The organism is Acinetobacter sp. HY1485 (assembly GCF_027568475.1).
In the GTDB taxonomy this organism is placed as follows: Bacteria; Pseudomonadota; Gammaproteobacteria; order Pseudomonadales; family Moraxellaceae; genus Acinetobacter.
Window position 1 is genome coordinate 112351 of sequence record NZ_JANKZG010000003.1, and the last position, 115343, is coordinate 227693.

Sequence of the window (115343 nt, forward strand, 5' to 3'; positions counted from 1 at the left end):
ACGTATTCTTTGTTTCATTTTTGAAAAGTGTTTTAGCACGCTTTATATCCGTTTCATTAAAATGATTAGATTGTTCTATCGTTTGTGTAAGGTCTTTATTGATCTGCTGACCATTTTTTCCTTTTTCATACACTGCACCTACAAACAATGAATTAATATGTGGATTAACCCATACTGATGATTGCGCACCAATAGCTTTGCCTGTTTGTACTAAATTTTTATAGACCAATCCTGTTGGTTCAAGATCATAAAGATATGGCGTAAGTGCTAAAGCAGGTTGTAATGCAACATTATAGTTTTGAATATACATATTTAGCGTAATAAAGTAGCTTCCCTTTTGCACACTAAACTGCTTTTTATTTGCTTTAAAACTTCCTACTGTACTTTGTGCAGGTAACGTTTTTGCAGAAATCGTTTTGAAATTCTGCTCTATCGTATTTAATGTTTTTACCTTATCAAATTTACCTGTAACTACAACAGTGGCATTGTTTGGGGCATACCATCTTTGATAAAAGTCTTTAAGTTCATTTAAACGAATCGATCTTAATTCTGCTAAATCCCCAATTGGTAAACGCCCTAAATCTTGATTGCCATATGCAGACTTAAATGCATTATTCATCAATACAGAAAATGGCTGATCTAAGCTTACCTCACGTTCACGGCGTACAATTTCAATTTCAGAAGGAACAAACTTATCTTGTATCACGAGCTTATTCATACGTTGTGCTTCAAGATAAATTATTTCATCAATAGCATGCTGATCAGGACGCATGACATTCATATATTGTGTTGCATCGTAATTTGTCATGGCATTGTGCATGAGTGTGTATTGATCTAAACGGCGTTGAAACTCACTTTCTGTAACATCTTGCGTTCCTTTAAATGCCAAATGCTCTAATAAATGTGCCAATCCCCCTTTACCTTTAGGGTCATTCAATGCCCCTGTGAAGTAAATTGTGTTTATCATTACTTTATGCGCATTTTCGTTAGGTGCAAGCACCACATGCAATCCATTATCTAAGATGTATTCTTCAATTTTATTTTGTTGCTTAACAAGTGTTGCAGCACTGACATGCACAGCAAATATACATAAAGGTAAAATAAGTAAACGACGCATTAGACTTCCTGTTCTGTTGTATTTGTTTCTTGAGGATACATTCTTATTCTAAGCTCCTTCCCATTTTTTAAAATGAGAAAAAGCTCATAATGGTAATACTCAGCTAAAAAGATTTCATCTAACTTGATATGACGTTGGTTGAGTTCTGTATCTAAACGTTCTTTTGAGATATTGGCTTCTTTAAGATGATTGTCAAACACATTGCCATTGTGAACAAAGATTTCTGAAGGTGGGATTGGTGTATCTTTAATAGCAGTTAATTGTCCATCAGGCTCAACCTCTGCATAAAACACTTCATTGAACGAGTGATAACCCAAAGCATGCAGTTGAGACAAAATACGTAACATATCTATTTTACGTTTATTTTGCTCAATTTCATCAAGTAAGAATTTTCCACGCCGAATAATAGGAATAGGTTTACCAATCGCAATTGCGCGGAATTTCATTATTTTTTGAGATAAAAAATTCAGCACCAGCATAAATGCTACACTGGTGAGTAACAATAAAATAAACTGGATCATCGGCAGTGCATCGTTATAAATCGAACCGCCGACCACTGCACCAAAAATAAAGTTACCAATAAAATCAATGGCTGTAAATTGAGTGAGCTGTGTTTTACCAATAAAGCTCATATACGAAATTAAAACTGTAAATGAAATCGTCAGTTTTAACATTAAGATAAGATAAAATTCGGGAGTCATAATACTAATATTGTCGTTTTTAGAACAATATCTTAACGTTAAGGGCTATGTTTATACAAACCACTTTTTTGCACTTTATCCCACATATACCACCCATAACCTGCCATCACTACAAACGCAGCATACAATACAGCTGTAAGGTAAAGGGATTTATAGCTAAACATGCCTACATAAACAATATCTACTACCACCCACAAAATCCATGTTGCAATATGTTTTTGGCTCGTCCAATACGTTGCAAGTAAACTTAACGCTGCTAATTGTGCATCTAACAACGGCAGTGCTGCTGGAGTAAAGGTTTTTAACCCCCACCCAAAAACCACACCTGCAACAATTGCCATCACTATTTGTATAATGGCTTTTTTAGCACCTAAAGGCTGAATAATAATATCGTGGTTAATTTGCTTAGTTTTAAGCCACACATAAAAACCATAAATACCTAAAACAACAAAACAACCCTGCAAGATAGTTTCGCCATAAAGTTGATAAGTAAAAAATAAATAGCCATATAGAATATAGGCAAAAAAATTAAACAACCAACTCCACATATTTCGAAACACGGTCAGTGCTACACCAATAACACTGACCAAACATGCAATAATTTCTAACGGCGACATACCCACCCTGCCAAACGATTACTCATGTAAATTGCCAACGTATCTACATATCGGCTGTACACATCAGCAACCAAAAAAATAGAAGCTAAGAATAGTATGACTGCTCCACCCACAGCAAGATCATAGTTTAATCCCCAACGGCTTAATAAATTAAATGCTGGAATGCAAACCAAATAAATCATCATCATATGAAGTAGGTAAATTGAAAATGAAAGCTTACCCAAATAAACAAGTGGCTTACGGTCAAGTTTTTGGCTTAAAATTGGGTTAAGTAAAACACTATACACAATCAAGATACCTGCCAAAAAATTACAGTATTCGTAAGTACGCCAATTAAGTAAATGATATGCCCACCGATAAGCATGGCTACCATTATGAACACCTGCCAAATAGACGCCAATCACAAGTATAATAGAGGCAAACCATAAGGGTAATTTGCGTCCATAAATATATAGATAGCAACCCACAACAAAACTGAACATCCCTAAAATAAAGCTTTCGCCTAATTTCCATGCCAAAAATGGTAAGCAAAGTGAACCAATAAAAAATAATACATGGTTAAAATGCCGTAATAAAAGAAGTACAAACAATAAAATTGAGCCAAAAAGCTCTAATTGCATTGTCCATAACACCCAATTACTGCCACTTTCTGCAAATAAAAATGCACCAACACTCCCTTCGTAAATGGCTTGCTTAAACGTGATGGTTTGTGTGGCATAACCTTGAAGCCACCCATTTACCGCATCACTATTAACCGATATTTGGCTCAGTGCCAACCACGCAAGAACGCAAGATAAAAATGCAGGAATAGCTAAACGTGGATAACGTTTTAATGTCATTTCAGCAATTTTTTTAGGTACATTGTCATGTTTCAAAATGGCATAACTTAGAACATATCCACTTAAAACAAAAAAAACAAATACGGCAGCTGTACCTGAATACCAAAAAGCAAACGGCGAATGGTGAATAAAATAATCCCAAGAACCGTGGGGACGGTCTTGGGGTGTAAAATGATGAAGATACGGATAAAAACTTAAACTTAAGTGCGAAAAAACCACTGCTAAACAAGCTAAGCCACGTATACTTTCAGCGGCATTAAACTTATTCGACACGAATAATTTTTCCTTGATCGTTATGGTAAACCGTTGTCACCTTTTGCGCTCTACCTTGTACAATTTCTTGCTCAGGTAACACAAAATGCCGTGCGTAATCTAAAGTCTCTTTTTGTCGTGTTGCTTTTACAGTATGGGCAGGGATAAGTTTGCACCATAAGCACAACACACCTGCACATAATAACAATGACATCATATCTAGTTGTAAACCTGCCCAAAATGCATTGAGTAATTTATGCGATTCATAAGGTTTACTATCAAAAATAAAAGTTAGGAGCACCACCATTGGGCGCCACAACAAAAACCAACATCCCCAAAGAACAGCCGTAGATGTGGTTGACATATAGCGTCTGTGCCAAGGTAACTGTTCACGTAAATCGATAATTAATGATTGTGTACTCATACGTCACCTACTATTTAGAACGAACGCCACGATCGGGACTCACCCAACGTGCGCGTTTTCCATCGCGTCTTGCTAGCACTTTTGGAAAAGCAATTATGCTGGCGGTTACGGTAATTAACCAAAAAACAAATGGATACCAGATCATCCAATAATAGTTTTTAAATAATTTGGGTTCGTAACGGCTATCCATCCACTTACTAATCACAAATTGGAATAAGCAGGTTGCACCCAATAAAATACCAATCCCTTCTGGTAGAAATGGCGAGTTCATTACAGGGAGTATTTGGTTAGGTAACAGCGTATCAATTAACCAAATACACGCCAAAATTAGCATTAAATAAGACCAAACTAATGTTAAACAGAGTTCAATCATGAGCGGCCATAAAAAATTCAAGCTTGGTCTAAAAAATACATCAAAGTTTTTAACTAAAACTTGTGCACCACCCATCGCCCAACGTAAACGCTGTTTATATAAACCTGTAAACGTTTCGGGCATTAAAATCCAAACCAACGCATTAGGTTCAAACTCAACATCCCAACCTGCGCGCTGTAGTTTCCATGTAATATCAATATCTTCCGTTAGCATATCAGGCGACCAATACCCCACCTCATGCACTGCTGTTTTACGAAATGCGGTCACAACGCCTGATACGGTAAATAAACGCCCAAATACGCGTTGTGCACGTTTAATCATCCCCACAATGGATGAAAACTCGCCCACTTGAATACGTCCAAGTAAAGTAGAACGAGTCCGAATGCGTGGGTTACCTGTCACTGCTGCTATACTTGGATTGGCTAAAAAATGACGCATCATCCACATCGCCGCATGTGGATCTAACAACGCATCACCATCAATACCAATTAAATATTCTGCGTCTGTGAGTAAGCTACCTGCTTGTAGTGCCATCGCTTTACCTTGGTTTTGTGCCAAATGCACTACACGCAGTTTTTCATATTTAATCGCAAGCTCATCTAACACTTGTGCGGTGTTATCAGAGCTTCCGTCATTAATGGCAATTACTTCAAAATCAGGATAATCCAATTTAAGCGCATGACTTAAAGTTTCTTCTGCATTGTCGCCTTCATTAAAACAAGGCACCAAGACTGCTACTTTAGGATATTCACTCAACGCTTTTGGCTGTGTATATGGCGGGTCTTTACGCTCTTTAAGATGAAAAATCATCGCGCCAATCATCCATAAATACGACATAAACAATGGATAATAAAAGACAAACTCTAATGCAGATTGCCAAAAACGCTGTAATGCTGACATGCTGTCAAACTCCTAAGGCACAATGCGATCAGATTGTGTTGCAAATGCATCATGCATTGTTTTGGTATCTGGTAACCCTTTAATCGGATCATCAGGATAATAACCAACATGAATAACGCCTTGTTTATACAACGAATGGATTGTGTCAGATAATTCTTGAGAAGATAGAGGTTGACTATCACGTCTCCAATCGACTGCTTGCAGTTCCATCACTGTTTTATGTAAACCATTTGGCTGTGCTTTTACACGGTTTACAATATCTTGATAAAACTTCGCTTTGTCTTTTACTTGTTCCATATACGGCATTGCCATAATGGCAGTAAAATCATAGCGTTTGATCGACTGTTCTAACGACTGAGAATACCAATTTTCTGCATACGGCTGTAATGCCACTTGTGCATACAAGTTGCGTGCAGTTAATAAGTACGGTTGATATTGACGAACCTCACCTGCCAATTGTAACGCAAAGTTATCAATATATTGCGTTTTAAATGACGTCCATTTCGCTAAACTATTGTCATCTTGGCGGACTTTTTCTAAATCTGTCGATAATCCTGCCGCTTTATATGCTTTCATGGCTTCAGGGCTAGCATCTTCGTAATCAGATAAGGTAGTGTCATCATGGAATAAAATGCCATCAAATGTTGCTGATTTACCTAAATCTTGGTAAATCCCTTCAATCACTTTACGTGCATCTGCCGAAAATGGTGACAAACGGATATAGCCCATATTTAAATGGTCTTGCCCTTTCGGTTGCTGCGTTACCACTAACTGCTTAGATACAGGGTTAGATTTTGGTAGCTCCCATGCAAGTAATGGCATCCACGCATAAATACGGTTAACTTGTGTGCGAGATGCAATTTGCCATGCCACACGGTTAAACAAGTCTTGGCGCATTGGAATAAAGCGGTTTGGGAAATACACCATATCCGCAGAACCATTAGCATCAGGGTCTGAAAATGCTTGTAAATAAACCGCATTCACACCCATTTTTTGGATACGATCTAACAACTCACCTAAGTTTTTCTCTTCTTGCTCAGGGTCTTTATCGTAAATATAGTCTAAGTCCACATGCATAATTTTTTGTGGACGATAATTATCACCTAAATCTTTTTCGCGATTTTCAATCTCTGTACTTAGATCATTTAGCGTCATATCGTGTTCAACTAAAATACGATTAACTGCCGATAGTGACTTTTTAAGGTAAACAGGACCATCATCAAGACTCACTGTGATTGGCATACCTAACGATTTTGCAATACGGATGGTTTCCATATTATAACGTCCGTACGGCCATACCATTACACGTGGTGCAGGAATACCATGTGCCTTAATAACATCACTATTCTTTTTTAGATCATCATAAATACGTTTGTTGTACGCACCATCACCCTCATAATGCTTGGTTTTTGGGTCGTACATACGTGTTGTTGCCGCAGGTTCAGAGTTATCTTGTGGGTTACCTGTGATACCTTTATGTAAATCATAACTGTGGCTTGCTACTTCAACGAAACCACTATCACTCATTTCTTTGAGTTGTTGCCATGTCAAAATTTTAGTGCGATCAATTTTTTCATCACCAAAATGTACAGGCTGATTTGCTTTGGTCTCTACCCAAGACCCTACAACAGCAAGAACTACAGGAATTTTATTCTGTTTTACAAATGGATAAATATTTGAATAAAACGATTCGTATCCATCATCTACCGTCAATAGAACAGGTTTTGGTGGTAGTACCGCTTTACCTTCATGCGCTTTTAATAATTGACTTACCGATACAAAGTTAAAGCCATTTTTTTGTAAAAAGCGAACTTGCGATTCAAAATTTTCTGTTTTGACCGCATATTGGGGAATTAACGCATTTTGATCAGTGACTTCATGATAACCAATCACAGTAAGCGTAGTAGGATTAATTTTGGGTTTTTTAGCTGCATATGCAGGCGAACCCATTACAGCAACACTGACACAAGTTGCAAGGAATGAACCTAAAAAGCGATTAAAAAGCATATTGTTTCCAATGTATATCTTTCAACAAACTAACGCCGTTATGCAGCCTAAGACTTCGTTAGTGATTTATCGTGTATTGTTGAAAAGTAAACTGAAAAACAGCTTAAAAATAAAGGCTCTCCATAGATAATTCATTAAAATATGTTATTAGATTTTTCTTCAATTTTTATTACATCATTGTTTTTAAAATATTTTTTATTTTTAATGTAATTTCTATCAACATATATTTACATAACCTAATATAAATAAATGGTGTAACTCAACACCATTTATTCATCACGAGTTTTTACATCAAATAACTCAATTTCAAAAATAAGATTTGAATTTGCAGGAATAATCTTACCTATCTTACGCTCACCATATGCCAAATGTGCAGGTACTTTAAGTTTACGCTTTCCACCCACTTTCATTCCCATAATTCCTTGATCCCAACCTTTGATCACACGCCCTGTTCCTAAAACGCATTCAAAATATTGCCCCCGATCAATTGAAGCATCAAACTTTGTACCATCTTCTAGCCAACCTATGTAATGTGTGGTAATGAGTGCACCTTTTACTGCCTCTTTACCCGTACCTTCTTTTAAATCAATGATTTCTAACGTATCCATCTTATTCCCTCACTATAAAAAAGGATGATTTTCATCACCCTATTTGTTCTTGTGCATCATACTACATGAACTTTTTTTTGTATGTGCCAGACGATGTTTTTTGCGCTCTTCGGCAGCTTCATAACGGCAACGTTTGACATCTGTTGTAATTTTTAATTCGGGAACAGCTTGCGGTTTTCCTTTTTCATCTACGGCAACCATTGTAAAATAACAACTATTGGTATGGCGTACCGTACGTTTACGAATATCTTGAGATTCTACACGTACCCCAATTTCCATTGAGGTCCGCCCGACCATATTCACACTCGCTAAAAACGTGACTAACTCACCTACATAAATTGGCTCTTTAAACGTCACCTGATCCACTGAAATAGTCACAACATAGCTTCCCGAATAACGACTAGCACACGCATAGGCAACTTGATCTAATAATTTTAAAATTGCACCGCCATGGACATTGCCAGAAAAGTTTGCCATGTCAGGTGTCATTAAAACAGTCATTGTAAGTTCAGATTGGTCATCTGAAGATTGAACAACCTGTTCATCTAAAAGAGACATCTATACGTTCTCATGAATTAAAGTGATTGAACGTATCATATACCCATTTTAAAAACTCCCCTTGATTTTTTAACTTTCTTTTACACGATCACTCAGTTGTTGCTGTTTGCTTTCAATAAGTTGCTTAATTTTTGTAATTTGTGTTTGTGTGGCTAACAGTCCTGCCATCATAGTGATATTACGCTCCTTAACCTCAAAGATATGCGCTTTTTCTCTAATATCAGGGCGAATAATGACATCTGCTTGTTGTAATTCCACTTGCGACATCTGATGTTGCATAATATTAATATTTTGATTGAACATACCCCACATATTGGTCGTTTCTGTATATTGTGGCTGTGCCAAAATATCAACAGCAATTACAATATCAGCACCTAATGATTTTGCCACATCAGCAGGGACAGGGCTCACTAATCCACCATCAACATATTCTTTTTGGTTAATTAAAGTAGGAACGAACATACTTGGAATAGCAACAGACGCTCTAACTGCTTGCCCTGTATTGCCATAATTAAAAATGGTTTTTTTACCTGTTTTTAATTCTGTTGCTACAATATAAAGTGGGATTTTCATATTTTGCAATGGTGTATGATGAATTTGCTTATTCACAAAATCTTCAATTTTTTCACCATCTAAAAAACCTTGTTTGTTCAGTTTAAAACCACGTACATCTTGTACTTTCATATCTAACGCAATCTGACGAATTGCATTTGGTGTTTTTCCACTGGCATAAAGTGCACCCACAATACTGCCTGCGCTGGTACCTACAATAAAGTCTGGATGTATACCATTTTGTTCTAAGGCTTGAATAGCTCCAATATGAGCATAACCCCGTGCCCCTCCACTCCCTAAAACCAATGCGACAACTGGATGTTTTCGTTGGCTAAACTTACCAAGTTCTAGATGACTTTGAGCATCTTTTAAGGTTTGATGGCGTTCTTCTACAATGGTGCTAGAGGCAGGAATTGTTGGATTAGATTGACAACCGACTAAACAAATAAAAACACTTAAAAACCACTTTTTCATGCAACATCATTTAATGCGTTAAAATGCTAGTTTACTGTTATATGACAACAATATGACAAGAGTTTTTTTACAGAATTGTTGCAAATTGAGAGCTCATTTTGATTATTTTTCTTCGTATTATCTTATTTGTTGTAGGTAGTGTTCTACTTGCCAATGGTGGTTACCTACTTGCCTTAAAAAAAATTCATTTAGGAATTATCTTACCTTTTTTAATTGGACTTATTTTTATTGTACTCAGTATTGCTTGGCAGCCTATCCAAAATTATTTAAAGACGCATCCAACAGCAAAAAAACTATGGAATTTAGCATGGTGTGGTTTTATTGTTTGGGCACTTACTTTGGCAGGTTTTTTTTGGAAAATTAGCCAAAATTTAAAACACACACCTAATCCTCAAGACTATAAAGCAATTATAGTTTTAGGCAGTGGTACTGTTAATGGACAACCGACTCCTATTTTAGCATCACGTTTGGACACAGCAGCACAACTTGCCAAGCAATATCCACAGGCTAAATTGGTGCTTACAGGTGGTATGGACTTTAATGAACATGAATCCGAAGCAGAAGTCATGGCAAATTATTTACAAAAAACGTATCAACTTAATAAAGCCAATTTTATTTTAGAAAGTAAAAGTACCAGTACTGCACTTAATTTAAAAAATAGTGCGCCACTAATGCAACAGCAACATATTATTAAACAAGATACAATTGCCATTGTAACAAGTGATTTTCATACACTACGAGCACAAGCAATTGCTAAAAAACAAAATTTTAGCGATGTGACGATGGTAAGTGCACCTACACCTAAACTGACACGTTATAACGCATGGGTACGTGAGTACTTTGCTTTTATTAGTGGCAAAGTCCTCCAAGAGTATTAATTATAAAATAAACTTACCGTTGCTTTTGCACTAACAGTTCCAGCCGATAATGTTGTAGATCCATTTCTGTAGTAAGTCGCTGCAAATTTTTTACTTACTGTAGGTGTACTACCTGAACTTGTTGTTCCGAATGTAAAACTATTTCCACTTCCACCCAGTGTGATAGGTGTATTTGAACTGTCGTAAACTTTTACAGAAACATCTGTTGCTGTTCCTGTGTTCGTTAAAAGTGTGGTGGAATTGCTCACATTGTTTGTATCAAGCATTACTGCACTCATTGATGTGCTAGCTAAACCAGAACTACATGTTGCACTTACAGTAAACCCTGTTCGTCCTGCTTCACTTCCACTAGTAGAAAGTGCACTTATGTTCACTGTAGGCAACGTCACACTGGTATCTTGTACAGAACATGTATTGGTAGAAACTGGTGTAAATGTAACGGTACTATAAATTAAAGGCGAATTCGAATATGTTGTGCCACTATAAGTTACATTTGCAGTCAACGTACCAAAAATAATACTTTGTGTAATGGTAGATGTAGGAACTTTAGAAAAGTAAAACGATGGCGTAAATTTTAAACCCTGTGTTGGATGGTTTGCTACTGAAGAATAAATTGTCCATAAACCACTGTTACTCACCATTGTTGGCAATGTTGTTGATGGTGAACTACTCGAATTATTATCGGTCACTTTAAAATAAATGTATCCAAAATTATCTAAAAATTCATTCCCTGTATTTACAATTTTATAATACGTTGTACTGTTATAAGTTGTGCTTGAACTTGTATCAATATTTGAACCTGTTAATGACAAAGAAGATGCCATCGTTCCATTTGCACTACTGCCTGTTTTAGCAATACAACTTACAATAGAGCCATGCGTAACTTGAGAACTACTATAAACATGTGTCGTAGATGCTGAGTTAGCAGGAGAGATCGCCCCACCACGTAAAGTACCTGAAGAAATCGTACAGTCATCTGCATACGCATAACCGCATGTGACACAACCCATCAAAAAAATTAAAGATAGTTTTTTCATTCACACACCACACGAATTGATTGGAATTGATCTAAATTGGTTTTTTTATTTAATTTTTGCTCAGTCGTCGGAATTGTACATGTTGATGTATTATTCACACCCCAATGTAGAACAATAGGTTGTTTCAACACCTCATTATTATTAATAAAGAGTTGATTTGCCTGCCCCATTAACGCACTTGTATTGCCTTGAGCATCCTTAACCTCAATTCCCATTGGAATTTGATATTTAGTTTGTAAATCTAAAAGTACATTAGAGGTTTGCGTTGTTTCAAAATTAAGCAAAGTAGCACTATAACGGCGAGGAATGACCTGTGCCTGATTATTTTTTAATGCCACATTTAATGGTAGATTTTTGCTATTAATGCTCAGTGTATTAATATGATACGGATCAACCAATGGATAAATCGCATTACCAAAATGATCTAACTTAATCCCCCAAGCATTTGTCAGCTCTGCACCTGCTGCATTTTCTGCATGAATAACGGTAAATGTATCCGACAAATTATTAGTTAAAGTTAATCCATATGGATGTGCAACTATACCGCCTTGTAAACTAAGACCGTATTGCGATTGATGATTTCCTGTGGCTAATGTTACGCCCACATTTGTTTGTGGCAATAAGTAATTGATACTGGTAGTAAGTGCAGTGGTTTGGCTATCCGTCTTATTTACATTAAATGCATAATTTAACTGGTTATGTTCGCCTGCTGTACCACTTAAACCTGTGCTGATCGTATCGTTATCATGCGTATGTTGCATGATTGTATTAGAATTAATAGTTTTGTCTTTCCAAGATAACGGAATAGAAACACTTAAATAGACACTTTTATCTTTTTGACTGGTTGTTGTCTGTGTTTGTGCCACATTCAAATTATAATTTATCTTCTTCCACGCATTAGAATACCCTAGCGTATATTGATTATACGTTTTGGTATCATTCCAATATTTTGAGGTTGTGCCTGTTGCATAAAAAGAACCCCATCGCTGTCCAAGTTGCTGACGCAGGGTTAAGCTAGTTTGCTGTTTCAAATTATAAGTTAAGTAAAAATTATCAACTTCACTTTCTGTTAAATTATCTTTATTTAACAAAGACACGGTATTTGCTAAAGAAATATAGTTTTGACTTAAATGCTGAGTATTTAAACTAAAATTTAGATTTAAAGGTAAAACCGTGTAATGATAACTAAAGCGATATTTTTGACCATTTTTATTGATATGATTTAAATCAGCAAGACTTTGTTCGGCATCTAATGTTACGCCACCCAATAAAGTATTTAAGCCAAACCCAAATAAATAACCTTGATAATCTTGGCTTAGATTTGTCCCTAAATGAGTTGTAAAATCATTAAATAAACCATACTCAGCCGTGGCTTGTAAGACGGTTTGATCAGATACTTTACGATCAAGTTTATAACGTCCTAATGCCACATTATAATTAAACTGCCCTTTTCTTACTAAGTTCAAATTACCTTGTAACGGCACAGTAAAACTTCTTTTACCGCCTCCTTGTTCTGTAATTTGAACGGTTAAATCGCCATTTGTTGCAAGCGGTGTTACATCATTAAGCGTAAATGACCCAATGGGTACAGTACGCTCGTAAATTTTTTGCCCATTTTGAAATACAGACACCAAAGCATTTGAATTAGCAACCCCTTGAATAACAGGCGCATAGCTTTGCACCGACCAAGGTCGCATACTAGTATCGTTGCTTAATTCAATACCACGAATTAAGTTTGAGCTTAAATAGTAAGAATTAGTAGAAAAATCACCAAGCGATAACCGAGAATTCAAACGAGCAATATCAGTAGACAATACATTTAGACTAGAGTGATAGCGCGATAACTTTTCATTATTCGACTCAAAACTACCGCTGTGTCGATAATTAAAACCACCAAAATTGATACCACCCGATAAATTTAAATAATTTGTTGTCACGTTTTTAGTATCATTACTATGATCACTATAACGGTTAAAATCGTAAGAGAGATAAGCAGACGTAATGCCATTATCAAAAAGCGATGGTGCAATAAAACCTTCAGGTCTTTGATTGGTTAAGACTAAAGGAATGGACAAACTTAACATCAATGAATTGCCATCATAATGATAAGATGCATCTGGGCTAATTTGCTCAATCGACGTACACTCATTATTTTTTAATGTTGTCACAACACTTGGTTTTAAATCTAAACGCTTAAGTAAGCTTGGATCTATACACAAAATAGCGGCTTTTTTAGAATCAGGTTGCCAAAACTTAACCTCTAACTGTCCAATATACTGATCATTTAAGGTTGTACTCAGTAAATAATGACCTGCTCCAACGGAGTTTTCTTCATTAAATACACTAAGATCAATATCTTTATTTTGCTCCCCAAACAATGAACCAGAATCAAATGCTAATAATTTATCTGCCAACACAGACGAACTAAACGTAAGGTGTGCAAGTGTAATAATAATAATTTTTTTCATATTAATTAATAGTTGTATTTAAAGAATTTATTCCACCAAAGTCATTTATTAATAAATAATTAATCGTTTTTGGAGACGTTATTTTTGTTTTGAATGTTGAATGACCAAAAGGTGCAACCATTAATGGATCTGTATAAACTTCCTGTTGTTGATTATTATTTGAAACAACTACTTTTTGAAAATTCATATAATATGGACTATTGTTTGAAACCTCTATGACATTTAAATCTTTTATATATTTAAATGATAATTTAGAAAAAAAGTTTTCCGGTTTACCTTTTAAATGAATAGGACGATAAAATAATTTAATTCTAGAACGAACTGAAATATTTAACTTATTTGGTACTGCATGATCTGTGGGTGCCACATCTAAAATATTGAACCAATATAAAGACTCACGGTCTTGTGCTAACTGATTGGTATTTTTTGCAATTAAGCGCAACATTTGCCCTTTATTTTCTTCTATACGAGACAAAGGGGGCGTTAAAACAAATGGAATACGATCAGCTGCAGGAATTTCTTTTGGATTTCCATCATCTAACCATGCTTGTACTAACGCGGCATGTGAATCAGGATTATTGAGCTGAACAACAACTTGTTTTTGGTCGGATGGGAAAATAATTCGTGTTCCTGTAATTGTTACGCCCGCAAAACAACTTTCAATTCCCAAGAGCCCCATTACAGAAGCAAATAAATATTTTTTCACGTATTACTCTCCCATTTTTATTAATTATTTATAAACAATTGAATAATCAACTTTTCCTACAACCGTTCCTGCCGTTGTTGTACCTGTTGCATAATAACGTGCATAGTAAGGATACGTATAAGTTGCAACGCTTGAACTATTTGTTCCTGTTGTTGCTGTTGAATACGTTTGAGAAGCTGAGTCTGCTGTTAAATCAATTACACTTTGTGAATTATTTAATAGCTGTACATCAACATTTGTAGCCGTACCTGTATTAGTTAAACGCCCATTGGTATTTACATTTGCAAGACTTGGTTCGTAATAAGGTGCTGCAACACCTGCAGATGTACTACACCCTGCACCTGTTAAAGTAATTTTATAGCTTGTTAAACCCGCTACATTTGCAGATGTCGTCAAAGCAGAAACATTAGTTGTTGGTAATGTCACTGTTGCATCCGCTGTACTGCCACTGTCAACAGTTGCAGAACACGTACTATCAACTAATGTACCGTTAAACGTGACTGTACCATCAACTGCATATACAGAAGACGATGCTAGACCTGCAAGCAATAAAGCGCTTAATATGCTTTTATTTTGCATATTTAATACCTCTTTCATTTAGAATAATTTGATATCTAAAATACATATCAGATGAAATATAATGACAAATTATATTTTTTAATATTTAGCGATGTATTAATTTCTCAATCTAAAAATTATTTTTAAATATTCATAATTAATACATTTCTAAACAAAATAGAGAATACTTTTTCAATATGTATCCATTGTGTTCATAAAAGTTTGTATTGTATAACTTTAGTTAAAATAAGAAGATAAAGTGAATCTTTTGTAGACTATTATTCTTAATATGATAGTTTGAGCTTTTTAAAAAAAAGAGATAACGATGCGTAAAATTATTATTCTATCTGCTTTAACAATGTTAACTACTACTGCTTTTGCTGCACCAACAGCACCTTCACGTACAGGCATTGGCTCTATTCAAATTGATGAAGGTAAACCTTTTCGTTTAGAAGGTGATATTGGTTATTTGCTTAATAACAGTAAATCTACAGATGGTAGCTCATCAAGCAAAGAAAACTTAACAGCACGTATTTTATTTCAACGCCAAGTCGGTGTATGGGGACAAGAAGTTATTGCTAATGCAACCAGTACACATGATGACAGCTCAGATAATATTGAACGTTACTTACTAGCAGGTAAGCTTTTACACCGCAGTACAGATACAGTTTATCAATTTGGTAAAATCAATGCAGAAAAAGACCTAAGTAGCGCATTTAACTATCAAATTAGTACAACAGGTGGTGTAGGTCTTGATATTTTAAAAGACGAAAAACAATCGCTTTCAACTGAAGTGGGTGCAGGTTATCGTTTTAGTGAGAAAAAAGCAGGTGGCAATAACAACGAAATTATTGGCACTGTCGCTGCTTTTTACCAATATCAAATTACACCAAGTGTTCGTTTTAACCAAGATTTAGGTTACGACTATGGACAAGACTCTCAAACTTTCCGTTCTCGTACAGCGCTTACTACAGACTTAACGCAACATTTTTCTGCTTTTGCAAGTTATAACTTAAACGATATTAAAGCAGATGCAGGTGACAGCCGAGATTCTTTACTTTCTTTAGGCTTACACTATAAATACTAAGCATAACAGCCACCCACTGCGGTGGCTTTTTTAGGCATAAAAAAAGACCATACAAAGGTTGTATGGTCTGTAAAAATGGTGGCTATGACTGGACTCGAACCTGTGACCCCAGCATTATGAGTGCTGTGCTCTAACCAACTGAGCTACATAGCCAAAAACTGTTGGCGTATTATCTATACTTTAATTTAATACGTCAAGTTATTTTTAAAAAATTTAGTGAGTGAGCCTGTAAGCCGGGTTCTGTCAAGAACGATCATTCCTCTAGGCGTACAATCACTCATACGCTCAAGCGACCTACCCGAATCCAATATGGGCCATATCTTAAGGATTCCTATTTGGTCTTGCTTCCGGTGGGGTTTACCATGCCATGAACTGTTACCAGTCATGCGGTGCGCTCTTACCACACCCTTTCACCCTTACCATTTAAAAAATGGCGGTCTACTCTCTGCTGCACTTTCCGTCGGCTTACACCGCCCAGGCGTTACCTGGCACCTTGCCCTATGAAGCCCGGACTTTCCTCCCCTGCTTTAGTCACGAAGACCTCCACAGCAGCGACCGTCCAGCTCACTCGGGGGCTATACTACCAAAAATCAATTTGAATTGCTTGCATTTTTTTGATCAGTTAGACGTTTGTATTTTTGCATCAGTTCATCTTGTGTTTCTGCATGATCAGGATCAAGCGGAATACAGTCGACAGGACAAAATAATTGACACTGTGGCAGATCATGATGCCCTACACATTCGGTACATAAATTTGGATCAATCTCATAAATAGATTCTCCAAAATAAATGGCTTCATTTGGGCATACAGGTTCACACACATCACAGTTAATACATTCATCTGTAATATAAAGCGACATATTTAAGATCCACTTATCAGCTTAGTTCTAAATGCATCTGCAATATGTTGAGGTACAAATTTAGATACATCACCATCTAAACGTGCAATTTCTCTTACCATGGTTGACGAAATAAAAGAATATTGTTCCGACGGCGTTAAAAATACCGTTTCAAAACAACTGTCTAATGTCCGATTCATGTTAGCAAGTTGAAATTCATATTCAAAATCAGAAATTGCGCGTAGACCACGTAACACCGCAGTTGCTTTTTGTTCTTTGAAAAAATTAACCAATAATCCATCAAAACTCACAAACTCAACATTATCTAAATGAGCAAGTGCTTTTTTGGCAAGGCTAACACGCTCATCTACGGAAAATAATGGTCGTTTGTGATGCCCAACCGCAACAGCAACCACAACCTCATCAAACATTTTAGAGGCACGCACAACAAGGTCGATGTGACCATTTGTCATAGGGTCAAATGTACCCGGATACAAAATACGTGTTTTAGACATCTTGGCGTGTTTTCCTTGTAATGAGAAGTTTAGTTTAGCAAAAACTTGATTTTTATAGTATCAACTCCATTGTAATTTATACAAACACTTCACCTCGCCTTAACTTTACGGCACAATAGTGACAGATTTGGAATGAATTGATTATGGCGACAGCAAAAGTAGTTAAAAAAAATAATGGCGGTACGATTGCTCAAAACAAACGTGCACGTCATGATTATTTTATTGAAGAAAAATTTGAAGCAGGCTTATCTTTACAAGGTTGGGAAGTAAAATCTTTACGTGCTGGCAGAATGAGTCTTGTTGAAAGTTATATTATTTTTAAACAAAACGAAGCTTATTTATTTGGTGCACAAATTCAGCCTTTATTGTCTGCATCTACGCATGTTGTTCCTGAGGCAACACGGACACGCAAACTTTTACTTTCACGCCGTCAAATTGAAACATTGATGGGTGCAGTTAACCAAAAGGGTTATTCTTGTGTACCATTAGCGTGTTATTGGAAAGGGCATTTAGTTAAGCTTGAAATTGCACTTGTAAAAGGTAAGCAATTACACGACAAACGTGCCACTTTAAAAGAACGTGATTGGCAGCGTGATAAAGCCCGTATGTTTCATAAATAAAAAAGCGAGATTATCTCGCTTTTTTTTATAGCATAAAATTAAGTGCAGCTTGTATATGAATAGCTGTTGTATCAAATGTAGGAACTGTAAATTTTTCCTGACCAATCAAAAGTACAATTTCGGTACAACCGAGTACAATACCTTGTGCTTCTTGTGCTATTAGCTTATTTACAATTTCAACATACTGCTGTTTAGATAGTTCTGTAATAACGCCTTTACATAATTCATTATAAATAATATGGTGGATCACTTTTTGGTCATTTTCTGATGGTACAACCATTTCGATACCATGTGTTGCAAGACGTTCTTGGTAAAACGCTTCTTGCATCGTAAATGTTGTACCTAAAACGCCTACTTTTGTAATCCCTTGAGCTTTAAGCTGATGTGCCAACACATCAATAATATGTAAACAAGGTACTGTGATTTTTTGCTCAATCATCGGGGCAAGTTTATGCATGGTATTTGTACATAATACAATGCCTTCTGCACCACTACTTTGAAGTTGTGTTGCATGGTTTGCTAAAATTTCGCCAATTCCTTGCCAATCGTTTTTTTCTTGCAAATCTAAAATATCTTGAAAATTTACGCTATGCAGTAATACTTTTGCAGAACTCCATCCCCCAAGTTTTTGCTGTATACCGCGATTAAGCTGTTGGTAGTATAAATTTGTCGACTCCCAACTCATCCCACCAATTAAACCGATTGTTTTCATTTTTCACTCCTATAGCTTTTAAAGAGTGTCTCTAAAATGAAAATAAAAAAATAGAATAAAATTGCTTTTAGATTTTAAAATCATAGAATAACAGTCATGCACGGTGTAACAAAAGATCAGCCTCTTAAATATGATTGGAATTACTTCATAAAATTTAAAAAACAATAGTAAAGTTATTTTTTAATGTACAAATAAAAACTGAATATTAGGCTTACTTTTATAACTAGCCTACTATTTATCAATACCTCAATCTTTTTAATTACGTTAATACTGCTTTGTTTCAGAAAAAAATTAACGCATAAACACAAAAGTTGCCATTCTTCCTGTGTTGGCTGTACGGCGATAAGAAAAATAGTTCTGTTGATAAGTACAAGCTTCTCCACCATAAACCTGAGTGATGCCATGTTGAGCTAAAATAAAACGTGCAATATGGTAAAGATCAGCATGATATTTACCATTAGGTCGTTGTACAAAAGCATCTGCAACATCATATTTTTCACAAAATGCTTGTTTTACTTCTGCACCCACCTCAAAACAAGCTTGACTAATACAAGCCCCCAACCATGCCCAACTCGCTTTGGTCTTCATAGAATTCAAGGTGGCTTCTATCATACCACCTGCAAGCCCACGCCAACCTGCATGTAAGTTTGCCACTTCTGTGCCTTCAGCATTCCCTATAACAACAGGTAAACAATCTGCTGTCATAATCATCAAGGCATGGCTTTTTTGCTGTGTAACTAAACCATCCCCTGTTAACGCATCAAATGTAACTTGATCATTGACTATATGACACGTTGTACTATGGGTTTGGTTTAGCCAAGTTAGTTTTGTAACACCTAACTGTTTTAACAAAGCGATGCGGTGACGTTGTACACGCACAGGATTATCACCCACATGCAATGCCAAATTAAAGCCTGCAAACGCTTCATCAGATGCATCTAACAGACCTTGTTCATTTACAGTCGTTTGTCCAACCACCACACCGTTTGGTAAATTCATTGCTTATCCTTAAAACAATTTAGTATGCAGCATCTTCTTCACGTAACACCGTCAGTAGTTCTGTAAAGTCTTCAGGCAATGGTGCTTCAAATAACATTTCTTCTTGCGTACGCGGATGTACAAGCCCTAATTGAGCTGCATGTAACGCTTGGCGTCTAAAGCCTTTTAGCATTACGGTTAAACGCTCAGAAGCACCTGCAGGTACACGAACACGGCTCATATAAACAGGATCACCAATTAATCCATGCCCAATATAGGTAAAATGCACACGAATTTGATGAGTACGCCCTGTTTCTAAACGTGCCTGTACACGCGTAAAATGTTGAAAACGCTCTTTAACGTTGTAGTGCGTTACTGCATCTTTACCACCAGGCAATACTGTCATTTTAATACGATCAATCGGATGACGTTTTATTGGTTCATCAATTGTGCCACCTGCAATAATATTGCCGTATGTAATTAAATCGTATACACGATATACAGATTTATCACCTAACTGTTTAGACAATGAAAATTGCGCCTCAAGGGTTTTTGCCACCACCAACAAACCTGATGTATCTTTATCAATACGATGTACAAGCCCAGCACGAGACAACTCATTAGATTTTGGACAATGATATAAAATTGCATTCACCAAAGTCCCTGTTGGGTTTCCTGCACCAGGATGCACGACCATACCGACAGGTTTATTCACAACTAAGATATCATCATCTTCGTAAATAATATCAAGTGGAATATTTTCAGGCTGACTAGAGGTCTGTTGTTCAAGCTCAACATCTAACGTTAAAAGCTCAGTCCCTTCACAGCGGAATTTAGGTTTGACTGTTTGACCATCTACTAAAAGATGACCTTCTTTCATCCATTGTTTGAGTTTTTCGCGCGAAAACTCGCTCCATACCGTTGCAGCTACTTGGTCAATACGTAGTCCAAGATACTGTTCATCTAATTGAACTTGCAACGATAAATGGGTTGAAGTTGCCGCAGAATTATGATTATCTGCATCGTCAGCATCTTCGAGTAAATTAAAATCTGTTTCGGAAGATTGTGTAGAAGTCATTTGGCTCATTAGAACAATAATGGTTTAATAGTGCCATTGTAGCTCATTGCCCGTATTAACTGAGGAATTTTTATGTCGCTACCACGTTATAAAGTTACGATGCTTGCACTTTCTTTAGGCATTGCTAGTACAATTGTGGGCTGTAGCAGTAATCCATCAAAAAAAGATATTGATCTTGGTCCAAAAGCCAGCGAACAAACATATTACGATTCTGCACAACAAGCACTCACCAAAGGACAATATGTCGAGGCAACAAAAAATCTTCAAGCCATCGACACTTACTACCCAACAGGTCCGCATGCAGAACAAGCACAACTTGATCTTATTTATGTCAAATTCCAACAAAAAGACTATCCTGCTGTTCTTGCAGCCACAGATCGTTTTATTCGTTTAAACCCAGAAAGCCCAGACCTTGAATATGCATACTATGCAAAAGGCGTGGCAAATATGGAACAAAATTACGATGGGATTATTCGCTATACATCACTTAAACAATCTCACCGTGATGTAAACTACCTCAAAATTGCTTACCAAGATTTTGTAGATTTTATTAAACGTTATCCATCTAGCCAATATGCAGTAGATGCTGCTCAACGTATGAAATTTATTGGTCAAGAACTTGCCGAACACGAAATGGAAGCGGCACGCTTTAACGTAGAACGCAAAGCATGGGTAGCAGCTATTGAACGTAGCCAATGGGTGGTAGAACACTATCCAGCAACACCACAAATTCCAGAAGCATTAGCCACTATTGTATATGGCTATGAGCAGTTAGGCGATGCAGATACGGCGAAGCAATATATTGATGTGCTTAAACTCAACTATCCAAACTTGGTTAAAGCCAATGGTACAGTTGATTTAGATGCAGCACGCCATAAAGGAACATGGGTTAACCGTGCAACTCTTGGTATTTTTGGACGTAGTAATGTTGTACATGACAGCCAAGAACGTAGTTTAACCAATCGTGTAAGCTTTGGTTTACTTGATAAACAAAACCAAGCACAACCTGTCGTACAAGAAGAAAAACCAAAACGTAGTTTAACCAACCGTGTAAGTTTCGGTTTGCTTGATAAACAAGACCAAGCACAACCTGTGGTACAAGAGGAAAAACCAAAACGCAGTTGGACAAACCGACTTTCGTTTGGACTGATGGACAAACCTAAAAATCAGTAAACTTTAGCGAGTCAAATGACTCGCTTTTTATTTTTTGATAAACTCACTGCCCGTCGTTGCATGTTAGCTTCCGTTTATGGCAATACCTCAGCATACCATTGACCAAATATTAGACCGTACAGACCTTGTCGATTTAATTGGACAACGTGTAAAACTCAAAAAAACAGGGCGTACATATTCGGGTTGCTGTCCATTTCATCAAGAAAAAACTCCATCTTTTCATGTTTACCGTGATAAACAGTACTATCACTGCTTCGGTTGCCAAGCCAACGGTAATGCCATCAAATTTTTAATGGAGTTAGATGGTCGTAACTTCATTGATGTGATGAAAGACCTATCAAGCCAAACAGGAATTGAACTTCCTAAAGACAATACAGATAACAAAAAACTAACTTATAAAAAAACACAAATATCACCAACTGAACAGCCAGTAACACCAAGTTTTCAACCTGATCATGATCCGTTTCAATTTTTTGAAAGCTCAGAACAAGATTTTATTGAACCTGACCTTGCACCAGAAGGTAATTTATACGACTTGCTTGAAAACGTGGCACAATTTTACGAACAACAATTACCACAAAGTCAACCTGCTCAACGCTACTTTAAAAAACGTGGACTTAACCAAACCACTATTCAAACATGGCGCTTAGGCTATGCACCTGAAGATTGGCAACATTTAGAACGTGCTTTTCCATCCGATATTGAAGGCTTAAAACAAGTTGGACTCATCCGTACAAGCGATAGCGGGCGCGATTTTAACTTATTACGTGACCGTGTTATTTTTCCTATTCGCGATGTAAAAGGACGCGTTGTCGGATTTGGCGGACGAGCACTTAACGATGAGATCAAACCTAAATATATTAACTCACCCGACTCCGATATTTTTCATAAAAATCAGCTGTTATATGGTCTTTATGAAGGTACAAAAAATAAAGCACAAGATTGGCTTATGGTCGAAGGTTATATGGATGTCATTGCTTTACAACAAGCAGGTATATCGGGAGGTGTTGCAACACTTGGAACAGCCAGTAATACAGACCATCTGAATTTATTATTCAAACGTAATCATCGTATTACCATTGCTTTTGATGGTGATAGCGCAGGACAAAAAGCTGCACGGCGTACTTTAGAAATTGGCTTACCTTTACTCACCGATGGACGAGAACTCAAGTTTTTTATCTTACCTCAAGACCACGACCCCGACTCCCTTATTCGTCAAGAAGGCTTGGAGCGTTTTGGGCAGCTTTGGCAACAAGCACCATTGCTATCAGATTTTTTATTTGCACATCTAACACAGCATCAAAATATATCCACACCCGAAGGCAAAAGCCAAGTCATGGGAGAGTTAAAAAATCTCACCAATTTACTTCCACAACACGGCTCGTATCGCTACTTACTCACACAATCTTTTCGAGAAAAATTAGGCTTAGGACGGCGCTTTACCCCTAAAGTAAGTAACGATGCTTCTTTATCTTTTAATATTCGTACCCGCGATGAGGATTTTGCAATTGCACTATTGGTTAGCCATCCCTTTTTATTTCGTGAGTTTGAAAAGCTAAGAGCATATATCTCAGAAGAAGAAATGTTAGGACATCTGCTCAGTATATTCGATCAAATTTTTGACCAACTGCCCGATGATCCAGAACAAGCCATTTATTATAGCTTAGGTGCAACGGCAGGCTATTGCCAAGAAATTGCAGAAGTCCTTTCTCGTACTAATATCTTCAATTTAACTCAAAGCCCAGAACATGCCTTTGAACTTGCCAAAGACTATGCCCTGTCTTTGCAAAAACAATACCTACAAAAGAAAATGAAACGCCCGACATCACTTAAGGAATCAATGAACTTACGCCAACAGTTTAATGAACTCACTAAACAAATTAGCTTACGCTTGGTAATGTAAAAAAGAGCGCAGTTTCAAATTAACTTAGCTCTTAAATTAAGGATTTTGTTTTATCCACTTCTAACATTATTTATGATGTGGTTTCTTGACTTCTTCAAATTCACCATCAAACACACCCACAGAAACAGAAAAAGTGTTTAACACTTGCTCTGTTTTAGTATGTAGCTTAAGTGCCATTTGTTTTTGGTACAAACGCCCTTGCTTCACAAAAGGTAAGGTAGACGCTTGCGATAAAAAGTGTTGTAAATGATAAGTTCTCATCACCATCTCCTATAAGTTTGGTTATATTTTTATTATAATTATTTGATAATTTTTGCCAATACTCATAAATTATTCTTTATTTTTTAATATAAAAATCAAAAACTTAAAAAATGACTTATGCGTCACAAAAATTGATTGTGCTTTATTTTGCCACTATTTTGGGTTTTCGTGGATGCTCAATAACGTGCTCTAATGTATTTTTCATACGCTCAAAATAGTCAGGGTCTTCTGCCTGTACTGCATCACGTAGCAAAATAGAAGTTGGATGAAGTAATTTTTGCGTTAAACGATGTGAAAAATCAGTCAATATTTGCTGAATATCTTTGCCTTCAGAGATTTGTTTTAAAGCCAATTCTAATTCTTGTTGTTGGGTTGCATATCCTGCATCACGATACTGCTGAATAATTCCACTTGCTTGTTTTACTTTTTGCTGTGCAACCAATTGGGTTGCCAATTGATTCACCATCACTTCAGCTTCAACAGCCGCTTGGCGACGTTGTGCTAAATTGTCATCAATAACACTTTGCAAATCATCAACGCCATACAAATACACCCCATCTAGCTCATCAACTTTATGGTCAATATCACGCGGTACAGCTAAATCTACCAATAGCATTTGTTGGTAACGGCGTTGTTTTAATGCTTTCTTAACATCTTGATAAGCAATAACTTGATGCAAACTTCCCGTACAGCTTGAAATAATATCTGCACGGTATAAATTTTCTGCCAACTTATCAAAGGGAATAATTTCAACATTAACGACAGGTATAAGCTCTGAAGCAAGTTTTTCTGCACGCTCATGCCCACGATTACAAATAATAATTTTGGCAATACCCATATCTGCCATGTGCTTAGCAACAAGCGTATTCATTTCTCCTGCTGCAACAACCAATACCACAAGTTTTTCAGGATGGCTAAATACTTGATGTGCAAGCTGTGCAACCGAATAGCCCATAGACACGGCATGGCTACCTACAGATGTTTCTGAACGCACACGTTTTGCCGCATAAAAAGCATAATCAAAAATATGATTTAAGCCTTTAGAGACTGTACCTGCTTGTTTAGCGAGTGCAAGTGCAGATTTAACCTGCCCTAAAATTTGAGGCTCGCCTAACATTAAAGAATCTAAACCACTTGCCACACGCATTAAATGCGTCACGGCCTGAATATCTTCGTAACGATATACATGATTAAACAGTTCGGTTACATCAATACGGTTGGTATGTGCTAGCCAATTTAATAAAATCTCGGCACTATCGGCAATTGCATAAATTTCTGTACGGTTACATGTCGATACCACAACAAGATCAGATAGGTTTGTTGTGTCCTTTTGTTCAGACAAAAGAAGGCTCAAACGTTCTGCATTAAAAGCAATACGCTCACGCAATTCAACTGAGGCTGTATGATGGTTGACACCAAGTGCAAAAAATTTCATGGGTCAGATCATCATTTCACTAAAAGTGAGCATATGTTATTGTGCGTCATGGATATCATAATAAGCTAAATATTTGGATAAAGAAACTTTGCAATATACCAAACGCCACAGAGGTGGCATGTTGACTCGTTCGTATTCTAGCACAATCTTATTGTTAGGAAGCATCGCATTATTTTCTCACAGCCGTGTGTATGGGCAAAACAATGCGGTTTACCAAACCGAGCCACTTAAACAAAGTATGATTGCTGAGTTTGCTTTAGAGTACGAACAAGCCGATATTGCACTTAAAAATTACACCTATTTAGCCACACATACAGACTCCACGATTGCTAAACAACGCGCTCTAGATGTGGCACTTGCACAGAACGATTTAGACGATGCACTTAAGATTGTGCAACATTGGGTAAAACAAGATCCAAAAGATGTACCTGCCTTATTTTACCTGACCCATATTGCTCTAAAAAGTCACAGATATGCCCTTACAGCGTCCACACTTGAAAATATTTTAAGCATTGATTCAGATGCAGACTTAGGTGAAATTTTAGCAGGAATTTCACCCGAAAATGAGAAAGATCGACAAACCCTTTTAAATGCACTTAGGCAAAGTAAAGCACAAAACAACCCTGCTATTTTAGTACTTATCGCAAGTTTAGAGTCACAAAATAATGAAATAGAACAAGCACTTAAAGATGTCCAAAAGGCACTAATTAAGCGTCCATATGTAACTAGCTTTATTTTACTTAAAGCCAATTTACTAGAAACACTTGGTAATCAAAAAGCCACAGAAGAATGGTACGCATCTGCAAGTTATAACCATAAATCAAACCTTGAAATACGTCTTGCAGAAGTTAAATATCTTATCAAAATTTCTAAACCCGAATTGGCACTTACACGCCTTGAAAAAATTCTCAATAACTTCCCAAAAGCAGAAGAAGCCCTCTTTATTGCAGGCTTAACGAGTATCGATTTACAGCGCTATGACGATGCCGAAAACTACCTTGTACAACTCAAAAATTCTAGCCAATACCAAAATGATGCTTCTTATTATTTAGCGATTAATGCCGAGCGTAAACAACACTATGAAACGGCGATTACTTACTATCGTTTAGTCGATGGAAGCCTCTATACAGTATCTCGAAGAAATTTGATTAATATTTTCTATAAACAAAATCGGTTATTTGATGCTTTACGCTTTTTAACTCAAGAACGTGTTAATTATCCACAACATGCAAGCTTTTTATACCAACTTCAAGCAGACATTCTTAAAAAGATGAATAACAAGCCTGCTGCTATAGAATTGCTCAATGAAGCCATCCATAACCTACCCGATGACCCTGATTTAATTTATGCACAGGTTTTATTATTAGACCCTTATCAGCAGCGCGACTTACTCGAACAAGACCTCGATAAACTCCTTAAAATAGACGAAAATAATCCTGCTTATCTCAATGCATATGCCTATACATTGGCACTGCAAAATCGGCGTTTAGACGATGCACGACACTATGCACAACAAGCACTTGAAAATGCACCCGATCAAGCATCCATTTTAGATACTTACGGATTTGTTACGTTTTTACAAAATGATTATAAAGTTGCTATTCCTGCTTTAGAAAAAGCATTTACAAATAATCATAGCCTTAGTACGGGGTTACGCTTAGCACAAGCACTCTATCTTAATGGCAATAACCAAAAATTTAATCAAATAGCCGAACAGCTCAAAATCGAATTTAAACACGATCCACAACTTGATCAGCTTAATCAACTCATTCCTCCCACACTCAAAAAGGCGAATAATGATGCGTCTATCCACTAAAATTGGCTTAAGTTTATTAACGACCTCACTTGCACTCACAGGCTGTCAAACCTATCAACCTAAACCTGTTACACCCCCTACTGCACAGGTGCCTAATCAATTTAACTTACAAGGCAAAATAGGGGTACGCACTCCACAACAATCAGGCAGTGCATTTTTTACATGGCAACAGCAACAAGAACATTTTGACATTGAACTCACAGGTGCACTTGGTATTGGACGTACCCATATTCAAGGACAAACAGGTGCTGTAACCCTCAATAATGCAAAAACAGGTGAAATTACAGCCCAAACACCTGAAGAACTACTAGAAAAAGCCACAGGTTGGCAAGCGCCTATTACTCATTTAGTTGATTGGGTACAAGCTAGACCTGCAACCACAAATGCTCAAATTCAATATGATGAAGCACACCGCCCAATACTCATGCAAGAAGACAGCTGGACGGTACAATTTTCTTATAGCGATGATGCAAAACTTCCAAATAAACTTATTTTGAAACAATTACTTGCCGATCAACAAGAAAATCGTATTACAATGGTAATACAAAACAGATAATCGTCTATGACTGCTATGATTCGCGTGCCTGCCCCTGCAAAACTCAACTTATTCTTACATATTGTTGGACGTCGTAATGATGGTTACCACGAACTACAAACTATTTTTCAGCTCATTGACTTATGTGATTGGCTGACATTCACACCACAACTGCACCAAAATATTCAAATTTGTGGCTTAAATGATGTTCAACAAACAGAAAATTTAATTTATAAAGCAGCAAAAGTCTTGCAACCTTATGCAACACAATATTGTGGCCTAGATATTCAAATTGAAAAAAACATTCCAATGGGTGCAGGCTTAGGCGGTGGGTCATCCAATGCAGCCACCACTTTAATTGTGTTAAACCAATTATGGAAATGTCAGCTTAACTCACAACAACTTGCCAATTTAGGCGTTACACTTGGTGCAGATGTTCCTATTTTCATTCATGGAAAAAATGCGTGGGCAGAAGGGATCGGTGAACAAATTACATTCATTGATTTGCCCCAAAAACAGTTCATTGTGCTTAAACCTGACTGTTTTATCAGCACCCAATTACTTTTTTCGCAAAAAACATTGACAAGAGACGCGAAGCCCTCTAAATTTTGCGCCTATCAGCAGAAATCATCTGATTTTGGGAATAATTTCGAGCCTCTTGCTCGTCAACTTTACCCAAAAGTCGATGAAGCAATGCTTTACCTTAGTCAATTTGGTCAAGCAAAGCTTACAGGAACAGGTGCTTGTGTTTTTGTTGAGGTAGATAAAACAATGAATGTAGACACCATTGTAAAACATTCACCATGTAAAACTTATGTGGTTAATAGCTTACAAACATCTCCATTAATTGATTTTTCGCTTTAGGGGTATCGCCAAGTGGTAAGGCAGCGGGTTTTGATCTCGCCATCCGTTGGTTCGAATCCAGCTACCCCTGCCATCATCTGAAAAAATTTGCATATTAGGGGTATCGCCAAGTGGTAAGGCAGCGGGTTTTGATCTCGCCATCCGTTGGTTCGAATCCAGCTACCCCTGCCAATGCAAAACCATGTTAGGGGTATCGCCAAGTGGTAAGGCAGCGGGTTTTGATCTCGCCATCCGTTGGTTCGAATCCAGCTACCCCTGCCATCTTTCATTAGATGTAAAACTATTGTAGGGGTATCGCCAAGTGGTAAGGCAGCGGGTTTTGATCTCGCCATCCGTTGGTTCGAATCCAGCTACCCCTGCCATTCTTATAAAGGAAGAACACTGCTGATTTGCTTGACAAAACAATCAAATCACATTAAAGTTCTGCCACATCTCAGGGGTATCGCCAAGTGGTAAGGCAGCGGGTTTTGATCTCGCCATCCGTTGGTTCGAATCCAGCTACCCCTGCCATATTCTTCTAAACATGCCATTGCCAAGAGTGCTTCATGCCCAATCTTGTCGTTTTTAGTGGAAATGCTCATCCACAATTCGCTCAAAAAGTCGTAAGTCACTTACACATTCCTTTAGGCTCTGCTACGATCAGCCGTTTTTCTGACGGTGAAATTGCAGTAGAAATCACAGAAAATGTTCGTGGTAAAGACGTCTTTATCGTTCAACCTACTTGTGCACCAACAAACGACAACCTCATGGAAGTCCTCGTAATGGCTGATGCCTTACGTCGTGCAAGTGCTGGTCGTGTTACTGCTGTTATTCCTTACTTTGGTTATGCACGCCAAGATCGTCGTCCACGCTCTAGCCGTGTACCAATCACTGCAAAAGTGATTGCAGATATGCTAACCACTGTAGGAATTGACCGTGTAGTCATGATTGATCTACATGCAGATCAAATCCAAGGTTTCTTCGATATTCCTGTAGACAACATTTATGGTACACCTGCCTTACTTGCAGATTTACGCCAACAACAACATGATAACCTTATGGTTGTATCACCAGACGTTGGTGGTGTTGTACGTGCGCGTGCCGTTGCTAAACTTATGGGTGATATCGACCTTGCAATCATCGACAAACGTCGTCAAAAAGCAAACGAATCACAAGTTATGCACCTCATTGGTGATGTGAAAAACCGTGATTGCGTAATTGTTGATGACATGGTTGATACAGCAGGTACGTTGTGTAAAGCTGCCGATGCACTTAAACAATTTGGTGCTCGTCGTGTGGTCGCTTATGCAACACATCCAGTGTTATCAGGTAAAGCCATCGAAAACTTACGTAACTCTGTGATTGATGAACTTGTTGTTACTGACACAATTCCATTATCAAAAGAAGCACAAGAACTTGGTAAAATTCGTCAAGTTTCTGTAGCAAGCATGGTTGCTGAAACAATTCGTCGTATTAATAACGAAGAATCTATTAGCGCAATGTTCGATAGTTATCTATAATAACGCCAATTTTTAAAACCCTAACCCATTTGGTTGGGGTTTTTCTATCGCTAGATTGGTCGCAAATCTAGTTTATTTTAACTTAATGAGGATATCTCATGTCTAATTTTGTATTAACTGCTCAAGCACGTGCTGAAGAGAAGCAAGGGAAAGGTGCGAGCCGCCGCCTTCGTCACGCAGCACAAGTTCCTGCTATCATCTATGGTGGTGATGTAGCACCTGTTTCTATTACTTTAGAACTTCGTGAGCTTGTAAAAGCTTTAGAAAGCCAAGCATTTTTCTCTTCTATCGTTGAAATTAACGTAGACGGTCAAGTACAAGAAGTTGTAATTAAAGCATTACAACGTCACCCATCTAAAAACCTTCCTATGCACGCAGATTTCCAACGTGTTGTACGTGGTGAAGAGTTAACTAAAGAAGTTCCTGTTAACTTCATTAACTTAGCAACTGCAAAAGGTGTTAAAGCGGGTGGTGTTGCTGATATTCATATGAATGCAGTAGAAATCGAAGTATTGCCACGTAACTTACCAGAAGCTATTGAAGTTGACGTTGCAAACTTAGACGTAAACGAAGCAATCCGTTTAGCTGACTTAGTTCTTCCTACAGGTGTTAAATTAACAGCTGAAGATTTAGAACAGCCAGTAATCACTGTATCTTATGTTAAAGAAGATGCAGCTGACGAAGAAGCTTCTGAAGAAGCTGGTGAGTAATCACTAAATGAGTGATCAAGCTATATCGCTCATTGTTGGTTTGGGCAATCCGGGTTCCGAGTATGCCCAAACTCGACATAATGCTGGTTTTTGGTACGTTGAACGTCTTGCCGAACAGTATGGTATTACTTTAAAAAAAGATAATAAATTTAATGGCTTAACGGGTCGTGGAAATATAGAAGGTCAAGACGTACGTTTACTCCTACCCTCTACATTTATGAACCTTTCTGGTCAAAGTGTTGTCCCTTTTTGTAAATTTTATCAGATTCAACCGCAAGCAATACTCATTGCACATGACGAGCTTGATATGAATCCGGGTATTATTCGCCTAAAATCAGGTGGTGGACATGGTGGACATAATGGTCTGCGTGATATTGTTCCTCACATTGGTGCAAATTTCCATCGTTTAAGAATTGGGATTGGACATCCAGGTAGCAAAGAACGAGTATCTGGCCATGTTTTAAGTAAAGCGTCTAAAACAGAACAAACTCTTATTGATGATGCTATTCATCATGCTTTAGGCAATACAAAACTATTAATAAACAATAATATTGCACAAGCAATGAACCAAATTAACGCGTATAAGCCTTAATCCAACTTGTCTTCGTAATACTTTAAGCGCAAAATGCAGCACAAGGTATTAAGGAAACTCATTCATGTTATCTCGTTTATTAAAATGTAAAATCCACCGTGCAGTTGTTAGCCATGCAGAACTTCATTACGAAGGCTCTTGCGCAATTGATGGACATTTAATGGATTTAGCAGGAATTCGAGAATACGAAGAAATTCATGTTTGGAATGTAACTAACGGAAAACGTTTTACAACGTATGCTATCCGTGGCGAAGATCATTCTGGCATTATTTCTGTGAATGGTGGTGCAGCACATCAAGCAGAAGTAGGTGATCTTGTTATCATTGCAACATTTGGTGATTTTGATGAAAAAGAAGCAAATGAACACCAACCACGCTTAGTCTATGCTAATCCCGATAATACTGTAAACCATACAGCAAACTGTATTCCTGTACAGCTTGCTTAAACTATAGCCTGTGTTTTTACACGGGCTTTTTTGTAACATCGCTTCAGGGCGGGGTGTAATTCCCCACCGGTGGTTATAGCCCACGAGCACTTTGCAGATTTGGTGTAATTCCAAAGACGACGTTCAATTTTATCGCCTTGAAATGTTTTCTTTTTAGGAGCATTTCATATGTCTTTTCAACAAGCTATTTTAGATATCCAACAAGGTAAACCTGTTTTAGTTGCTGATGATTATGATCGTGAAAATGAAGCAGATCTAATCATTGCTGCAGAAACACTTACAATACCTGTAATGGCACAAATGATTCGAGATGGTTCTGGTATTGTTTGCCTCTGTTTAACAGAAGCAGATGCAGATGCAGATGCAGATGCAGATAATTTAGAACTTTTTCCAATGGAAAAATACAATACAAGTCAGTTTAAAACTGCTTTTACAATAACCATTGAAGCAAAGATGGTGTAACAACAGGTGTTTCAGCACAAGATCGTGTCACTACAATTAAAACAGCAATTCATCCACAGGTACAGCCTGACCATTTAAACCGACCAGGGCATGTATTTCCATTACGTGCTAAAACAGGGGGTGTACTTACACGGCGTGGGCACACTGAAACAGCTGTGGATTTAGCAACTCTTGCAGGGCTTAAACCCGCAGGTGTGTTATGTGAGTTGATGAACCCAGACGGTACTATGGCGATCGGTCAACAAGTTCAAGATTATGCTCAGAAGCATGGTCTTACACTGATCTCCGTTGAACAACTCGTACAATATCGATTAGCACATCAATTATAAGTTTTTTGTATGGTAGTGGCACGAACCCATGCCACCTCATAACTTGCCTGTGCTAAGAGTAATACCTGTTTTTCAAATTTCTGCCATATTGGTTTGATATGACTTGCTTCTATATTTAAACCACTTTCATCAATTAAGTGCTTATTTTTTTCACATAAACGTAATGCATTATAAAGTTTTCGCCCATAACTGGCTTGTGGAAGTAATTTTGAACGCTTATGTACCAAAAAATGCTCAACTTTCACTTTGTTTGCATGGGGTAACAGCCGTACCAAAATACGGTCTAATTGGTCATCTAAACGTTGCCACACTGCATATTGCTGTGCCTGAGAATAACTGTTCCACTGTATAATTTCATGGCTAAACCGTCTACAACCTCGACAAACATGATCACCAAATGTAGTAGAACAACGCCCTGCACATGGTGTAAAGGTAGGAATACGACGGGAATGACTCAAAACTTCTTCTCCAATTTCTCGCTTCATTTGCTGTTTCACGCTAGAATATGCGCCACAAAATCTGACACTATTTTAATTGGAGTTATCCATGAACGCTACTGTAGAACAGCTTGCACCTGTAGAACAGGCAAATTGGGTTGTTGCCGCACTTTATCAATTTAAAGAAGTTACAAACGCGGCAGATTTACAACAACGTCTTTTAGACTTAGTTAAAACTATCAACCTATGTGGAACTCTAATTGTTGCAGATGAAGGAATTAACGGTACAGTTGCAGGCGATCGCCATGCGATTGATACGATCCACCAATTTTTATTACAAGAAGGCTTTAACGCAATGGAATATAAAGAGTCTGAAAGCTCTGAAAAGCCATTTCGTAAGATGAAAATTAAACTCAAAAAAGAAATTGTAACGCTTGGCGTTACTGTAAAACCTCGAGATTTAGTTGGTCATTATTTAGACCCTAAAGAATGGAATGAATTAATTGCGCGTGATGATGTAATTTTAGTAGATACGCGTAATGACTACGAATATAAAGCAGGCACATTTAAAGGTGCGATAGACCCAAAAACAGAGACATTCCGTGAATTTCCAGAGTATGTTAAAAAAGAACTTGAACAGCATAAAGATAAAAAAATTGCGATGTTCTGCACAGGTGGTATTCGTTGTGAAAAATCTACGTCTCTACTTTTACAAGAAGGTTTTGATGAGGTTTATCACCTTAAAGGTGGTATTTTAAAATATCTAGAAGAAACCCCTGCAGAAGAAAGCCTATGGGAAGGTGAATGCTTTGTATTTGATGGACGTACCGCTGTCACACACGGTATGGAAGAAGGACAAAATACTAAATGTCACGCTTGTGGCTGGCCGTTACTTCCAAAAGAAGTAGAACTAGACAGCTATGAGCATGGGGTATCTTGCGTGTATTGTATTGATAAAACCTCTGAACAACAAAAAGAAGGTTTCCGTATGCGCCAGTCTCAAATTGCAGCGGCAAAACGTAAGCGTCTTTAATTTATTGTTTTTGATAAAAAAAGGTGGCTAAGGCTACCTTTTTTGTTTGTTTTTTAATCTTATGTGATTTTTTGCTTACGAACTGTGTCTATGTTTTCCACTTATTTTATTTTTAGACATCTTTAATATTGTTTGTGTGAGAACAAATAAACATAACGAACAACAATAAAAATTTTAAATCTCTCTCACTAGAGCGCAAATAAGGGAACTCTTTATTCGTGGTTAAAGGGTTCCCTTATTTTACTTTAAAGATATGGATAATATCCTCTATTCTTATACCCTTGATTACTTGATTCAAAACGGGTTTCTTGAGAATTGAGTAAAATACCAACCAAATCATTAACTTCATCTTGCTTTAAAGACAAAGGTTGAAAATATTCAAAATTCTTGGTTTTAAAAAACAAATCAACATGCTGATCTTTTTCAACGTATTTCATTGACCACTTTTTAAAACTGACACTTTCAATCTCAGTATGTTCAAAACAAAATAAATTATAATGACGTTTATCTTTCCTAATCTTATCAACTAGGGCGTAAACTCTCTCCTCTTCACCTTCTAAACATTGAAAAAAAGAATTATTCGCGTAATACAACACGCCATAAATCTCATGATTTGGATTGAAGTGACGAGACGTGGTTAAAATGTCACTTAAATCCTGCAACAAATTTTCGTGGTTTTGTCGCATACTTGCATAGCACAATCGAATTAGCATCTATACATTCCTTATAGAGCGCACTAATGAAACGTTTGACACAATGCCATACCGTTTTAGTATACGTTTTAACGCTCAATAAGGAAAAAAAAGATTAAAAAAAAGCACCTCATTTTGAGATGCTTTTCACATTATGCAGGCGTATGATACATCAAATAAAGCTCATTTAAGTTATCAGGAATTTCTTCTGCAAGTTCATCCATGAGTTGTCCATTACGGCGGAAAGATTCCATTTGTGGGTCTTCTTCATCCACACCACTAAACACCATAATTGGTAATGTTAAATCAACCAATTGTTCTTCAAATTCAGGGGTAAACCATGCTTCTTCGTTTAAGAACATTGCATCAACAAATCCAACACTCCAATCGCCTAGACTTGAATCTACATCCGCTTCTTCAATTTCAAACGGAAATGCAATACCGTCTTCATTGGCTAGATTTTGGCGCAATTCGTTGAGCCATAATTTAATTTGCTCAATAATTTGGGCAGGTACTTTTTTTTGGTTACCATCAAACAAGGCATTTAACCATGCTTCATAATGTGGACCAACTGCAATGGCACTTAAAAACCCATGAGTTGCAGCAAAATCTAGACCAAATTCATTTTGGTCGCCATCTAAATAATCACTTAATTGATCTAAATCTAAAGCACTCATTTGCATTCCAATTTTAAAATAACGAGCATAACATTGATCATCAAACGCATCTAATCGTCTTCGTCATCAAAGTCGTCATCGTCTAAATCATAGTCAAAATCTTTTAGCTCACGCTCTAAACGACGCTGAGCTAATAGATCATCAATTAAACGGCGTTTTTCCAATGATTCTTTAGCAGTCATTTTGCTAGATGATTCATCAAAACTCACATCGTCATCGTAGCTATCATCGAGTTCAAAATCTGTAGAAGACACTCAACTACCTCAGTAAAAAAATATTAATTGTTTATAAGCGCTATTTATATGGGTTGAATTTTTTTGTCAAGCTTTATCTTATTGGATCGTTTTATACTGCATCCTTTTTATAAAAATTGCAAAGTATTCATGCTTGAAAAAAATAAATATGCCCCTACATACATAATAGTCATAAAATATTAAAGATTTGAGTTACTTCATTTCTAAAAACGTTTACGCAAATTGTGCTATAATGCACGGTTTTTCACAGCCACAGATTCAATAAAGAGTAAGCAAAAGATGAGCGATATGATTTCCCCTACTTCTCAAGTAGCGGCTCTGATTAGCCGAGGCAAAGAACAAGGTTACTTAACCTACGCTGAGGTTAACGATCATCTGCCAGACTCAATTACCGAAAGCGAACAAATTGAAGACATTATTCAAATGCTTCAAGATGTTGGTATTCCTGTGCATGAACGTGCGCCTGAAACAGACGATACCGTTTTTGGGGAATCTACAGACTCTGGCGATGAAGTTGCTGAAGAAGAAGCTGCTGCTGTACTTGCATCTGTAGAAACAGAACCAGGTCGTACAACAGACCCTGTACGTATGTATATGCGTGAGATGGGTACGGTTGAACTTTTAACGCGCGAAGGCGAAATTAGCATTGCAAAACGTATTGAAGAAGGGATTCGAGATGTCCTTCATGCAATTGCTTACTGGCCAAATGCTGTCGAAGTTGTTTTAAACGAATATGAAGAATATAACAATGGTGAACGTCGCCTTGCAGATATTCTTGCAGGTTACTTAGACCCTGAAACAGACGAAGAAATTCCTGAAGTTAACGAAGAAGAAACGACTTTAGATGATGACGATAATTCAAATCGTAAATCAACTAAAGATGTAAAATTAGATGATGATGACGAAGAAGAAGAATCTGATAGCGATGATGATTCTGAAGGCGAGTCAGGTCCAGATCCTGAAATTGCAAAAGTACGTTTTGCCGAGTTAACCCAAGCATGGCAGAAAATGAAAACTGCTGTAGCAGACCATGGTCGTCATTCAGCTGAAGCAGAAGAAGCGTTACAAGCGCTTGCAACTGTATTCATGATGTTTAAATTTACACCACGTTTATTTGACATTATTTCAGAAATGATTCGTGGTACACATGACCAAGTACGTCACGCCGAACGTGAAATTATGCGTTATGCTATTCGTCGTGGTCGTATGGATCGTACGTTGTTCCGTACCACGTTCCCAGGACAAGAATCTAATCCTGGTTGGTTAGATGAACAAATTACAAAAGTACCTGTAGAAGCGCGTCATTATTTAGAAAAAGTACGTCCAGACGTACATGCATTCCAACAGAAAATTGCAGACCTAGAAACTGAACTTACACTTGATGTTAAAGATATCAAAGACATCTCTAAACGCATGGCAGTGGGTGAAGCCAAAGCTCGTCGTGCTAAAAAAGAGATGGTTGAGGCAAACTTACGTCTTGTAATTTCGATTGCTAAAAAATACACCAACCGCGGGTTACAATTCTTGGATTTAATTCAAGAAGGTAACATTGGCTTGATGAAAGCTGTTGATAAATTTGAATACCGTCGTGGTTATAAATTCTCAACATATGCAACATGGTGGATTCGTCAGGCAATTACACGTTCTATTGCAGACCAAGCACGTACTATTCGTATTCCTGTACATATGATTGAAACGATTAACAAAATTAATCGTGTATCACGTCAGCTATTGCAAGAAATGGGACGTGAGCCAACACCTGAAGAATTAGGTGAGCGTCTAGAAATGGACGAGGTGAAAGTTCGTAAGGTTCTTAAAATTGCCAAAGAACCTATTTCAATGGAAACCCCAATTGGTGATGATGAAGATTCACATCTTGGTGATTTTATTGAGGATTCAAACATCACCTCACCTGTTGATGCTGCAACCTCAGAAGGCTTAAAAGAAGCAACACGCGATGTATTAGAAAACCTAACAGAACGTGAAGCAAAAGTTCTTAAAATGCGTTTTGGTATTGATATGCCAACAGACCATACGTTAGAAGAAGTGGGTAAACAATTCGATGTAACACGCGAACGTATTCGTCAGATTGAAGCGAAAGCACTCCGTAAATTACGTCACCCTTCTCGCTCTGAACACTTACGTTCATTTTTAGAAAACGACTAAGCACTGATTGAATATAAACGCCTGCTTAGTTGCAGGCGTTTTAATATAAGAGGTAACTATGACCGATCGTACTCCTTCACGCGAACTTCGCGAAGACCTTTGGGTTTTTCCTATGGATTACCCAATCAAACTTATTGGAAATGCAGGCGAAGAACTACGTACTGCTGTTGTTGAAATTTTAACAAAACATTTTCCAGAATTTGATGAAACAACGCTTGCTGTTCAACCATCACGTACAGGTAAGTATCACTCTATTACCGCACAGCTACGCTTTGATGAACTTGAACAGGTTCACGCTCTTTATGCCGATTTAGCAGCATGCCCTTTAATTAAAACCTCGCTTTAACAATTAACCAGATGACCTCATCTGGTTTTTATTAGGTTTAATATGCAATCACCTCACCTCACTATTCGCTATTTTTCACAACCTCAGCATTACAGTGAAAAATTTGAAGCTATGAAAGCATTTACCGATGCGCGTGATCCACAAACACCTGATGAAATTTGGTTGTTACAACATCATGATGTTCTTACACAAGGGCAAGCAGGTAAAGCCGAGCATATTTTACAACACACGCATTTACCTATCGTGTATACAGACCGTGGTGGACAAGTCACATGGCATGGGCATGGGCAATTGGTGGTGTACTTTTTACTTGATCTTAATCGTTTAAAATGGCATGTACGTTCTTTAGTCAATTTTGCCGAAAAAATGATGATTGATCTACTTAAACATTATAGTATTGAGGCGTATGCAAAACCTGATGCACCTGGGGTTTATGTAGATGAACGCAAAATTGGCTCATTAGGCTTTAAAATTAGACGTGGACGTAGCTATCATGGTTTTGCCCTGAACATAAATTGTACCTTAGATGGCTTTAGCACAATCAATCCATGTGGTTACGCGGGTTTAGAAATGGTACGCATGCAAGATTTACTTGACCATCCCCCTAGTTTTGAACAACTTTCTCAAGATATTTATCATTATTTATTACAAACTGGGTACTTTGCTACTATAGACCAAATTGAGGTTTAAACATGCAACAACTTTATGTTCAACTTATGATGGATATTATTGGTCGCGGAATAGTTGCATCAAGTAAAGTAGATTCTGAAATACAAAAAGAATTTAAACAATTTCCTGTGGGTTTTTGTTTTGCCATGAATGTCTTTTCAAATAAAGCTGCGTTTTATGCCAAAGTTAATTCATCACATCAAATTGAACTATTAAAAAAACCGCCGAAAAAAATTAATCTTACTATTACCTTTAAACATTTAAGACATGCTTTTTTAGTCTTTTCATTTCAAGAAAGTACAGCCCAAGCTTTTGCACAAGACCGTATGGTAGCAAACGGTGATATCAGTCTTGCTATTCGTTTAGTACGCTGTTTAAACCGCTTAGAAGTTTTAATTTTACCTAAGTTTTTAGCCATACGTGCTGTCAAACAATATCCAAATCAGCTTACACTTCAACAAAAATTTAATAGTGCTCGCCCAATCTATTTCAAACTTGCATTGTCCTACTTAAAAGGAAATCGCTAATATGTATTACGAATTTTTTTGTCCAACAAAAATTATGGCAGGGCATGCAGCACTTGAGCACCTCCCTTTTGAGTTAGAAACATTAGGTGTCAAACGCCCAATGTTAGTAACTAGCCCCAATGCACATAAAAATTTTATCAATCATACATTTGATTCAACCCAATCTCAGATTGTATGCACCTTTGACCAAGTACCTGCTGATTCAAGTTTAGAAACAGTGCAACAAGTTGCACAACTCTACCGCCAACATCACTGTGATGCTATTTTAGCTGTTGGTGGTGGTTCTGTGATTGATACTGCCAAAGCTGCAAATATTTTAGTTTCCGAAGGTGGTAATGATTTACTTGTGTATTCAGGCGCACATAATTTACCTAAAGCTTTAAAACCGTTACTGGTAATTCCAACGACTTCGGGTACGGGGTCAGAAGTTACAATGGTAACGGTTGTAGCAAACAACAATACAAAAATTGCATTTGCTTCACGCTATTTAATGCCAAATGCAACCATTTTAGATGCACGAATGACGCAAACATTACCTGCACATTTAACAGCACTTACTGCAATGGATGCATTAACCCATGCCATAGAGGCCTATACTTGCTTGGCAGCAAATCCAATTAGTGACGCATATGCAACTGCTGCTATTCAAAAAATTAGCACACATTTATTTAAGGTGCTTGAAAACCCTAAAGATTTGGATGCACGTTTGGAACTTGCACAAGCAGCCACAATGGCAGGTATTGCATTTTCTAACTCTATGGTTGGTTTAGTCCATGCACTTGGGCATGCATTGGGTGCGGTTGCACACCTTCCACATGGTTTATGTATGAGCTTATTTTTGCCATACGTTTTAGAGTATAACCAATCTAGTCGTATAGCAGACTTACTGTTACCGCTTGCAGGTGCAGAAATTTATGCCCAAACACCTGTAGAGCATCGTGCTGAACAAACTATTAATACCTTATTTGCAATACGTGACCGCTTATTTGAACAAACACAGTTACCTCGTACTTTAAGGGAAACACAAAAAGTATCCAAATCACAGTTTGAAGAAATTGCCGAAAAAGCACTTAATGATGGTTCAATCATTTATAATCCTAAAGAAACCTCATTAGATGATCTTTACCAAATTTTAGAAAAAGTATGGTAAACCCGCTTTTTTAGCAAGAAAATGTGTTTTTTGCTTACATCTTAGTAAAAGTTGCTATAAAATTGCGCGCTTTACTTTAAAAAGTAGGGGGGATCGTTCGTCCTAAACGATCCTTACATTTCCATTGATCGTACAAGATCAACACTATGAGGATACCGCCGTTGACTAATACTTCTGGGACTCAACCGGCAGCTTCACTGCAAAAAACTCTTCTACTTGGGCACATTATTGTTATTGGTTTGGCATATATCCAACCTATGACACTATTCGATACGTTTGGAATGGTATCGGAATCTAGTATTCAACATGTGCCTACATCTTATTTATTTGCCTTACTTGCAGTGCTTTTTACAGCTCTCAGTTATGGCAATATGATTAAAAGATACCCTTCTTCTGGCTCAGCTTATACATACGTACAACGTGCTATTCACCCCAATGCAGGGTTTATGGTGGGCTGGTCATCACTACTTGACTATATTTTAAGTCCAATGGTTAACATTTTGCTTGCTGTAATTTATCTAAGCGATATTTTTCCAAGCGTTAACCACTGGGTTTGGGTGATTGGTTTGGCCGGCTTAACCACTTGGGTTAATTTACGTGGCATTAAATTTGTTGCAAATTTAAGTGGTCTAATTGTATTTTTCCAGCTTCTTGTGATTGCCATTTTTATTATCTTGGTGATTAAACAGCTTGCTGTGGGTGATACAGCAATGAATACTCTTGGTTTAGCCCAAACACACAATGCTACTTTATGGTCAAGCGATCCTTTTTGGAGCGAGCATGTAAAAGTAGGTGCCTTAATTTCGGGTGCTACAATTTTATGCTTCTCATTTACAGGGTTTGATGCATTAAGTTCACTTGCAGAAGAAACAAAAGACACAGAAAAAGTCTTACCGCGTGCTATTTTCTTAACAGCGCTTATCTCAGGGATTGTATTTATTATTGCAACATACTTTATGCAATTATATTTTCCTGGTAATCCAAGCCAATATTTTGAAGATGTCAATGCAACACAGCCCGATATATTACGTATTGTAGGTGGTGAGTTCTTTAAATCTGTGGTACTAAGTTTTGCAATTGTAACCGTAATGGCATCTGGCATTTCTGCACATGCAGGGGTTTCACGCTTAATGTATGTGATGGGTCGCGATGGTGTATTTAATAAAAAGTTCTTTGGAAAACTAGATCCAAAAACAGCAGCACCAACCTTCAATATTTTACTTGTTGGTTTTATTGCGCTTGCAGCAGGCTTTACAGACCTAGACCATGTGGTTTCACTCATTAGCTTTGGTGCACTCACTGCATTTAGCTTTGTTAACCTATGTGTAATTTCACAATATGCATTGCGTGAAGGTCGCACTAAAACACCTAAAGACATTGTTAATTATGTTGTTATTCCAATGCTTGGCTTCATTGCTGTTGGTGCTTTATGGTTGCAAATTGACCACGTGGCGCTCAAATGGGGTATTATTTGGGGTGTTGCAGGTGTGCTGTTCTTAGGCTATAAAACAAAAGGCTTTAAAACACACCCACCACAATATAAACAAGACTAAATCAAAAACCAGCGATTATTCGCTGGTTTTTTTTAATCGGCTTGTTACATTATAAATACGTGTTGCAAACACTTTTGCCGTTTCCAAATCACCCTGTGGAATTTCATCAATACTCGCATCTGATGGTGTTTGTACGAGTAAACCAATTGATCCGCCTAAATTATTTATATCTTGGCGTGTTGCCGTTTTAGAATTAGCAGGTAGTAATCCTAAACTTACCCAAATTCCACCATGTTGCGAAGCAAGTGTTTGTAGTTGGATCAACGTATTTTGTTTATCTCCATTTAAACTTGCACTATTGGTAAAACCTGCAAAGACTTTATCTTGCCACCCTCGTGTATACCAAATTTTAGACGTTGTATCTGCAAATTTTTTAAACTGCCAAGGTGCAGAACCCATATAAGTTGGTGCACCCAATACAATACCATCTGCTTGTTCAAGTTGTGCCCAATCTTGTTCTAAAATATTACCCTCTTGATCAATCTCAATCAGATCAGCATTAATGTGGTGCCCTAACGTTTGAGCAATCACTTTGGTATGACCATAACCAGAAAAATAAACAACTGCTATTTTTGTCATGTCTTATCTCGCTTTATAAAAGGTTATTTCTTATAATATCTTTTAGAAACTAGCTGTCAATTAGTTACCTGTTGGTAACCTGTGAGTTAAAATGAATTACGATATCTATAGCATGAACTGCCCTGCTCGTTTATTTTTTGAAACGTTGGCAGATAAATGGGTTTTGATGATTATTAATTTTCTTGAACAGCAACCGTGTCATTTCAATCAATTGAAAAAAAATTTAGAAGGTATTTCACCGAAGGTTTTATCACAAAAACTTAAACAACTTGAACGAGATGGTTTTATTAATAGAACGGTTTTAGATACCTCACCCATCCGTGTTGAATATACATTAACCCCTTTTGGACAAGACCTATCCATTAGGGCATTAAATATGAAGCAATGGGCAGAACAGAACATTGAACAGGTTCTACATGCTCAATCTAATTTTGATCAAAAAAAATCTCCCGAAAGGAGATTTAAATAAGTGGCTTGAAATCTTGCTGACGCCATGCTTCATATACAATGACAGCCGTGGCATTAGACAAATTTAAACTTCTTGAATTTTCTGCCATAGGTAAACGAATCCACTGCTCTTGTGGAAACATTAAACGGACATTTTCAGGTAAACCACGCGTTTCGGGTCCCATCAATAAAGCAATTGGACGATTTAAATTTACAGTATGTGGCGTCTGTGTGCCTTTTGTGGTTAATGGAAATACATGATCAACCCCTTGCTGTTTCAAGTTTTCAAGGCAGTCACCAAAGTTTTCCCAAATTTTCATACGTGCGTATTCATGATAATCTAAACCTGCACGTTTTAATTTTTTATCATCTAATTCAAACCCTAATGGTTTTACTAGATGAAGCTGTGCACCTGTATTTGCACATAAACGAATGATATTTCCTGTATTGCTTGGAATTTCAGGTTCGTATAAAACAACATGAATCACAATATATCCTCTAGGCTTATTGCCATTTTAATTTTTCACGCAAATTCACAACCTCACCAATAATTGTAAGCGTTGGGGCTTGAATTTCATGCTCAATCACTTTTGATGCAATATCAGCTAATGTACCCACCACCACTTTTTGCTCAGGTGTTGTTCCTTTAGAAATTAAAGCAATAGGCATTGTAGGGCGTTGACCATGTTCAATCAGTTTTTGTGAAATGGTTTCTAATCCCACCAAACCCATATATAAGACAAGCGTCTGATTTTCATAAACTAACTCTTTCCATGGCAACTCAGGAGAACCTTCTTTTAAATGACCCGTTAAAAAACGGACACTTTGTGCATAGTCACGGTGCGTAAGTGGAATGCCTGCATAAGCAGAACAACCTGACGCTGCCGTAATCCCAGGTACAACCTGAAATGTTACATTTGCATCAACTAACTCTTGAATTTCTTCACCACCACGTCCAAAAATAAAAGGATCACCGCCTTTTAAACGACAAACACGTTTACCTTGTTGTGCATACTCAACCAAAAGTGCATTAATACCTTCTTGGGGCACTGCATGATTAGAACGCGCCTTACCCACATACACACGTTCTGCATCACGACGACATAAATTCAAAATAGGTTCAGAAACCAAACGATCATAGATTACAACATCTGCTTGTTGCATGAGTCTGAGTGCTTTGAGTGTCAACAGCTCAGGATCACCCGGCCCTGCCCCTACAAGATAAACCTCACCTTTAGGTGTTTGCCATGTCTGTAATGCTTGCTCTATCAATAAATTGGCAGCATCTAAGTTATCATTAAAGACTTGTTCTTTGAGTGAACTGGCATACAAATCTTCCCAAAAAATACGGCGTTGCTCTGGGTTGGGAATATGTGCTTTAACTTGTTTACGCCACTGCCCTGAAAACTTTGCAAGTTTACCCATTCCATGCGGAATAAGCGTTTCTAACTGCGTACGAATTTGGCGTGACAAAACAGGCGACGTACCATTAGATGCAATTGAGATCAGTAATGGTGCACGATCGACAATAGCAGGTACCATAAAACGGCAATGTGGAATGTCATCTACACTATTCACCAACAGGTTACGTGCTTCACACTCTTCAAACACATGCCTATTCACATTAGGCTGATCTGTGGCTGCAATCACTAAACGATATGGCTGTTCAAGGACTGTTGGCTTAAACACATCAAAAAATAACTCTCCTTGATGTGTTTTTACCAATTGTTGTAATTGCTCATCAATTTGTGGGGCAACAATATGTAAGACTGCCCCTGCCTGACTGAGCAAAACAGCTTTACGATACGCAATGCTTCCTCCACCCACAATTAAGCAAATTTGCTGTTTGAGCTTTAAAGAAATAGGGAAAATATCCACAATTACCTCGATTAAACACTGCGCTTCGTATTAGTTAATTGACTCTACACCGCCCATATATGGACGTAATACTTCAGGTACTTCAATAGAACCGTCTGCACGTTGGTAGTTTTCCATCACCGCAAGTAATGTACGACCCACTGCCAAACCAGAACCATTGAGCGTATGCACAAATTCTGTTTTCTTTTGATCTAAGCGATAGCGTGCTTTCATACGGCGTGCTTGGAAATCGCCCATATTTGAACAGCTTGAAATTTCGCGATATGTATTTTGACTTGGTACCCATACTTCTAAATCATAAGTTTTTACAGCACCAAAGCCCATATCTCCACCACACAATAAAACTTTGCGATAAGGTAACCCGAGTGCTTGTAAAATACCTTCTGCATGTTGCGTTAAGTCTTCTAGAGCTTGCATTGACGTTTCAGGTTTAACAATTTGAACCATCTCAACTTTGTCAAATTGGTGCTGACGGATTAAACCACGCGTATCACGTCCGTAAGAACCTGCTTCACTACGAAAACATGGCGTATGTGCCGTATATTTAAGTGGTAAACGTTGTGCATCAATAATTTCATCACGCACAAAGTTTGTCATTGGCACTTCGGCAGTTGGAATTAAATAAAACTCTTTTTCGCCCTGTAATTTGAATAAGTCTTCTTCAAATTTAGGGAGCTGACCTGTACCACGCAGACTATCAGCATTCACTAAATACGGCACATACGCTTCGGTATAACCATTTTTAAGCGTATGTGTATCAAGCATAAACTGTGCAAGTGCACGTTGCATACGTGCAAGTGGTCCTTTTAAAACACTAAAACGAGAACCTGTGAGTTTCGTGGCTGTTTCAAACTCTAAACCACCCATCCATTCGCCAAGGTCGGTATGGTCTTTAATGTCAAAATCAAATGTACGTGGTGTCCCCCAAGTGGCAACTTCTACGTTGTCACTTTCGTCTTTACCTTCAGGTACAGACGCATCGGGTAAGTTTGGAATAGAAAGTGATTTTTGTTCTAATTCTGCTTGTAACTCAGATAATGCTTGCTCGGCTGCTTTAATTTCATCGCCAATCGCTTGCATACGTGCCATAATTTCAGATGCATCACCACCTGACTTTTTAATTTTTCCAACTTGCTTTGCCCCTGCATTACGCTCGGCTTGTAAGTTTTCTGTTTTTGATTGCAGTTCTTTACGGCGTTGTTCTAGACTTGCCCATTCTTCTATATTTAATTGTACGCCACGCTTTGCAAGCGCAAGGTTTACAGCCTCAATATTATTTCTAAGTAATTTCGGGTCAATCATAGCCAATCTAATTGTATGAAAAAAACAACTTATAGTGTAAGCGTTTCGGCTGTAAAAATATAGATCATACATCTACAACAACTGTAGATGTATTAAACATTTAATGTGGTAAGTAGTCAGATTTAATTAAGCCTTGTGCCATATTGTACGGCAAGGTTAGTTCTGTCATTCCTTCTGCATAAGACCCTAACTCATACAACGGATAAACAAAAACCACACCTTTTGAGCTATAAAAGAAATTATCGGTTGGTTCTAATTTTCCTTGCTCAATGCCATGCTCTTGTAACCAATTTTGATTGGCTAGATACAAGGCTTCTAATACTTTAGGTTGATCCTCAGGTTTATATAGATCTGACACCATGACACGTTTATGTGTGGTTAAATTAAATACTACATATTCACGATGATACATACCATGTGCCGCACCTGCGGAGTATGTTGATGAAGCTAGAATAAAGGTTGCCAAGTTATTATTTTGGCTTAAATAATCAACTACATAAGTATTTGAATTTGTGCTCTCAGGGCTTGAAGCAGGTTGCTCACGTGTACTACGTTTAAATGCAAGTGGAATATCTTTACGAATTCGTTTTTCAAAGTAATCGTTAATCCAAGGTACATTGGTTTCAACTGTCGATACTTCATATTCTGTACATTCGTCCGCTTCACAATAAACTTGTTGCGGTAATTTAACAGGAATGGTTTTAGACTGAATAACAGGCGTTTGCTCAGGTTTTTGTTCAGAAGCCACCGAAGCTGTCTGTTCAGATTCCACAGATTTTTTTTGACATCCTGTAAAGAACATCGCTGTACATAAACTCGAAAGTAAAATTATTTTTTTATTCATATGCTATCCTCCGCTTTTTTTAATATACAAAATTTTCTCACTCAAAAAACATGATAAAAATGTATCTAAAAAAAGCCCCTTAAGGAGCTTTATTATTATTGATCTACAATATCGGTGCCTTTAGGAGGAGTAAAATTGAATGTTGATGCAGGAATACTGGCATTTTTAATCGCATTACTAAAACGTACAGTAGTCGTTTGACCTAAAGAGTCATTTAAAATCATCAAGGTTGGTGTACTGTTTGCACCAAAACTTAATGTTAAATTTTGAAAGGCACTGTCATTCGATTTTGGCGTAAGCGTATAGTAGGTTTTGCTACGGTCTGGCTGAGTTACCTTATAAGATTGCATAATTTGATTGGTATTACCCGACAACAATAACGCAGGTGTATTTGCCACCTGATCACTCATACTCTGACGTACCGCTTGTTGTAAATCTGGATCATAAATCCAAACCGTTTTACCTGTTGTCACAATTGTCTGTTTAGACGGTGATGATGTTTCCCAAAAGAATTTACCTGGACGCTCTACTTTCATCACACCTTTAAATGTTTGATTTAAATGCTGTGTTGTTAACCCTTTTTTCTGTGGTGCAGTTTTATTGCTGTTTACTTTGGTCGTTTGTTCAAAGTCGGCTGTTAAACTTTTTAAATCAGATAATTGTTTAACTAAATTTTGTGTTGCTTCTTGTTGTGATGCAGGAGCTGCCATCACCATTGCAGGTGCTAAGCTGGTTGCCAATGCAACTGTACATAAAGTTTTACGTAACATAAGTCATATACCTTTCATTTTTAACTATATTAACTGACATCCATGTGTCTAAAAATAGTATTTTATATTTTCATTTGTGTGTATCTTCGTAGAAATGAAGAAAATATGTAGAAAATTTTATATAAAAAAAGCCTGCATCAGGCAGGCTTTTTTTTACTACGTTAAAGTCTTATACAGCTTCAACTTTTACATAACGACGACCAAATTGACCTTTAACTTCAAATTTGATTACGCCATCAGCAGTAGCAAATAAAGTATGGTCACGACCCATACCTACGTTTTCACCAGCGTGGAATTCTGTACCACGTTGACGAACAATGATGTTACCAGCAGTCACAGCTTGACCACCGTACATTTTAACACCAAGCATTTTTGGATTTGAATCACGACCGTTACGTGTCGAACCACCAGCTTTTTTATGAGCCATGTCTATTACTCCTCGTAATTAGCCTGAAATTGTCGTAATTTTCAACTCAGTGAACCATTGACGGTGACCTTGTTGTTTACGGTAGTGCTTACGACGACGCATTTTGATGATGCGGATTTTGTCGTGACGACCATGGCTAACTACTTCTGCAGTTACTTTAGCGCCAGCAACAACTGGAGCACCGATTTGAACGTTTTCACCGTTTACAACCATTAATACATCATCAAATGTAATTGTTGTACCAGTTTCAGCTTTCAATAATTCTACTTTAAGGGTTTCACCCTCAACCACACGGTGCTGTTTACCACCGCTTTGGATTACTGCGTACATAATGTACTCCAACAAGCCCGTGTCGTCGTGCCGATAAAGGGATATATCGATCTTAAAACGAACGCCACTGGGGAAATGGGTTGGTATTTTAAGTAAAAACCGATCAAACAACAAGGGGCTAAAGAATTTTATTTCCTTTCATTTATTTTTAACCTTCATTGCTATAATAGCGCCTACACTCAATAAACATTATTCAAGAAAACATAGTTTTTATGGTATAAAACATCATTTTTAAAAACCCAGTATTGGTTTTTTTATACTCATAAAAGTTCATTCTAAAATCACAAAAGGTTTTTCATTTTATGACCATCGACTTTCAACAAGATATCCTCTCCCCTGTTGCCACAGACTTTGCAGCGATGGATCAATTTATCAACGAAGGGATTAGTTCTAAAGTTGCTTTGGTCATGTCGGTGAGCAAGCATGTTGTTGAAGCAGGTGGAAAACGCATGCGCCCCATTATGTGCTTACTTGCAGCACAAGCCTGTGGCGAAACCGACCTAAAACGTACCCAACGCCTTGCCGCAGTCATTGAAATGCTCCATACAGCCACGTTAGTTCATGACGATGTGGTTGATGAATCAAATTTACGCCGTGGTCGCCCTACTGCCAACTCAACATGGAATAATCAAACTGCTGTTTTAGTGGGTGATTTTTTAATTGCGCGTTCATTTGATTTGTTAGTTGACTTAAATAACATGACATTGTTAAAAGAGTTTTCGACAGGGACATGCGAAATTGCAGAAGGCGAAGTACTACAACTTCAAGCACAACATCAACCTGATACAACAGAAGAAACCTATCTCAGTATCATTCATGGTAAAACCTCAAGATTATTTCAGCTTGCAACAGAAGGTGCGGCTCTTTTAGCAGATAAACCAGAATATCGTGATGCCCTAAAACGTTATGCAGGTCACTTTGGGAATGCCTTCCAAATTATTGATGATATTTTAGATTACACTTCTGATGCAGAAACATTAGGCAAAAATATTGGAGATGACTTAATGGAGGGTAAACCCACGTTACCTTTGATTTCGGCATTGGCTAAAACCACAGGTGACGACCATAAAGTAGTTTACAACAGTATCGCAACAGGTGGCTTAGACGATTTAGAACGTGTGATTAAAATTGTTCACGAAAGTGGTGCCTTAGACTATTGTCGCGAACGTGCACATGAAGAAACACAGAATGCACTTGATGCACTCAACATTTTACCTGACAGTGCTGCTCGTAATGCGTTATATCACTTAGCACAGCTTGCATTGGATCGTATTCAGTAAAAGACATTATTATGCCTCAAAAATTTTCGGTTTTATTTTTTCAAATTCAACAACAGCTTGAACATCATCAAGCTGTTTTAGATGAACAACCCTTAATTGATTTGGTCGCACTTCTGCGTCCTAAAGATCCCAAAAATCCACAAAAAATTAAACAAAAACTGAGTGAGTTTATTTTATTTTTAAGTCAAAACCCCGAACATGGTGCACGACTTCAACAGTACATTATTAAAATTATTACACGCTATAAACAAACTACGCTTTACTCAGACAGCGGTATTTTATCGTTAGATGGTTTTTGGAACCAATTAGGGCGTCGTATGATGACGCATTTACTTCCACCTATTGTCGATGAAACACATTTACAAGATCTGATTGCACGCGTTTTTAACCAACCCTCTGATCGTTATTGGATAGAACGCATTGACTTGCAAGAATGGCAACATATCTTTGCTTATTTTACGCAAGAGACAAATACGGTACACATTCAAGAAGATATTCTTAAAGCAATGAATGTGCTGAGTTACCGTATTAGTGGTATTGGCTTATTTCCAGAAATTATTTATGCCGAACCTAAACTCAATGAGCACGAATCGCCTTTTTTAGCACAAAATCGAGAAATTAGTGATTTTATTGAACAATTTAGAGAACTCATTGATCATGCCAATGTGATTGGCGCACATCGCCAACCTGATCCTGCACAAGCATTTGTTATGATTGAACAATGCCAAGATGTGGTTAGTAACATTAGACGTGCGACCAAACGTATTGGCGTTAGTCTTACCCTAACCTATCTACTTACCGTACTTGAACAAAGTTTAGACCGCTTAGAACAACTTATTCATATTTTAAGTAATACCCAACGTCAAATTGCGATTCGTAACTTACTATCCGATTTAGTCAAAGCGAATTATAACGAAAAAAGTGTAGGCGCATTACTCTCTACCAATAATGAACTTTTGGCACTTCAAGTAACCGAAAATGCCAGTAAAACAGGTGAACATTACGTCAGTACAGACAAAAAGGGCTTTTTTGCAATGTACAAAGCCGCTGCGGGTGCAGGCTCTATCATTGCATGTATGTCCATTATCAAAATTTTGCTATCTCGCTTATCTCTTGCGCCAATTATGCAAGCGATTAGTTTTAGTTTAAATTATGGTTTAGGTTTTGTAATTATCCATATTTTAAGTTTTACGGTTGCTACCAAACAGCCTGCCATGACAGCAGCCGCTCTAGCCTCTACCGTACAACAACGCAGAGGTTCACGCACGGCGCAACTTGCAGAACTTACAGAACTTATTGTCAATATTATTCGTACTCAGTTTATTGCCATTTTAGGTAATATCTCTATTGCTATTCCTGTTGCAGGTATTTTAACGCTACTATGGCCCGTACTTTTTGGACAACATCTGCTTAGTAATGCTAAAGCATCTTACCTTTTACATAGTATTGACCCATTTAGTTCATTAGCCATTCCGCATGCCGCCATTGCAGGCGTGTGTTTGTTTTTATCAGGGCTAATTGCAGGCTACTTTGACAACATGGCAATCTACCGCAAGATTGGACCACGCATCAAAAAACATAAAGGCCTGAAAAAATTACTCGGTGAAAAATATCAAACTAAATTTGCAGACTATATGGAACGCAATTTAGGCGCAATCTCAGGTAATTTTTTGTTCGGTTTTATGTTAGGTAGTATGGGAACTATTGGCTTTATTTTAGGGTTACCTTTAGATATTCGCCATATTGCATTCGCTTCTGCAAACCTAATACAAGGCTTACTCAGTATTGATGGTACACCCGACTTAGGGTTAATTTTGATTTCATGTTTAGGCGTACTCTTAATTGGTTTAACTAACCTTTTTGTAAGTTTTAGCTTAACCATTATTGTAGCGTTACGTGCTCGTCGTGTACGTTTTGAACAGTGGAAGCCTTTAGCTAAATTAGTCCTTACACATTTCTTTACGCGTCCAAGTGATTTCTTTTGGCCACCAAAAATTGAAAATAGCGTAAATAAAACACAAAAAAAGGAACATTAAGTTTTTTTTGCGTTATAGTCTTATTTTTGTACAGAAAACGAATGCTTGAAAAAAAGTGTACTGAGCAGTACACTTTGAGCTAGTTACAATCTTGCTTTAGTAAATAGGTGTAATACATGGCGTATTACTTGTTGTTCTTAGGAATTTTCTTGAGTGTTTTAAGCGGTTTAATGCTTAAAATTGATAACTCTTTGTTGATATTTGCAGAACATCTTCGTAATGGGCACTTAAATAGCATTGCCGTTATTCTTTCTAAAAGTGGAGGAATGCCTGCAATGCTTTTGCTTTTTGGACTTTGTGCTTTATTTTTTTTATATAAAAAGAAATTTCATACACTGTCTTTTTTATGCATCGGAACATTTGGCAGTATTGCAATTGGTTGGGTACTTAAGTTTTTAGTTGACCGTCCCCGACCCAGTATTGTTTCTCATTTAGTTCCAAGTTATGGCACATCCTTCCCAAGTGCCCATAGCATTTATGCAGCAAGCTTGGCATGTATTACTCTTTATTTAATTCGCCACCTTTCATCTTCGCGACGTCTCTTCTTGCTATTGTTTGTAGGCTGTTGGGCAATGGTGATGGGACTTTCCCGAATTTATCTAGGCGTTCATTACCCTTCTGATGTAATGGCCGGCTGGGGACTAGGTTGTACTTGGATTTCGTTACTATGGATTTTCCAAAATCTAAAAGTAAACCAATGAACTTAAAAATCAAAAGAGGTGTAACAATGAGGTCGGCTAAACTTTGGGTTCCTACCCTCAGTACATGTGCTTTAGCAGTAAGCTTGGCACTTGTAGGTTGCAGTAAAAATTCCGATAATCAACAAAATGCAGCAGCAAGTCAGCAGCAACAAGCAATGCCTGTAGGTGTCATCACCGCACAACCCCAAAATATTGAACAAGCTGTAGAACTTTCTGGTCGTACAACAGCATATCAAGTTTCAGAAGTACGCCCACAAACCAGTGGTGTAATTTTAAAACGATTATTTACTGAAGGTAGTTATGTGCATGCAGGGCAAGCGCTCTATGAACTTGACTCACGTACCAATAAAGCAACGCTCAACAATGCAAAAGCAGCTTATTTACAACAAGAAGCAAATTTAAAATCTTTACAAACAAAATTGCGTCGATATCAACAATTAGTTGCAAGCAATGCTGTTGCAAAACAAGATTATGATGATTTAGTTGGTGAGGTTGATGTTGCAAAAGCTCAAGTTCAAGCAGCAAAAGCTACTGTCGATAGCGCTCAAGTTGACTTAGGTTATTCTACGATTCGTTCTCCTATATCAGGTCAATCTAATACATCTACTGTGACAGCAGGTGCTTTAGTCACTGCAAGCCAAACAACTGCTCTTGTGACTATTCAACAACTAGACCCAATCTATGTTGATATTAATCAATCAAGTACTGAATTATTACGTTTGCGCCAACAGCTAAGCCAAGGTAATTTGGATCGTAGTAATAATACGAAAGTGAAATTACGCTTAGAAGATGGAAGTGATTATTCTGTTGATGGGACATTGGCTTTTTCTAATGCAAGTGTTGATCAAAGTACAGGTACTGTGACATTAAGAGCAGTTTTCCCAAACCCTAAACATCTTCTATTACCTGGTATGTATACAACTGCACGTGTTGTACAAGGTGTCGTACCGAATGCTTATCTTATTCCTCAAGTTGCTGTCACTCGTCAACCAAATGGACAAACCACCGTTATGCTTGCAAATGCTAAGGGAACTGTGGAATCGCGCCAGGTTACAACGCTTGGTGCCCAAGGTCAAAATTGGATTATTACAAAAGGCCTAAATGCAGGGGATCGCGTCATTGTTGATGGTTTAGCAAAAGTAAAAGAAGGAATGCCTGTACAAGCCACACCCTATCAACCTGCTAAAAAGGGATAATATATGGCTAAGTTTTTTATTCATCGACCCATTTTTGCATGGGTAATTGCATTAGTTATTATGTTAGCGGGTATTTTAACTATTTCAAAAATGCCAATTGCCCAATATCCAACCATTGCACCACCTAAAATTACAATTTCTGCAACTTACCCAGGGGCATCCGCGCAAACTGTAGAAAATACAGTCACTCAGATTATCGAACAGCAAATGAATGGCTTAGATGGTCTGCGCTATATTTCATCAAGCAGTTCTGCAACAGGTTCAGCTTCTATTGAGGTGAATTTTAAACAGGGTGTAGATGCAGATATTGCACAAGTACAAGTGCAAAATAAAATGCAAACAGCATCAGCTTTATTACCTGATGCTGTACAAACCCAAGGTGTCACCATTAAAAAATCAGGAGCTAGTTTCTTACAAGTTATTGGTTTTTATTCACCTGATAACAGCTTAGATGGCGCGTACATCAAAGATTACGTCAATAGCCATATTTCAGATACACTAAGTCGTGTAAGTGGTGTTGGTGAAGTACAAGTTTTTGGTGGTTCTTACGCAATGCGTATTTGGTTAGACCCTGCAAAACTTACCAGTTATCAACTCACTCCTTCTGATGTTTCAAGTGCTATTACAGCACAAAACACCCAAGTCGCGGTGGGTCAACTTGGTGGATCGCCTTCGGTTTCTGGACAGGTACTCAATGCAACTGTAAATGCCCAAAGTTTATTACAAACACCTGAAGAATTTAAAAATATTATTCTTAAAAATACATCAGGTGCAATTGTTCGGTTAAGTGATGTTGCCAAAGTTGAATTAGGTTCATCTGACTATTCTTTTGACTCTAAATACAATAATCAATCCGCTGGTGGTGTTGCAATTCGTTTAGCAACTGGTGCTAATGCACTTGATACAGCCAATAACATTGAAAAGGCTTTAAAAGATTTACGCCCGAGTTATCCTAAAGGTTTAAAAGATACGATTGTTTATGACACAACACCGTTTATTAAACTTTCGATTGAAAACGTTGTTCATACTTTAATTGAAGCAATTGCCCTTGTATTTGTCGTGATGTTTTTATTTCTACAAAACTGGCGTGCAACTATTATTCCAACACTTGCCGTACCTGTCGTGGTATTGGGTACTTTTGTTGTTATTAACCTATTTGGCTTCTCAATCAATACATTAACCATGTTTGCCATGGTACTTGCCATTGGTCTATTAGTAGATGATGCAATTGTAGTGGTTGAAAATGTCGAACGTGTGATGAGTGAAGAACATGTTGATGCAGTAAAAGCAACTGAAGATTCAATGCAACAGATTTCAAGTGCATTAATCGGTATTACTAGTGTATTAACTGCTGTATTTGTCCCTATGGCATTTTTTAGTGGAACCACAGGCGTTATTTATCTTCAGTTCTCTATCACTCTTGTAACTGCAATGATTTTATCACTGTTTGTTGCATTAACTTTTACACCTGCATTATGTGCCACTATTTTAAAAGCACATGATAAAGATGCACCGCAAAGCAATAATATTTTTGCACGCTTCTTTAGATGGTTTAATAGCAGTTTTGATCGCCTATCTCACCGTTACCAAAACGGTGTGAACCGCATGACTCACCATCGTGTATTCTCTGGAATTTTTTATATTCTTGTGATTGCCGGTTTAGGCTTTTTAATTAAAACATTACCAACATCTTTTTTACCAGATGAAGATCAAGGTGTTGTCATGACATTGGTTCAGTTACCTGCTAACTCATCGTTAGAACGTACTGATCAGGTGATGACCCAAGTAACCAATCACTTTTTAAATAATGAGAAAAAAGCAGTTGCTTCTGTATTTAGTATTGCAGGCTTTTCATTTACAGGGACAGGCCAAAACCAAGGAATTGCCTTCGTAAAGCTTAAAGATTGGAGTGAACGTACATCTGATGACACACAAATTGGTGGGATTGTGCAACGTGGTTTAGCTATGAATGCAACCATCAAAGATGCTTCTTTAATTTTTCCATTACAACTTCCTTCAATGCCTGAATTAGGGACAAGCCAAGGCTTTGACTTAATGTTAAAAGATACTAATGGGCAAGGTCATGAAAAGTTACTTGCTGCACGTAATGCTATTTTAGGTATGGCCGCTCAAGACAAACGCCTCACAAGTGTGCGTCCAAATGGTATGGAAGATGCAGCACAATATCAAATTAATATTGATCAAGAAAAAGCAGGTAGCTTGGGTGTAAGCATAACAGATATCAACAATACGATGAGTATTGCTTGGGGTGGCAGTTATGTAAATGACTTCTTGGATCAAGGACGTATCAAAAAAGTTTATCTACAAGGTAGCGCTGAAAATCGGATGATGCCTGAAGATTTAAATAAATGGTATGTACGTAATAGTAGCGGTAGTATGGTTCCATTTTCTGCATTTGCAGTAGGCCAATGGACTTACGGGTCACCTAGCCTTAAACGCTACAATGGTATTTCAGCAATGGAAATTCAAGGTAGCCCTGCTCAAGGTGTAAGTTCAGGTGAAGCTATGCAAGCCATGCAAGAAATCATGCAAAAACTTCCATCAATGGGATTAACTGGTTTCTCACATGAGTGGACAGGTTTATCACTAGAAGAAACTGAATCAGGTTCCCAAGGGACTTACCTATATGCTCTTTCATTGATGATTGTGTTTTTATGTTTAGCTGCATTATATGAAAGTTGGTCAATTCCATTTTCTGTATTGCTTGTTGTTCCACTTGGCATTATTGGAGCATTAAGCTTAACTTTCTTCGGTTTTACCGTTTTGCATAATACTGGGCTTGTAAATAATATTTATTTCCAAGTTGCCATGATTGCGGTGATTGGCTTATCTGCTAAAAATGCAATTTTAATTGTAGAATTTGCCAAAGAGCTACAAGAAAAAGGGGAAGATCTTTTTGAGGCGACTTTACATGCTGCCCGACTACGTCTACGACCAATCATCATGACAACACTTGCCTTTGGATTTGGTGTACTTCCACTTGCTTTATCATCAGGTGCAGGTGCAGGTAGTCAGCATTCTGTTGGCTATGGTGTATTAGGTGGTGTCATCAGTTCAACATTACTTGGAATTTTCTTTATTCCTGTTTTCTTTGTTTGGATTCGTAGTATCTTTAAGTACAAACCCAAAAATACACACTCTCAGGAGCAAAAATCGTAATGCAAACTTTTGGACGCATTGCAGTTTCTGCGCTTACGCTTGCTTTGGCTGCTTGCCAAAGCATGCGGGGGCCCGAACCTGTTACAAAAACAGATGTTCCGATGCAATATGCATCTAATAATCAAGGAACTTCTATTGCAGCGCAAGGCTACAAAAACTTTTTCTCTGATGCGCGTTTAATACAAGTTATTGATTTAGCACTTGCTAATAACCGTGACATGCGTACGGCTATATTAAATATTCAAGAAGCCCAAGCTCAGTATCAAATTACGAAAAAAAATCAATTGCCTACATTTGATGGAAGTGCCGGTTTAACACGTAGCAGTACTCTAAGTACTTCTTATCAACCAACCAGCGTTTATAGCGTAGGAGTAGGTACAACTTCTTATGAACTAGATTTTTGGGGACGTGTAAGAAGTTTAAAAGACGCTGCTTTAGATAGTTATTTAGCGACGCAAAGTGCACGCGATGCAACACAAATTAGTTTAATTAGTGAAGTTGCTGAAGCTTGGCTTACATATTCATATAGCTATGCAAACCTACAACTATCACAGCAAACTTTAGCTTCTCAAGAACAGGCTTACACTTTAAATAAAAAGCGTTTTGATGTGGGCATTGACAGTGAAGTGCCACTAAGACAAGCACAAATTTCTGTAGAAACTGCACGCGCAGATGTGGCAAATTACAAAACACAAGTTGCTCAAGCACAAAATGCTCTTAACTTATTAGCTGGACAAACAGTTCCAACAGATCTATTGCCAAAACAAACGGTAAAAATAATTACAGAGCAGAAACTACTATCTTCTGGCTTACCAAGTGATTTATTACAAAACCGTCCAGATATACAACAAGCACAATATCAACTCAGTGCAGCAGGTGCGAATATTGGTGCAGCAAAAGCCAAACTATTTCCTACTATTAGTTTGACTAGCTCTGCTGGTTACTCATCAACAGAATTATCTAACTTATTTAAGTCGGGTACATTCGTTTGGTCTTTTGCACCGAGTTTAGATTTACCAATATTTGACTGGGGCACGCGTAAAGCCAATATTCGTGTTTCTGAAATTGAGCAAAAACTTTATATCACAAGTTACGAAAAAACAGTTCAAACTGCTTTTAAAGAAGTCAGCGATGTATTGGCGACGCGTCAGAACCTAGACGAACGTTTAAATGCTCAGCGCCGTTTGGTAGAAGCAACAAATCGTGCTTATCAATTATCTACTGCACGTTTTCGAGCAGGGATCGATAATTATCTAACTGTACTTACATCTCAACAAAGTTTCTATACTGCACAACAAACGTTATTAGCTTTAGAGCAATCTAATCTCAATAATCAAATTGAGCTATATCAAACACTAGGTGGTGGTGTAAAAACCTATACAGCTGATCAAATTCAGCACCAACCTTCAAGTCAAGAATTACGTCAGCAATAATCATAAAAAACGCATCTTCGGATGCGTTTTTTATCAGCTATTCATTTTTTTTAAAAATTTTAAAAAATGATCAATGTAATATGGTGCAGATTCAAGCTGTACCTCATGCCCTAAGCCTTCCAAACGTTTGTATGCCATACTTGTACTTACCTGAATAACGCCATTTAAGGTTTTATCCACCACAAAATTAAACTTTAACATTGCTTTAGGTTTACGAATAAGAGCATCCACCCCTGTATCAATCATTTTTGTAAGCTGTGAAAATGCTTGTGGAATAGAGGATTTATCCCCTGCTAATACACGCTCTATGGCATCTAGTGCTGATTGTACAATTACTTCGTCGACATCATAACGCACAAAAATATTTTCTTCTTCTTTAACAATGCACGTTGCAAAATAATTTACCATTGGCAATAAACGTTCATTACCAAAAAATGCCACTGCCCAAGGTAAGTATTTTTTAAAAGCAGATAGTACATGCTGAATCACCTTTTCGGAATCTTCAGCAACTTTATACCCTTCAGGACGTGTCAAACGCCTCTTTTGTTGTTCTAATAAATCAATAAAAACTTGCTGTATCACCTGAATAGACACCGATGCCAAGACATCGCCCAACTCATGTGCCATTTTTTTTGTTGTGCCTGCATTCAACTCATTTTGAATTGCGATAAATTGATCATAAGATGTCTGATCTACCTTTAAATAAACCGCATATCCCATAAAAAACCCCATTATTGCCTCTTAAGCACAGTTTAACTTGAATATGGGTTCAGTACTTTCTATTTTTTGCTACAATAACTTTAATTTTTATTCACTTTTGATCTGTTAATTATGACCGAAGCTCAGAATATTGCGACAACTTACGATCCAACTGAGATCGAAAAAAAATGGTACAAAACTTGGGAAGAACAAGGCTACTTTAAGCCATCAGGTCAAGGTGAATCATTCTCCATCGTCATTCCGCCACCAAACGTAACAGGTAGCTTACACATGGGGCATGGCTTTAATAATACCATTATGGATGCCCTCACCCGTTTTAACCGTATGATGGGTAAAAGTACACTTTGGCAACCTGGCACAGACCATGCAGGTATTGCAACGCAAATGGTAGTAGAGCGCCAACTCGGTGCACAAAATATTAGCCGTCACGATCTTGGGCGTGAAAAATTTATTGATAAAATTTGGGAATGGAAAGAACAATCAGGCGGTACAATTACGCGTCAAATCCGTCGCCTAGGTTCTTCTGTCGATTGGTCTCGTGAACGCTTTACCATGGATGAAGGCTTATCTAACGCAGTGAAAGAAGTCTTTGTTCAATTACATGAGCAAGGCTTAATTTACCGTGGCAAACGCCTTGTCAACTGGGATCCAAAACTACAAACAGCACTTTCAGATTTAGAAGTTGAAAACCATGAAGAAAAAGGTTCTTTATGGCACTTTAAATACTTCTTTGAAGATAAGTCACTTCAAACAACAGATGGTAAAGACTATCTTGTGGTTGCAACCACTCGCCCAGAAACTTTACTTGGCGATACAGCAGTTGCTGTTCACCCTGAAGATGAGCGTTACAAGCATCTGATTGGAAAAAACATCATTTTACCAATTACAGGACGTTTAGTACCTGTGGTTGCAGATGAATACGTTGAAAAAGATTTTGGAACAGGCTGTGTAAAAATTACCCCTGCACATGATTTTAACGACTACGATGTTGGTAAACGTTGTGAACTTCCAATCATCAATATCTTTAATAAAAATGCCGAAGTTTTAGCAGAGTTTGAATACATTTCAAAAGCAGGCGAACAAATTTCTAAAACTATCTCTGCTCCATCTGAGTATGTCGGTGTAGAGCGTTTTGCTGCGCGTCAACAATTGGTTGAACAAGCGGAAGCAGAAGGTTGGTTAGAAAAAATTGAACCATACGACCTTAAAGCACCACGTGGCGACCGTTCGGGCGTTATTGTAGAGCCATTACTGACAGACCAATGGTATGTAAAAATTGCACCTTTAGCAGAACCTGCTATTGAAGCTGTAAAAGATGGCCGTATTAAATTTGTGCCTGAACAATACACCAATATGTATATGGCATGGATGAATAACATTCAAGACTGGTGTATCTCACGTCAGCTGTGGTGGGGTCATCGTATCCCTGCATGGTATGACGAGCAAGGCAATATCTATGTTGGACGTAATGAACAAGAAGTTCGTAGCAAACATAACCTTGCAGATACGGTTGAGCTTAATCAAGATGAAGACGTTCTAGATACATGGTTCTCATCGGGCTTGTGGACTTTCTCAACACTTGGTTGGACAGGCGACCAAGCACAAGATGCAGCCAATGAAATCTTAAAGAAATTTCACTCAACTGATGTGCTTGTAACAGGCTTTGACATCATTTTCTTCTGGGTTGCCAGAATGATTATGATGACCATGCACTTTATGAAAAATGAAGATGGAACACCACAAATTCCATTTAAAACCGTATATGTACATGGTCTAGTACGTGATGGCGAAGGACAAAAAATGTCTAAGTCTAAAGGTAATGTACTTGATCCTTTAGACCTCATTGACGGTATTGATTTAGAAAGCTTAGTTGCAAAACGTACTACGGGGCTCATGAACCCTAAACAAGCGGCTAAAATTGAAAAATCAACACGCAAAGAATTCCCAGAAGGCATTAACGCTTATGGTACTGATGCCGTACGCTTTACATTCTGTGCACTAGCTAATACAGGGCGTGATATTAAGTTTGATCTTAAACGTGTAGAAGGTTACCGTAATTTTTGTAACAAAATTTGGAATGCTACCCGTTTTGTTCTAATGAATGTAGAGGGTCAAACCGTTGCACAAGAAGCACGCCCAGATTTATGGGAACTTCCAGAGAAATGGATCGTAAGCCGTCTACAAAAAGCAGAACAGGCCGTACACCAAGCATTTACAACCTACCGTTTAGATATTGCAGCACAAAGTATTTATGACTTTATTTGGAATGAATATTGCGATTGGTATGTAGAGCTAACAAAGCCTGTTTTAAACGATGCCAATGTATCTGAAGAACGCAAAGCCGAAGTACGCCGTGTACTTCTTAGTGTGATGGAAACTTCTTTACGTTTAGCACATCCATTGATGCCGTACCTGACCGAAGAAATTTGGCAAACACTTGCCCCAATGGTTGGTAAAGGTGGTGATACCATCATGACTGCATCTTACCCTGTACCTGAGCAAGATAAGTTAAATGAACAAGCCGAAACTGATATGAGTTGGTTGCAAGGCTTAATTGGTGCTGTACGTAATATTCGTGGTGAAATGGGCTTAGGTAATGCTCGCCTACTCCCTGTGTTGCTTAAAAATATTTCAGATGCAGAACGTATACGTATCGAACGTATTGAGCCATTGTTTAAGGCATTAGCAAAAGTAGAAAATATTGAGTTCTTAAGTGCAGACCAAGAACCACCTTTATCTTCTTCTTCTGTGGTCGGTCATGCGTCTGTTTTTGTACCTATGAAAGGATTGATTGATCCAAAAGCGGAATTGACACGTTTGCAAAAAGATTTTGATAAAATCCAAAAGCAACATGATCAAATTGCAAATAAATTGGGCAATGAAGGTTTTGTGAAAAAAGCACCACCTGCTGTGGTAAAAGGTGAAAAAGTAAAACTAGCTGAGCTTATAGAACAGCTAGAAAAAATTAAACACAATATGGAACAGATTGCAGATATGTAAAAAAGAGGGCTGATCTATCAGCCCTTTTTTTAAATTGTTCTATATGGTAAATTTCACTTTGAATTTTAGGTTCTCTTGTTTTTATGCAACACCATTATCACGCCTTTTTAACTCAAACAGCACCGCAACAAGAAAAGTCAATTAAAGCTTACAGACTTGAAAATGGTACAAAAGTTTGGTTAAAAAAATCGGTATCTCGCCATTCAAAATGGCTTTATATGCTCGTACAATCTCTTGCTCATATTTGTCAACTTGATTTATTACTACCAGTACGTAACTATGGCGGTAAAGAGGCAATCCAATGTGAAGCTAAACGATTGGATACACTTGCAAATTTAGGTATTCGAGTACCCAAGGTATTAGCTACCTCAGATATGGGATTACTTATTGAAGATATGGCCTCTCATGACAAAAACCTATGCCAACTTGACAAGGCCTTAGCTCAAGAAACAAATTTTGAAAAAAGAAAAGAATTATTTAAAATAACTGTTTATGAAATACAAAAAGTCCATAATAAAAAGCAATATTTAAGTGAAGCATTTGCACGTAACATTTTAGTTGATAGTCATCGTAATATTTCATTTATTGATTTTGAAACAGATCCAGCAACTGTATTTGATTTGAAAACTAGTCAGACGCGTGACTGGCTTTGTTTTTTATTTTCAACCACATTTAGATTCTCAGAGCTAGAAAGAGTTGAGATTATTCAACTTATTAAAAAAGAATTAACAACAGATACATTATCTAAGTTATACCAGCTTGGACGGCGTTTTGCTTGGCTTAATAAAATTGGTGTAGAAAATTTTGGTAATGATGGCAAACGTCTCAAAATTTTTCTTTTATTTTTAGAAAATTTAGGGAAGCGGTAACTTAACACATACTTTTAAACCACCTAAATCTTCACTTTTTCCAAAAACAAGTAATCCACCTATACGCTGTGTGGCTTTTTGCACAATAGAAAGCCCCAAACCACTACCTACTTCTAAATGATGATGAACACGGTAAAAGCGTTTGAGTACTTCTTCATATTGTTCCTGTGGAATACCAGGTCCACTGTCTTCAATACATACAAATGCAGATTCATCATAAAATACTGAAATATTAATCACGCCTTGATTTGGTGTGTACTTAATCGCATTATCAATCAAATTATAAATAATTGAATGTAATGTTGGCTCATGGCTTTTAATTATAATTTCTTGATTGCGTTCAAACCCTAAGTCAATGTCTTTTTCCATCGCAAGATTCATTAACTGCTCAACGCAATTGAGTGCAACATCATTTAACTTAAATTGCGTTTGCTTTTCAGATAACGATGTATCTTGTTTGGCAAGTGCTAAAAGTTGACTAACAAGATGTTGAATACGTGCTAATCCTTTACTTAAATTAATCAGTGCAGAGTTTTCAGGAAAATCACGCAACAAAATTTTAGTTTGTAAATTGAGTGCTGTAATAGGTGTACGCAATTCATGTGCAGCATCTGCCACAAATTGCTTCTGCTCTTGTTGAGTTTTAGAAATTCGATCAAATAAATAATTAATTTCATGAATAGCAGGAAGTAGTTCAATCGGATAATGTTGATCATCGATATGACTCAGTTCATTTGAATCACGCTGTGCAAGTTCACTTTTCATATCATCTAGTGGTTTTAAACTACGGCGAATAATCCAAAAAATAACCAACATTACCAACGGCATAATCAGCAAAAATGGTAAAACCATGCTCCATGCAAGTTCAAAAGCCAATACTTGGCGTACACGTTGGTTTTGACTAATTTGCACCTGATAATTTTTTGTGGGTAATACATAGGTATACCATGTGCCTGTATCGGTTTCGTGCTGATAAAATCCTGCTTTTTTCACTTGTGGTACAAGTAACTGATTATTGTCTAATTCATCTAAATCATCATAAGACCAAATATCAATAAACAGTTCTTCTTGTTTTTGATCTGAATCTAAATCAAGCTGGCTATGCGTTTTTTGTAAATCTAAAATACTGGCACGGGTTGCTAAAAACTGCATTTGTGCATCTAAAATCCGCGTCAGTTCTTTTAATGCAATATGATACGTAGAAAACATCAGTACCCCTGCCATCACCAAACTTAATAGTGAAGTTAAAACGACTAACCGCGTACTGAGAGAATTTCTACGTTTGGTCATTAGCTATGTCCTAAACGGTAACCTAAACCACGTATAGTACGGATAAAATCCTTACCTAATTTGGCACGTAAATGATGAATATAAACTTCAATGGTATTACTTGAAACTTCACTATCGAAGTCATACAACTTATCTTCTAAATTTGCCTTAGAAAAAATCTTATTTGGATGCGTCATTAATGGAATTAAAATTGCCCATTCACGGTTAGACAACTCCAACATTTGCCCTTTATATTGTGCAATATGCTGTTCCACATCTAAGGTCAATTCACCATTTTTAAGCACTTTTTCGGCATTGATAGTTTGTGCATCTAAGCCTGCACGGCGTAACAGTGCTTGAATACGTGCAAGTAATTCTTCAAATTCGTACGGTTTAACCAAGTAGTCATCAGCACCTTGGTTTAATCCTTCAACACGGTTTTCCAATTGGTCACGTGCTGAAATAATTAATACAGGAATTTGTGTTTTCTGACGGACTTGTTTAAGTACTTGCATACCGTCCATCATAGGCAAACCTAAATCTAACAAAATGAGGTCGAATTTTTGTTTCGTCAGCTCAGATAATCCATCTAAACCGTTGTTAAACCATTCAACATCGTAACCATGATATTTAAGTAACGTAATCGTTGACTCAGCAATCATGAAATCATCTTCAATAATGAGTATTTTTGCCATGTGATGCGCTCTATTTTGTTGTGCTAGCACAATGTGACAGCAAATCTAGTTTTAAATCAATTGTTTGACTTTTTACATCAAGCAAACTTAAAAGGGTTGGAAATAAATTATCTTGTCCAACTTTACTATTTTTTTGTGTTCCTAAACACTGAATTTGTTGTTGGTTCCAATCAGGCGAAAACCACATCATCATAGGAATATGCGTTTGTTGAGAAGGTGCAAATGCATATGGTGCACCATGCAAGTACAAACCATTTTCACCTGTCGATTCTCCATGATCTGATAAATACCAAAATCCTGTTTGATACTTAGTTGTATCATGCAACTGATCAAGTACTTGTTTTAAAATATGATCTGTATACACAATACTATTATCATAGCTATTAATTAAGTTTTGATGTGCACAGTCTTGAATGGTATTTGTATCACACGTTGGTTTAAACGGCGTAAATTCAGGTAATGTACGTGCATAATACGCAGGTCCGTGGCTTCCCATTTGATGAAGCACAACTAATTGTGGGGTATGGTCATTTTCAGGAATACTTTTTATATACCGTTGTAAACTCGCCACAAGGACACCATCAGTACAGTATTCACGTCCTTCACAGTATTGTTTTTGAATATCTTTTGGAATTTGGTACTGATGAACTCGATCACATGCACCTTTACAGCCTGAATTATTATCAATCCAAGTGACCTTATAGCCTGCACGTTGCATAATGTCTAACAAACCCTCACGATGCGATGCTAAACGACTATCATAATCAACACGTGGCATACCAGAAAACATACAAGGAACCGAAACTGCTGTTGCCGTGCCACAAGAACTTGCCTGATTAAAATTAATTAAATCGCTGACTTTAGATAACTCAGGATTGGTTTCTCGTCCATAACCATTTAAAGAAAAACTCTCTGCACGCGCTGTTTCCCCGACCACAAGCACCATTAGTTTTGGTTTACCTGCCACTTTATTATGTGTTGCATCTTCACCATACTTCACTAAGGGTAATGGTTTATAAGATAATTTTTTGTAGTAGCTCAAACCCGCATTAAAGGTACTATTAGGAGAAATTAGTAATCGAATTTCACGATGTCCACGAAATAGTGAACTAAAATCAATATAACTGGCATAAATTAAACCACCTGCCACAATAAGAGAAGCAAAAATAGTTAGAATTTTTGAGATTAACTGTTTAAAAAATGTCGTCTTTTGAACAGGAATAAAAATAACAACAAGACTAGGTAAAATCACTGACCAAATTAAAGTTAAAATAAAATCACTTGAAAATAAATTTGTGACTTCGCGATGATCGGTTTGCATCATATTTTGGATTTGTTCAGGGGTCATCATCACACCCATACTATTAATAAAATATGCGCTACACCCACCCACAATAATCATCAAAATAGCAACAATTTTTTTTGTCCATTGCCAAGAAAGTAATTGTAAAACAATAAAATAGTAACTACTTAATACCAACACAAGAGAAAAAAGCCAAAAACCTGCATGAACACCTGATAAACCAGAATATTCAACGGCTTTTTTAAAAAAGCTAATATTAAGTGCACATGCAAGCCACACTGCAACTAACAAATTAAAACAGTTGAGTGAGATGGTTTTCTTAAAAAAAATTTGCATGCAATAAGCTTCCTTGTGTCATTGTGCAATTTAAAAAAATCATCTTAAAAAACACTTAAACGGTAAGAGGCTCATACTAACGTAAAAAAACCGCAGTTCAACTGCGGTTTTTTTGAAAAAAAAATTAGAAGTTATATCTTGCCATTAAATTCAAGCGAGAGTAATCACCTTTTTGCTCAGTAAATGTTTTACGTTGACCATATGTGTATTCTGCACCAACATCCACATTTTTAACAGGTGTATAGAACGTGTTTAAAATTACGTTATATAAGCTTTTGTTTGCCGTTGTACTTGCTTTTGCATAGCTGTTGTCATCTTTATACCAAAGACCACCCGCCGCCAAGTTAGAACGCCATTGGTTATTCCATTTGTGTGCGTAACCTAACAATGCAGCGCTATATTCACTTTCGTAAATATTATAGCTACCATCGCTATTTACAGACGTTGCATAAGCAGGGTCTGTATATAACATGTATTTATTATCGCCTTTTACATAGTAATAGTTAGCAAATAATGTATCCGCTGGCGTAAAGCTATATTTACCGCCAATACCCGCGCCCCAACCCATTTTTTCTTCATCATTACTATCGTTTGTTGATACACGATTTTCATGAACTAAACCATGAACTTGTAATGTTCCTTTTTTATCTGCTGTACTAATGTCATAGCGTGCAGTTAAAGCAGGTAAACGGCTACCACCTGCAGTTTTATTGTTTTCAACATCACCACTTTCAACTGCAACCAATAATTTTTGGTTAGCTGTTAGTGGTTGAGTATAACGTACTTGTACATTACGTTGTGTACCTGAGCCCATTACACCGCGCGCATCAACCACTTCTGGTGAAGTCTCGTTATTTACAAAAACAGAAGTGGTTTGACCGACTAACCAACGGTCTAAAGATACATAAGCATGACGCACACGGAATGAACCATTTCCATTGGTGTAACCACTACCTAAGAAATCTGCTTCAAGTTTAGCGTTTAAATCACCATATTGTGTTGGACGCATTACATCTAAACCAATACGTGATGCAGCAGCCGATACATTAAGATTATTTTTAGTTGCATTTGCACTGTTTAAAGGTACTTTTTCTGTGCGGTTATAAATATCAGTCGTATCGCTTGTTCCACCTTCAAAATCATAAGTTGCATCGGCACGTACACTACCATATACTTTTAATTGTGTTTGACCATCTGCAAGTGTAATCCAACCTGGCTTACTACTTGCTACTGTTGGTGCTGCAACAGGTGCTACAGGTACAACTGCACGTTGTTGAAGCTGAACTGCTTGTTGTTGTTGCTGATTAGAAAGTTGCTGCACTAATTGTTTAAGCTGAGCAACTTCACTTTGTAAATCTGTTACTTCTTTATTTGTTGATGGTGCTGCATGAACAGCCGTCCCCATAAATACTGCACTCAGTGCCAATGCTAATGTTTTTACTTTAACCACGATACTCTCCACACATTTACAAGCAATTTTAATACAGCACACTATTTCAAACAAAAGTAACAAAATAATGACAATCGTTATATAAATTTAATCTTCTTTACTTAGTCTTAATACATATTAAGTATTTAGATGGGCTACAAAATAATAACAATTATTACATTTTCCAAGTGTTTTTGTATATTTTATATTTTAAATGACTGATTTTTCGTCCAAAGTTGAATAAGAAAAAGATGAAATACACCAAAAATGATAATTAAGCTTAAATAATTAAAATACCCAAACCAATCTGCAAAAATACCGCTTAACACATAAAGCCCACCACTGACACACGACATAATTGAAACTTGAAACGTAAAATCTGTTGCTGAATATTCTTTTCTACAATAGCCCATCATCAATGTCAGCATCGCCACTAACACCATTGCAGCGCTAAATTCCTCAAATGCATTAATTGCATAAACAACCCAAGCACTTACCTTTTTATGATATTCAATACACCATGCTAAGTATAAAAAACCCAAAACACTGATTAATTTAATCATGCTAAACCACATCAACGCATGACCCCTATTTATAAATTTAATGACTAGGCCTGCAATAACTGCACCAATCAATGCCGTAACAGCACCTAACATGGAGATATAAATCCCAATATCAGTCAGCGTTAAACCCAAATCAACCATCATCGTTTTTTGTGATGTGCCAATTAATCCATCAACCCACTTAAAACTAATCAGAACAAGCCACCAACAAACAGGCATCTTTAAAATTAAGGTTACTTTTTTTTGATTTATTCTTTGCTCATGAGGTTGATACAACAGAATAGGTAACGTATTTATAAGCACTAATGTTGCAAGTAACAAAAACGTATTTGTCCAAGATAGGACATCCATAACCCACAATACTGCGCCACCACCCACAATAAATCCCAAACGTGAACCCATCACTTGAAATGTATTTCCCCAGTGCTGATGCTCCGCGCTTAATGTCCTAACTGCTAAGCCATCTGTGGCAATATCTTGTGTTGCGCCAAACGTATTCATTACAAATAATGCTATAAATAACCAAACATGCTGTTGAAGTGGCAAAAATGCAATGGCACACAACATACCTACGGTTAAAAGTTGCATGCTGATAATCCAACTTCGGTATGACCCAGTACGATCGACCCAAGGTGCCCACAATACTTTGATTGCCCATGGCAACATAAGTAAACCAAAGCCACCAATTTGACTCAATGACACACCTTGCATGCGCAAAATAACAGGCAATGCATGGGTCATAAAGCCAACAGGTAAACCTTGTGCCCAATAAAGACTAAATAAAACCAAGTACACGTGTTATATTTTTCTCAAAAATTGATGTGATTTATGAATTCTTTTCCTAGTTTACCACCCCAAGCTCCTTCTCGTGGCACCTCACGTAGTCGTCAGTATTTAAAATATTTATTTACTAAACAGGGCTGGTCTTTTGATGGACAGATACCCAATATTCCGCAAGCAGTTGCCATTTTAATTCCGCATACATCTAATTTAGATGGTTGGTATGGTTTACTTGGTCTTTTAGGACTAGGCATTAAAATTAATATTTTAATGAAAAATACGCTGTTTAAAACTCCACTTAAACCATTACTTAAAGCAATTAATGCTATTCCTATTCAGCGGAATATTAACAGTGGTTTTACAGAACAAGCCATCAACCAATTTAAAAATAATCCATGTTTATGGCTTGGACTAGCACCTGAAGGGACACGTGCAAAAACCGACCACCTCAGAACAGGTTTTTACCAAATTGCAATGGGTGCACATGTTCCTATTGTGATGTTTTCTTTAAATTATAAAACCAAAAGTTTAACGTGCTTGGGACAGTTTAATCCAACGGGTCATTACGACCAAGATTTGGAAAAAATTTTAGCGTACTACCAAGGAAATTTTTATCCAAAACGTTTAGAAAATTTGAGTACATCACTTAAAAATATGCTGTAATTCGCTTGGGCGCACAGTGCGCACTTTTTGTTAGGTTTTAGCTATGCTTCGTACTTTATTTACCACATCAATCATTGCCTTTACGCTCTTTGGTTGTACTTCTACTCCTGTCAAAACGACTCAAAAACCCCGTGAGCCTGTTATTGCGCTTGCACTTGGTGGTGGTGGTGCAAAAGGTTTTGCACATATTGGTGTGATTAAAGTTTTAGAATCACATGGCATTAAGCCTAAAATTGTGACAGGTACAAGCGCAGGAAGTTTTGTGGGGAGTATTTATGCCAGTGGTAAAACGCCTTACCAACTTCAGCAAATTGCGCTTCAACTTAAAGAATCCGACCTACGTGATTTAACTGTCAGTCGTCAAGGATTCTTAGTGGGACAAAAACTACAAAACTATGTTAATAGTGAAGTAAATAACACGCCTATTCAGCAATTTCCTATTCGATTTGCAGCCGTTGCAACACGCTTAGATAATGGACAAAAAACAGAATTTATTAAGGGCAACGCAGGGCAAGCTGTACGTGCATCATGCAGTATTCCTAATGTTTTTATTCCTGCAACCATTGCTAACGTACAATATGTAGATGGCGGATTAACTAGTCCTATTCCTGTAAAAACTGCCAAAAGTATGGGCGCAGACATTGTCATTGCCGTCGACATTTCTGCACGTCCAACCGCAGGTTCAAATGGTATGTTTGGATTACTAGACCAAACCATCAACATTATGGGGCAACAAAGCATTAATGAAGAATTAAAAAATGCAACCGTTGTGATTCAACCTAAAGTTGGGAGTTTTGGTATTATGGACTTAACCGTTGCCAATAAATCTATTTTAGAAGGCGAAAAAGCGGCACAGCTCAAAATAAAAAGTATTGAACAAGCGATACAAAATTTTAAAAACTCACCTGCTGCATTACAACCTGCACCACGTGCCAAATTTTAAGAGAAAATTATGATATTAGAACCATGGTATTGGTTTGTATTAGGCATTGCTTTAATGCTATTAGAACTCGTTTTTACAACTTTTGCAGCATTTTGGTTTGGAATCGCTGCTCTCATGGTCAGTCTTATTTATTGGCTTTGTCCTTGGATGAGTACCACCATACAATTAGTTCTATGGGCAGTCTTTTCTATTGTCTGTACCCTATTGTGGTTTAAATATATCAAACCTCTTGCACCACGTCCTAAGCCTGAACATATTATTGGGCAAACAGGCATGGTGATTGAGCAATATCCACATCAAGTAAAGGTTCGTTTTACGACGCCTATCTTAGGTAAAGAAGAATGGTTTTGTAAAATTCAAGCACCCTTAGAAGTGGGTGACCGTATTCAAATTACACATTTTTCAGAAGATCAGATTTTTATAAAACCATATAAAGGATGATTATGACAACCGCGACAATTATTGGACTTGCCTTTGTTATTTTTGTGGGCGTTACTATTTTTAAAGGTGTACGTATTGTTCCACAAGGTTACAGATGGATTGTACAACGCTTAGGTAAATATCACACCACACTTAACCCCGGTTTAAATATTGTTATTCCGTATATTGATGAAGTAGCTTATAAAATTACCACTAAAGATATTGTCTTAGATGTACCCTCACAAGAGGTGATTACACGCGACAACGCTGTATTGGTCATCAATGCAGTCTCTTATATTAATCTGACCGTACCAGAAAAGGCAGTATACGGTATTGAGAATTTTCATTGGGCAATCCAAAACCTTGTACAAACATCTTTACGTGCTATTGTCGGTGAAATGGATTTAGACGATGCGCTTTCTTCTCGTGAACATATCAAAGCCCGATTAAAAGCATCCATCGCAGATGATATTGCAGATTGGGGTATTACCCTCAAAACAGTTGAAATCCAAGATATTCAACCATCTCCAACCATGCAAGCTGCAATGGAAGCGCAAGCAGCAGCAGAACGTCAACGCCGTGCGGCTGTAACCAAAGCAGATGGTGATAAACAAGCTGCAATTTTACAAGCTGAAGGACGTTTAGAAGCCTCTCGCCGTGAAGCAGAAGCACAAGTTGTACTTGCAGAAGCATCCCAAAAAGCAATTGAAATGGTTACCTCTGCCGTAGGTGAAAAAGAAATGCCTGTCTCTTATCTGTTAGGCGAACAATACGTCAAAGCAATGCAAGAAATGGCAAAATCCAATAATGCTAAAACTGTTGTGTTACCTGCCGATGTTTTAAATACAATCCGTGGCATTATGGGTAAACATGGAAATTGATCATATACTGATTTTTACGCAGTATGGTGCACCTGAAGCTGAAGTTTTAAAAAACTTTGGCTTTATTGAAGGTCAGGGTAATACACACATAGGGCAAGGTACTAAAAACCGCCGTTTCTTTTTTGGAAATATGTTTCTTGAACTCATTTGGCTTGAGAATGGAAAAGAGGCTCAAAGCCCTGTAACTCAACCTACTTTATTATATGAACGATTTACACAAAAAAGCTGTCCTTTTGGTATTTGCTTTAGACCTTCAAACACTCATACGTTAAACTTTGAAACTTGGAACTATAAACCTGCTTATTTACCTGAGCATTTAACGATTCAGCTTGCTAAAAATAATTCACTTCAAGAACCTATGTGGTTTTATGCGTCATTTTTATCTGCATCAACCCGTCAAGCACCTATTATAGAGCGCGTAGAAATCACATTACCAACACCAAACCAAATTCAACCTGCAACTGATCTTATAATTAAACAAGGCAATGAGTATTTATTGACGATTAAAATTAAAGATAGTTCAGCAATATATGATTGTCGCCCTACACTACCTTTAATACTCGTCTAGATTTCAGATTTCAGATTTCAGATTTCAGATTTCAGATTTCAGATTTCAGATTTCAGATTTCAGATTTCAGATTTCAGATTTCAGATTTCAGATTTCAGATTTCAGATTTCAGATTTCAGATTTCAGATGAGTTTAATTTTTAGCGAAACCCTATTAATAGTTACGCGTTAATAAAAATTCAGTAATTAAATGCAATTTTGTCTCTGTGCCAAAATGTGCCAAAGCCTCTAACGCTTCGTCATGAAGTTGATTTGCATATTGTTTAGCACCTTCAAGCCCCATCAATGCAGGATAAGTTGATTTTTCAACTTGTACATCTTTGCCTGCTGTTTTGCCTAATCTTGCAGTATCAGCAGTAATATCCAAAATATCATCTTGTACTTGAAATGCCAAACCAATCGCTTCACCAAACTGTCTTAGCTTGGGTAAAGCAACATCTGTCGCAGTAAAACCTGTAATAGCACTCATGGTAATCGCTGCCTGAATCAACGCACCTGTCTTATTACGATGAATTTTTTCTAATGCGACCTGATCTATTTTTTTACCTTCTGACTGTAAATCCAGCACCTGCCCACTCACCATTTTTGAACTTGCAGTGGCTAAAATCTGCATTTGCTTTAGCATAATAGAGGGTTCAATTACCGTCATATCATCAAATAAACGGCTACTCAGCACCTCATATGCCATAGACTGTAAAATATCACCTGCTAAAAGAGCCGTATCTTCACCAAACGCTACATGGCATGTCGGTTGCCCACGGCGTAGTAAATCATTATCCATACATGGTAAATCATCATGTACCAATGAATAACAATGAATAAGTTCTACTGCAACAGCAGCACGGCGGACAGCAGCCCAATTTTTATTTTGGTTTAAACGTCCTACGGCATAACATAGTGCAGGACGTACACGTTTACCACCTAACATCACAGCATGATAAACAGCAGATTTTAAAGGTTCGGGTAAAGTAAAAGCATCTAATGCCTGCGTTAAATCAAGTTGAATTTGTCGTTGTGCAGATTGTAAATACGCTGCATAAATAGATGCTGTCACTTTTTCCTCACACTTAAGCTTTTTTAACAAACTCTGATTTAAGTTTCATCGCCCCAATACCCGTAATTTTACAATCAATATTGTGACCATCCGCTGCATCAGGCAATAAGCGAATATTCTTCACCTTTGTTCCTACTTTTACAACAGAAGAAGACCCTTTAATTTTTAAATCTTTAATCACAGAAACAGTATCACCATCTGCTAACGCATTACCATTGGCATCTAAAATGGTCGCCGTTTGTTCTACTTGTTCCCCTTCCTTCCATTCATGCGCACATTCAGGACAGATCATTAAATCACCATCGTGGTATGTATATTCAGATTGGCATTTTGGACATGCAGGTACAGTCATGGTATTCCCCAAAGTAAAAACGCAATTATCACCCGAAACTGCAACTTTTTCAAAGGTGTTGTCTGGTTAATCATACGCCTATGCGAGACTTCATCAATGATTTACAATGCTTTCTCATTTATCAACGAGTAGCCGTTTCGTGAGTGACGAGTCAGCCAATCTAAAGCGAAGCCTAAAAAACAGACATATCCAACTCATTGCCATGGGCGGTGCCATTGGTACAGGTCTATTTTTAGGTTCGGCTCACATTATTCAATCTGCGGGTCCATCTATTATTTTAGGCTATGCTATTGGTGGATTAATTGCCTTTTTAATTATGCGCCAATTAGGCGAGATGATTGTCGAAGAACCTGTTGCAGGGTCATTTAGTCACTTAGCTTATAAATATTGGGGACGTTTTGCAGGCTTTTTAACAGGTTGGAATTATTGGGTAGTTTATCTACTCGTTGCCATGACCGAACTCACTGCCGTTGCGCAATACATTAATTATTGGTGGCCGCATATTCCTGCGTGGGCATCTGTTTTGTTCTTTTTTATCTTAATTACAGGCATTAACCTACTTAACGTTAAAATCTATGGCGAATCAGAATTTTGGTTAGCATTAATTAAAGTTGCTTCTGTATTGGCCATGATTGTCTTTGGTCTATATTTACTCTTTTTTGCACCACCGAGCCCAAGTTCATCGTTTACCAATTTATGGACACATGGCGGATTTTTTCCACATGGGTTTGATGGCCTATTTTATATGCTGGCATTTATTTTGTTTGCATTTGGTGGTATTGAGCTGATTGGAATGACTGCAGCAGAAGCTGATCAACCTAAAAAATCTATACCAAAAGCCATTAACCAAGTCGTGTTTCGTGTATTGATTTTTTATATCGGTTCGCTGAGTATTTTATTATCGTTAGTCTCTTGGGATGAATTGCAGCTTGGTAGCTTAGAACAAAGTCCATTTGTACTTATTTTTAAACAGCTTGGCTTTAGTTGGGCAGCACATTTACTCAATTTTATTATTCTTACAGCTGCATTGTCTGTCTATAACAGTGGCATGTATGCCAATAGCCGTATGTTATTTGGTCTTGCAAAACAAAAAAATGCACCGCAAATTTTCTTGAAAACCAATAAACAAGGTGTACCTTATTACTGTGTTTTATTTTCTGCTGTTTTAATTTTTGCATGTGTACTTCTCAATTACTTTGTACCTGAAAAAGCACTTAGCCATTTAATGTATATTTCTGTGGCAGGCTTGGTACTTAACTGGGCAATGATTACCTGTACACATCTTAAATTTAAAAAAGTAAAGCAACAAAAAGGCGAAAAAACAGCATTTCCTGCATTATTTTCTCCCGCTAGCAACTATGTTGTGTTGGCATTTATTATGCTTGTTCTTTATATCATGTGTAATCAAGGCTTTGCGGAGTCTGTGATTATCTTACCACTTTGGGTTTTTGTTTTATTTATTCTTTATAAGTTTAAACTAGATGAAAAATAACCCATTTCCTTTAACTTTATATTAGAGCTATACATCCAAGTGAGTAAAGAAAAGTTACAACGTGGTCTTAAAAATAGACATATTCAACTCATTGCGATGGGTGGTGCAATTGGTACGGGTCTATTTTTAGGCTCTGCTCAAGTCATTCAGTCGGCTGGTCCTTCCATTATTTTAGGTTATGGGATTGGTGGCTTTATTGTATTTTTAATATTGCGTCATTTAGGCGAAATGATTGCTCATGAACCTGTTTCAGGCTCATTTAGTCATTTTGCTTATAAATATTGGGGACGTTTTCCAGGCTTTTTAACAGGTTGGAACTACTGGATTTTATATGTCCTCGTTGCCATGACTGAACTCACTGCCGTTGCCAAATATATTCACTATTGGTGGCCGCATATTCCTGCTTGGGCATCTGTACTGTTCTTTTTTGTGATTATTACAGCCATTAATACACTTAATGTAAAAGTATATGGCGAGTCAGAGTTTTGGCTTTCAATTATTAAAGTGGTTGCCGTTGTTTCCATGATTTTGTTTGGCTTATATCTACTCATCACGTCAGACTCAGGAGCAACAGTCACCCATTTATGGACACATGTCGGTTTCTTCCCGCATGGGTTTGATGGCTTATTTTATATGCTCGCCTTTATTATGTTTGCATTTGGTGGTATTGATCTGATTGGCATGGCAGCAGCTGAAGCAGAAAACCCAAAAGAAACAATTCCAAAAGCGATTAACCAAGTCGTATTTAGAATTTTAATTTTCTATGTTGGATCTTTAACCATTTTATTGTCGCTTGTACCTTGGGATCAGTTACAACTTGGTGGTTTAGATAAAAGCCCATTTGTAATGATTTTTAGCCAACTCGGTATTGGTTGGGCAGCACATTTGCTTAACTTTATTATCCTTACTGCTGCATTATCTGTATATAACAGTGGTATGTATGCTAATAGCCGTATGTTATTTAGTTTGGCACAACAAGGCAATGCACCAAAAGCATTAGCTAAAGTGAACAAACAAGGTGTTCCTATTAATGCCACGTTGTTCTCTGCTGTTTTAATCTTTGGATGTGTAATTCTTAACTACTTTGTACCAGAAGATGCTTTAAGCCATTTAATGTATGTGGTGGTTGGTGCGCTTGTTTTAAATTGGGCGATGATTAGTTTAACGCATCTTAAATTTAAAGCAGCAACTAAAGGGATTAAAACTAATTTCCCTGCTTTATTTTCACCATGGAGCAACTATCTATGCATCAGTTTTATTGGCTTAGTGATGTATATCATGTGGACGCAAGGCTTTAAAGAATCTGTATTGATGATTCCTGTTTGGATTTTATCCATGTACGGTTTATTTAAATTTTTAAAAACCAAAAAAGACTAAAATAAAAAAAAGTTATTGCATTGCAATAACTTTTTTTTTCACTTAAATTAGCCCTACACGCCTTTAGCTTAACTGGATAAAGCAGTTGCCTCCTAAGCGACCGACGTGGGTTCGAGTCCCGCAGGGCGTACCATTATTCTTCAATGGTTGGCATAAAGTCGTCACGGCGCGTCATAATCACCGTAATAACTAAACCAATTAGTGCTAAAACCCCACCTACAATACCAATATTTTGAACACCTAAATGGGTCATCACAATACTACCAAGTAATGCACCACCACCAATACCTACGTTAAATAAACCTGAGTAAACCGACATTGCCACATCTGTTGCATCATGTGCCAACTGTAATACTTTAGATTGTAAAACAAGTCCAAAGATCATCACAATAACACCCCACACAATACATAAACCTAAAATACTACCTACACTAAACGCCAGTGGTAAAAGTAATAACATACAGATACCTAAACCTAGCACAGAAAAAATAGGAAAAAATTTTGGTCCTTTACGGCTCAACTTACTAAAAATAACTGACCCTACAATACCCGAACCACCATAAATAAGAAGTAAAGTTGTCGTTTGTGCTGACGTAAAATGTGCTACATCGGTCACAAATGGTTCAATATAACTATAAGCTGTAAATTGTGCAGTTACGACAATGATCGTTACAGCAAACAACAACATTAAAGATGGACGCTTAAACAAAATAGGTAAACTTGATAGAGAGCCTGTATTTTGACTTGGTAATGGCGGTAATTTTGCCGCAAGAACACCTGCTGTTAAGATGGCAACACCACCAATTAAAGCAAATGTTTTTTGCCAACCAAATAAATCGCCAATAACACGACCCAACGGAATACCTAAAACTAATGCAAGCACCGTACCTGCAGACAAAATACCTAAGGCTTGAACACCTTTACCTGGGGGTGCAACACGAATAGCCAACGATGCTGTAATTGACCAAAACAAAGCATGCGCCAAAGCAATACCAATACGGCTAACTAACAAAATTGTAAAGTTAGATGCCACACTCGATAAAAAATGACTCACAATAAAAAGAGCAAACAACGATAAAAGGAGTTTCTTACGCTCCATATGCCGTGTCATTAACATGATTGGTAAAGATGCTAGTGCAACGACCCAAGCATAGATCGTAATCATCAACCCAACATGTGCCGTTTCCATATTAAAACTTTTTGCAATATCACTTAGTAAAGCAACGGGAACAAATTCTGTTGTGTTGAAAATAAAAGCTGCAAGTGCTAAAGCAATAACACTTACCCAGCTACCTGATGTTACTGGTTGGGAAGTTGTATTCATACGCAAGCTTATTTATAAAAATATGAGAGAAAATTATTAGTTTAGTATTATAATTATACAGCGTTATGTTTACAAAAATAAGAGATGAACACATAAAACCAATAAATCATATTTAGATATCTCAATTCCTGCTAAAGCCATTTTTTATTTTGTTCTACACTATACACAGCCAACCGCTAGGAAAAAAAATGACCACTATTCCCACAATAGATTTAATTGATGCGCTAAAACAAGACTATGCAGATAAATCTCCTTCAGAAATTTTAGAACTTGCGCTCAATCAAACAGGCGAAATTGCAATTTCTTTTTCGGGTGCAGAAGACGTGGTACTCATTGATATGGCTTATCGTTTGCGTAAACCATTTAGAGTATTTAGCTTAGATACAGGGCGCTTACACCCACAAACTTATCAGTTTTTAGAAAAAGTACGAGAATTTTATAACATTAATATAGAAGTATGCTTTCCTGAGAGTGAAGCTACTCAAAACCTTGTCACTCAAAAAGGTTTGTTTAGTTTCTTTAAAGATGGGCACCAAGAATGTTGTGGTATACGTAAAGTTCAGCCATTACGCAAAAAACTTGCGACATTAGATGGTTGGATTACAGGACAACGTAAGGACCAAAGCCCTACTCGTAACAATGTGCCTATTATTGAATTTGATGCAGGTTTTTCTGCACCCGATAAACAATTGATTAAATACAATCCACTTGCTAATTGGACAAGCCAAGACGTATGGAATTATATTCGTATGATGGAAATTCCGTATAATCCACTACATGAACAAGGTTTTGTTTCAATTGGTTGCGAGCCTTGTACACGTCCTGTTTTACCTAATCAGCATGAACGTGAAGGGCGTTGGTGGTGGGAAGAGGCAACACATAAAGAATGTGGCTTACATGCAGGTAACTTAAATTGATATAATGCGCTCGCTATTAAACTCGCGAGTGAACAGACATGCGCCCACTACACCCTCTTGATTTTGTTTTTCTCTCTTTAGAAAAGCAACACCAACCTATGCATGTGGGCGGTCTCTTTTTATTTAAAAAACCACAAGATATTAATTTTATTCAAGAATTAGTAGAAAAAATCAAACAAAGTGATCAGCCACCTATTGCTCCTTTTAATGACGTATTGTCAGGTATTAAATGGCAAGAAAATACACATTTTGATATCGACTATCATTTTGAATATGTACAAACATCAAATTTAAATCACTATGTGGCAGAACAACATGCCATCAGACTTAACCGTAAAAAACCATTGTGGACCTGTAAGCTCATTGATGGTTTTAATTCTGAACAGTTTGCGCTCTTTGTTAAAGTTCATCATGCTATGGTTGATGGTATTGCAGCCATGCGTCTGATGGAAAAAGCTTTTTCTCCTGAACCTGATGCATCAAGACTTGCTTTACCTTGGATCACACAGAAAATCCGAACACGCAATCAACCACCTAAAAATATAACCCCACTACTCACAAGCACTAAAGTCGTCTACACCGAACTTAAACAAGCCCTGTTACATGACCGTAAACATAATCCAAACTATGTAACAAGTTTCCAAGCACCGACGTGTATTTTTAATCAAAAAATCAATCAATCACGGTTATTTGCAACACAATCTTTTAATTTAGAGCACATCAAAACTATTGCTCAAGCACTAAAAATTACCATTAACGATACAATTTTAACCCTTTGTTCTGGGGCAATACGTCATTATTTAAAGTCACAAAATCAATTACCTGATACACCATTGGTCGCAATGGTACCCGCTTCTGTACGTAACGAAGAAGATGCAGATTTAAGTAATCGACTGACAATGATTTTAGCTAATTTAGCAACCAATACTGAAGATGCAATTCAACGTGCACATACAATTTCTAAAAGTGTTAATTATGCAAAAACACGGTTTAAACGCATGACACAACATCAAATTTTTGGATATAGCGCTTTTGTTTATTCTGTAGCAGGCTTAAATATTTTGGGAGGTATTGTGCCTAAAAAGCAGGCATTTAATATTGTTATTTCTAATGTGCCAGGACCTAAAGAAGCACTCTATTGGAACGGTTTACAACTAGAATCTATTTATCCTGCGTCTGTGGTATTTGATGGACAAGCCCTTAATATTACGCTTACAAGTTATTTGAATAAATTAGAAGTGGGATTGGTAGCATGTCAAGATCTGCTTCCAAACATAGAAAATCTTTTAGACTATATGGCAGAAGAAATTGAAATGTACTTAAGGGTGATTAAGCACCCTTTTGTACCGTACGACATTGATTAAGAAGTTCAATACACATTTCTTGAACCATTGTGGTTGTGATTGGAATTTCTTTTCCATTTTCATCGACCATATAACAATGGTTTTTAACTTCTGTTTGTTGTTCTTGTACAGACTGCATCATTTACTCCTATTTTGGCGCTTTGGCTTGTTATAGTATTGAGAAATGTAAGTTAAAAGTAAATATGCAGTTGTAACAAAGCATATCCTATTTAAAAATAATATCGTATTGTTCTTGAGTATAAAGGTTTTCAACCTGAAACTTAATTTCAATATCAATAAAGTGTGCTAAGTCTTTCACTGCTTGAGCCTCACTGGTCAATAAGCGGTCAACCACCACAGGATTCGCCACCAAAGTAAAACCTTTTTGTGTTGGATTATTACGCGCATAACGCATGAGTTCTCTAAATATTTCGTAACATACGGTCTCTGCTGTTTTAACAAATCCACGTCCCTGACACGTTGGGCAAGACTCACACATTAAGTGTTCTAAAGATTCACGCGTGCGCTTACGTGTCATCTCAACTAAGCCAAGTTCAGAAACTTGCGTAATTTTGGTTTTGGCATGATCTTTTGCAAGATAATTCTCAAACTGCTTTAAAACTTCGTTCCGATGTCCTAATTCTTGCATGTCGATAAAATCAACAATAATAATGCCACCTAAATTACGTAAGCGTAATTGGCGTGCCACAATTTCAGTGGCTTCCATATTGGTTTTATAAACTGTATCTTCTAAACTACGTCCACCTACATAAGAACCTGTATTTACATCAATCGTGGTCATGGCTTCGGTTTGGTCAATCATCAAATAACCACCCGACTTAAGCGAAATACGTGTTTGTAGTGCGCGCTGAATATCTTCTTCAACATGGTACATGTCAAAGAGAGGCTTATTGCCTTGATACAGCATTACACGGTTTTTTAAATGAGGTACAAACTCTTCTACAAATTCATTGAGTTTTTTGTGTTCTTCTTCTGAATCAATATAAATTTTTTGTGTCGCTTCAGATGCTAAATCGCGTACAACGCGTAATGGCAAAGGAATTTCATCAAAAATAAGTGATGGTACAGTGAGGCTTTGTTGTTTACGCTTGATATATTTCCAAAGTTTTGCCAAATATGCCATATCTTGGTCAATTGATTCAGCATCCACTCCTTCGGCTGCTGTACGCACAATGACACTGCCCGGTAATTCATATTTAGACTGAATTGTCTCAATGATCTGCTTAAGACGTTCACGTTCTTCAGCGCTTTCGATACGTTGCGATACACCAATATGATGTCCATAAGGCATCAACACTAAATAACGAGATGGAATAGAAAGATCTGTACTGAGTCTAGCGCCTTTTGTACCCAGCATGTCTTTCATAACTTGTACAATAAGGTTCATCCCCGGTTGTAGTAATTCAAAAACCGTAGGTGTTGTTTGTCCACGCGGCCAAACCATATCATTGATATGCAAAAAAGCTGTACGTGATAAACCTATATCAATGAATGCAGCTTGCATTCCTGGTAGAACACGCACGACCTTACCTTTGTATACATTGCCTACCAAACCACGATTAATCGTTCGTTCTACAAATATTTCATTGGCGACCGTGTCTTCAACCAATGCCACACGACACTCCATAGATGTGACATTAATGAGTAACTCATTAGACATAACTCAAGCTCAAAATGTTATAAAAATTCTTTTTGCGGTAAACACGCCTTTAATAACATTACGGTTTCATGCAAAGGCAAACCAACCACATTGGTATAACTGCCTTTAATTTCGGGAATATAGCACGCAGCAATTCCCTGAATTGCATATCCCCCTGCTTTGCCTAGGGGTTCTTCCGTCGCCCAATAATATTCCATATCATTTAGGCTCAATTGTTGAAATTTAACTTGTGTTTCGACGACGCAATATTCTTGATAGTCTTTATTTACAACACAAACGCCTGTAAACACATGATGCGTACGTCCAGAGAGTTGCTGCCACATCCTAAATGCGTGTTGCTTAGATTTTGGCTTACCTAAAATCTGGCCATCAATACAAATACAGGTATCTGCTGCAATTATAGTTGCATCTAAATGCTTATTTAACACGGTATTCGCTTTTTCTTTTGCTAAGCGAGCAACATAATCTGACGCACGTTCTACTACTTTTTGTGTTTCGTCTATATCTGGGCTTAGCTGTTCAAAACTTAGCCCAAGTTGTTTTAATAGTTCAGCTCGCCTTGGAGAGCCTGATGCTAAAATTAAACGCGCCATTTTTTTAAACAATAATAAATAATAGGCCAAATCATCAAACTACTTACAAATGGTGGCCAGCGACGCATTACAGGGTAGCTTACCCCAAACATCACCTGAGTAACCCAAATAAACAACAAATAGACAACAATTGCAATTAAAGCAATTAGCCATAAGTTTAAAAAAGTTAAAACACGTTTTTCACGTACAAAATAGCGTGCAGTAAACGTAATAAGGACATAGGCAAGTGCACTTTGTCCAAGCGGTGCATCTGTGAGTAAATCTGTAAAAATACCCATTGCAAAAGCAAACCAAACACCACACCAAGAAGGCTGACACATCACCCAAAATAAAGTGATGAGCATCATTACATATGGTCGCCATGCTGCTACATCATACGTAATCGGATAAATCGTTAAAATTGATCCAACAATTACCGATAAAACAATAAAAATAAGGGGATCTTTTTTACGAGGTGATTCGTATTTAGCGGTGAGCATAAGGTTGCTCCTTAGCTAAGCTATCTGAGAATAAAACCACAACATAGTGTCCACCTGCCAGTTGTCCTGCAGGCATAATATCAATTTGTGCAAACTCGCCTGTGTTTTGGCGTTGAATTTTAGATACAGTTCCAACCAAATAACCCGCAGGAAAATGCTCTCCTAGACCCGAGCTATAAATATAATCGCCTACCACTAAATCTGCGCTTGTCGGCACATACTGCATTTGTAATGTATTTAAATTCCCTGTACCTGAAACAATAGCACGCATGCCTGTTCGCTCTACACGCACAGACAGTGAGCTTTCTTTATCTGACAATAATAAAACGCGTGAACTATGCGGATATACATCAATCACTTGTCCCATTATACCTTTATCGTCTAGCACCGTTTGTCCTTGACGAATGTGCTCTGCACTACCCCGATTGACAACAATCGTATGGCGTAGCGGATTAGGGTCTGTGCCAATAATTTCAGAAATTTCCATACGCCCATCAATAATTAAAGGCGTATTTAATAATCCTCTTAGGCGTGTATTTTCTGCCGAAAGTTCAGAAAGTTTCTGTAATCTTACTTGCGCTTGTAACAGTTCTGCTTGCATCGCCGTATTTTCTCGACGCAATTGATCTTCCGATTTGGTTTGTTGGTTTAACCACTCTCGCGACATTACAGGATAACTTGCAACCGTATAGATTGGACCATAGGCTGCAAATAATACATCCCTTGCAGGTTTAATGACATACGGCATACGCCAATCAAAAAAAAGCACCACAAAGCATGTAATTATCGCAATAATAAATGAGCGAAAAGATGGCGGTTGTCTTGAAAAAATATTCGGTTGCACCGCCTTATCCCTTGTTATCCAACAAAAAGCATATCGTGGTTTGGATTATCAAAGTACTCAAGTACTTTACCACCACCACGCGTTACACAAGTGAGTGGTTCTTCTGCAACCACCACAGGCAACCCTGTTTCTTGCGCTAACATTTGGTCTAAGTTACGCAACAACGCACCACCGCCTGTAAGTACAATACCACGCTCTGCAATATCTGAAGATAGCTCAGGTGGCGTTTGCTCTAACGCAGATTTAACCGCACTCACAATACTTTGTAATGGGTCTGCAATGGCTTTCATCACTTCATCTGAATTAACCGTAATTGAACGTGGTACACCTTCAGCAAGGTTACGTCCACGAACTTCAATTTCAAGTTTTTTATCACTTGCAACTGCCATACCCACTTCTTTTTTAATGAGCTCAGCCGTCGTTTCACCAATCACGCAACCATGGGCTTTACGTACATAGTTAATAATTTGTTCATCAAACACATCACCACCGATGCGTAATGAATCTGCATAGACACAGCCTTGAAGTGAAATGATGGCAATTTCTGTTGTACCACCACCGATATCCACCACCATCGAGCCACATGCTTGCTCTACAGGTAAACCTGCACCAATTGCTGCTGCCATTGGTTCTTCAATTAAACGCACATCACGCGCACCTGCATTATAAACCGCTTCACGGATTGCACGGCGCTCAACCAATGTCGATTTACACGGCACACACACTACAACACGCGGTGCAGGTGGAAATAAACGTTTTTCGTGCACTTTACCAATAAATTGGTTTAACATGGTTTCTGTAACTTCAAAATCTGCAATTACACCGTCTTTCATGGGACGAATTGCAGAAATATTAGCAGGTGTACGTCCGAGCATTTGTTTTGCATCTAGACCAACTGCCGCAACAATTTTTTGTGAACCACTGTGACGAATCGCCACAACTGTTGGTTCATCTAATATAATGCCTCGTCCAGGCGCATAAATAAGTGTGTTCGCTGTACCTAAATCAATAGCGAGATCTGGCGAAAACAAGCCAATTAGTCGTTTTAAAATCACGGGTCGTTCCCAGTTTTTACAAATGTGGACGCAAGTTGGCAACTTTAACTAAATGTGATGATTTGAACAAGTCAATCGCTTATCATATCTTACGATATTTCATTTTTTTTTGTGACTAGGTGATGTTATGTCTACATCGGATGCACAGCATTCAGATTTTAATGCTCAAACCATAACGAGCATTGCCAATCTTGCTCGATTATCGCTCAATGATACGCAATCTGTTGAATACGCACAAAGTCTAAATAAAATTTTAGACATGATGGATACCTTAAAAGGAATTAATACAGACGGTGTAACGCCTCTGAAAAGCCCATTTGATAATGCTCAACCCTTACGTGAAGACGTAGTGACTGAGACTAATCATCGTGAGGAATATCAATCAGTTGCACCTGATAAAGAAAAGGGCTTATACCTTGTTCCACGCGTAATTGAATAATATTTTTTAATTTGCCAAAACTATACAGAATATATTATGACTGATTTACATCGCTTATCTATTCGCGAACTTTCTAGTGGGCTACACGAAGGAAAATTCTCTTCTCGTGAGCTTACACAGCACTACCTCAACCGTATTGCAAAAATTGATGCTCAAATTAACAGCTATGTTACTGTTACCCCTGAACAAGCACTTACTGAAGCCGATGCTGCCGATGCTGCTTTAAAATCAGGTCATGCACATATCCTTGCAGGTATTCCACTTGCACATAAGGATATTTTTTGCACAAAAGGCATCCGTACGTCTGCTGGCTCTAAAATGCTAGATAATTTTATTTCACCTTATGATGCAACAATTGTAACAAAAGGTAAAAATGCACATCTTGTCACTTTGGGTAAAGTGAATATGGATGAGTTTGCAATGGGGTCTACCTCTGAGAACTCATATTATGGTGCAACCAAGAATCCATGGAATTTAGATCATGTACCGGGTGGTTCATCAGGTGGCTCATCTGCTGTAATTGCAGCTGATCTTGCCCCATTTGCGACAGGTACAGATACAGGTGGTTCAATTCGCCAACCTGCTTCTTTTTGTGGTTTGACAGGTTTAAAGCCAACATACGGTCGTGTTTCTCGTTACGGTATGATTGCATTTGCCTCATCGCTCGACCAAGCAGGTCCTATGGCACGCTCAGCAGAAGATTGTGCGTATCTAATGAACGTAATGGCAGGACATGACGAGCTTGACTCGACTTCTGTTCAAAAGCCAACAGACGATTACGTTGCTAATTTAACTCAAACAAACGTTAAAGGCTTACGCATTGGTATTCCAAAGCAATACTTTAATGTAGAAGGGTTAAATGCAGAAGTTAAAGCGTGTGTTGAAGCATCTTTAAAGCATTTAGAAAGTATGGGTGCTATTTTAGTTGAAATCGACCTCACCATGGTCGATAGCTACGTACCAACTTACTATCTACTTGGACCTGCTGAAGCTGCATCTAACTTATCACGCTATGATGGCGTGCGTTACGGCTACCGTTGTGAAAATCCAAAAGATTTAGAAGACCTTTATAAACGTTCACGTTCAGAAGGTTTTGGTGAAGAAGTCCAACGTCGTATCTTGATTGGTACATACGCGTTATCAGCAGGTCATGCAGATGACTATTATGTTAAAGCACAAAAAGTACGTCGTTTAATTCAGCAAGATTTCCTAAAAGCATTTGAACACGTTGATGTGATTGCAGCGCCATCAGCACCAACCACTGCTTATAAAATTGGTGCAAAACGTACGCCTGTTGAAACATATTTAGGCGATTTATACACACTTGCAGCAAACTTGTCGGGTCACCCTGCCATTAACGCTCCAATTGGTTTTGATCAACAACATTTACCAATTGGTCTACAGTTGATTGGTCAATATTGGGCAGAGTCACAATTACTTTCTATTGTGCATCAATACCAACAAACAACAGATTGGCACACACAACGTGCGGCAATTGCTGAGGAGAACGTATAAATGGCACAATTGATTGATGGTTGGGAAGTGGTGATTGGTTTAGAAATCCATACACAACTTAATACCAATACTAAAATTTTCTCAGGCTCTAGCACGGCGTTTGGTGCAGATGCTAATACACAAGCAAGCCTGTTAGACTTAGCTATGCCGGGTACACTACCTGTACTCAATAAAGAAGTGGTTGATAAAGCAATTCGTTTTGGTTTAGGTGTAGATGCTTACATTGATCAAGCATCTGTATTTGCACGTAAAAATTACTTCTACCCAGATCTTCCAAAGGGCTATCAAATTAGCCAAATGGATAACCCAATTGTGGGTAAAGGTCACATTGATATTCATCTAGAAGATGGCACAACAAAACGTATTGGTATTACACGTGCTCATTTAGAAGAAGATGCTGGTAAATCTTTACACGAAGATTTTGAAGGCATGACAGGTATTGACTTAAACCGTGCAGGTACGCCTTTACTTGAGATTGTATCTGAACCCGATATGCGCTCAAAAGAAGAAGCCGTGGCTTATGTACGAGCTATTCATACGCTTGTACGTTGGTTAGGCATTTCAGATGGTAATATGGCAGAAGGTTCATTCCGTTGTGACTGTAACGTGTCAATCCGTCGTCCGGGTGATGAGTTTGGTACACGCTGTGAGCTAAAAAATATTAACTCATTCCGCTTTATTGAAAAAGCAATTGAAGTTGAAATTGAACGCCAAATTGATGTGCTAGAAAGTGGCGGTAAAATTATTCAGGCAACGCGTTTATTTGACCCAAATAAACTCGAAACACGTTCAATGCGTAGTAAAGAAGAAGCACAAGATTACCGCTACTTCCCTGATCCTGATTTGTTACCTGTTCTTATTTCAGACGAACAAATTGCAACAATTAAAGCAGATATGCCTGAGCTACCTGCCGTTCGTCGTGAGCGTTTTGTGTCTAACTATCAAGTAACCGAATACGATGCGCGTGTTTTAACTTTAAGCCGTGAACTTGCAGATTTCTTTGAAGAAACTGTGAAATTTGCAGGTAATGCAAAATTAGCAGCAAACTGGGTAATGGGTGAATTCTCTGCTGCGCTTAACAAAGCAGGTTTGGAAATTACACAATCCCCTGTTTCTGCACAGCAATTGGGTGGCATGATTGCCCGTATTGTAGACAATACAATTAGCGGTAAAATTGCCAAACAAGTGTTTGGCTTCATGTGGGATTCAGAAGGTCAATCTGCTGATACCATTATTGAAGAAAAAGGCTTAAAGCAAGAAACCGATACAGGTGCAATTGAAGCGATTATCAAAGAAGTTCTTGCAGCTAACGAAAAAATGGTTGAAGAATATAAATCTGGTAAAGAAAAAGCATTCAATGGATTGGTTGGTCAGGTGATGAAAGCCTCGCGCGGTAAAGCTAACCCTGCACAAGTTAACCAACTGATGAAACAACTGCTTGGTTAATATAAAAAACCTCGCTTAGGCGAGGTTTTTCCTTTATGGCATATCTGCTCCAACGGCAAAAACCACACCCACACAGAACAAAATTGCATATAATGCAAACCAAAAGATAATGTGCTTAAATGCTTTGTTTGAAATACTGCTGTCAGCATATTTTTGCTTTTTGCTCATACTCACCTCCGCTTAATTTGTACTTATTATTTCGTTTTGTGCGAGCAAAGCATAGATACACATAAGCACAAAAAAACTATAACAGTTCTTTATATGTCTAAAACTGAACAACTTACGCAACAACTCAAAGCACTGATTCAAAACGGAACATGGCTTGCACATCAAAAATTACCATCTTTACGCACACAAGCTCAAACATCTCAACTCAGTGTTATTACTGTACTTAATGCTTATCAAAACTTAGAAGCACAAGGACTCATTTATTCTAAAGAAAAGTCAGGCTTTTACGTAACGCCACAAAGGTTAATACCTACTTCTGTACAACCTAATATTAACTCTACAGTGTTTAACTATTTACAAGACATTAAACAATATGACGAAGTTAATTTTGGCTCAGCTTTTCCAGATAAACATCTGCTCTATAACACAAATTTTTTTCGGCTAATGGCAAAAAATGCCCAAACTATTAGTACCAACGATGATATGCCACCAGGTAACTTACAGCTAAGAACGCAAATTGCCATACGTTATACCCTCGCTGGACTAAACACCCATGTGCAAGACTTGGTCATCACCTCTGGTGCTTTAGATGCGCTTAATCTTGCATTAGAAACCATCACGACCAAAGGTGATTATATTGTTCTACAAGAAACGATTTTTTATGGTGCATGGCAAGCAGCTGAGCGTTTGGGGCTTAAAGTCATTACTGTACCCAATCATCCTCAAACAGGAATTGATCTAACGGTTTTTGAAAACTTATTAAGCCAATATCCAATTAAAGTTTGTTGGTTAATGGTCAACAGTCATAACCCTATTGGTTTTACGCTTGATAATGCAACTAAGCAAAAAATTGCACAGCTTGTTCATCAATATAAAGTATATTTAATTGAAGATGATGCTTATCAAGAACTCTATTTTGAAGCACCCGCTCCCTTATCTATTAAATATTTTGATCAAGATGACCGCATTATTCATTGTGCGTCTTTTTCAAAAGTCTTAGGCGCAAATGCACGTATTGGGTGGGTTAATTCACGGTGCTTTTCAGCGCATATTCAGCACTTACAACTGATGAGTCGCTTATCTGCACACCCTCTAACACAAAAAACCCTTGCAGATTTTTTAGCAACACACCATTACGAAAAACATTTACAGCAGTTAAGAAAGAACTTACAGCAAAATAAACTTGCATACTATACGTTTTTAAGAGATCAAGGACTAACACTTGACTATTATCCAAGTGGTTATTTTTTATGGATTACCTTACCTAAAGACTTAGCTAGTTTTGATTTATTTCAAACACTACTGCATAAAAAAATTGGTATCGCTCCAAGTGAACTATTCACTTTAAACCATACCAATTTTATTCGTCTTAATTGCTCTGCACCACTCACACCACACAAAGAACAAGCACTACAAATATTAGTTAATCACATCCTCAAACGCTTTTAAACGCTTGCGAATAGACAAAAGCTCAATAATCGTCTTCCAAGAACTCACTAAATACTGAAACGAACCACTCACTTGAGTAAATATTTTTCTAATTTGATTAAATAAACCTAAGGTAATTAAACCTGCAGCAATTGCAGGAAATAAGATAATTAAACTAAAAACAACATCAATTTGTCCATATAAACGGCTAACTAAATTAAAATAAGTATAATGAAAATAAAGTTTAAAATAATTTTTTCGCACATTTGAAAAAAGTTCTTCTAAAGTCACAGGTTGTGCTCTGTTTGGCTGATCTTCACCTAAAACTAGTTCTTTACGATAAGCGGCTTCAACACGTTGATTATTAAATTGTAATCCTGGTAATTTTTGACCTACAACAACCAAGAGTATCGTACCAAACAGCGACCAACCCAAGGCTGCCCATACTAATGCATGTGGTATTTCACCAATAATAGGCAGTATGGGAACATGTTTAGAAAATTGAAAAAGGAGAGGTAAAAAAGCGACCAATGTTAAAATTGCTTGCATAAAACCGACACCTAAATCCTCAACTACTGTCGCAAAACGCATCGTATCTTCTTGAACACGCTGTGAAGCACCTTCTATATGACGTAACTGTGACCAATTTTCGGTATAATATTCTGTCATTGCAATGCGCCATCTAAATACATAATGACTTGTAAAAAAACTAGTGAACACTGCAACTACAATATACAACATAGCAACACTGAAAAATCCAACAATTCCACTATATAAAAGCTGAATGTCACCACCTTTAGGATTTAGCATTGCTTGTACTGTATCCCAAAAAGGACCATACCAATCTGTAATTGCAACATCAATTTGCACATTAAACCAAATACTAAAAATAATGAGTGCAGAACCCAAAATTGACCAATTTTGCCATTTATTATCAGAAAAAATACGCCAAAAGCCTGCAAACAACCCCACAGCAACAATAAACCATGCATAAAACCATAAAAATTGTGCCGACCAAAAACGTGAAATTCCTATAGCAAGTTCTTGCTTAAAATAATTTGGCTCTAAACCAAAATAGATACCCCATGTTTCCCCGCCTAAATACCACAGTCCCATATTAAAAATAATCCAAATTAAAACAGACCAAAGAAAAAAACGTGATGAAGGAAAAAAGGATTTAAACATAAGGCACTAATAACATAATTTATACGCCCCTATTGTAGAAACGATTAATTAATTTTTCATTCGTAAAATTGTACTACTGTATAGATTTAATACACTTACATGATTAAAATAATGTGTATATCAAGGTTGTAGTATTCATCATGTATGCTGTTATTATTCTTGTCATTTTCTTTATTAGCTTGCTTTATACCTATTTGAGAGGTAAAGAGCGTCTTAAATTATCACGTCAACTTTTTGACCATTCTACCTTTTTGGGTCCAATTAATATGTTTATGACGGGGTTTTCAAAACTACCGTCACAGCCGTTTTATCGTATTGATGATTTTCCAGATCTCAAACCATTGCAAGATAATTGGAAAATTATTCGCGAAGAAGCATTACAATTACAAGATCATATTAAAGCAGCACAAAGCAATAACGACGCAGGTTTTAATACATTTTTTAAACGTGGCTGGAAACGTTTTTATTTAAAATGGTATAAAGACTCACACCCATCTGCCAAACAACTTTGCCCTAAAACCACCGCACTGTTAGAACAAATTCCATCGGTTAAGGCAGCCATGTTTGCAGAACTTCCCGCAGGCAGTTATTTGGGCAAGCACCGCGACCCTTATGCAGGTTCTGTGCGCTACCATTTAGGGTTAAGCACCCCCAATGATGATGCGTGTTTTATTGAGGTTGACCAAGAGCGTCATAGTTGGCGAGATGGTGAAGCCACTATTTTTGATGAAACTTATGTGCATTGGGCAGAAAATAAAGGTAATCAAACCCGTATTATTTTATTTTGTGACGTTGAACGCCCAATGAAATATCACTGGGCACAACAGTTTAATGGTTGGTTTGGTCGTCATATTATGGCAGCTGCAAGCTCTCCTAACGATGCTCAAGATCAAACCGGTTTTATTAACCGTATTTTCAAACACTTTTATGCTATTCATACCAAAGGGCGGGAACTTAAAGCCAAAAACCGTAAAATGTACTATTTATCTAAATGGGCATTGTTTACAACCGTAATTGGCATTATTTTATTACCAAGTTTTCTATAAAGTGTTGAGTTTGTAATACTTTCGTGATAAACCAAGCAATACACAAGAATCTTATTGAGAGGCAGCAAAAATGACTGCCTTATTTTACGACGTTAGGACTGAAAATGACTGATAATGCAACGATTTTGCAACATGTACCCGTAGGGAAAAAAGTAGGTATTGCTTTTTCTGGTGGTTTAGACACCTCTGCTGCACTATTGTGGATGAAGCAAAAAGGTGCAGAACCTTATGCTTATACTGCAAATCTTGGGCAACCAGATGAAGAAGACTACGATGCTATTCCTAAAAAAGCAGAACAATACGGCGCAGTAAAAGCCCGATTAATTGACTGCCGGTTACAGCTTGCATTAGAAGGTATTGCAGCAATTCAGTGTGGCGCATTTCACATTCATACAGGCGGTGTAACGTACTTCAATACAACACCACTTGGTCGTGCAGTTACAGGGACGATGCTTGTTTCTGCAATGAAAGAAGATGACGTTAACATTTGGGGTGATGGTTCGACGTATAAAGGTAACGACATCGAACGTTTTTACCGTTACGGTCTTTTAACCAACCCAAATTTAAAAATTTATAAACCTTGGCTTGATCAAACTTTTATTGATGAGCTTGGTGGTCGTGCCGAAATGTCACAGTTCTTAATTGACAATGGCTTTGACTACAAAATGTCAAAAGAAAAAGCATACTCAACTGACTCAAACATGCTTGGTGCAACACACGAAGCAAAAGACCTTGAGTTTTTAAATGCAGGCATGCACATTGTAGACCCAATTATGGGTGTACCATTTTGGCGTCAAGACATCGAAATTAAACCTGAAACAGTGACTATTCGTTTTGAACAAGGTATGCCTGTTGCATTAAATGGTCAAACATTTAACGACCCTGTGGAACTCATTCTTGAAGCAAACCGCATTGGTGGACGTCATGGTTTAGGAATGTCAGACCAAATCGAAAACCGTATCATCGAAGCTAAATCTCGTGGTATCTATGAAGCACCGGGTATGGCACTTCTACATATTGCATACGAACGTTTAGTGACAGGTATTCATAACGAAGATACGATTGAACAATATCGTATTAATGGTTTACGTTTAGGTCGTTTACTTTATCAAGGTCGTTGGTTTGACTCACAAGCACTGATGCTACGTGAAACTTCACAGCGTTGGGTAGCTAAAGCAATTACAGGTGAAGTAACACTTGAGCTACGTCGTGGTAACGACTACACCATTATGAACACTGAATCAGAAAACCTCACCTATGAAGCAGAACGCTTAACAATGGAAAAAGGTGATTCAATGTTTACCCCAATGGATCGTATTGGTCAGTTAACGATGCGTAACCTAGATATTACGGATACACGTGCAAAACTTGGCATTTATAGCGATGCAGGCTTGCTTGCAGTACCACAAGGTTCTGCCGTACCGCAGTTAGAAACTAAAAAATAAAATTCAAGCCGTCCTTCGGGGCGGCTTTTTTAATTATGATTTTTAGACAATATGCATTATCATTTAATTTATTTTTCCAGTTGAATGACCGTGAAGACAATAACATTAACTCAGCCTGATGATTGGCACGTCCATCTGCGTGATGGTTTAGCCCTTCAACGTACCGTTCCTGATTTAGCACAACAGTTCTCACGTGCCATTTGTATGCCTAACCTTGTGCCACCTGTAAAAACAGTCACAGAAGCAGAAGCATATCGTTCACGCATCATCCAACACGTTCCAAAAGGTAATGCTTTTGATCCATGCATGGTCTTGTATTTTACAGATCATACCTCGCCTGATGAAATTCTAAAGATTAAAAATTCTGAGCATGTCAATGCCATTAAGCTTTACCCAGCAGGTGCAACAACAAATTCAGACAACGGTGTGAGTGATATTACTAAGGTTTATCACGTTATCGAAAAACTAGAAGAATACCAAATTCCGCTTTTACTTCACGGCGAAGTTACTCATGCACATATCGATATTTTTGACCGTGAAAAACGCTTTTTAGATGATGTTCTTGCCCCTCTTCTTAAGACATTTCCAAAACTAAAAATGGTACTTGAGCACATCACGACTGCCGATGCTGCAGAATTTGTACTTGATCAAGGTCAGAATGTGGGTGCAACTATTACACCACAACACTTATTGTTTAACCGCAATGATATGTTAGTAGGTGGTATCAAACCTCATTTTTATTGCTTACCTATTTTAAAACGCCAAACCCATCAAGCCAAATTACTTGAAGTGGCAACTAGTGGTAATCCCAAATTTTTCTTAGGTACAGACAGTGCCCCACATGCTCAAGATGCAAAAGAAAATGCATGTGGTTGTGCAGGTTGTTATAGTGCCACTCATGCCATTGAATTTTATGCTCAAGCATTTGATCAAGTGGGTAAAATTGAGCGTTTAGAAGGCTTTGCAAGCCATTTTGGTGCAGATTTTTACGGACTCCCACGTAATACTGCACAAATTACACTGGTTAAAGAAGATCAGATTATTCCTGAAAGCTTTGACTATTTAGAAAATCAAAAAATTATCCCGCTTTATGCAGGAAAAACCATCCAATGGAGGAAAGTGTGACGTCCGAAAATTTACCAGTGATTGGTCAACGCTTTCGAGGCTTCTTACCTGTGGTTGTCGATGTCGAAACCGCAGGCTTCAACTCACAAACAGATGCTTTACTAGAAATTGCCTGTATTCCAATTGTCTATAACGAAAATGGTGAATTTGTACCTGGGGAAGCGTTACATGCGCATATCAACCCATTTGAAGGTGCAAATTTAGACCGCCGTTCGCTTGAGTTTATTGGCATAGACCCATCTAGCCCATTACGTATTGCGATGGCGGAAGATGAAAAAACAGCACTCAAACGTATTTTTAAAGCTCTAACCGAAGTACGTCGTGAGCAGAAATGTACTCATGCTGTCTTAGTTGGACACAATGCACATTTTGACTTAGGCTTTTTACAAGCAGCTGTTGCTCGTACAGGTACCAAAAACCAAAATCCGTTTCATAGCTTTTCGGTGTTTGATACCGTCACGTTAAGTGCCATGATGTTTGGACAAACTGTACTTGCACGTTCTTGTATGCAAGCAGGTATTGAGTTTGATGGCAAAGAAGCACATTCTGCACTTTACGATACGCAAAAGACAGCAGAACTGTTTTGCTATATTTTAAACAAACTTGCACCTCATACTCTTGACAACTTAGTGGCGGATCAATAAGATACCGCCATCTTCTATACGTCCCTATCGTCTAGAGGCCTAGGACATCGCCCTTTCACGGCGGTAACCGGGGTTCGAATCCCCGTAGGGACGCCATATCTAAAGTGTTGCACACAGCACAATCCAAAACGGTGCCAGTACCGTTAAAACAAATCCACTAAAAATTGCAATTTGTACTTCTTCTTCAGAACAATTATGCTTAATAAATGGTAATGTCGAATCCATTGCGGTTGCACCACATACGCCTATTACTCCGTTTGGCTGTTTTTTACCATACAGGTACAGCAAAATAATGGCATAAAACTCTCTAAATAAATCGGTTAATAGAGCTACTGTACCAAACTCTTCATTACTTAATTGTGCAACCAAAGAGCCAGATAAGCTAAACCAACCAAAACCACCGCCTAACATCAACCATACTTTAAAAGATTGCGGATAAATGAGTGAAACTAATCCTGCACTTGCAATTAAAACAAGAATGGCAATACACGGTACATACACATGACGCCACGTAATTTTAAGAATTTTAACGGTAGATAAATCAATTCCAATTAAAAAAATAATAAAGTACAAAAGGTAAGAAGAATGAATGTCATATCCTTTGGGCACCAACAATGATAATACTGCCCCAATGCCCACCATTGCGATTGCAATAACACACTCTTTAATTGGATTTAAAATATCTTTTATATTTGCTTTTACTGCAATGCTTTGGGTCTTTTTTAATAAGCAAAAAAAAGTAAGTAGCGAAACAATAGAAGCATATACAAATGCTTGTCCAATTAGACCAAATCCCACATGAGGATTTGTTAAAATATCTCCAAACTCAATACCAACAATAATTAAAAGCAACCAAATGGCATAACCAATTAAACCTACAAGTTTTTGCATGCTTAAATATTTTTTGCCAAGTATCCATCCTATTGCTAACGCAAATGCAATAGGCAAAATAGAGGCTAAAATAAGTCCCCACATTCAAATTTCCTCCCTAAAAAAGCCACTATTGCACATTTATAGCTTTTCTCTACAATAATCTGCTTCCTTTTTCATTGAATTTGTTTTCATGTCGTCATCTCACTCTCCGAATGATCCTATGGATCAGGGCAATTCTGCGCCACTGAAACGCGCTATGAGTACCCGACATCTAGTGATGCTGTCACTAGGTGGTGCCATCGGCACAGGCCTATTTTTAGGCTCGGGTGAAGTCATTGCACAAACGGGGCCAGTAGGTGCCATTATTTCTTATTTTTTAGGTGGTTTAATCGCATACATGGTTATGCTGTGTTTGGGTGAACTTGCCGTACATATGCCAGTTTCAGGTTCCTTTGGTAGTTATGCAAACCGCCACATTGGTCCTGCAACAGGTTATATGATTACTTGGGTTTATTGGTTAACATGGACAGCAACACTCGGCACAGAATTTACAGCTGCTGCCTTGCTGATGCAAGAATGGTTTCCTCATGTTTCAATGTGGATTTGGACACTTGCCTTTGCTGCCATTGTTTTTATTTTAAATGTTAGTTCTACACGCATGTTTGCAGAGTCAGAGTTTTGGCTTGCACTCATCAAAGTGGTTACTGTGATTTGCTTTATTGGGCTTGGTTTACTCGCAATTTTTGGTGTTATTCATTATAACAATCAAACTACTGCGCCTTTATTTAGTAACCTCACAGCACATGGTTGGTTTCCACAAGGCTTATTCCCTATTTTTGCCACCATGTTAATTGTAAATTTTGCCTTTTCTGGTACAGAACTGATAGGTGTTGCAGCAGGCGAAACCGAAGATCCAGCGACCAATGTGCCTAAAGCAATTAACGCTTCTATTTGGCGTTTACTTATTTTCTTTGTGGGTACCATTATTGTTATTAGTGCTTTATTACCGTATCAACAAGCAGGCTTAAGCACAAATGACGTAAGTAGCAGTCCTTTTGTTACTGTATTTAAGCATATTGGTATTCCATATGCAGAAGATATTATTCGCTTTGTGATTATCACGGCATTACTTTCTGCTGCTAATTCTGGACTTTATGCAGCATCGCGTATGATGTGGTCGCTTTCAGATAAAAAACAACTCCCTCAAATTTTTTCTAAACTTACACCATCAGGCACACCTATTGTTGCAATTAGCGTAACCATGTTGGGTGCTTTGCCAGGATTGTTATCAGAACACTTTGCACCTGAAACAATTTTCAAAAATTTACTTGGTATTGCCGCATTTACGATGGTGATCGTTTGGACAGTTATTTGTATTTGTCAGTTTAATTTCCGCCGTGAATGGTACAAAGCAGGAAAAACCAAACAGCAATTGCGTTTTGCTGCACCACTATTTCCACTTACACCAATTTTAGGTGGTTTTTTCTGTGTTGTGACCTGTATTAGTATGGCAGCCGATAAAGAAATGCTACCGGGTTTTTATGGTTGCTTAATTTTTGTTGTACTTTGTTACATAAGTCATTTTATTTTCTACCGTAAACAACATTAAAACTGTTTAAAGTGTAGCCCAAGGCTGCACTTTTTTTTATTATGAAAATTATATTTATTCATGGCATTAACCAACAAAAATACAATGCACAAACATTTCAAGATCATTGGTCTAAAGTATTTGACATTGGTGTCAAACAAAACCAATTAGACAGTCAACATATCTCTTTAGAATTTCCCTTTTATGGCGATATACTTCATCATTTTGCACATAAACAAAAAACATTTAAACAGCATCTTTTAGATGCACCAATCCCTTTATTGCCTCACTATAATAAACAAAATAAAAGCTCACTTATTAAAAAATTAGTGGGGATTTCTCAATTTACAAAAGATCACCTTTTAAAAGAGATGATTAGTTTACTCAATCATTTTCCAAATTTTCATGAATCACTTGTACAAAAATTCTTATTTGAAACTTATTTGTACTGGCACGATGCCACATTTCAACAACAAATTTACCATCGTATCGCATCTTGTTTTGATGAAAATGAAGAACATATTGTGATTGCACATTCATTAGGTAGTGTGGTGGCGTACGATTTATTACAACAACTCCCTCACCAGTACAAAGTAAAACGATTTATTACGCTTGCCTCGCCACTACCCTTTAACGTCGTGCAAAAACATATTGTGCAACCAATTCAACGTCCTGCTGTATTACAAGGTGATTGGTATAACTTTTTCTCATCAGATGATTACCTTACAACCAAAGCCATGTTACCGCCTTTGTTTAATTTACAGCCTGCTATTATTAACAAAAAAATTCATACCTTTTTAGATAAACCACATGAAATTATTGGATATTTACAACATCCAAGCGTTATTCGATGTATTTTGCTCAAAAACCAAACATAAAGATAACAATTATTAAAAAAAGATTTGACAGTTTTTTAAATCCCCCCTAATATACGCCCAACTTCTGATGTGTCCCTATCGTCTAGAGGCCTAGGACATCGCCCTTTCACGGCGGTAACCGGGGTTCGAATCCCCGTAGGGACGCCATTTAATTTTTCAGAAGACTCTAGAAGTCCCTATCGTCTAGAGGCCTAGGACATCGCCCTTTCACGGCGGTAACCGGGGTTCGAATCCCCGTAGGGACGCCAAATTCTAAAAAAGCCATCGATTTTTCGGTGGCTTTTTTTTATCTTAAAAAAGGGAACGAATGTTCCCTCTAATATTAATTTGGTACTTGTATTGTACTTCCTAAACGTAATTGAGCCGTAGGTTCAAGATTATTCATTTCTGCAAGTTGCTTCGGTTCTATTCCATATTTATTTGCTAAACGAATGAGATTGTCTCCTGATTTAACTTTATAAGCTGTTGTTAATTTAGGTACACGAATTTTTTTACCGCGTTGTAAGTTTGCTTTTGGACTTAAATCATTAAGTTCTGCAAGTTCTTTAACCGACTTATGATAACGCTCTGCCAAAGCATGTAACGACTCACCTGCTTGTACGGTATATTCTTGTGTATCTGCTGTATCCACCATTACTTTTTTATCAGTAACTGTTGGCTTATCTGCAGGAATATCTCCTGTTAATTTTAGACGTTGCCCTAAACGTACGCCTGATGTTCGAGTTAACCCATTCAATTTTGCAACATTATCTATAGATAAATCATAACGCATTGCAATATTTGATAGATTATCCCCTGCTTGTACTACATATGTATCAGGTGTTTTTTTAACTTGCTCTTGTTGTACAGGTACATTAATTTTCTGTCCTACAAACAAGTTACTACTTGACTCTAAGCCATGTGTTAAAGATGCAAGCTCTTGATTAGATAAACTATAACGATCTGCAATCAATTTAAGATATTCACCACGTTTAACTACATATACCTGTGTTTTAATCTTTTCAGACTTTTCAGACTTTTCAGACTTTTCAGACTTTTCAGACTTTTCAGACTTTTCAGACTTTTCAGACTTTTCAGACTTTTCAGACTTTTCAGACTTTTCAGACTTTTCAGACTTTTCAGACTTTGAAGGTACCGTATTTTTAGGTGCTTTTAGGACTAGTTTTTGTCCAACAAATAAATTACTTGTAACAGTCAAATTATTCCAATCTGCCAAATCTTTTACAGATACGCCAAACTGACTTGCAACCCCTGTTAAGCTATCATTAGGTTGCACCACGTAACTTTCAGGCTTTGCCATAGGCTGTTGCTGAACAGGTTTTGCATTGTACATATACAATGAGGTTCCAACGAATAATGGTGCATTTGGATCAATCTGATTCCACTTGGCAATATCTCGCCAAGATACGCCATTTTTCATTGCAATGATTGCCAGTGTATCACCTGCAACCACAGTATAAGTACTACGCTGTGCTCTAGGTGGTGTTGCGACTACATCTGTATTGGTTTTTATATAGTTTCGATCTTGGTTACGTTTTGCTTCATCAGACCCTTTAGGTACTTGGTCTACGACAGGCTTTGGATAAGAGAAACTCTTTGTAACTTCTTTACCTTCACTATCTGCAATAGATTGGCTTGTCTGAATTGCTGTTAATTTAATTTTGCCATCATACGGATCAACAATTTCAGTTCCTGCTGGGGCAATGGCTTTAATTTCATTGATGACCTGTTGTTGCTCGGTACGATTTGCAACAGGTGCAACCACATTATTAACACTTTCTTTTTCATCTAGTGCTTTAATTTCTGCCTGAATTTTATCGCGCTCTTGATTAGAAATTGGTGGTTCAACTGCGATAGGCTTTGTTGCATTATTATTCACCGCAACAGGAATACGTGGTGCACTTGGTATATCTGCATTTTCTGCAAAAGTTGCAAGTGCAGTCGCACTTTGTGGAATTTTCTTGGTTGGAATTCGCATTGGCTCAACAGGTTTAACAACAGGTGGGGCTACCCATACACCTGATGTGCCTTGTAATGCTAAAAGTTTTTTATCTACAGTTGGGCTAATATCCGATGGAATTAAAATACGGCGCGGGCTAGCAGCGTCAACCGATTCGCCACGGTAACCTGGATTAAGCGAATAAAGTTCTGCGCGTGTTAAACCTGAAATAGAGGAAATTTGATCTAAAGATACCCCCGGCTGTACAAAAATTTCACGAAAGTGAGGGCGGTTTGCAATAGGAGGTAGTGTTACGCCATAAGCACGTGGATTTTTTACAATTTGCGCAACTGCTAAAAAGCGTGGCACATAGTTCATAGTTTCTTGTGGAAGTTTGAGTGACCAATAATCCGTTGGTAATCCTGCTGCCACATTACGATTAATAGCTTGTTGGACACGCCCTGGACCTGCATTATAGGCTGCCAAAGCAAGTTCCCAAGAACCAAACTGATTATATAAACTTCCTAAAAATTCGTATGCAGCACGGGTCGATTCCACAACATCACGGCGTGCATCATAAGCACCCACTTGTTGTAAACCATAAATGCGCCCTGTACTTGGAATCATTTGCCATAACCCTGCTGCCGAAGCCGAGCTAGTTGCAGCAGGATCATATGAACTTTCAATTACAGGCAATAAAGCAAGTTCGGTTGGCATGCCACGGCGTTCTGCTTCTTTGACTGTATGATATAAATAACGACTTGCACGAGCGCTTAAACGATCAATATAGGGTTGACGCGAGATAAACCAGCCTCTTTGAGCATCAATACGTGGATCCCAATGTTTCTCATCCATCTTAAAACCAACGGTCATACGCTTCCACACATCACCATGTTTTAAAATAAGTAAACGATCACCTTCTACTGCGCGCATATCCGTTGCAGATAATAAGTCTTCTAGACTATCTAAAGAACCGGCATCTAAATAATTGCTTTGTTTTGATTTGACTTGTTTATGCGTTACTTGTGGTTTTGATGGGGTTGAGCTACATCCTGAACTTAAAAAAATTGCGGTTACCGTAGAGCTTAACAAAGAAAGCTTAAAAAATTGCGGTGCAGAGAATTGCCACAGTGCTGTGGTGGATTTAAACATATACAATTCCAAACAAGTGATGGAGTATTAATTGTGCCTAGTCATTGTATTAAAGCCCTATGGTTTAACAAGACTCCAATAACGGCATATTACAGATAAATGTTACAAGAAATTAAAAAAAACTAGACAACGGATGAATCAATATGCGTTGCAAGGTAGAATAATGCGTTCCACCGTTCTTTTGAGTTTGGATTTTGTATCATGTCACACACAATTACGCTTTACGTTGATGGCGCTTGTCGGGGAAATCCTGGACTTGGCGGTTGGGGTGCTTACATTATTACACCAAATCAATCCCATAAAATTTGTGGTGGTGCAGACCATACCACCAACAATCGTATGGAGCTTACAGCAGCAATTGAAGGTATTCGTTTTTGCCCAATTGATGCCAAGCTCATTATTTGGACAGACTCAACCTATGTAAAACGTGGTATTACCGAGTGGATTCATAACTGGAAAAAGAAAAACTGGAAAGATGTTAAAAACCCTGACCTATGGAAAATGCTTGATGAAATCTGCCAAAACAGAGACATTGAGTGGCATTGGGTAAAAGGACATGCAGGACACGAGGGCAACGAAATGGCAGATCAACTCGCTAACCAAGGTGCAGATGAATTTAAAAAAAAAGATGATTGGTTACTCGATGATCCCTTTGGTTTAGACCTAGCAGAAGCAGAAGCAGAAGCAGAAGCAGAAGCAGAAGCAGAAGCAGAAGCAGAAGCAGAAGCAGAAGCAGAAGCAGAAGCAGAAGCAGAAGCAGAAGCAGAAGCAGAAGCAGAAGCAGAAGCAGAAGATCAAAACACATCTGCCTCACATTCACACATAAAAATTACAAATGCGACACGCGATTTACTTGGTCCGCGTCAACTCATTTTAGATACAGAAACCACAGGTTTTTACTATCAAGATGGTGACCGCGTAATTGAAGTAGGCGCCATTGAGATGATTAATCGAAAACTCACAGGCAGTTCTATTCATATTTATATTCGTCCCGATAAACCTGTTGGAGATTCCGTAACCGTCCATGGTATTACAGATGAGTTTTTGGAAGATAAGCCTGACTATCAAGAGATTGCCCGCCCCCTATTTGACTATTTAAAAGGGGCAGAAATTATTGCCCATAATGCAACGTTTGATATGAACTTTCTTGATATGGAGTTCGAACGTGCAGGATTTGGAAAACTCTCTGCCGTATGTAGTGTTACCGATACACTTGCGATGGCAAAATACAAACATCCAGGGCAAAAAAATTCGTTAGATGCACTTGTAAGACGTTACGAAATTCCCGCGCGTGATCGTACCTTCCACGGTGCCCTACTTGATGCTGAAATTTTGGCAGATGTATATCTTGCTATGACAGGTGGTCAGGTTGCTTTTGATATTGATGCTTTATCTCGCGATGAACAAAATGATCAAAACAATCAAAAACGTGTAAAATTAGATTTACCATTGCCTGTTATTTTACCGACAGAAGATGAATTAGAAGCACATCAGGCATGGGTAGAAAAAATAGGTGAACACTGTTTATTTGCTCAATAATTTAAATTTGGGTTTTAGTTTAGTTGGTTACACTAAAACCCTATTTGCTTTTTTATTATTCAAATAAACTCTTAAATTACCCAAATATATAATCTTCGAACGTAAATTTAAGCTTATAATCGTATGCAATAAAAATATAGGGTTTAATGGATGAACTTATTTCAAACTACACAAGCGAAAAATCGTCATTATATTGCTGCCATGTGGGCGGGCTTTTGGGGCGGTAATATCTCTAGTTTTGTGAAATGGGGTACGGAAATTCCAATGCCTCCACGTACACCAGATCGTGGTATTCCTCCCAGAGAAATGCTACAAGATTGGGGATTTGATGTTGCAAATATGACATACACCTACTCAGAGCATCTCATTAATTGGGGTGTAGCAGGTATTCATCATGTCTTTTCAATTGTATTTGCATTATTTTACTGTGTTGTTGCAGAAATTTTCCCAAAAATTAAGCTTGGACAAGGTTTAGTCTTTAGCTTATTGGTGACTATTATGTTCCATGGCGTACTTTTACCAATGAATGGTTGGGCACCGCCATTATGGGACTTACCTATGGATGAAATTATTTCTGAAGTGTTTGGGCATGCCGTATGGATGTGGACGATTGAAATTTTCCGCCGAGATATTCGTAACCGTATTACCAAACAACCCGATGCTGAGTTCTGCTAACACTTAAAAGGCTTACTTTGTAAGCCTTTTTTTTGGTTTTAACCGTTAATTGTATTATGATGAACAAAGAACAATTTTAGGCAGGTGCAGAACAAATGTCTTATCAAACTTCTATTCATTTTAATCCTACAGCGCTACTCATGATTAAAACAGAAGTCGATAACTCGATAAAGCAAGTAGAAACAGCGGTTGCAGCACTTGTAGAAGAACAACAGCTTCCTTTTGGTATTGATGATGCACTCTTACAACTACAACAATGCTCCAAAATTCTTTACCTAATTGATCAACCCAAACTTGGACAAATTACCGAGTACTGTGCTGAATTAATGCAAAACATTATGCAACAGCCAAACAACATAGAAAAGATCAAAAATCTAAGCGAAGGCACTGCCATTATTAAACGCTATATTGAATTTAGCTGTTTAAAAGAGGTTAGTATTCCTCAATTTCTACTTGAAAATCTGAACCGTTTAGAACATTCACTGGGTAAACCTCTTACACGTGAAGGACATCAAATCAAACCTTTCTTAGAATGTGTTTCACCAAAGTTCGATTTAAGCGAGATTCAAACCTTAGAAAATTCTAACTACGCCCATCAACTGTATAAATTATGCCTAAAGCAACTTCTTGAACAAAATACAGTTAATGAACATGCGTTTTATGTGGTAGGTGCACAAGTTGCTTCTGTTGCACTTAATACTCCACATGAACAGTATTGGGCATTGGTGTGCCGTGTTTTACAGCAACTTAATCACACATTCATTACTCCAACTCGTTTACGTGTTTTAATTCATCTTGAAACACAAATGGGAGAGTTTTTTAAACACTTGGAAACATTTAACCCTTCTGTAGATGACCTTGCTGATATTTTAAGCTTGTGTATTACACAAGAAAATGTACTTGCTGAACAAATTCGTGAACGTCTTAATTTAGGTGATGATATTTTATCTGATACCCAGTTACAGGTTTTCCGTAGCCAACTTTTTGCACCTGATCATGAGACTGTAAAAACAGTGTCTACGTTGTTAAGCGAAGAAATTACAACGTTACACAAAGAAATTGAGTACAACTACACTACGCTAACTACAGAGCGTACAGATGAAATTAAACAACACCTACACTCGATTGCCCAAGTTTTAACGTTAATCAATTTACCTGACACAGCACAACCGCTCCTAAAAGCCAGTCATACAAGCACTAGTTTTAAAGATGAACAGTTTACACAAACACTGATTAATCACCTATCAAGCGCTTTGAATGATTTAGGTTTATATGTACGCCAAAATACCTCATCTTATTTGCAGTATCCTGTAAATAACAAAGCAATTGCACTTGATCGCTTAGACAATGCATATGAAACCTTGATTAATGAATTAAAAGCTTTGGTTGAACTGTCTAGCAGTACACTCATTAGTTATACGGAAACACAAGATTTAAGCACACTTGAAAGCTTACCGAGTCAATTCAGAGAAATGAGTGGTGCTATTTATTTCTTTATTAACAATCAAAAAGCACAACATGCTTTCTTGGCATGTGCAGCATTTTTAGATCAAAAAATTGAAAGCCAACAACTACTATCGACTCAAGATATTCAAAATATATTGAATGTATGTGCAAGTGCAGATATTTTAATTGATGCTGTTTTAAATCAACAGCCTATTATATTGAGTATGTTTGATGTTGCACTTACCTCTAGCCAACAACTTCAACATGCCGCATAACAATGAAAACAGCTTATATTTTTCAGCAACAAAAACTTGTGGTAGATGAAAATTTTCAACTTCCACAAGTTGAAGTGAAAGCGACAGACCTTACAATTGATCATCATGTTGCTCGCCATTTAGAGGGTGATGTGCCACAAGGCTATCAACTTGTTTCGATGCGTGAGCTCATTACCCAGTGGTCTATTGCAGAGTTTGAGCAAGCAAGCCGTGCCGTACAACTTTTAGAATGGCAACAAAACCATCAATTTTGTGGGCGTTGTGGGCATAAAACAGAGCGTCATGCTCGCGAGTTTTGTATGACTTGCCCATCATGCCAATTGAGACAATACCCACGTATTCAACCCTGTGTCATTACAGTCATTACCAAAGGTAAAGATGAGGTACTACTTGCCAAATCCATCCACCGTAAAGACAACGTATATGGATTAATTGCAGGTTTTGTAGAAGTTGGGGAAACTCTAGAACAAGCAGTTGCGCGTGAAACTGCCGAAGAGGTTGGCGTAACACTTAAAAATATTCGCTATTTAGCCAGCCAACCTTGGCCATTTCCAAGTAATCTGATGCTCGCGTTTCAGGCAGAATATGACAGTGGCGACATTAAAATTCAAGAAGAAGAAATTAAAGATGCACAATTCTTTAATTTAAATCAGCTCCCTGATATTCCTCATAAAGGCAGTATTGCCTATAAAATGATTATGCATGTTGCACACGGCACACCACTTTAACGTGGTGTGAGTGTTTCGGTCAGTGCCATCATAATCGTATCTTTAGTTTTAAAAAAACGACTAAACTGTACGGCTAAACTACCAAGTAAACTTGCATGTCCTGTATGTGGAATACGGTAAACTTGGCTGTTATTGCCCATCTCAAGTAACTTTTTGTGCATATTAAATGTATTACTATTGGCAACTAACAAGTCAGTTGATGCTAATAACATAATATGGTGAATATTATTTTTTTTCACAAAAAAAGATGGCATAACCTCTTGGTAGGTCTTTTTAAGATCGAATGCCTTTTCTAAATTTTTGTCTCCCAAATAATCAAAATGATAAGCGCCTGCAAGTCCTACAATCGCTTTAATTGGACAATCTAAAGTGTAAGCATTTGGATGATATAACGCTGACATCACATTAAAACCACCTGCCGAGTGTCCCATCAAAATGGTGTTTTCTGTTGAAATTCCAAGTTGGGTTTGCTCATTGTGTAAGTAATTTAGGGCTTGTACTAAATCATCAACATAATATGGAAAAATAAATTCAGGTGCTAAACGGTAGTTAATAATTGCCACATCAAAACCATCTTGCGTAAAACTTCCTGCTAAAAACAAAAAGTCTTCTTTTTTACCATTTGACCAAGTTCCCCCATGCACAAATACAATTAATGCACGGTCAGAGCGTGGGTTCTGACTTTTATAAACATCAAGCATTTGGCGTGGATGTGTACCATAAGCGACATCAGCTTTTAAGCTAAACTGTTCTTTTGGCGTAAAATGATTGAGCGTATCTGTAGCAAGATCGTAAATTCTAAAATTTTCGATCTTTTGTTTTGCTTGAGCTAAAAACTTATTCTGCATAAGGTGTTGTCGTCGCAACTGGTGTATCTACTGCTACGGGTGTTTGAGGTGTAGCGGTGGTATTGGTATCCGTGTTATCAATAAGAGTTACAATTTTGGTTACATTACCCACTTGCTGTAAAACATTTTGTAAATCCGCAAGTTCTGCACTATTTAAACGTCCCATCACATACAACACACCATCTTCTGTATGTACAAGTACTTTACTGTCTGAAACAACAGGCGCTTTGGCAATTAAACCACGCGTGTTTGCTGTCACAGCAGTATCTTGCATAATTGTACTGTAGTTAATTTGACTCCCCACCGTAATATAATTATGTACAGCTTTCACCTCACCCATAGATTTTGCATTATCTTCTGCAAGTTGTTTTAAACTTGCATCAGGAACTTGTCCTGTTAACAACACACTGCCAAAAAAGCTTTTCGTGTTAACACGAGACTGTTTAAAACGCGCATCAAGTTTGTATAAGTTAATATTTGCCGTACGTTCAATCGAGTTATCAATCAAAACTTGCCCTAACGAACGTACGCCATTTTCTTTACCTACAGGTGCTGTTCCTGTGCCACCTGCAATAAAACTTGCACAACCTGATAAACTCGCAGCGCACAATAGCGCAAGTACAATACGTTTAGACACGACTAAAAACTCCTTGATCTTTTTACAGAGCTTATCCTAATGTAAATGCGTTTTCTATCCATTTAATGTCTTGTAGTTTTTTTGCAACCATCTGCATTGCGACCACATCAAAACGACAGTCATATGCTTCAAATTGTTCATGTTCTTGTAAAAACCACATCGCTGTTTTAATAATTTTCTTTTGCTTACTCAACGTTACCATTTCAAGAGCTGTGCCATATTGCTTAGATGAACGTGCCTTTACTTCTACAAATACAAGCGTGCTATTTTTTTGCAGAATTAAGTCAATTTCGCCATACATACAGTAATAATTTTTTTCTACAAGCATATAGCCTTGTTGTTGCAGAAATTTTAACGCATAGTCTTCTGCCCAATCCCCGAGTTTTTGCATACTTTTACCCCCTAAATCGGGTAAAATACACTTTTATGCTGTATTAGGAAATGCCATGAGTGCTCAGTTATTTGTTGTTGCCACCCCCATTGGGCACTTAGATGATATGACGTTTCGTGCAATCGAAATTTTAAAATCTGTTAGCTTAATTGCAGCAGAAGATACACGGCAATCAATTCAACTGCTTAAACATTTTAATATTGATACTCCACTCACGGCGTGTCACGATCATAACGAAAGCCACAAAATTAACCAATTGATTGAACAACTTAAAGCGGGACAAAATATCGCCCTAATTAGCGATGCAGGTACCCCTTTAATTAGTGATCCTGGTTTTAAATTAGTTCGAGCAGCTCAAGAACATAATATTCGTGTAACACCCGTACCTGGCGCATGTGCTGCTATTGCTGCATTAAGTGCTGTAGGTTTACCAAGTGACCGTTTTAGTTTTGAAGGCTTTTTACCATCAAAAGCATCACAGCGTTTAGCACAGCTTGAGAAGCTTAAAGACGAAACGCAAACGCTGATTTTTTACGAAGCACCACACCGTATTTTAGAATGTACAAAAAATTTAAGAGATACATTTGGTGCAGAACGTACGGTTGGCTTTGCCCGAGAAATTACTAAAACATTTGAAACTATCAAAAAAATGACGCTTGGAGAATTGGTTGAATTTGTAGAACAAGATCACAACCAACAAAAAGGTGAAATTGTATTAGTAGTGGCAGGTGCACCTCAAGAAAAAGATCTAAGCCAAGAAAAGCTAGATGACCTTTTAAAACGTCTACTCCAAGATTTGTCAGTTAAAGCAGCATCGCAGCTCGTTGCAGACTTAACAGGCATTAAAAAGAAAATTGCCTATCAACGTGCGCTTGAGCTTACCCAATAACTGTACTGCTTTTTTTTTACGTTTTGTCGCTATTGTTGCCGTATTTTTTAACCTAGTCTAATTTAAAAGGACAAGGAGATAAAAATGCAGATTTTAGTGACAGGTGCATCTTCAGGCTTTGGCACAGCCATTAGCCAAACATTAGTACAACAAGGGCATACTGTATATGGTATTGCCCGCCGTAAAGAAAAACTACAACAACTTAAACAACAGTTAGGCGAAAACTTCCATCCAATTTATGCAGATCTCACACAGTTTGATGCTTCAACTTTACCCAAGCAGATTGATGTATTAATTAATAATGCAGGCTTAGCCCTTGGCTTAGAACCTGCTGACCAAGCCAATCTTGCCGATTGGCACACCATGATTAATACCAATATCACCGCAGTTGTGGCACTTACACATGCTGTACTGCCTCTTATGGTGAAACAAGGTATCGGCACAATTATTAATTTAGGCTCTACCGCAGGGCGTTATGCTTATACAGGGGCAAATGTATATGGGGCAAGCAAAGCGTTTATTTCACAATTTAGTGATAATTTACGTACCGATCTTGCAGGTAAAAATATACGTGTGACTACGCTTGCACCAGGGCTATGCAGTGGTACAGAGTTTTCAAATGTCCGCTTTAAAGGTGACAACGAACGTGCAAAAGCAGTTTATGACGATGTAGATGCTATTACACCTCAAGATATTGCAGATACCATCAGTTGGCTTATTCATCTCCCACAACATGTCAATGTTAACTATTTAGAAGTTATGCCTACATGCCAAAACAGTGCAGGACTAAGCGTGACAAAAAAGCACATCGGTTGATGTGCTTAGTCTTCGGCAGGAACTTCTGTAATTCGACCGCCACGCGCTAAAAATGCAGCGATTTCATCTTCCAAAGATTCACGCTGTTTTTGCTTAGCAGTCACTGTCAGGGTTTCTGCTTCTGCATCATCAGATGCATTGGCATTGTCTTCATTTGATGCCCCTTTTTCAGCCGCTTCTGCTTCGTCATCATCTACTGCGTCATCTACATCATCATCGTAATCAGTCATGTTCTATTCTCTGTTTTGAAAAGTCAAAATGTACCAATTTGTTGATGTTTCGCAAAGAGGGTTTTGCTAGTTTTTAGTACAACTATATCGTGTTTTGTTTAAAATATTTAAACCACTTGCCTGATGCATAAACTGATCTTTGAGCTGAGGGATGTTTTGGACACGTTTTAAACCAAAATTACGTAGCCATACTAACAGCGTAAAAGTGGTCGTTTCCAACCAACCAATCGCAGACATGCTATGCATCATGGCTTCGTTTTGCCCTTTACGAATATGCTCGTAACGGCGTAACGTCTGTAAGTTTGCCCACATTCCTCGTGCTTTATCGTTGAGTAATGCATCACACAATACAGCTGCATCTAAACAGCCAATGTTTACTCCTTGCCCCGCCAAAGGATGGATCACATGGGCAGCATCCCCCACTAAAGCTAAACCATCTTGTACATAATGCTCAGCAGCACGTGCTTTTAATGGAAAACTTGCACGTGGCGTTACATCTATAATTTTACCTAGCATGTGTAAACTTGATTTTTCAAGTAATGTTTTAAAAGCATCATCGTCAAGCTTTATGTATTCATCTGTATGATCTTCGGGGAGTGTCCACACAATCGAAACCCAATCATCATCTTTCATGGGTAAAAATGCCAAAGGACCTGTAGGTAAAAAGATTTGACGTGCCACATGTAAATGCGGTTGCTGTGTTTTAATCGCACAACTGATGGCAGATTGTTTATAAGCAAGCGTATCCAATTTAATCATAGCTTGCTCACGTACAAATGAATTTGCCCCATCTGCACCTATCACCAATTTGGTCTGCACTTGCGTACCATCTGCTAATGTAATACACCAACCTTTGACAGCTTTTTCTACACGCGTCACTTGCACACAAGTACGGTAGTCGGCAATTTTTTGTTGCATTTGTGCCTGTATTGCGAGGTTAAGCACACTTGGCTCAACCATAGAACCCAACCACTGCGAACGTTCAGGAGCTGTTGTGGGTTGTCCAAATTCAATGTCGCCATAGCCATTTTGGTTCCATACATGCATACCTGTATAGGGCATGTGGCGTGCAACTTTATCCCATACGTTTACTGTTTCGAGTAACTGAATAGTGGCTTTACTTAAAGCCAATACACGAGGGTTAGTGGTTGCAAGTACCTTATCTGCATCCAATATAGGTGCGGCATCAAGTACAGTGACATTTACCCCACTTTGTTGCAATAACAAGGCTGTTAAACCACCAACAAGTCCACCACCCACAATCACAACATCTTTCATGCTTTTAACCCCATGGCATAATTGGCAACTAATGGCTTAATGCCTGGTACAAAATCAAAGGCAAGTAAACCTGCATTACGGGCAAATTTTAATAACGGATGGTTATTACTAAAGCCCCGTACCACGCTGTCACAAAATTTAATAACGCGTGCTTGGTCTTTTAACCGTGATTGCTCATAAGCCAATAATGTTTCAGGTGTCCATTCATGTTCTGTCAGATACCGTACTAATACATCGGCATCACGTAAACATAAGTTAAAACCTTGCCCTGCCACAGGGTGAATAGTATGTGCAGCATTGCCCATCAACACTACACGACCAACTGCTTGTTTATGACTGAGTACTTGCGATAGTGGATAGCAAAAACGGCGTCCTGTTTTTTCAAAACGTCCTGCTCTGTCGCCATAAGTTTTTTGTAAAAGATCCAAAAATGGTTGATCTTCACCTAACCATTGTTGTTCTGTACCTTTTACCACAGGAAAGACCACAGAACGGCGGTACTCACCCGGTAAAGGCAATAAAGCAAGAGGTCCTAATGGACTAAAGCGCTCAAATCCTACATGGTTGTGTGGTTTAGATGTTTGCACAGTTGTTACAATGGCAACTTGTTCGTAATCATGCTCATCTACGCCAATACCTAACGCTTTACGGCAAAAAGAATCGCGCCCATCTGCTGCCACAACTAAAGCTGAACTCAGTTGTAAAGTTTGATCGCCTTGTTTGGCAGTAATGGTTACAGTGTCATTATCTTGTACCAACTGCGTTACTTGTACATTATCAATCAGCTCAATATTTGGATTTTGACGTACTTGTGTGAGTAAGACTCGACCAAGCCATGCGTTCTCAATCACTTGCCCAAAACTTTCTACTTTTTCTTGCTCGGCTAATAGTCTCGCCTTACCAAAACCGCCCTCTTCAGTGATATGCACTTGTAAGATTGGTGTAGCATGTTGTTGTAATTTTTCCCACAAACCTAATTTTTGATAGATTTGTACACTACGGCGTGACAAAGCACTATTACGTGCATCAAAACTCGAATGATAAGTGAGTTCTTGTTCTGTATATTCAGGATACTTAATTGCTTCAAGCAACTTAACCTGAATTTTTTGTTTGGCAAGCATGAGGGCAAGGCTTAAACCCACCATGCCCCCACCCACAATAATAATGTCTTGCATAATTAACCCGCCATTAATTGTTCAATTGCATCAATATCTTTCACTACATTGGCTGTTAGAACATGCGGTTCTTTTTCAGTTACTAATACATCGTCTTCAATACGGATTCCAATGCCACGCCATTTTTCTTCTACGGTGTCATCGTCAGGTGCGATATATAAACCCGGTTCAATAGTTACTACCATGCCTGCTTGTAACGGACGCGCTTGCCCTTTTATTTTGTATGCACCTACATCATGCACATCTATGCCTAACCAATGCCCTGTACCATGCATGTAAAATTGACGATATGCTTCTTCTACAATAAGTTTATCTACATCTCCACTGAGCAAACCTAAATCTACTAAACCTTGCGTTAAAATTTTTACTGCAATGTGATGTGGCTCGTAATAACTATTGCCTGCACGTACTGCATCAATGGCAGCATATTGGGCTTTGAGTACCACCTCATAAAGTGCACGTTGCTCAGGCGAAAACTTTCCATTTACAGGAAATGTACGGGTAATATCAGCGGCATAAAACTCATATTCACAACCTGCATCAATCAGCACCAAATCTCCCGATTGAAGTGGTTGGTTATTTTCAACGTAGTGCAAAATACAGCCATTTTTACCACCACCTACAATACTGCTATAAGCAGGTACGCCCCCATTTTTAGCAAAAATATAGTTAATTTCTGCTTCTAGAGCGTATTCCATCATATTGGGTTGAATAGTTTGCATCGCACGCGTATGTGCCTCACAACTAATATCCGCCGCTTTTTGCATCAACTCAATTTCTTGAGATGACTTAATCAAACGCATTTCATCAATCAATGGGTTAAGCTGTACAAGTTGCTCAGGTGCTTGTTGGCGTTGGCTTTGAATCGTTTTAATCCATTGACTAATACGCGTATCTAACGAACTGCCAATTCGGTAATAAACTTTTTCTTTATTAATTAATTTATCAATGATTTCTTCATCAAGAAGTTCAATTGCACAGGCTTCGTCTGCATCAAAATCCTCAATTGCACCGTCTATACCTGCACGGTAACCATTCCAAATTTCCATGTCGCGGTCACGTTCACGACAAAATAATGTATAGGTATATTCGTCAGGTGAATCAAATGTTTCAATTACAGCCACCGCTTCAGGCTCAGGAAAACCCGTCAAGTAATAAAAACTACTGTCTGCACGGTATTTGTAATCTGCATCGTTATTACGATATGCCACAGGGCTCGTTTGAATAATTGCAATACTATTTGCACCCATTTGCGTAGCTAAGCGTGTACGACGTTCTGTAAACATATGATTCACCTTATTATTTTAACTCGGACGGTGTGGATTAAACATTTCAACAGGTTCTACATAAACTTGTTTAAGCAATGTACTCTCTGAAACAGGGATTTTTTTACGTCCAACCGATAAACTTACAGGAATTAAGCGCACAAACTCATAAAGTTCTTGATAGCTTTCTTCACCTTCTTCGTCATCGTCTGAATCTTCAAACTCAACTGCTGCAACATCTTGTAGATGCTCAATCAATTCTTGTTCGTTTGAACGAATATGCCCTGAACCTAAGCCAAAGCCTAACACAACACCTGCACACCAGTCTGCTAATGCTTGTACACGCTCGCCTAGAACATGCTCATCATCAGGTAGCATAGGCACATAGTCCAACTCATCTTCTAATAATGCATGAGCCACATCTTCGGCTTCTTCTGTAAGCAATGCCAACTGTGTTGGGCTGAGCGTTGGTACATTTAATGTTGAAAGAATTTTTAACCAT

The 115343-nt window shown here is 37.7% G+C and carries 112 protein-coding genes, 10 tRNA genes, 1 other RNA gene, 2 pseudogenes and 1 riboswitch (2 of these 126 only partly in view); of the genes and pseudogenes, 63 read left to right on the forward strand and 62 right to left on the reverse strand.

Going from position 1 to position 115343, the window contains the following annotated elements; translation table 11 throughout:
- The 10 genes from PCI70_RS04305 to PCI70_RS04350 all read right to left on the reverse strand — a co-directional run.
- Positions 1-1117, reverse strand: partial view of a M16 family metallopeptidase gene (locus PCI70_RS04305; RefSeq protein ID WP_269914129.1) — the 5' portion only. Its footprint begins 1583 nt before the window's first position; only the first 1117 of its 2700 coding nucleotides appear in the window; the start codon lies at positions 1115-1117; its stop codon lies beyond the left edge, outside the window.
- Entirely contained in the window at positions 1117-1818 is a 702-nt protein-coding gene (locus PCI70_RS04310) for a DUF421 domain-containing protein (RefSeq protein WP_269914130.1), read from the reverse strand. Before PCI70_RS04310 ends, PCI70_RS04305 begins: the two co-directional genes overlap by 1 nt.
- 38 nt (positions 1819-1856) lie before the next feature.
- On the reverse strand, positions 1857-2435 hold the full coding sequence (pnuC, locus tag PCI70_RS04315; RefSeq protein WP_269914131.1) for a nicotinamide riboside transporter PnuC: 579 nt from the start codon (positions 2433-2435) through the stop codon (positions 1857-1859).
- Positions 2423-3547 carry an acyltransferase family protein gene (locus PCI70_RS04320; RefSeq protein WP_269914132.1) on the reverse strand — a complete coding sequence of 375 codons (1125 nt, stop codon included), beginning with the start codon at positions 3545-3547 and terminating at the stop codon, positions 2423-2425. Before PCI70_RS04320 ends, pnuC begins: the two co-directional genes overlap by 13 nt.
- Positions 3537-3950 carry a poly-beta-1,6-N-acetyl-D-glucosamine biosynthesis protein PgaD gene (gene pgaD / locus PCI70_RS04325; RefSeq protein ID WP_269914133.1) on the reverse strand — a complete coding sequence of 138 codons (414 nt, stop codon included), beginning with the start codon at positions 3948-3950 and terminating at the stop codon, positions 3537-3539. The genes PCI70_RS04320 and pgaD overlap by 11 nt, the downstream gene beginning before the upstream one ends.
- 10 nt (positions 3951-3960) lie before the next feature.
- The gene (gene pgaC, locus PCI70_RS04330) at positions 3961-5223 is read right to left on the reverse strand and encodes a poly-beta-1,6-N-acetyl-D-glucosamine synthase (protein ID WP_269914134.1); all 1263 of its coding nucleotides are present in this window, start codon (positions 5221-5223) and stop codon (positions 3961-3963) included.
- Between the two features lie 12 nt (positions 5224-5235).
- Positions 5236-7173 (reverse strand): poly-beta-1,6-N-acetyl-D-glucosamine N-deacetylase PgaB, encoded by a 1938-nt coding sequence (pgaB, locus tag PCI70_RS04335; protein WP_269914295.1) that lies wholly within the window; start codon positions 7171-7173, stop codon positions 5236-5238.
- 326 nt (positions 7174-7499) lie between these two features.
- A complete protein-coding gene (locus tag PCI70_RS04340; protein WP_269914135.1) occupies positions 7500-7838 on the reverse strand; it encodes an FKBP-type peptidyl-prolyl cis-trans isomerase in 339 nt (112 codons plus the stop codon).
- A gap of 39 nt (positions 7839-7877) precedes the next feature.
- Positions 7878-8396: an acyl-CoA thioesterase gene (locus tag PCI70_RS04345; protein ID WP_269914136.1), complete on the reverse strand. Its 519-nt coding sequence runs from the start codon at positions 8394-8396 to the stop codon at positions 7878-7880.
- A 69-nt stretch (positions 8397-8465) separates the two neighbouring features.
- Positions 8466-9422 carry a patatin-like phospholipase family protein gene (locus tag PCI70_RS04350; RefSeq protein ID WP_269914137.1) on the reverse strand — a complete coding sequence of 319 codons (957 nt, stop codon included), beginning with the start codon at positions 9420-9422 and terminating at the stop codon, positions 8466-8468.
- A 98-nt stretch (positions 9423-9520) separates the two neighbouring features.
- On the opposite strand from PCI70_RS04350, the gene PCI70_RS04355 reads away from it, so the two are divergent.
- Complete coding sequence (locus PCI70_RS04355; RefSeq protein WP_269914138.1) at positions 9521-10300, forward strand: ElyC/SanA/YdcF family protein; 780 nt, start codon at positions 9521-9523, stop codon at positions 10298-10300.
- Here the strand turns inward: PCI70_RS04355 and PCI70_RS04360 are convergent.
- The 4 genes from PCI70_RS04360 to PCI70_RS04375 are packed head-to-tail and all read right to left on the reverse strand — an operon-like array spanning position 10297 to position 15090.
- Complete coding sequence (locus PCI70_RS04360; protein ID WP_269914139.1) at positions 10297-11337, reverse strand: fimbrial protein; 1041 nt, start codon at positions 11335-11337, stop codon at positions 10297-10299. The genes PCI70_RS04355 and PCI70_RS04360 overlap by 4 nt on opposite strands.
- Positions 11334-13805 (reverse strand): fimbria/pilus outer membrane usher protein, encoded by a 2472-nt coding sequence (locus PCI70_RS04365; protein WP_269914140.1) that lies wholly within the window; start codon positions 13803-13805, stop codon positions 11334-11336. The genes PCI70_RS04360 and PCI70_RS04365 overlap by 4 nt, the downstream gene beginning before the upstream one ends.
- A gap of 1 nt (position 13806) precedes the next feature.
- A complete protein-coding gene (locus PCI70_RS04370; protein WP_269914141.1) occupies positions 13807-14511 on the reverse strand; it encodes a fimbrial biogenesis chaperone in 705 nt (234 codons plus the stop codon).
- Positions 14512-14535: 24 nt separating this feature from the next.
- Positions 14536-15090: a fimbrial protein gene (locus PCI70_RS04375; RefSeq protein ID WP_269914142.1), complete on the reverse strand. Its 555-nt coding sequence runs from the start codon at positions 15088-15090 to the stop codon at positions 14536-14538.
- A gap of 304 nt (positions 15091-15394) precedes the next feature.
- On the opposite strand from PCI70_RS04375, the gene PCI70_RS04380 reads away from it, so the two are divergent.
- Positions 15395-16156: a DUF481 domain-containing protein gene (locus PCI70_RS04380; protein WP_269914143.1), complete on the forward strand. Its 762-nt coding sequence runs from the start codon at positions 15395-15397 to the stop codon at positions 16154-16156.
- 76 nt (positions 16157-16232) lie between these two features.
- On the opposite strand, the gene PCI70_RS04385 is transcribed toward PCI70_RS04380, so the two are convergent.
- The 4 genes from PCI70_RS04385 to coaD all read right to left on the reverse strand — a co-directional run bounded on the left by PCI70_RS04385 (position 16233) and on the right by coaD (position 17510).
- A tRNA-Met gene (locus PCI70_RS04385) sits at positions 16233-16309 on the reverse strand.
- 60 nt (positions 16310-16369) lie between these two features.
- Positions 16370-16727, reverse strand: an RNA gene (rnpB, locus tag PCI70_RS04390) — RNase P RNA component class A.
- Positions 16728-16746: 19 nt separating this feature from the next.
- Complete coding sequence (locus PCI70_RS04395) at positions 16747-17016, reverse strand: YfhL family 4Fe-4S dicluster ferredoxin (RefSeq protein ID WP_269914144.1); 270 nt, start codon at positions 17014-17016, stop codon at positions 16747-16749.
- A gap of 2 nt (positions 17017-17018) precedes the next feature.
- Positions 17019-17510: a pantetheine-phosphate adenylyltransferase gene (gene coaD / locus PCI70_RS04400; protein ID WP_269914145.1), complete on the reverse strand. Its 492-nt coding sequence runs from the start codon at positions 17508-17510 to the stop codon at positions 17019-17021.
- 143 nt (positions 17511-17653) lie between these two features.
- Between coaD and smpB the strand changes: the two genes are divergently transcribed.
- On the forward strand, positions 17654-18130 hold the full coding sequence (gene smpB / locus PCI70_RS04405) for an SsrA-binding protein SmpB (RefSeq protein ID WP_269914146.1): 477 nt from the start codon (positions 17654-17656) through the stop codon (positions 18128-18130).
- 25 nt (positions 18131-18155) lie between these two features.
- Here the strand turns inward: smpB and PCI70_RS04410 are convergent, their stop codons facing one another.
- The 3 genes from PCI70_RS04410 to rluD all read right to left on the reverse strand — a co-directional run bounded on the left by PCI70_RS04410 (position 18156) and on the right by rluD (position 20907).
- The gene (locus PCI70_RS04410) at positions 18156-18842 is read right to left on the reverse strand and encodes an aspartate/glutamate racemase family protein (RefSeq protein WP_269914147.1); all 687 of its coding nucleotides are present in this window, start codon (positions 18840-18842) and stop codon (positions 18156-18158) included.
- Positions 18843-19133: 291 nt separating this feature from the next.
- Positions 19134-19841: a peptidoglycan editing factor PgeF gene (gene pgeF / locus PCI70_RS04415; RefSeq protein WP_269914148.1), complete on the reverse strand. Its 708-nt coding sequence runs from the start codon at positions 19839-19841 to the stop codon at positions 19134-19136.
- Between the two features lie 19 nt (positions 19842-19860).
- Positions 19861-20907 (reverse strand): 23S rRNA pseudouridine(1911/1915/1917) synthase RluD, encoded by a 1047-nt coding sequence (gene rluD, locus PCI70_RS04420; RefSeq protein WP_269914149.1) that lies wholly within the window; start codon positions 20905-20907, stop codon positions 19861-19863.
- 63 nt (positions 20908-20970) lie between these two features.
- Between rluD and PCI70_RS04425 the strand changes: the two genes are divergently transcribed.
- Together PCI70_RS04425 and PCI70_RS04430 are read left to right on the forward strand one after the other, a co-directional pair.
- Positions 20971-22071: an outer membrane protein assembly factor BamD gene (locus PCI70_RS04425; protein ID WP_269914150.1), complete on the forward strand. Its 1101-nt coding sequence runs from the start codon at positions 20971-20973 to the stop codon at positions 22069-22071.
- Between the two features lie 76 nt (positions 22072-22147).
- Entirely contained in the window at positions 22148-23974 is a 1827-nt protein-coding gene (locus PCI70_RS04430) for a DNA primase (protein ID WP_269914151.1), read from the forward strand.
- A gap of 66 nt (positions 23975-24040) precedes the next feature.
- On the opposite strand, the gene PCI70_RS04435 is transcribed toward PCI70_RS04430, so the two are convergent.
- Together PCI70_RS04435 and hemA are read right to left on the reverse strand one after the other, a co-directional pair.
- Positions 24041-24235: a hypothetical protein gene (locus PCI70_RS04435; protein ID WP_269914152.1), complete on the reverse strand. Its 195-nt coding sequence runs from the start codon at positions 24233-24235 to the stop codon at positions 24041-24043.
- Between the two features lie 142 nt (positions 24236-24377).
- On the reverse strand, positions 24378-25670 hold the full coding sequence (hemA, locus tag PCI70_RS04440) for a glutamyl-tRNA reductase (RefSeq protein ID WP_269914153.1): 1293 nt from the start codon (positions 25668-25670) through the stop codon (positions 24378-24380).
- 118 nt (positions 25671-25788) lie between these two features.
- Between hemA and PCI70_RS04445 the strand changes: the two genes are divergently transcribed.
- The 13 genes and pseudogenes from PCI70_RS04445 (at position 25789) to ribB (ending at position 32922) form a co-directional block, all read left to right on the forward strand.
- Positions 25789-27486, forward strand: a complete 1698-nt coding sequence (locus tag PCI70_RS04445; protein WP_269914154.1) for a tetratricopeptide repeat protein — start codon at positions 25789-25791, stop codon at positions 27484-27486.
- The gene (lolB, locus tag PCI70_RS04450) at positions 27470-28042 is read left to right on the forward strand and encodes a lipoprotein insertase outer membrane protein LolB (RefSeq protein WP_269914296.1); all 573 of its coding nucleotides are present in this window, start codon (positions 27470-27472) and stop codon (positions 28040-28042) included. Before PCI70_RS04445 ends, lolB begins: the two co-directional genes overlap by 17 nt.
- Before the next feature lie 15 nt (positions 28043-28057).
- Entirely contained in the window at positions 28058-28885 is an 828-nt protein-coding gene (gene ispE / locus PCI70_RS04455; protein WP_269914297.1) for a 4-(cytidine 5'-diphospho)-2-C-methyl-D-erythritol kinase, read from the forward strand.
- Positions 28884-28958, forward strand: a tRNA-Gln gene (locus PCI70_RS04460). Before ispE ends, PCI70_RS04460 begins: the two co-directional genes overlap by 2 nt.
- 23 nt (positions 28959-28981) lie before the next feature.
- Positions 28982-29056, forward strand: a tRNA-Gln gene (locus PCI70_RS04465).
- A 15-nt stretch (positions 29057-29071) separates the two neighbouring features.
- Positions 29072-29146 (forward strand) — tRNA-Gln (locus PCI70_RS04470).
- Positions 29147-29172: 26 nt separating this feature from the next.
- Positions 29173-29247: transfer RNA gene (locus PCI70_RS04475), tRNA-Gln, on the forward strand.
- Between the two features lie 73 nt (positions 29248-29320).
- Positions 29321-29395, forward strand: a tRNA-Gln gene (locus PCI70_RS04480).
- A 35-nt stretch (positions 29396-29430) separates the two neighbouring features.
- A complete protein-coding gene (locus PCI70_RS04485; protein WP_269914155.1) occupies positions 29431-30384 on the forward strand; it encodes a ribose-phosphate pyrophosphokinase in 954 nt (317 codons plus the stop codon).
- Positions 30385-30482: 98 nt separating this feature from the next.
- Positions 30483-31094: a 50S ribosomal protein L25/general stress protein Ctc gene (locus tag PCI70_RS04490; protein WP_269914156.1), complete on the forward strand. Its 612-nt coding sequence runs from the start codon at positions 30483-30485 to the stop codon at positions 31092-31094.
- A gap of 7 nt (positions 31095-31101) precedes the next feature.
- Positions 31102-31686, forward strand: a complete 585-nt coding sequence (pth, locus tag PCI70_RS04495) for an aminoacyl-tRNA hydrolase (protein WP_269914157.1) — start codon at positions 31102-31104, stop codon at positions 31684-31686.
- A 64-nt stretch (positions 31687-31750) separates the two neighbouring features.
- Positions 31751-32131 carry an aspartate 1-decarboxylase gene (panD, locus tag PCI70_RS04500; protein WP_269914158.1) on the forward strand — a complete coding sequence of 127 codons (381 nt, stop codon included), beginning with the start codon at positions 31751-31753 and terminating at the stop codon, positions 32129-32131.
- Positions 32132-32166: 35 nt separating this feature from the next.
- Positions 32167-32280: riboswitch (FMN riboswitch) on the forward strand.
- A 19-nt stretch (positions 32281-32299) separates the two neighbouring features.
- Positions 32300-32922: pseudogene (gene ribB / locus PCI70_RS04505) on the forward strand (3,4-dihydroxy-2-butanone-4-phosphate synthase).
- On the opposite strand, the gene PCI70_RS04510 reads toward ribB, so the two are convergent.
- Positions 32913-33380 carry a DUF1289 domain-containing protein gene (locus tag PCI70_RS04510; protein WP_269914298.1) on the reverse strand — a complete coding sequence of 156 codons (468 nt, stop codon included), beginning with the start codon at positions 33378-33380 and terminating at the stop codon, positions 32913-32915. The pseudogene ribB and the gene PCI70_RS04510 sit on opposite strands and share 10 nt — an antisense overlap.
- 88 nt (positions 33381-33468) lie before the next feature.
- Here PCI70_RS04510 and trhO point away from each other — a divergent pair, with 88 nt between their 5' ends.
- Positions 33469-34392 (forward strand): oxygen-dependent tRNA uridine(34) hydroxylase TrhO, encoded by a 924-nt coding sequence (gene trhO, locus PCI70_RS04515; protein WP_269914159.1) that lies wholly within the window; start codon positions 33469-33471, stop codon positions 34390-34392.
- Positions 34393-34637: 245 nt separating this feature from the next.
- Here the strand turns inward: trhO and PCI70_RS04520 are convergent, their stop codons facing one another.
- The 3 genes from PCI70_RS04520 to PCI70_RS04530 all read right to left on the reverse strand — a co-directional run bounded on the left by PCI70_RS04520 (position 34638) and on the right by PCI70_RS04530 (position 36015).
- On the reverse strand, positions 34638-35105 hold the full coding sequence (locus PCI70_RS04520; protein ID WP_269914160.1) for a BLUF domain-containing protein: 468 nt from the start codon (positions 35103-35105) through the stop codon (positions 34638-34640).
- 131 nt (positions 35106-35236) lie between these two features.
- Positions 35237-35761, reverse strand: a complete 525-nt coding sequence (locus tag PCI70_RS04525) for a YecA/YgfB family protein (protein ID WP_269914161.1) — start codon at positions 35759-35761, stop codon at positions 35237-35239.
- 50 nt (positions 35762-35811) lie between these two features.
- Complete coding sequence (locus PCI70_RS04530) at positions 35812-36015, reverse strand: PA3496 family putative envelope integrity protein (RefSeq protein ID WP_269914162.1); 204 nt, start codon at positions 36013-36015, stop codon at positions 35812-35814.
- Between the two features lie 261 nt (positions 36016-36276).
- On the opposite strand from PCI70_RS04530, the gene rpoD reads away from it, so the two are divergent.
- The 6 genes from rpoD to PCI70_RS04560 all read left to right on the forward strand — a co-directional run bounded on the left by rpoD (position 36277) and on the right by PCI70_RS04560 (position 42426).
- Complete coding sequence (rpoD, locus tag PCI70_RS04535) at positions 36277-38181, forward strand: RNA polymerase sigma factor RpoD (protein WP_269914299.1); 1905 nt, start codon at positions 36277-36279, stop codon at positions 38179-38181.
- A gap of 58 nt (positions 38182-38239) precedes the next feature.
- A complete protein-coding gene (locus PCI70_RS04540; protein WP_269914163.1) occupies positions 38240-38527 on the forward strand; it encodes a YbeD family protein in 288 nt (95 codons plus the stop codon).
- Between the two features lie 42 nt (positions 38528-38569).
- Entirely contained in the window at positions 38570-39217 is a 648-nt protein-coding gene (gene lipB, locus PCI70_RS04545) for a lipoyl(octanoyl) transferase LipB (protein ID WP_269914164.1), read from the forward strand.
- 2 nt (positions 39218-39219) lie between these two features.
- On the forward strand, positions 39220-39723 hold the full coding sequence (locus PCI70_RS04550) for a hypothetical protein (protein ID WP_269914165.1): 504 nt from the start codon (positions 39220-39222) through the stop codon (positions 39721-39723).
- The gene (locus PCI70_RS04555; RefSeq protein WP_269914300.1) at positions 39716-40873 is read left to right on the forward strand and encodes an iron-containing alcohol dehydrogenase; all 1158 of its coding nucleotides are present in this window, start codon (positions 39716-39718) and stop codon (positions 40871-40873) included. The genes PCI70_RS04550 and PCI70_RS04555 overlap by 8 nt, the downstream gene beginning before the upstream one ends.
- A gap of 161 nt (positions 40874-41034) precedes the next feature.
- Positions 41035-42426 carry an APC family permease gene (locus PCI70_RS04560; protein WP_269914166.1) on the forward strand — a complete coding sequence of 464 codons (1392 nt, stop codon included), beginning with the start codon at positions 41035-41037 and terminating at the stop codon, positions 42424-42426.
- 15 nt (positions 42427-42441) lie between these two features.
- On the opposite strand, the gene PCI70_RS04565 is transcribed toward PCI70_RS04560, so the two are convergent.
- Positions 42442-43005, reverse strand: coding sequence for a flavodoxin family protein (locus PCI70_RS04565; RefSeq protein WP_269914167.1), 564 nt, complete (start codon positions 43003-43005; stop codon positions 42442-42444).
- A gap of 91 nt (positions 43006-43096) precedes the next feature.
- Here PCI70_RS04565 and PCI70_RS04570 point away from each other — a divergent pair, with 91 nt between their 5' ends.
- Positions 43097-43474: a winged helix-turn-helix transcriptional regulator gene (locus tag PCI70_RS04570; protein ID WP_269914168.1), complete on the forward strand. Its 378-nt coding sequence runs from the start codon at positions 43097-43099 to the stop codon at positions 43472-43474.
- Here PCI70_RS04570 and PCI70_RS04575 read toward each other — a convergent pair.
- The 7 genes from PCI70_RS04575 to rplU all read right to left on the reverse strand — a co-directional run bounded on the left by PCI70_RS04575 (position 43467) and on the right by rplU (position 49003).
- Entirely contained in the window at positions 43467-43940 is a 474-nt protein-coding gene (locus tag PCI70_RS04575; protein WP_269914169.1) for a tRNA (cytidine(34)-2'-O)-methyltransferase, read from the reverse strand. The two genes, PCI70_RS04570 and PCI70_RS04575, sit on opposite strands and share 8 nt — an antisense overlap.
- A 16-nt stretch (positions 43941-43956) precedes the next feature.
- Positions 43957-45330 carry a siroheme synthase CysG gene (gene cysG, locus PCI70_RS04580; RefSeq protein WP_269914170.1) on the reverse strand — a complete coding sequence of 458 codons (1374 nt, stop codon included), beginning with the start codon at positions 45328-45330 and terminating at the stop codon, positions 43957-43959.
- A gap of 30 nt (positions 45331-45360) precedes the next feature.
- Positions 45361-46632, reverse strand: a complete 1272-nt coding sequence (serS, locus tag PCI70_RS04585) for a serine--tRNA ligase (RefSeq protein ID WP_269914171.1) — start codon at positions 46630-46632, stop codon at positions 45361-45363.
- A gap of 100 nt (positions 46633-46732) precedes the next feature.
- Positions 46733-47476: an RsiV family protein gene (locus tag PCI70_RS04590; RefSeq protein WP_269914172.1), complete on the reverse strand. Its 744-nt coding sequence runs from the start codon at positions 47474-47476 to the stop codon at positions 46733-46735.
- Positions 47477-47571: 95 nt separating this feature from the next.
- Positions 47572-48246 carry an outer membrane lipoprotein chaperone LolA gene (gene lolA / locus PCI70_RS04595; RefSeq protein WP_269914173.1) on the reverse strand — a complete coding sequence of 225 codons (675 nt, stop codon included), beginning with the start codon at positions 48244-48246 and terminating at the stop codon, positions 47572-47574.
- A 169-nt stretch (positions 48247-48415) separates the two neighbouring features.
- The gene (gene rpmA, locus PCI70_RS04600) at positions 48416-48673 is read right to left on the reverse strand and encodes a 50S ribosomal protein L27 (protein WP_269914174.1); all 258 of its coding nucleotides are present in this window, start codon (positions 48671-48673) and stop codon (positions 48416-48418) included.
- Positions 48674-48691: 18 nt separating this feature from the next.
- Positions 48692-49003 carry a 50S ribosomal protein L21 gene (gene rplU / locus PCI70_RS04605; RefSeq protein WP_269914175.1) on the reverse strand — a complete coding sequence of 104 codons (312 nt, stop codon included), beginning with the start codon at positions 49001-49003 and terminating at the stop codon, positions 48692-48694.
- Positions 49004-49305: 302 nt separating this feature from the next.
- Here rplU and sdsA point away from each other — a divergent pair, with 302 nt between their 5' ends.
- From sdsA to adeC, 6 genes and pseudogenes are all read left to right on the forward strand, one after another.
- Positions 49306-50283 carry an All-trans-nonaprenyl-diphosphate synthase gene (sdsA, locus tag PCI70_RS04610; protein WP_269914176.1) on the forward strand — a complete coding sequence of 326 codons (978 nt, stop codon included), beginning with the start codon at positions 49306-49308 and terminating at the stop codon, positions 50281-50283.
- A gap of 11 nt (positions 50284-50294) precedes the next feature.
- Entirely contained in the window at positions 50295-52319 is a 2025-nt protein-coding gene (locus PCI70_RS04615) for a site-specific recombinase (RefSeq protein ID WP_269914177.1), read from the forward strand.
- Positions 52320-52435: 116 nt separating this feature from the next.
- Positions 52436-53020, forward strand: coding sequence for a phosphatase PAP2 family protein (locus tag PCI70_RS04620; RefSeq protein ID WP_269914178.1), 585 nt, complete (start codon positions 52436-52438; stop codon positions 53018-53020).
- A 26-nt stretch (positions 53021-53046) separates the two neighbouring features.
- Positions 53047-54198 (forward strand): annotated as a pseudogene (locus PCI70_RS04625) (efflux RND transporter periplasmic adaptor subunit); the annotation flags it as partial.
- Between the two features lie 21 nt (positions 54199-54219).
- Positions 54220-57396 carry an efflux RND transporter permease subunit gene (locus PCI70_RS04630; RefSeq protein ID WP_269914179.1) on the forward strand — a complete coding sequence of 1059 codons (3177 nt, stop codon included), beginning with the start codon at positions 54220-54222 and terminating at the stop codon, positions 57394-57396.
- Positions 57396-58829, forward strand: a complete 1434-nt coding sequence (gene adeC, locus PCI70_RS04635) for an AdeC/AdeK/OprM family multidrug efflux complex outer membrane factor (protein WP_269914180.1) — start codon at positions 57396-57398, stop codon at positions 58827-58829. The genes PCI70_RS04630 and adeC overlap by 1 nt, the downstream gene beginning before the upstream one ends.
- A gap of 33 nt (positions 58830-58862) precedes the next feature.
- On the opposite strand, the gene PCI70_RS04640 is transcribed toward adeC, so the two are convergent.
- Positions 58863-59561: a hypothetical protein gene (locus PCI70_RS04640; protein WP_269914181.1), complete on the reverse strand. Its 699-nt coding sequence runs from the start codon at positions 59559-59561 to the stop codon at positions 58863-58865.
- 99 nt (positions 59562-59660) lie between these two features.
- On the opposite strand from PCI70_RS04640, the gene PCI70_RS04645 reads away from it, so the two are divergent.
- Both PCI70_RS04645 and PCI70_RS04650 read left to right on the forward strand, forming a co-directional pair.
- Complete coding sequence (locus PCI70_RS04645; protein ID WP_269914182.1) at positions 59661-62549, forward strand: valine--tRNA ligase; 2889 nt, start codon at positions 59661-59663, stop codon at positions 62547-62549.
- Between the two features lie 83 nt (positions 62550-62632).
- On the forward strand, positions 62633-63418 hold the full coding sequence (locus PCI70_RS04650; RefSeq protein ID WP_269914183.1) for a hypothetical protein: 786 nt from the start codon (positions 62633-62635) through the stop codon (positions 63416-63418).
- On the opposite strand, the gene PCI70_RS04655 is transcribed toward PCI70_RS04650, so the two are convergent.
- The 5 genes from PCI70_RS04655 to PCI70_RS04675 all read right to left on the reverse strand — a co-directional run bounded on the left by PCI70_RS04655 (position 63404) and on the right by PCI70_RS04675 (position 69808).
- Positions 63404-64708 (reverse strand): ATP-binding protein, encoded by a 1305-nt coding sequence (locus tag PCI70_RS04655; protein WP_269914184.1) that lies wholly within the window; start codon positions 64706-64708, stop codon positions 63404-63406. The two genes, PCI70_RS04650 and PCI70_RS04655, sit on opposite strands and share 15 nt — an antisense overlap.
- Entirely contained in the window at positions 64708-65382 is a 675-nt protein-coding gene (locus PCI70_RS04660) for a response regulator transcription factor (protein WP_269914185.1), read from the reverse strand. The genes PCI70_RS04655 and PCI70_RS04660 overlap by 1 nt, the downstream gene beginning before the upstream one ends.
- Before the next feature lie 10 nt (positions 65383-65392).
- Positions 65393-67021: a phosphoethanolamine transferase gene (locus tag PCI70_RS04665; protein WP_269914186.1), complete on the reverse strand. Its 1629-nt coding sequence runs from the start codon at positions 67019-67021 to the stop codon at positions 65393-65395.
- Between the two features lie 124 nt (positions 67022-67145).
- Positions 67146-68471 (reverse strand): DcaP family trimeric outer membrane transporter, encoded by a 1326-nt coding sequence (locus PCI70_RS04670; protein ID WP_269914187.1) that lies wholly within the window; start codon positions 68469-68471, stop codon positions 67146-67148.
- 182 nt (positions 68472-68653) lie between these two features.
- The gene (locus PCI70_RS04675) at positions 68654-69808 is read right to left on the reverse strand and encodes an MFS transporter (protein ID WP_269914188.1); all 1155 of its coding nucleotides are present in this window, start codon (positions 69806-69808) and stop codon (positions 68654-68656) included.
- Positions 69809-69841: 33 nt separating this feature from the next.
- On the opposite strand from PCI70_RS04675, the gene PCI70_RS04680 reads away from it, so the two are divergent.
- The 5 genes from PCI70_RS04680 to PCI70_RS04700 are packed head-to-tail and all read left to right on the forward strand — an operon-like array spanning position 69842 to position 73268.
- The gene (locus PCI70_RS04680; RefSeq protein WP_269914189.1) at positions 69842-70456 is read left to right on the forward strand and encodes a 1-acyl-sn-glycerol-3-phosphate acyltransferase; all 615 of its coding nucleotides are present in this window, start codon (positions 69842-69844) and stop codon (positions 70454-70456) included.
- A gap of 43 nt (positions 70457-70499) precedes the next feature.
- Positions 70500-71399, forward strand: coding sequence for a patatin-like phospholipase family protein (locus PCI70_RS04685; protein ID WP_269914190.1), 900 nt, complete (start codon positions 70500-70502; stop codon positions 71397-71399).
- A 9-nt stretch (positions 71400-71408) separates the two neighbouring features.
- The gene (locus PCI70_RS04690; RefSeq protein WP_269914191.1) at positions 71409-71840 is read left to right on the forward strand and encodes an NfeD family protein; all 432 of its coding nucleotides are present in this window, start codon (positions 71409-71411) and stop codon (positions 71838-71840) included.
- A 2-nt stretch (positions 71841-71842) separates the two neighbouring features.
- Positions 71843-72700: an SPFH domain-containing protein gene (locus PCI70_RS04695; RefSeq protein ID WP_269914192.1), complete on the forward strand. Its 858-nt coding sequence runs from the start codon at positions 71843-71845 to the stop codon at positions 72698-72700.
- A complete protein-coding gene (locus PCI70_RS04700) occupies positions 72690-73268 on the forward strand; it encodes a VOC family protein (RefSeq protein WP_269914193.1) in 579 nt (192 codons plus the stop codon). Before PCI70_RS04695 ends, PCI70_RS04700 begins: the two co-directional genes overlap by 11 nt.
- A gap of 153 nt (positions 73269-73421) precedes the next feature.
- Here the strand turns inward: PCI70_RS04700 and PCI70_RS04705 are convergent, their stop codons facing one another.
- Together PCI70_RS04705 and PCI70_RS04710 are read right to left on the reverse strand one after the other, a co-directional pair.
- Positions 73422-74321: a polyprenyl synthetase family protein gene (locus PCI70_RS04705; protein ID WP_269914194.1), complete on the reverse strand. Its 900-nt coding sequence runs from the start codon at positions 74319-74321 to the stop codon at positions 73422-73424.
- A gap of 13 nt (positions 74322-74334) precedes the next feature.
- Complete coding sequence (locus PCI70_RS04710; RefSeq protein WP_269914195.1) at positions 74335-74673, reverse strand: zinc ribbon domain-containing protein YjdM; 339 nt, start codon at positions 74671-74673, stop codon at positions 74335-74337.
- 139 nt (positions 74674-74812) lie between these two features.
- Here PCI70_RS04710 and PCI70_RS04715 point away from each other — a divergent pair, with 139 nt between their 5' ends.
- From PCI70_RS04715 to PCI70_RS04725, 3 genes are all read left to right on the forward strand, one after another.
- A complete protein-coding gene (locus tag PCI70_RS04715; RefSeq protein ID WP_269914196.1) occupies positions 74813-76165 on the forward strand; it encodes an amino acid permease in 1353 nt (450 codons plus the stop codon).
- Between the two features lie 39 nt (positions 76166-76204).
- Positions 76205-77542 carry an amino acid permease gene (locus PCI70_RS04720; protein ID WP_269914197.1) on the forward strand — a complete coding sequence of 446 codons (1338 nt, stop codon included), beginning with the start codon at positions 76205-76207 and terminating at the stop codon, positions 77540-77542.
- Positions 77543-77599: 57 nt separating this feature from the next.
- Positions 77600-77675: transfer RNA gene (locus PCI70_RS04725), tRNA-Arg, on the forward strand.
- Here the strand turns inward: PCI70_RS04725 and PCI70_RS04730 are convergent.
- Positions 77676-78866: a sugar transporter gene (locus PCI70_RS04730; RefSeq protein ID WP_269914198.1), complete on the reverse strand. Its 1191-nt coding sequence runs from the start codon at positions 78864-78866 to the stop codon at positions 77676-77678.
- Between the two features lie 188 nt (positions 78867-79054).
- Here PCI70_RS04730 and PCI70_RS04735 point away from each other — a divergent pair, with 188 nt between their 5' ends.
- Entirely contained in the window at positions 79055-79783 is a 729-nt protein-coding gene (locus PCI70_RS04735; RefSeq protein ID WP_269914199.1) for a phosphoadenylyl-sulfate reductase, read from the forward strand.
- A gap of 38 nt (positions 79784-79821) precedes the next feature.
- Positions 79822-81147, forward strand: coding sequence for a WS/DGAT/MGAT family O-acyltransferase (locus PCI70_RS04740; RefSeq protein WP_269914200.1), 1326 nt, complete (start codon positions 79822-79824; stop codon positions 81145-81147).
- On the opposite strand, the gene PCI70_RS04745 is transcribed toward PCI70_RS04740, so the two are convergent.
- The 6 genes from PCI70_RS04745 to PCI70_RS04770 form a co-directional block, all read right to left on the reverse strand.
- Positions 81113-81265, reverse strand: a complete 153-nt coding sequence (locus PCI70_RS04745; RefSeq protein WP_269914201.1) for a PA1571 family protein — start codon at positions 81263-81265, stop codon at positions 81113-81115. The two genes, PCI70_RS04740 and PCI70_RS04745, sit on opposite strands and share 35 nt — an antisense overlap.
- A gap of 87 nt (positions 81266-81352) precedes the next feature.
- Positions 81353-82807 carry a ribonuclease G gene (gene rng, locus PCI70_RS04750; protein ID WP_269914202.1) on the reverse strand — a complete coding sequence of 485 codons (1455 nt, stop codon included), beginning with the start codon at positions 82805-82807 and terminating at the stop codon, positions 81353-81355.
- Between the two features lie 17 nt (positions 82808-82824).
- The gene (locus PCI70_RS04755) at positions 82825-83400 is read right to left on the reverse strand and encodes a Maf family protein (RefSeq protein WP_269914203.1); all 576 of its coding nucleotides are present in this window, start codon (positions 83398-83400) and stop codon (positions 82825-82827) included.
- Complete coding sequence (gene mreD, locus PCI70_RS04760) at positions 83388-83879, reverse strand: rod shape-determining protein MreD (RefSeq protein WP_269914204.1); 492 nt, start codon at positions 83877-83879, stop codon at positions 83388-83390. The genes PCI70_RS04755 and mreD overlap by 13 nt, the downstream gene beginning before the upstream one ends.
- On the reverse strand, positions 83866-84723 hold the full coding sequence (mreC, locus tag PCI70_RS04765) for a rod shape-determining protein MreC (RefSeq protein ID WP_269914205.1): 858 nt from the start codon (positions 84721-84723) through the stop codon (positions 83866-83868). Before mreC ends, mreD begins: the two co-directional genes overlap by 14 nt.
- Before the next feature lie 14 nt (positions 84724-84737).
- The gene (locus tag PCI70_RS04770) at positions 84738-85778 is read right to left on the reverse strand and encodes a rod shape-determining protein (RefSeq protein WP_269914206.1); all 1041 of its coding nucleotides are present in this window, start codon (positions 85776-85778) and stop codon (positions 84738-84740) included.
- Positions 85779-85905: 127 nt separating this feature from the next.
- Between PCI70_RS04770 and gatC the strand changes: the two genes are divergently transcribed.
- From gatC to gatB, 3 genes are read left to right on the forward strand one after another with little or no spacing between them, the layout of a single operon-like run.
- On the forward strand, positions 85906-86217 hold the full coding sequence (gene gatC, locus PCI70_RS04775) for an Asp-tRNA(Asn)/Glu-tRNA(Gln) amidotransferase subunit GatC (RefSeq protein ID WP_269914207.1): 312 nt from the start codon (positions 85906-85908) through the stop codon (positions 86215-86217).
- Positions 86218-86253: 36 nt separating this feature from the next.
- Positions 86254-87732: an Asp-tRNA(Asn)/Glu-tRNA(Gln) amidotransferase subunit GatA gene (gatA, locus tag PCI70_RS04780; protein ID WP_269914208.1), complete on the forward strand. Its 1479-nt coding sequence runs from the start codon at positions 86254-86256 to the stop codon at positions 87730-87732.
- The gene (gene gatB, locus PCI70_RS04785; RefSeq protein WP_269914209.1) at positions 87733-89178 is read left to right on the forward strand and encodes an Asp-tRNA(Asn)/Glu-tRNA(Gln) amidotransferase subunit GatB; all 1446 of its coding nucleotides are present in this window, start codon (positions 87733-87735) and stop codon (positions 89176-89178) included. It begins immediately after the preceding gene.
- A gap of 33 nt (positions 89179-89211) precedes the next feature.
- On the opposite strand, the gene PCI70_RS04790 is transcribed toward gatB, so the two are convergent.
- Entirely contained in the window at positions 89212-89346 is a 135-nt protein-coding gene (locus tag PCI70_RS04790) for a hypothetical protein (protein WP_269914210.1), read from the reverse strand.
- Positions 89347-89439: 93 nt separating this feature from the next.
- Between PCI70_RS04790 and PCI70_RS04795 the strand changes: the two genes are divergently transcribed.
- On the forward strand, positions 89440-90795 hold the full coding sequence (locus tag PCI70_RS04795; protein ID WP_269914211.1) for an aminotransferase-like domain-containing protein: 1356 nt from the start codon (positions 89440-89442) through the stop codon (positions 90793-90795).
- Here the strand turns inward: PCI70_RS04795 and sbmA are convergent.
- Positions 90766-91959: a peptide antibiotic transporter SbmA gene (sbmA, locus tag PCI70_RS04800; RefSeq protein ID WP_269914212.1), complete on the reverse strand. Its 1194-nt coding sequence runs from the start codon at positions 91957-91959 to the stop codon at positions 90766-90768. The genes PCI70_RS04795 and sbmA overlap by 30 nt on opposite strands.
- 140 nt (positions 91960-92099) lie before the next feature.
- On the opposite strand from sbmA, the gene lpxO reads away from it, so the two are divergent.
- The 5 genes from lpxO (at position 92100) to PCI70_RS04825 (ending at position 96315) form a co-directional block, all read left to right on the forward strand.
- The gene (gene lpxO, locus PCI70_RS04805) at positions 92100-93005 is read left to right on the forward strand and encodes a lipid A hydroxylase LpxO (RefSeq protein WP_269914213.1); all 906 of its coding nucleotides are present in this window, start codon (positions 92100-92102) and stop codon (positions 93003-93005) included.
- 104 nt (positions 93006-93109) lie between these two features.
- Positions 93110-94450, forward strand: coding sequence for an argininosuccinate synthase (gene argG, locus PCI70_RS04810; protein ID WP_269914214.1), 1341 nt, complete (start codon positions 93110-93112; stop codon positions 94448-94450).
- A gap of 90 nt (positions 94451-94540) precedes the next feature.
- Positions 94541-95575, forward strand: coding sequence for a dihydroorotase (gene pyrC, locus PCI70_RS04815; RefSeq protein WP_269914215.1), 1035 nt, complete (start codon positions 94541-94543; stop codon positions 95573-95575).
- Positions 95560-96219 carry a ribonuclease T gene (rnt, locus tag PCI70_RS04820; protein WP_269914216.1) on the forward strand — a complete coding sequence of 220 codons (660 nt, stop codon included), beginning with the start codon at positions 95560-95562 and terminating at the stop codon, positions 96217-96219. Before pyrC ends, rnt begins: the two co-directional genes overlap by 16 nt.
- A 20-nt stretch (positions 96220-96239) precedes the next feature.
- Positions 96240-96315, forward strand: a tRNA-Glu gene (locus PCI70_RS04825).
- A 3-nt stretch (positions 96316-96318) separates the two neighbouring features.
- Here the strand turns inward: PCI70_RS04825 and PCI70_RS04830 are convergent.
- Entirely contained in the window at positions 96319-97194 is an 876-nt protein-coding gene (locus PCI70_RS04830) for a lysine exporter LysO family protein (RefSeq protein ID WP_269914217.1), read from the reverse strand.
- Between the two features lie 88 nt (positions 97195-97282).
- Here PCI70_RS04830 and PCI70_RS04835 point away from each other — a divergent pair, with 88 nt between their 5' ends.
- The 4 genes from PCI70_RS04835 to PCI70_RS04850 all read left to right on the forward strand — a co-directional run bounded on the left by PCI70_RS04835 (position 97283) and on the right by PCI70_RS04850 (position 99806).
- The gene (locus tag PCI70_RS04835) at positions 97283-98701 is read left to right on the forward strand and encodes an amino acid permease (protein WP_269914218.1); all 1419 of its coding nucleotides are present in this window, start codon (positions 97283-97285) and stop codon (positions 98699-98701) included.
- A gap of 41 nt (positions 98702-98742) precedes the next feature.
- Positions 98743-99558, forward strand: a complete 816-nt coding sequence (locus PCI70_RS04840; RefSeq protein ID WP_269914219.1) for a hypothetical protein — start codon at positions 98743-98745, stop codon at positions 99556-99558.
- Positions 99559-99629: 71 nt separating this feature from the next.
- Positions 99630-99705 (forward strand) — tRNA-Glu (locus PCI70_RS04845).
- 25 nt (positions 99706-99730) lie between these two features.
- Positions 99731-99806, forward strand: a tRNA-Glu gene (locus tag PCI70_RS04850).
- A 74-nt stretch (positions 99807-99880) separates the two neighbouring features.
- Here the strand turns inward: PCI70_RS04850 and PCI70_RS04855 are convergent.
- Entirely contained in the window at positions 99881-102649 is a 2769-nt protein-coding gene (locus PCI70_RS04855) for a LysM peptidoglycan-binding domain-containing protein (protein ID WP_269914220.1), read from the reverse strand.
- Between the two features lie 201 nt (positions 102650-102850).
- Between PCI70_RS04855 and dnaQ the strand changes: the two genes are divergently transcribed.
- The 4 genes from dnaQ (at position 102851) to nudC (ending at position 107312) form a co-directional block, all read left to right on the forward strand.
- The gene (gene dnaQ, locus PCI70_RS04860) at positions 102851-104188 is read left to right on the forward strand and encodes a DNA polymerase III subunit epsilon (RefSeq protein WP_269914221.1); all 1338 of its coding nucleotides are present in this window, start codon (positions 102851-102853) and stop codon (positions 104186-104188) included.
- Between the two features lie 150 nt (positions 104189-104338).
- Entirely contained in the window at positions 104339-104863 is a 525-nt protein-coding gene (locus PCI70_RS04865) for a YagU family protein (protein ID WP_269914222.1), read from the forward strand.
- 95 nt (positions 104864-104958) lie between these two features.
- Positions 104959-106584: a chemotaxis protein gene (locus PCI70_RS04870; RefSeq protein ID WP_269914223.1), complete on the forward strand. Its 1626-nt coding sequence runs from the start codon at positions 104959-104961 to the stop codon at positions 106582-106584.
- Positions 106585-106586: 2 nt separating this feature from the next.
- The gene (gene nudC, locus PCI70_RS04875; RefSeq protein ID WP_269914224.1) at positions 106587-107312 is read left to right on the forward strand and encodes an NAD(+) diphosphatase; all 726 of its coding nucleotides are present in this window, start codon (positions 106587-106589) and stop codon (positions 107310-107312) included.
- On the opposite strand, the gene PCI70_RS04880 is transcribed toward nudC, so the two are convergent.
- The 3 genes from PCI70_RS04880 to PCI70_RS04890 are packed head-to-tail and all read right to left on the reverse strand — an operon-like array spanning position 107309 to position 109188.
- A complete protein-coding gene (locus tag PCI70_RS04880) occupies positions 107309-108160 on the reverse strand; it encodes an alpha/beta hydrolase (RefSeq protein WP_269914225.1) in 852 nt (283 codons plus the stop codon). The two genes, nudC and PCI70_RS04880, sit on opposite strands and share 4 nt — an antisense overlap.
- Entirely contained in the window at positions 108150-108797 is a 648-nt protein-coding gene (locus tag PCI70_RS04885; RefSeq protein ID WP_269914226.1) for a BON domain-containing protein, read from the reverse strand. The genes PCI70_RS04880 and PCI70_RS04885 overlap by 11 nt, the downstream gene beginning before the upstream one ends.
- Before the next feature lie 31 nt (positions 108798-108828).
- Positions 108829-109188, reverse strand: a complete 360-nt coding sequence (locus tag PCI70_RS04890; protein ID WP_269914227.1) for a YraN family protein — start codon at positions 109186-109188, stop codon at positions 108829-108831.
- 55 nt (positions 109189-109243) lie between these two features.
- On the opposite strand from PCI70_RS04890, the gene rsmI reads away from it, so the two are divergent.
- Together rsmI and PCI70_RS04900 are read left to right on the forward strand one after the other, a co-directional pair.
- Positions 109244-110077: a 16S rRNA (cytidine(1402)-2'-O)-methyltransferase gene (gene rsmI / locus PCI70_RS04895; RefSeq protein ID WP_269914228.1), complete on the forward strand. Its 834-nt coding sequence runs from the start codon at positions 109244-109246 to the stop codon at positions 110075-110077.
- An 84-nt stretch (positions 110078-110161) separates the two neighbouring features.
- Positions 110162-110893, forward strand: a complete 732-nt coding sequence (locus PCI70_RS04900; protein WP_269914229.1) for an SDR family NAD(P)-dependent oxidoreductase — start codon at positions 110162-110164, stop codon at positions 110891-110893.
- Between the two features lie 5 nt (positions 110894-110898).
- Here the strand turns inward: PCI70_RS04900 and PCI70_RS04905 are convergent, their stop codons facing one another.
- The 5 genes from PCI70_RS04905 to PCI70_RS04925 form a co-directional block, all read right to left on the reverse strand.
- Entirely contained in the window at positions 110899-111123 is a 225-nt protein-coding gene (locus PCI70_RS04905) for a hypothetical protein (protein ID WP_269914230.1), read from the reverse strand.
- Between the two features lie 66 nt (positions 111124-111189).
- The gene (locus PCI70_RS04910; protein ID WP_269914231.1) at positions 111190-112401 is read right to left on the reverse strand and encodes an FAD-dependent monooxygenase; all 1212 of its coding nucleotides are present in this window, start codon (positions 112399-112401) and stop codon (positions 111190-111192) included.
- Positions 112398-113579, reverse strand: a complete 1182-nt coding sequence (locus tag PCI70_RS04915; RefSeq protein WP_269914301.1) for an FAD-dependent oxidoreductase — start codon at positions 113577-113579, stop codon at positions 112398-112400. The genes PCI70_RS04910 and PCI70_RS04915 overlap by 4 nt, the downstream gene beginning before the upstream one ends.
- A complete protein-coding gene (gene pepP, locus PCI70_RS04920) occupies positions 113579-114862 on the reverse strand; it encodes a Xaa-Pro aminopeptidase (protein WP_269914232.1) in 1284 nt (427 codons plus the stop codon). The genes PCI70_RS04915 and pepP overlap by 1 nt, the downstream gene beginning before the upstream one ends.
- 18 nt (positions 114863-114880) lie before the next feature.
- Positions 114881-115343, reverse strand: the 3' portion of a protein-coding gene (locus PCI70_RS04925) for a UPF0149 family protein (RefSeq protein WP_269914233.1). The gene runs 134 nt beyond the window's last position; only the last 463 of its 597 coding nucleotides appear in the window; its start codon lies beyond the right edge, outside the window; it ends in the stop codon at positions 114881-114883.

Coding starts and splice junctions, on each gene's coding strand:
- PCI70_RS04880 (WP_269914225.1), bottom strand. CDS start 108,160: ATGCAGAATAAGTTTTTAGCTCAAGCAAAACAAAAGATCGAAAATTTT.
- PCI70_RS04685 (WP_269914190.1), top strand. CDS start 70,500: ATGCTTCGTACTTTATTTACCACATCAATCATTGCCTTTACGCTCTTT.
- PCI70_RS04835 (WP_269914218.1), top strand. CDS start 97,283: ATGTCGTCATCTCACTCTCCGAATGATCCTATGGATCAGGGCAATTCT.
- gatC (WP_269914207.1), top strand. CDS start 85,906: ATGTCTACATCGGATGCACAGCATTCAGATTTTAATGCTCAAACCATA.
- PCI70_RS04905 (WP_269914230.1), bottom strand. CDS start 111,123: ATGACTGATTACGATGATGATGTAGATGACGCAGTAGATGATGACGAA.
- pgaB (WP_269914295.1), bottom strand. CDS start 7,173: ATGGGTTCGCCTGCATATGCAGCTAAAAAACCCAAAATTAATCCTACT.
- PCI70_RS04430 (WP_269914151.1), top strand. CDS start 22,148: ATGGCAATACCTCAGCATACCATTGACCAAATATTAGACCGTACAGAC.
- gatA (WP_269914208.1), top strand. CDS start 86,254: ATGACTGATTTACATCGCTTATCTATTCGCGAACTTTCTAGTGGGCTA.
- PCI70_RS04365 (WP_269914140.1), bottom strand. CDS start 13,805: ATGAAAAAAATTATTATTATTACACTTGCACACCTTACGTTTAGTTCG.
- PCI70_RS04410 (WP_269914147.1), bottom strand. CDS start 18,842: ATGAAAACAATCGGTTTAATTGGTGGGATGAGTTGGGAGTCGACAAAT.
- PCI70_RS04645 (WP_269914182.1), top strand. CDS start 59,661: ATGACCGAAGCTCAGAATATTGCGACAACTTACGATCCAACTGAGATC.
- PCI70_RS04695 (WP_269914192.1), top strand. CDS start 71,843: ATGACAACCGCGACAATTATTGGACTTGCCTTTGTTATTTTTGTGGGC.
- PCI70_RS04345 (WP_269914136.1), bottom strand. CDS start 8,396: ATGTCTCTTTTAGATGAACAGGTTGTTCAATCTTCAGATGACCAATCT.
- PCI70_RS04525 (WP_269914161.1), bottom strand. CDS start 35,761: ATGAGTGCTTTAGATTTAGATCAATTAAGTGATTATTTAGATGGCGAC.
- adeC (WP_269914180.1), top strand. CDS start 57,396: ATGCAAACTTTTGGACGCATTGCAGTTTCTGCGCTTACGCTTGCTTTG.
- PCI70_RS04700 (WP_269914193.1), top strand. CDS start 72,690: ATGGAAATTGATCATATACTGATTTTTACGCAGTATGGTGCACCTGAA.
- PCI70_RS04350 (WP_269914137.1), bottom strand. CDS start 9,422: ATGAAAAAGTGGTTTTTAAGTGTTTTTATTTGTTTAGTCGGTTGTCAA.
- argG (WP_269914214.1), top strand. CDS start 93,110: ATGACTGATAATGCAACGATTTTGCAACATGTACCCGTAGGGAAAAAA.
- PCI70_RS04630 (WP_269914179.1), top strand. CDS start 54,220: ATGGCTAAGTTTTTTATTCATCGACCCATTTTTGCATGGGTAATTGCA.
- PCI70_RS04540 (WP_269914163.1), top strand. CDS start 38,240: ATGACCGATCGTACTCCTTCACGCGAACTTCGCGAAGACCTTTGGGTT.
- lolB (WP_269914296.1), top strand. CDS start 27,470: ATGCGTCTATCCACTAAAATTGGCTTAAGTTTATTAACGACCTCACTT.
- PCI70_RS04830 (WP_269914217.1), bottom strand. CDS start 97,194: ATGTGGGGACTTATTTTAGCCTCTATTTTGCCTATTGCATTTGCGTTA.
- hemA (WP_269914153.1), bottom strand. CDS start 25,670: ATGAAATTTTTTGCACTTGGTGTCAACCATCATACAGCCTCAGTTGAA.
- PCI70_RS04840 (WP_269914219.1), top strand. CDS start 98,743: ATGAAAATTATATTTATTCATGGCATTAACCAACAAAAATACAATGCA.
- PCI70_RS04755 (WP_269914203.1), bottom strand. CDS start 83,400: ATGGCGCGTTTAATTTTAGCATCAGGCTCTCCAAGGCGAGCTGAACTA.
- sbmA (WP_269914212.1), bottom strand. CDS start 91,959: ATGTTTAAATCCTTTTTTCCTTCATCACGTTTTTTTCTTTGGTCTGTT.
- lpxO (WP_269914213.1), top strand. CDS start 92,100: ATGTATGCTGTTATTATTCTTGTCATTTTCTTTATTAGCTTGCTTTAT.
- PCI70_RS04745 (WP_269914201.1), bottom strand. CDS start 81,265: ATGCAGTCTGTACAAGAACAACAAACAGAAGTTAAAAACCATTGTTAT.
- pnuC (WP_269914131.1), bottom strand. CDS start 2,435: ATGTCGCCGTTAGAAATTATTGCATGTTTGGTCAGTGTTATTGGTGTA.
- lipB (WP_269914164.1), top strand. CDS start 38,570: ATGCAATCACCTCACCTCACTATTCGCTATTTTTCACAACCTCAGCAT.
- serS (WP_269914171.1), bottom strand. CDS start 46,632: ATGATTGACCCGAAATTACTTAGAAATAATATTGAGGCTGTAAACCTT.
- rpmA (WP_269914174.1), bottom strand. CDS start 48,673: ATGGCTCATAAAAAAGCTGGTGGTTCGACACGTAACGGTCGTGATTCA.
- PCI70_RS04660 (WP_269914185.1), bottom strand. CDS start 65,382: ATGGCAAAAATACTCATTATTGAAGATGATTTCATGATTGCTGAGTCA.
- sdsA (WP_269914176.1), top strand. CDS start 49,306: ATGACCATCGACTTTCAACAAGATATCCTCTCCCCTGTTGCCACAGAC.
- smpB (WP_269914146.1), top strand. CDS start 17,654: ATGGCGACAGCAAAAGTAGTTAAAAAAAATAATGGCGGTACGATTGCT.
- lolA (WP_269914173.1), bottom strand. CDS start 48,246: ATGTTACGTAAAACTTTATGTACAGTTGCATTGGCAACCAGCTTAGCA.
- pgeF (WP_269914148.1), bottom strand. CDS start 19,841: ATGAATTTACCAAACGGTGTGGTGGTTGGACAAACGACTGTAAATGAA.
- PCI70_RS04310 (WP_269914130.1), bottom strand. CDS start 1,818: ATGACTCCCGAATTTTATCTTATCTTAATGTTAAAACTGACGATTTCA.
- PCI70_RS04665 (WP_269914186.1), bottom strand. CDS start 67,021: ATGCAAATTTTTTTTAAGAAAACCATCTCACTCAACTGTTTTAATTTG.
- PCI70_RS04520 (WP_269914160.1), bottom strand. CDS start 35,105: ATGCTAATTCGATTGTGCTATGCAAGTATGCGACAAAACCACGAAAAT.
- nudC (WP_269914224.1), top strand. CDS start 106,587: ATGAAAACAGCTTATATTTTTCAGCAACAAAAACTTGTGGTAGATGAA.
- PCI70_RS04690 (WP_269914191.1), top strand. CDS start 71,409: ATGATATTAGAACCATGGTATTGGTTTGTATTAGGCATTGCTTTAATG.
- PCI70_RS04395 (WP_269914144.1), bottom strand. CDS start 17,016: ATGTCGCTTTATATTACAGATGAATGTATTAACTGTGATGTGTGTGAA.
- PCI70_RS04620 (WP_269914178.1), top strand. CDS start 52,436: ATGGCGTATTACTTGTTGTTCTTAGGAATTTTCTTGAGTGTTTTAAGC.
- dnaQ (WP_269914221.1), top strand. CDS start 102,851: ATGTCACACACAATTACGCTTTACGTTGATGGCGCTTGTCGGGGAAAT.
- pth (WP_269914157.1), top strand. CDS start 31,102: ATGAGTGATCAAGCTATATCGCTCATTGTTGGTTTGGGCAATCCGGGT.
- PCI70_RS04680 (WP_269914189.1), top strand. CDS start 69,842: ATGAATTCTTTTCCTAGTTTACCACCCCAAGCTCCTTCTCGTGGCACC.
- PCI70_RS04490 (WP_269914156.1), top strand. CDS start 30,483: ATGTCTAATTTTGTATTAACTGCTCAAGCACGTGCTGAAGAGAAGCAA.
- coaD (WP_269914145.1), bottom strand. CDS start 17,510: ATGTCTAAAACACGTATTTTGTATCCGGGTACATTTGACCCTATGACA.
- PCI70_RS04910 (WP_269914231.1), bottom strand. CDS start 112,401: ATGAAAGATGTTGTGATTGTGGGTGGTGGACTTGTTGGTGGTTTAACA.
- PCI70_RS04640 (WP_269914181.1), bottom strand. CDS start 59,561: ATGGGGTTTTTTATGGGATATGCGGTTTATTTAAAGGTAGATCAGACA.
- rsmI (WP_269914228.1), top strand. CDS start 109,244: ATGAGTGCTCAGTTATTTGTTGTTGCCACCCCCATTGGGCACTTAGAT.
- PCI70_RS04615 (WP_269914177.1), top strand. CDS start 50,295: ATGCCTCAAAAATTTTCGGTTTTATTTTTTCAAATTCAACAACAGCTT.
- ispE (WP_269914297.1), top strand. CDS start 28,058: ATGATTCGCGTGCCTGCCCCTGCAAAACTCAACTTATTCTTACATATT.
- PCI70_RS04565 (WP_269914167.1), bottom strand. CDS start 43,005: ATGACAAAAATAGCAGTTGTTTATTTTTCTGGTTATGGTCATACCAAA.
- PCI70_RS04855 (WP_269914220.1), bottom strand. CDS start 102,649: ATGTTTAAATCCACCACAGCACTGTGGCAATTCTCTGCACCGCAATTT.
- pepP (WP_269914232.1), bottom strand. CDS start 114,862: ATGTTTACAGAACGTCGTACACGCTTAGCTACGCAAATGGGTGCAAAT.
- rng (WP_269914202.1), bottom strand. CDS start 82,807: ATGTCTAATGAGTTACTCATTAATGTCACATCTATGGAGTGTCGTGTG.
- PCI70_RS04790 (WP_269914210.1), bottom strand. CDS start 89,346: ATGAGCAAAAAGCAAAAATATGCTGACAGCAGTATTTCAAACAAAGCA.
- rluD (WP_269914149.1), bottom strand. CDS start 20,907: ATGAGCCAAATGACTTCTACACAATCTTCCGAAACAGATTTTAATTTA.
- trhO (WP_269914159.1), top strand. CDS start 33,469: ATGAACGCTACTGTAGAACAGCTTGCACCTGTAGAACAGGCAAATTGG.
- PCI70_RS04375 (WP_269914142.1), bottom strand. CDS start 15,090: ATGCAAAATAAAAGCATATTAAGCGCTTTATTGCTTGCAGGTCTAGCA.
- panD (WP_269914158.1), top strand. CDS start 31,751: ATGTTATCTCGTTTATTAAAATGTAAAATCCACCGTGCAGTTGTTAGC.
- PCI70_RS04740 (WP_269914200.1), top strand. CDS start 79,822: ATGCGCCCACTACACCCTCTTGATTTTGTTTTTCTCTCTTTAGAAAAG.
- PCI70_RS04650 (WP_269914183.1), top strand. CDS start 62,633: ATGCAACACCATTATCACGCCTTTTTAACTCAAACAGCACCGCAACAA.
- PCI70_RS04570 (WP_269914168.1), top strand. CDS start 43,097: ATGAATTACGATATCTATAGCATGAACTGCCCTGCTCGTTTATTTTTT.
- pgaC (WP_269914134.1), bottom strand. CDS start 5,223: ATGTCAGCATTACAGCGTTTTTGGCAATCTGCATTAGAGTTTGTCTTT.
- PCI70_RS04900 (WP_269914229.1), top strand. CDS start 110,162: ATGCAGATTTTAGTGACAGGTGCATCTTCAGGCTTTGGCACAGCCATT.
- PCI70_RS04655 (WP_269914184.1), bottom strand. CDS start 64,708: ATGACCAAACGTAGAAATTCTCTCAGTACGCGGTTAGTCGTTTTAACT.
- rnt (WP_269914216.1), top strand. CDS start 95,560: ATGGAGGAAAGTGTGACGTCCGAAAATTTACCAGTGATTGGTCAACGC.
- PCI70_RS04795 (WP_269914211.1), top strand. CDS start 89,440: ATGTCTAAAACTGAACAACTTACGCAACAACTCAAAGCACTGATTCAA.
- gatB (WP_269914209.1), top strand. CDS start 87,733: ATGGCACAATTGATTGATGGTTGGGAAGTGGTGATTGGTTTAGAAATC.
- PCI70_RS04550 (WP_269914165.1), top strand. CDS start 39,220: ATGCAACAACTTTATGTTCAACTTATGATGGATATTATTGGTCGCGGA.
- mreD (WP_269914204.1), bottom strand. CDS start 83,879: ATGCTCACCGCTAAATACGAATCACCTCGTAAAAAAGATCCCCTTATT.
- PCI70_RS04730 (WP_269914198.1), bottom strand. CDS start 78,866: ATGAATACAACTTCCCAACCAGTAACATCAGGTAGCTGGGTAAGTGTT.
- PCI70_RS04890 (WP_269914227.1), bottom strand. CDS start 109,188: ATGCAAAAACTCGGGGATTGGGCAGAAGACTATGCGTTAAAATTTCTG.
- PCI70_RS04870 (WP_269914223.1), top strand. CDS start 104,959: ATGTCTTATCAAACTTCTATTCATTTTAATCCTACAGCGCTACTCATG.
- pgaD (WP_269914133.1), bottom strand. CDS start 3,950: ATGAGTACACAATCATTAATTATCGATTTACGTGAACAGTTACCTTGG.
- PCI70_RS04340 (WP_269914135.1), bottom strand. CDS start 7,838: ATGGATACGTTAGAAATCATTGATTTAAAAGAAGGTACGGGTAAAGAG.
- PCI70_RS04435 (WP_269914152.1), bottom strand. CDS start 24,235: ATGAGAACTTATCATTTACAACACTTTTTATCGCAAGCGTCTACCTTA.
- PCI70_RS04735 (WP_269914199.1), top strand. CDS start 79,055: ATGACCACTATTCCCACAATAGATTTAATTGATGCGCTAAAACAAGAC.
- PCI70_RS04425 (WP_269914150.1), top strand. CDS start 20,971: ATGTCGCTACCACGTTATAAAGTTACGATGCTTGCACTTTCTTTAGGC.
- PCI70_RS04865 (WP_269914222.1), top strand. CDS start 104,339: ATGAACTTATTTCAAACTACACAAGCGAAAAATCGTCATTATATTGCT.
- PCI70_RS04710 (WP_269914195.1), bottom strand. CDS start 74,673: ATGACTGTACCTGCATGTCCAAAATGCCAATCTGAATATACATACCAC.
- PCI70_RS04380 (WP_269914143.1), top strand. CDS start 15,395: ATGCGTAAAATTATTATTCTATCTGCTTTAACAATGTTAACTACTACT.
- PCI70_RS04360 (WP_269914139.1), bottom strand. CDS start 11,337: ATGAAAAAACTATCTTTAATTTTTTTGATGGGTTGTGTCACATGCGGT.
- PCI70_RS04445 (WP_269914154.1), top strand. CDS start 25,789: ATGTTGACTCGTTCGTATTCTAGCACAATCTTATTGTTAGGAAGCATC.
- PCI70_RS04590 (WP_269914172.1), bottom strand. CDS start 47,476: ATGAATAAAAAAATAATTTTACTTTCGAGTTTATGTACAGCGATGTTC.
- PCI70_RS04485 (WP_269914155.1), top strand. CDS start 29,431: ATGCCCAATCTTGTCGTTTTTAGTGGAAATGCTCATCCACAATTCGCT.
- rplU (WP_269914175.1), bottom strand. CDS start 49,003: ATGTACGCAGTAATCCAAAGCGGTGGTAAACAGCACCGTGTGGTTGAG.